This window comes from Candidatus Pelagibacter communis (assembly GCF_001180225.1).
In the GTDB taxonomy this organism is placed as follows: Bacteria; Pseudomonadota; Alphaproteobacteria; order Pelagibacterales; family Pelagibacteraceae; genus Pelagibacter; species Pelagibacter ubique_D.
Map to the genome: position 1 here is coordinate 1 of NZ_CVST01000034.1, position 115,343 is coordinate 115,343.

Here is a 115,343-nt window from a genome sequence, read left to right on the forward strand (position 1 = left end):
TTTTTGATTTTAAATTAGTTCCGTGTTTTGTTGCTGTCGTAGGTTTTACAGAACTCATATCAATAACTGTTGAACCTGATTTTAAGTTGTCTAGAAAATCTGAACTAGAAGTTATTGCATCTACCGCACTATCGTCAGTTAACATAGTAATGACAAAATCGCTGTCTTTAACTACATCACCTATAGTTTTTGAAATTTCTGCACCAAACTCTTTTAATGGTTCTGCTTTTTCTATTGATCGATTGAACGCTTTTAATTTAATTCCAGATTTTAATATATTTTTAGCCATTGGAAGGCCCATCAAGCCTGTTCCAATAAATCCAATTGTTATCATGGTTTAGGTTTAAACTCGTGGAAATTTTGTGTCATTGCTTCAGGGAAGAACATAACACATGCTAATACAATTAGCTGAATAACTATAAATGGAGCAAAACCTCTAAAAATATCTGTTAAAGATATGTGTGGGGGAGCAACCGATTTTAAATAGAAAGCGGCGGGCCCAAATGGTGGACTTAAAAATGAAACCTGCATATTTACACAGAATAATATTCCAAACCAAATCGGATCAAAACCAAGTGCAATTACAATTGGTAAAAACACTGGCATTGCTAATAATACAATTCCAACCCAATCCATAAATGCTCCCATGATTAAGAACATAATTTGCATCATGAAAATTAAATACATTGGTTTTAAATCATACGCTAAAATTGTTTCAGCTACATATTTTGGACCACCAGCAAGAGAATAAGCTCCTGCTAAAACTGTTGCACCAAAAGTAATTGTCAAAATAGTTCCAGATGCTTTAAACGTTCGTGTTAATGCATCCTTAAATAAAAACCATGTCAGCTCTTTTCTTGCAAAGATAATTATTAAAGTAGCAACAACACCCATTCCCGCAGCTTCAGTAATACCAGTCATTCCAGAATAAATTGAACCTAATACAATAATTACTATTCCAATTGGTGGAAGTAGACCTGGAAGGTAAGACATTTTCTCTTTTAAAGTTAAAGCCGGCTCATCACTCAATGGAGCTAAATGAGGTTGTAACCTTGTTCTAATAAGAATGTATGTAATGATTAAACCCGAGATCATTAAACCTGGAACAATTGCTTCTTGGAATAACATCGTAATAGAAGTCTCTGTTGTTAATCCATAAATAATTAAAACAATTGATGGAGGTATCATTGTTCCTAAAGATCCAGATGCACAAATAATACCAATAGACATGTCTTGATCATATTTAAGTCTTAACATTTGCGGTAATGCAATTAATCCTAATAAAACTATTTCTCCTCCAATAATTCCACTCATTGCAGCCATAATGGTTGCCATGATTGCAGTAACTACACCTACTCCACCTCTAGTTTTTCTTAACCATGCGTTTAAAGCATCATAAAGATCTCTTGCAATGTTCGAGCGTTCGAGCAAGGAGGCCATAAAGATAAATAAAGGTACTGACAAAAATGAATAAGTTACAACTAATGAGTAATACCTTGAAAGCAATATTCCTAATGCATGCTCACCTATATATAAAAATACCAGTACTGCACCCATAAAACCTGATGCAAATCCCATCGGAACACCAATAGATATTAGTGCTAATAATCCCACTATTAATATTATCGAAAGTGTTCCTATTTCAAATTCCATCTTACTTTAATTCTTTTGAAGGGTCGTATTGTTTCTCTTTTGGATTTCTCCAATCAATGATTAGGTTATTTACAGATTGAACTGCAATAAGAAATACACATAAAAGTGTAAGTGGTTTCATTGTAGCTGGAATTGGAGGATCCCAATAAGTTGCAAATCTCTCCCAGGTAGTGAAAGATCTGTGTGCATCTTCCCATCCACCATAAATTACTGCTGTAGCAAAAAGAACAATAATTATAGTACTAATTAAGTCAAAAATTCTTTGAGTTGGTCTTCCAACCCAGTCGTAAAGTAAAACTATTCTAATATGGCTTCTTAATCTTGTTGCATATATTCCACCAACTAAATAGCAAACACCCGCAAGCCACAAACATAACTCATTAGCCCATAAAGTTGGCTTAAATAAAACATATCTCATAAAAATTTCATACATCATCACAACTACAATTACAGGGATAAGATATTTTATTGTGTGACTTAAAAATAAGGAAACTCTATCAATCCAATTAATTGGAAAATCATCTTTACTCGCTACTTTTTCGTTTTGTTCTTGTAACTCTTTATCTATCATTGAGTAAAAATTTTAGATTTTATTCGAAGGGCCTTTTTCAGGCCCTTCAAAATTTATTTATTACATAATACCATTAGCTTTCATGTAAGCTTTGTGTATTTCGATTAAAGCCGCAGCTTCTGGAGATTTAGTCTTCCATTCTTCCCAAGCAGCAAGTGCAGCTGTTCTGAATTTAAGTCTATCTTCTCTAGACCAGTCATGAAGAGTAACGCCCATTTCTTTTAAAGCTTTTACAGCTTCAGCATTTTTTCTCTCAACTAAGCTAGTAATAGTTCTTCCAGCGATTTCTATTCCAGCTTTCATAGCACCTTTCTCATGAGGCTTTAACTTGTTCCATACTTTTGTGTTACAAGCTAAGTGGTCAGCCGGCATAGAGTGGAAACCTGGATATGTAGCATATTTATTTTGCTCATAGTGTCCACCAGCATAGTTAGTTGCTAAAGATGAATAGTCAGCACCATCGATTAGACCAGTTTGTAAAGCTGTAGGAACTTCACCAAAGTCCATAACGATTGGCTTAGCACCTAAAGTTGTAAAGATCATACTTTCCATTCCTGGAGGTGATCTAAATTTAAAGTCTTTCAATGAAGCAACATCTGGAATTGGTCTGCTAGATATTAAAGACTCGTGTCCTGGTATCCACCAACCAATTAAAGTCATTCCATATTTGTTGTATAATGCATCAACAGCTTCTTGAGCACCTGGGTAGTTCAAGAATTCATATTGTTGGTATGGGTTATCATATCCACCCATTACATCACCTGCGAATTGGAACGCTGCATTTTTACCAGTTTGGTAACCAGCACCAGTCATATCACAATCGATAATTCCAGTTTGTGCAGAGTTAAATACCTCAGCAGATTTACCTGTTACTGAAGATGAGTAGAACATTTCAATTTTCAAGCTTCCACCAGAAAACTTTTCTACATTTTTTGCGAACTGAGCCGCAACTTCACCATTTGGTGAGCTAGCAGTAAAGTGAGTTTCAATCTTTAAAGTCTTTGCATTTGCAGAGCCGAATAAAGCAACTGAAACCATAGCCACCGCTGCTAAAGTTTTAGATATTAATTTAAACATTATCTTCCTCTCGTTTATGTTTTTTCGAAAGTTAATCATAAATGATTTTCTATTTCAATTAAATCGGTTTAATTATTATATATAGAAATTATATATATTTTATAAACACAAAGACTAGAATTGTTCTAAACTACTTCTGAAATCAAGGGTTTTTTGTTAAAAAAACAATAAATATTATCAACTGCCATCATACTCATTGCAAGACGTGTTTCATGTGTCGCACTACCGACGTGAGGAAGGACAAAACAGTTATCTAATTGTAAGTATCTTTTATCTAAATTTGGTTCATTGTTAAAAACATCTAAGCCAGCTGCATAAATTTTTTTATTTTCTAATGCATCAATCAATGCATCGTCATCAATTGTTGAACCTCTTGATGTGTTTATAACGACCGCATGCTTAGGTAACAAACTAATTGTATCTTTATTAAGAATATATTTTGTTTCTGCGGTAGCTGGTGTGTGTATGCTTACAAAATCACAATTTGGTAACATAGAATTTAAATCTGAGTAATATTTTGCACCATCCTCTAAATCTGCAGACAACTTATTTCTATTATAATAAATTATTTTCATGCCAAATGCTTTTGCACTTTTAGCAGCCATTCGTCCTATTCGTCCCATACCAATAATACCTAAAGTTTTGCCAGTAACTGAATTACCAATCATAAATTTAGTTAAGTCAGGTTTTTGATTTTTCCAATTATCAGTTCTAACTAAATTATAAGCTTCGCCAATTCTTCTTGATGCAGCTAATATTAAAAGAATAGTTAGTTCTGCAACAGCTTCGTTTAATACATTGGGTGTATTGGTAACTTTTATTTTTTTTTCTAAAGCAGAGTTAACAGAGATATTATCGTACCCTACTCCTACCTGAGCAATGATTTTTAATTTACCATTCAGATTATTAAAAAAATTTTCTCCAATTTTATCAAATCCTGTAGAAATCATCCCATCATAGTTATTTATTATCTTAATTAACTCACTTTCTGGAATTGGCTCGTCTTTTGGATTTAATGTTACATCAAATTCTTTGCTTAATTTTTCTTCTGCTAAATCTGAAATTTTTCTAGAAACTAATATCTTGGGTTTCATTTAATGTGAGTCTCTAGGTAAACCTTTTGTATGAGATACATCCAAATATTTTCCTCTAGAATTAATACAAGCACCATCATCTAATTGACCTACAGTATTTCTGAATATTTCTTGCCAAGGTGTTTGATTATTTGCTTTAAATTTCTTTCTATTTTTTCTTCGCTTCTTAAACTCAGCCTGAGGAATTAGTAAATCAACCCTTCTCTTATTTAGATCAATTTTAATTTTATCACCTGTTTTAACTATTCCAAGATCTCCTCCAACTGCAGACTCTGGTGATACATGAAGTATTGAAGGACTTTCAGAAGTTCCACTTTGTCTTCCATCTCCTAAAGTAGGTAGATGTCTAATACCTTTTTTTAGCAATCTGTCAGGTGGTTGCATATTAACTACTTCTGCAGAACCTGGGTAGCCTACTGGACCACATCCTCTAACAATTAAAATTGAGTTCTCATCAATTTTTAATTTCTTGTCATTAAGTCTTTTGTGGTAATCCTCAGGACCTTCAAAAACAATTGCCTTACATTCAAAAGCATTAGGGTGTTTTGGGTTTGATAGATATTGATCTCTAAATTCTTTACTGATTACTGATGTTTTCATTATTGCAGATGAGAAGAAATTACTTCTCATAACTAAGAAACCAGCTTTTTCAGTTAGAGCATTTTTAAATGTTTTAATTACTTTGCTATCTACATCAATTTTCTTTTTCAAATTTTCACCTACTGTTTTTCCAGTTACAGTTTTTATATTGGTGTGAATTTTTTTATTCTTAATTAATTCTTTCATAACTGCTGGTATTGCCCCTGCTCTGTGAAAACTTTCCATTAAATATTCACCAGCTGGCTGACAGTTAACTAGCAAAGGAATATCGTGTCCTAATTTTTGCCAATCAGATAAATCAAACTTAATTCCCATATGTTTAGCTATTGCACTTAAATGTGTTGTGCAGTTACTTGATCCACCTATTGCGCTTGCAACTACTACTGCGTTTTCAAATGCTTTACGTGTCATAATTTTTGATGGTGTTAATTCTTCATGAACCATTCCAACAATTCTTTTTCCAGTTTCATATGAAATCTGTTCTCTTTCTCTATAAGGTGCAGGAATTACAGCTCCTCCAGGTAGGGACATGCCTAAAGCTTCTGCAACTGAATTCATAGAAGATGCTGTTCCCATAGTATTGCAATGACCAGCGCTTGGCGCAGAAGATGCAACCATGTCCATAAATTCTTCGTATTTAATTTCTCCCTTAGCTAACATTTTTCTAGCTTCCCAAACTACTAATCCAGATCCGGCAAGTTTTCCTTTGTAAACTCCATCTAACATTGGGCCACCTGAAAGAACTATTGCGGGAATATTAACTGTGGCTGCTGCCATTAATGCTGCAGGAGTAGTTTTATCACACCCTGTAGTTAAAATAACTCCATCGATTGGATAACCATATAAAACTTCTACCAAAGATAAATAAGATAGATTTCTGTCCAACATAGCTGTTGGTCTTTTTCCAGTTTCTTGAATAGGATGAGTTGGAAATTCCATTGGAATTCCTCCAGCTCTTCTGATCCCATCTTTAATTCTTTTTGTTAAAGACATAAAATGTCTGTTACATGGAGAAAGATCACTGCCTGATTGAGCAATACCTATAATTGGATTTCCAGATTGCAATTCTTTTCTTGTAAGACCATAATTTAAGTACCTTTCTAAATATAAAGCCGTCATGTCAGGGTTTTTTGGATTATTGAACCACTGTTGACTTCGGAAACTCTTTTTTCTTTTTTTAGGCATAATTAATATAATGGTTTGTTTAAGTTATTGGTTATATAATAAATTTATGAATAATCTAATAGTTTTAAATGGCAATGACAATGTTGGCGTAAGTCAATTTATCATACCAGAAAAAACTAAAATTGAAGGACATAATATAAGTACGTTGGATCCAATCCCTTTTGGTCACAAAGTATGTTTAAAAGAGATTAAAAAAGGTGATCCTATTATTAAATATGATCAAATTATTGGATTTGCTTTAAATGATATTAAACCTGGAGAACATGTTCACTCTCATAATTTAGAATTTAGAGAATTTAAAAGAGATTTCAAAGTAACTGATAAATCAAATAATATTGAAGAAAAAGCAGACACTTTTTTCAATGGAATATTAAGAGATAACGGCCAAGTAGCTACGAGAAATTATATTGGAATAGTGAGTACCGTTAATTGCTCTGCAACAGTTACTAAAATGATTGTTGAAAAAATAAAATATTCAGAAATTTTAAAAGATTATCCAAATATAGATGGAATTGTGCCTATTACTCACTCAACAGGATGTGGAATGAATACTGAAAGTGAGGGAATGCAAATTTTTCAAAGAACGATTGATGGTTTTAAAAATCATCCAAATTTTTCTCATGTTTTTGTTATAGGTTTAGGTTGTGAATGTGCTCAGGTAAGTTTATTTGATGAGTCTCTTAAAAAACACAATAGAATTCACTTCTTAACTATCCAAGATGAAGGTGGAACTAAAAAAATTGTTGATAAAGTATTATCTCAAATAAAAAATCTTTTATCTGAAGCAAATAATGTTCAAAGAACATCTCAGCCTGTTAGTCATTTAACTTTAGCCTTACAATGTGGAGGATCTGATGGTTATTCAGGAATTACAGCTAATCCTGCATTGGGAGTGGCTGCGGATCTTTTGGTTAAAAAAGGTGGAAGTTCAATTTTATCTGAAACTCCAGAAATTTATGGGGCAGAACATTTATTGATTAATAGAGCTAATTCACAAAAAACTGCAGATAAATTAATAAAAAGAATTGAGTGGTGGAGACATTATACATCAATAAACAATAGTTCTATGGATAATAACCCTGCACCTGGAAATAAAAAAGGAGGGCTTACAACTATTTTAGAAAAATCTTTAGGAGCAGTTGCTAAAGGTGGAAACTCAATTTTACAAGATGTATTGAATTATGCTGAACCTCTTAAAAATAAAGGTTTCAATTTTATGGATTCACCTGGATATGATCCAGTATCTGTTACAGGGCAAGTTGCATCAGGCGCAAATGTAATTTGTTTTACAACTGGAAGAGGATCTTGTTTTGGATGTAAGCCAGTACCAAGTTTAAAACTCTCAACTAATTCAGCAATGTTTGAAAAAATGTCGGAAGATATGGATATTAATTGTGGAACAATAGCTGAAGGAAAAGAAAAAGTTGAAGAAGTTGGTCAAAAAATATTTGAATTAGTAGTAAATACTGCATCAGGAAATAAATCTAAGAGTGAAATCAATGGCTACGGTGACGAGGAGTTTAATCCTTGGCAAGTAGGCGTTGTAATGTAAAAATTTTCCTAAAGTGCAAAATCAAACATCTTTATTAAATGTAATTTTATTAGCTGCTGGTGGTTTCTTTATGTTTGTTTGTATGGACTCTACAGCAAAATACCTGGGAACAGTAATGCCTGTTACACAAGCAATTTGGGGAAGATTTTTTTTTCATTTAGTATCTTTAATTGTATTTTTTTTAATATTTAAGCCGAAAGTAAACTTAAAAAAAAATTTTAAAGTTCAAATAATTAGATCATCATTAATGGTGACAGCTACATCGTTTATGTTTTTTTCTCTTCAAAAGTTTGACCTAGTAGATATTTATGTAGTTTTCTTTACAGCCCCATTAATCGTTGCTTTGCTTTCTGCTTATTTTTTAAAAGATATTTTGACTTTTAAAGGAATTCTTTTGATGCTCCTTAGTTTTAGTTCAATTGTTTATTCTTTAAGTCCTAGCATGAAAATATTTAGTATAGATTTAATTTTTCCAATTGTTCCACCTATATGTTGGGCACTTTACCAATTTTTTACAAAAGTTGTATCGAGTGATAACGATCCATTTGCAGCAATATTTTATACTTCTATTTTAGGAGCAATAATATTTAGTGTTTATATTTTTTTTAACTGGGAACCATTAAGTAATAATATTTTTTGGTTATACTTAGCACTGCTTGGTATTGCAGGCTTTGTAAGTCATTCTTTAATTATATATGCAATTCAATTATCAAATTTATCTTTTGTAACAAATTTTCAATATTCTCAATTAGTTTGGTCTACAATTTTTAATTTTTTCATTTTTGGTGTACCTTTTGATGTAAATAAGATTGCGGGTGTTGTGGGTGTAATAATATTTGGTTTATTATTTATAAGAACTGAAGGTAAAAAAAGTTAAATTAGGAGGTTGGATGAAAAATATTGGTTTTATTGGTGTTGGTTATATGGGTTATGGAATTGCTAAAAACATCATTAAGCACAAAAATAATCTTTTTGTAATTGCTAACAAAAATCGTAAACCTATTGAAAAGATAGCAAGTGAGGGAGCTGTAGAAGTTAAATCATTTGAAGATTTTGCGTCTAAAAATTTAGATGCTATATTTATGTGTGTTACCAACACACCTATTGCAAAATCTATTTCGGAGAAATTATCAAATATATTAAGTAATAAAACAATTGTGATTGATATTACTACTCACAATAAAACTGGCTCTATTGAAACTGAGACAATTTTTAAATCAAATAATATTAACTACGTTGAATGCCCAGTAATGGGGGGGCCTGTTCAAGCAGAAGAAGGTGTTTTAGGCGGTATTGTCGGAGCGTCAGATGAAAATTTTAAAATAGCAGAGCCTTATTTTAATATATTTTGTAAGGATTATTTTCATTTTGGTCCAGTAGGTATGGGTGCAAAATCAAAACTTTTAAATAACTTTTTGTCTTTAGGAAATGGAGCATTAGTAAATCATTTAGCAAAATGTGCTACTGGATTAGGATTAGATCTAAAAAAAGTATTTGATGTTGCAAAGCTAGGATCTGGAAACTCTGCTGCTCTGAACAGAGTTTTTGATAATTTGCTTAAAGGTGATTACACAGGATTTAAATTTACCGCAAGTAACTCTGTTAAAGATTTAACTTACATTCAGGATCTTTTAAAAGATTTTCCTGAAGCTGAAAAAGTTGCTGAACTAAATAAAAATTATTTTCAAAAAGCTGTTGATGATGGTTATGGAGAAAATTTTATTAGTGAATTAATTAATAAAAAATAATTGAAGGAAGTTAAATAAGATATCGGGAATCTACTAAAGCAGTAGGTTGTATTCAACTTATATATTTGCATTAAATACAAATAAATTTATTGAAAATAATTTTGATATAATTACCTTTTTATATGAAGGAGGTTTATGTTAAAATTGCTACCACCTGATACTTAGCTGAAGATCTTTAGATATAAAAAAACTTAAAATAATAAAATCCGTTTGGATTTAATGCCAAAGAGGCGATAAAAAGGGAGCTCTTTAGGTATCAACTAAAGAGCGAACCCTTAAAAAAATTAATTTTTAGACTTTAATATTTCTAGGGGAAGTGGTGCTTCTGGATATTTTTTTTCACACAACTTTTCATAAATTTCACAAAAGTTAAAAATTGTTTTTACAACTTCGTTTTCATCTTTTGAGTTTAATTTTGTAATTAACATATCTCGATCTTTTTCTAACTCTTTAATTTGTTCCCCTGAAAAAAATTCTCCAGTTTCTATTTCCCAGTAAGTATCCTCTAATTCTACTTCACTTAATTCATTTAATTTTTTTTGTAACATTATAATTGTTTCATCATCAGTTTCTGTATTTCTCATAGGAGAATTTTTTAATTTGCCCAAACATTTATCTCTTAAACCATCAATAAAATGATCATAAGGTTTTCCTAAACTTAATTCTTTAAAATGATTACTAATAAAATATTTTTTTATTGCTGAATCTGTAGAAATTTTTTCTTTACCCTTAATTATTGCAACTTGAACATATATCTCTTGAGAAACGTATTCCTCTATATGATCTGTTACTGATACTGGAAGCATTGTTTATTTTAAGATTTTAGCCTATCGTTATTTGAATCAAAAGCAGGTTCATCAATAACTTTTGATTTAACATCTTTTCCTTGGATTTTAATCAAAAACTCATTTCCAACTTTTGCTAATTCAGTTTTGACATATCCAAAAGCTAAACTTTTGTTTACTCTATACCCGTATGCACCTGATGTGGTAAGACCTACTATATTACCATTAGAGAAAATTGGTTCATTTCCATGAGCATCTGCATCTACAGCATCGACTTCCATATAAACTAATTTAATTTTTGGACCATTTTTTATTAAATTCGATACAATTTTGGATCCTTTAAATTCAGATTTTTTTTCAATATTAAAAAATCTTTCCAAGCCTGCTTCAACTACACTAATTTCTGGAGTTAATTCTGATCCCCAACCTCTGTATCCCTTCTCAATTCTCATAGAATTCATTGCATGAGCCCCAAAATCTATAATATCAAATTCCTTACCAGCTTCGCTTAATAACTCATATAGTTTTTCCATATCTTTAAAGTCATGATGCAACTCCCAGCCAAGTTCACCCATATAGTTTACTCTTAAGGCTGTTACATTAATGTCGCCTAAACTTACTTCCTTACTTTTTAACCAAGGGAAATTTTCATTTCCTAAATCTGTATCTGTTAATTTTTGTAAAACCATTCTTGATTTTGGTCCTATGATACCTATTACACCTTTATCTAAAGTTATATTTTTAATTTCAACTTTTTCGTTTTCTCTTTTATTTTGATTTAGCCAATCCAAATCTCTAATTTCCGATACCGCACCTGATAATGCATAATAATGGTTATCTTTTAATTTAGTTAAAGTTAGTTCAGTTTGAATTCTTCCAATATCATTTAAAAGATGAGTTAAAACAATACTTCCATCTTTTTTTGGAACTCTATTAACACAAAGTCTTTCTAAAAAGTTATAACTATCTTCTCCATTAATTTCATATTTTGAAAAAGTTGATAGATCAATCAAGCCTACATTATTATGAACATGTAGACATTCTTTTTGAATGATAGGAAATAAATTATTTCTTTTATAACTTAATTCTTCTTTAGTATTATCTTTATTAAACCAAGCTGGTTTTTCCCATCCATATAAATCAAAATATTCAGCACCTTTTTCTTTTAACTTTTGGTAAATTGGTGTTGTTTTCATTGGTCTTCCAACCTCTACAACATCATTAGGCATTGGAGTTACGTACATTCTTCGATATTGCTCTTTTGATTTTTCAATTGAATAATTTTTATCAACCCAACTCATGTATCTTCTTGGTTCAAATTCCATCATATTTATTTCTGAGTCACCATGTACAATCCACTGAGCCATATATTTTCCAGCTCCCCCTCCATGAGCAATTCCAATACTTGCTGCACAAAACATCCAAAAGTTTTTAAGTCCGGGTGCAGGACCAGCTAAAAAATTATCATCAGGTGTATGTGTAATAGGACCACATATAATTCTTTTAATACCTACATCTTTAAACTGTGGAATACGATCCATTCCTTTCTCTAAGTGTTCTGCAATTCTATCAAGATCTGGATCCAACAACTCCATATCAAATTTCCAATCCATTCCATCTAAAGCCCAAGCTGCCACATCTTTTTCATAAGGACCAATTAAAAGTCCTTTGCCCTCTTGTCTTAGATAAGAAGAAGAGTCTGGATCTCTTACAACTGGTAATTCTTTGCTTAATTTTTCTATTTCAGGATGAGCTTCTGTAACTAAGTATTGATGGATCATATTTATACTTGGAACATTTTTTAAACCAACCATCTGTGCTACTTCTGGACAAAAACTTCCTGCAGCATTAACAACATGCTCACAAACAATATCACCCTTTTCAGTAATTACTTTCCACTCTCCTGAAGGCAATTGTTCAATATCAGTTACTCTATTTTTTCTATAAATTTTGGCTCCTCCATTTCTTGCTCCTTTAGCCATTGCATTTGTTGTGCTAGTTGGATCTGTATAGCCATCTTCTGTAGTTAAAAAAGCACCTTTAATTCCATCTAACTTTATAAAAGGATGATATTGATGAATTTCCTCTGTTGATATAATTGAGCATGGAGAACCAGCTATATCTAAAATTCCTTTAGTATAATCAAACCACTCAAGATCCTCTTTGGTATATGCTAACCTTAAACTCCCTGTTTCATGAAATCCTGTTGGTTGCTCAGTTTCTTTTTCTAATAACTTATAGAGGTTAGTTGAATGAAGATGAATTTTTGCAAGATTTAAACTCGTTAACATATGAGGACATTGACCTGCAGCATGCCAAGTTGATCCAGAAGTAAGTTCACTTTTTTCAATTAAAACTACATCACTCCATCCTTCTTTTGTAAGATGATAGAGTAAACTAACTCCCATTATACCACCGCCAACAATTACAAGCTTTGCGTGAGACTGAATTTTATCCATAAAAAAAGAAACTACTTAGATTTTAAATTAATTAAACAAAATTAATTTTAGTTAACCAAAATGGGTATATGAATTTATTAATGTGGTTTTCTATATTTGGAATGACAGGCCTTACAATTCGCCCACATTAATTTTCCTAGAGTTCCTCTGATATCATCTGCATCTTCTATAATAGAAGTGAGTTTAATCATATCATCAGCAGATTTTTGCATTAATGCGTTGAAAGTATCTTTTTCTTCCCAAATTATAGGTAGTGCTTCTGTTTTAAATCCTTCTTTAGAATTTTCTGGAAATAGATCTAATAAAGTAATGTAATTTTCACTCATTTCTTTCATTAGTTCTATCGCTTCATCAAAATCTCCATTTGAAGAAAAAGATTGTACCCTCTTAGCGGTTCTATAATTCTTACCAAATAGTGCTTTTCTACTTTTAATAATATCTTCTACTGACAACTCAGCATTAGCTAATGAGCCAGAAAACACCATAATTAAAGATAATATTATTGTACCAAAGACCTTCTTGGTATGTTTTAATAAGTTATGCATGTTAAGAACACCTTAACAGAATATGGACTGATTTCAAAGTTAATGCACTGGTTAAGTGCAATCTTGCTTTTAATTCAAATTCCTCTTGGCTTTTATTTAGTTGGTTTAGATTTTGGTGAGGAAAGAATAACTATTGAAAACATTCATGTATTGATTGGTCTTGGAATATTTTACGTTATAATTTTTAGATTACTTAATAATTTGATTAATCCTGTTCCAAAGTTAGGACCTGCTACTTTTATCGGGCAAAGGTTTATTGCTAAACTAAATCATTTATTGTTATACATCACAGTCTTATCAATAACTATTTCAGGAATATTGAAGAAACTATTTAATGGTGAACCTTTGGCGATTTTTTTAAAAGAAATAAAAATAAAAGACAATTTTGAACTTGCTGATCAATTTTATAACATTCATATAATATCAAACTATGTACTTATTGGTTTAGTTGCTTTACATGTAAGTGCCGTAATAATTCATAAATTATTCTTTAAAGAAAATTTATTAAAAAAAATATTATAATAATTAATCATCAGACATGGAAAAATCATCTATTGGATATATTTTAAAATTATCTATTCCAATTTTTTTTGCCAACTTGGCTATTCCATTAGTGGCAATTATTGACACGTCTTTAATGGGTAACTTAGGTAATGTTTCTTATTTATCTGCAACCTCTGTTGCAGCAAATTTATTTTCAATGATTTTTTGGAGCTTTGGATTTTTAAGAATGGGAACAGTCGGTATGGTTTCTCAAGCTAATGGTGCTGAAAATTATAAAGAAATTATTAATATTGTTTTAAGAAATTTGTTATTTGTAATTATACTTTCTATTGTCTTATTTTTTGCTCAAAATTTAATTCTTAAGATAAGTTTACAAATATTTGATCTAAATTCACAAACTACTTCTTTTTATGAGGAATATTTTAAAATTAGAATTTATTCAGCTCCAGGCGAACTTACTCTTTATATTATAACAGGTTTTTTTGTTGGATTACAAAAAACTAAAATTTCAAGTATTGCAGTAGGATTTTTCTCAATATTAAATATTATATTGAGCATAATTCTCGTAACTCAATACAATTTAAATATTAAAGGTGTTGCTTATGGAACTCTTTTTTCTGGGATAATTACCTCTACTGTTTTTTTAATTTATACTTTTTTTTATTTAAACAAGCTCACAAAAATTAATTTTATAATAAGAGAAATTATTGATCTAAATAAATTAAAAAATATTTTTAATATTAATTTTAATATTTTTATTCGAACTATATTGCTTACTTTTTCTTTTTTGTGGTTCACATACCTTGGATCAAAAATTGGAGAAGAGTATATCGCTGCTAACGCGATATTAATTAATCTTGTCTTTCTATCAGCATTCATTTTAGATGCTTACGCATTTTCAACTGAAGGAATTATTGGTTATTCATTGGGTAAAAAAGATAAAAATTTATACAGTTCAATTGTTAAAAATTCTTTTATTTTAAGTTCAGTTACAGGCTTAGGTATTTCTGTTGTTTATTATTTTATTCATAAGAATGTGATTTATATGATGTCTGATATTGATTTAATTAGATCTTTAAGTTTAGATTATTCAATTTGGATGATTATCTTGCCTTTTTTTGCATCTTTTTGTTATCAATTTGATGGTATTTTCATTGGAGCCTCTCAAACAAAAGAAATTAGAAATGCTATGTTTTTTTCTGTTTCTTTATATTTATTAATTTCTTTAGTTCTAACAAATTACATTTCAAATCATGGGGTATGGATATCGTTAACAATATTTATGATCTTGAGAGCTTTGTCTTTATATTATTATTTAAACAGGATTTATTTAAGATTTAATGACAGTTAATCCCGTATTTTTTTAATCTCCAATAATTGTAGGGCCATGGAGTTAAAAAACCTACTATCAGCATAATCGGAATAACCCACCAAGTTAAAATGGCACCACCTGTTAAAACAAAGTCAGTCAAATTCATCATCACTTCCATGCTAATCATTGAAATCAAACTCATTCCAGAAGCTGTCTTCAAAGCATTATTAAATTCAAAACCTTGTCTCATTAGAATTACTGTTTCTAATATTATACTTGTGATTAAACCGTTTATTATTGCTAGAATCATTATACCTAATACTGGAAAAGGAATTTGTGTAAGTTGAAAAAATAAAATTGTTCCAAAATCTCCGATGGCACAACCTAATAGACACCATGCTGTATTCTTTGCACTTCTTCTCCAAGTATGTTTACAAGACCAATGAAAAGTTGATGCTGTCATTAGTTAATTTCTAATCCTTTTTTTTTCCATTTTTCTAAACCACCAATTAAGTGAAAGCAGTTACCAAAATTATATGATTTAGAAATCTGAACTGCCAAAGTAGATCTGTGTCCATGAGCACAGTAAAAAAGAATTTTTTTATTTTTTAAGCTATCTTTATTTTTCTCAATATAGTCATGCATAGAAGGAAATGGGACTATATAACTGTTATCTAATTTACCTTCTTTATCTATTTCATTTTGTTCTCTTAAATCTATCAGAACTGTATTCTCTTCTTTTTTAATCTTGTTAAACTCCTCTGGCTCAATTCCATTGTTTACTTTTTGACGGTTTAAATCAATGCCCAACTTGAGATTACTTGGAACTGCAACATCCATCATTTTGGGATCTGGTAAATTTAAATTGTTCATAATATCTACATACTCTTCTACTGATTTTACCTGTAATCTTGGATTAAATTGTCTTTCTTCTATAATAGTACTTACCATTTCTCCTTTATAATCATGAGCTGGATAAACTAGAGTTTGATCAGGTAGTTTTAATAATTTGTTAAATATTGAATTATAAGAGTCTTTAGGATCTCCGTTTTGAAAATCTGTTCTACCAGTCCCTCTAATTAATAATGTATCTCCTGTAAACACCCTATCACCCATCAAAAAACTAAAGCTCTCAGAAGTATGACCTGGAGTATATAAAGCTTGTAGCTCAATTCCATCTATTTTGATTATCTCTTCATCTGATACTCTCATTGCTACTACATCGGCAGGAGTTTTATTCCCCATAACAGTTACACAATTAGTTTTATCTCTTAGTTCAGCAATTCCAGAAATATGATCTGCGTGAATATGGGTATCTATCACCTTTACTAATTTTAAATCTAATTGATTTAACAAATTAATATACTGATCAACTTTTTCTAAGACTGGGTCTATTATTAAAGCTTCACGTCCTCTTCCAGATGCAATTAAATAAGTATAAGTACTAGAGACACTATCGAATATCTGTCTAAAGATCATTTTAGATAAATATCAAAAACCAATAAGAAATTAAACCAGACAAAATAGTTGCGATTATATTTCTTGAAAAATAACCAACAATTACAGCAACAATTGCAGCAAATATTTTAGGGTCATCCATTTCAATAAACTGACCGTAGTCATTTATAAAAATACCTGGAAAAATTATTGCAGGAAATACTGCTGATGGAACATAAGCTAACACAGCTTTTATTTTATCTCCCAACATGTCTCTACTCACTAGAGCTACCATCGTCATTCTAGTAAAGTAAGTTAATATTCCTGCAACAATAATTGATAACCAAGTCATTTTATTTTTTTAATCTCAATATTAAAGCTGCAACAAACAAAGCAAGTATAGGTGAAATAATTATATAAGATCTAAATGGAGCATCATAAAATAATAACGAACTCAATCCACATACAATCATTACAATTAAGTGATCAATTTTTTTTAAATCTTCTATTACGATAGCTATAAACGTAAGTGGTATTGCAAATTTTAATCCAAGTTCCTCTGGAACAAATGAACCTAAAATGATTCCTGACAATGTAGCAATTTGCCAACAAACCCACATCGTGCAACCTGTACCAATCAAATGATAATGTAAGTATTGCTCCGATTTATTTTTTTTAAAAAATTTATTAGATTCTGCAAAACCTTGATCAACAATGATATAAGAGATTAATAATTTTTTTATTAGTGATAATTTTTCTAAGTACTCTGATAAAACTGCTCCATACAAAAGATGTCTTGAATTAATAACACCAACAGATGTTGCTGCCACTAATCCAGATGCACCGCCTGATAATAATTGTAAAAAAACAATTTGTGACGCACCGCCAAAAATTATTATAGACATCGCATAAACTAATAATGGGTCAAATCCCAATTCAACACCGATAGCTCCACAAATTATTCCAAATGGAATCACAGACAACATGTGTGGAGAAATATCAAGCATACCCCTCGTAAATAATTGTTTTTTTGTAAGCATTTATTTGGGTTCTATTAAAAACAAACTATGTGATCAATATTTATCGGTCGTTTAATACCAAATTTTTCATCAATTTCATGTTGATGGACATGATGCGAATGAACAAAAACAGGAATTAATAAATCACTACTGGTTTTTAGAGTATATATAAAATTTGTTCCCCTAAACTTTCTATCTACTACTTCTAATTTTAAATTGCTTTTATCGTCATGTTCTAGATCTTCTGGTTGTAACAACAACTGTACTTTAGATCCTTTTGGATAATGTTTTGTAAAATTACCTTTAATTGTTCCTAAATCATCATTTTCTAGAGTATTTTCATCTGTAACTTTTGCAGGAATTAATATTCCTCTATTTAAAAAATTAACTACATCAACAGAATTTGGGAAGTGATAAACATTATAGGGATCATCAAATTGTTTAAGTTCTCCGTCTAAAATAATTCCACATTTGTTACCTAGATAGAATGCTTCGTAAGAGTCGTGAGTAACAATTATTGTTGTAATTTTTAATTCTTTTAAAATTTGCTTTAACTTTACTTGTATTTCCTCTTTGAAACTTTGATCTATATTTGACAACGGTTCATCTAAAAGTAACAAATCAGGATTTGATAACAAAGATCTAGCTAAAGAGGCTCTTTGAGCTTCTCCAGAGCTAATTTCATGAGGATATTTTTCTAAGATTTTTTCTAAATGTAGAAATTTCACTATTTCTTTAAAGTTTAGACCTTTCTTCTTTTTTTTATTTCTCTCAGCGCCAAAATTAATATTTTCCATAACATTGTAATGAGGAAATAGAGAGTTATCTTGAAAAGCCAAAGATATATTTCTATCCTCGGGTTCAACATGGCTTTCTTTAGATGAAATAATTTTATTTTTTAAGATAATTTTACCAGACTGAATTTTTTCAAGTCCAGCTATTGTTCTTAAAATTGTAGTTTTTCCAATTCCAGAAGGGCCTAGCAAACAAACTATGTCTCCTTCATTTTCAATATTAAATGAAACATTGGTTACTTTATTTTTAGAGCTTGCAGCAAAAGTAACATTCTCAATTTCTAAAAAATTATTTCTCATTTTATTTATCTTTAAACATATACTTAGATGTAATTAAAATAAAAATACTTGCAATCATAATTAATAATAATGAAGGTGCAGCAGCAGCTTCTAGTAAATCTTGTGAAGCAAATATATAGGCCTGGGTGGCAAATGTTTCAAAATTAAAAGGACGCATAATTAATGTAATTGGTAATTCTTTGATTATTTCGATTGATAGCAATATAGCAATTAATAAGACTGAGTTTTTAAGATAAGGGATATGAATATTTAAAAAAGTTTTTAATTTTGAATAACCTAGCAGATATGCACTTTCATCAATTGAGTAATTAATTTTTAAATATCCAGATTTAATACCGTTGTTAGCTAAAGAATAAAATCTTACAAAATAAACAGTTACTAAACCAAGTATAGATCCAATAAAAATTTGTTTTATATCAAAAAAATAAAAAATATTTTCATCAAACCATGAAATAAAAGTTATGAAGGCCACAGCCAATATTATTCCTGGTACTGCATAACCAGTAATTGAAAAAGTTGTTAGTATATTTAATAACTTATTTTTACTAATTCTATTTCCATAATTTGATACGAAAGATAAAAATATCAAAAGAAAGCCCGATAAGAAGACTAATATCAATGTGTTTGATAATAATTCTATAATATTTAAATCTATAAAATGTTTTGGAAATTTGATTGTCCAGTAAAGCATTTGCAAAACTGGAAATATAAAGCTTGCAAGAAATACAAATGAGCAAAATATTATTGCCATTAAAGATTTATAACCATTTAATTGTTTCAAAGTTTTAGTCTTAAAATTTCCTTTTGCAGGAGAATGGTACTGTGCTTTTTTTCTAGATAAGTTCTCTAAATAAAATAATCCAAATATAAAAATAAGGAGAAAAAAAGATATTCTGTTTGCTAAAGCTAAATCATCAAAAGATATCCACGCATCATAAATTCCAGTAGTTAAAGTCGATATTCCAAAAAAAGATACTGCACCAAAATCTGATAAAGTCTCCATAGCAACTAAAGATAATCCGGCAATAATTGCTGGTCTTGCTGATGGTAAAATAATATTAAAAAATGTTTTTTTTGTTGAAAAACCTAGGTTTTTTCCAAGTTCTAGCAAATTTTGAGACTGATAATGAAATGAAGTTCTTGTTAAAACATAAACATAACCAAATAGTGAAAATGAAATTGAAATTATAGCTCCTAGCATTCCGTCGAATTTAGGTAAAAAAGAATTATAATTTCCATCACCGAATAAGCTTTTCATAATTGAAAAAGCTGTTCCATAATTTTCAAAAAAAGCAGTTAATGAATATGCATAGATATAAGCTGGAACTGCAAAAGATAAAATTAAAACCCATTTAAAAAAATTAACTCCAGGAAATTTGTAAAATGAAACTAAATAAGCAGATCCTACACCGATTACAAAAGTTGTAATTAAAACTCCAATTACAAGAATTATTGAATTAGAAATGTATTCATACAAAAATGTATTTTTAACAATTGATAAATAGTCACTTGTTGGTTCAAAAAAACTACTAAATACAGTTACAATTGGTATTGCAACTATCATAGAAATGAGCAAAGAGCTCAAAAACCAAATATTAATTTTATTACCCATTTTAACGAAGTACTAATGGTATAAATTAGGGTAATAAACTTTATACCAAAAGTACTTAGTGTTAACCTCTTTTATTTCCAACCAGACATCAACATTACCTCTAACGCATCAGCCTGATTTTTTTTATAGTCTCCAACTTTTGTTTTTAAATCCTGTTTAAAATTTTCACCCATTTTTTTTATAAGATGGTGTGGTTCAACACCTTCTATCATTGGATATTCAAATGTATTGTTTACCATATGTTGTTGCGCTTCCTTTGTTAAAAGAAATTCTAGTAATTTTTTTGCATTTTCAGGATTAGGAGAATTTTTTAAAATACCTCCACCACTTATGTTCATATGTGTCCCTCTATCATTTTGATTTGGGAAATAAGGTAATACCTTTTGAGCAGCTTCTTTTTGATCTTCTCCTTTTTGACCAGATAACATCAAAGCATAATAATAAGTGTTTGCTATAGCTAAATCAGCTTCACCAGCGGCAACAGCTAAAATTTGAGCTCTATCATTTCCTTTAGGATTTCTTGCAAAATTTGAAACTAATTTTTTTGCCCATTCTAAAGTTTGTTCTTTACCATTATTTTTAATTAATGATGCAACAAGAGATTGATTGTAAATATTATTAGATTTTCTAATTACAATTTTCCCTTTCCACTTTGAATCTGACAAACTTTCATAAGTTATCCCTTTTAAATCTTCTGAACTTACTCTTTCTGGTGAATAATAAATAATTCTTGCTCTTTTAGCGATACCTGTCCAATTATCAGATCTAAAGTTTGCTGGCACTAAAGCTTTAATCTGCGCTGACATAGAGTTCTGAAACATTCCTTTTTCGTCAAATGCACCTAGTCTTCCGGCATCTGCTGTAATATATAAATCAGCTTTAGAATCTTTTCCTTCTTCAGTAATTCTTTTTTGTAACGCTTTGTCTTTGCCTGAAACTACGTTAACTTTTATACCTGTTTTATTAGTAAACTTTTCATACAACTGAATGTCAGAGTCGTAATGTCTTGCACTAAAAACATTTACTTCACCAGCTAAGCTCATTTTGGCAAAGAAAAATAAAATTAATGCTAATAATGTTATTTTTTTCATTTTTATTTTTTTCTTTACCCTAATTTATTTGCGAATGAGAATTATTCTCAATGCGAATGATTATCAATCGCATATATTGACGCATATATCAATAATTTTTTTTACAATTGCTAAATGTAGGAAATTTTTATTTCCAGTCGCCGATTTTGCTAAATAAGAAATTTCTAAATGCTTGAACTCTAGCAGTATTTTTTAATGACTGAGGATATACAAAGTGTGCTTCTGTTATAGGCCCTTCTACTTTCGGAAGTACTTTAATTACGTTGTTTGAATTTGTTACTAAATATTCAGGAAGTGCCGCCAATCCTACCCCAGATTCTACAGCTAACAAAAGACCCATTACACTATTTACCTTCATGATTGATTTTCTTTTTTTACCATCATGCATTCCAATTTTTAATGCCCAATCTGGATTATAAACTGGAGAAGGTGCTCCTTTTCCAAACGAAATAAATTTATGTTTATTTAGATCATTTATTGTTTTTGGCATTCCATTTTTTTCTAAGTACTTATTTGATCCATATATATAATATTTAATATCAACTAGCTTTTTTTGAATATAATTAAGCTGTTTTGGCCTTCTCATGAAAATTCCAATATCAGCCTGTCTTGTACTTAAATCTAATTCTTTATCATCAAAGACTAATTCAATCTCAATCTCTGGATTAAGTCTCATAAATTCTTGAATTCTAGGCGTTAACCAGTGAGTACCAAAACTTCTTACTGTTGTTATAGTTAATTTTCCTGTTGGTTTATTCTTCTGATCACCTAAAGAAGTTTCAACTTCTTTTAATTTACTTATTACTTCATGTGCAGTTTTAAAAACATATTCACCGTTTTCTGTAAGTGTTAATCCTCTTGCATGTCTTTCAAATAGTTGTACTTTCAAATCTTGTTCTAGGGACTGTATCTGTCTACTAATTGCAGATTGGCTAAGGTTTAAATTTACAGTGGCATTTGTAAAACTTCCAGCTTCTGCGACTGCATGAAAAATTTTTAATTTATCCCAATCCATTATTTATTTACATCCACCAATACTCTTCCAGAAATTTCACCTTTTAAAATTTTTGGATAAGTTTCAATTAACTCCTCTAGACCTACAGTTAAAACTGATTTTTCAAGCAATTCAAAATCAATTAATTTTGATGCTTCACCCCACATAAATTCTCTTCTTTTTATACTGCAATTTGCAGAATCCATTCCCCAAACCTTAATACCTCGCAACATAAAAGGAAGTAAATTGGTGTTAAGTTCATTACTGTTAGCATTTCCACATACAGCTATAATTCCATTAGGCTTTGTTTGTGCAATTGCGTTTGCTAAAATTTTCCCTCCAACAGTGTCTACCACTCCATCCCATAAACCTTTATCTATTGGTCTTGGGTCTTTATCAAATTCAGCTCTATTTATAATGTTTTTTGCTCCTAAAGATTTTAAATAATCTGACTTACTTTCTTTTCCAGATACTGCAGTTACATTGTATCCTAATTTTGTTAAAACCATTATTGCAACACTGCCAACGCCTCCAGTTGCTCCTGTTACCAAAACATCATTTACTTTTTCTCCAAGCAAAATACTTTCTCTTGCTTGAATTGCAAAAGCACTCATTAAAGAAGTTAAGCCTGCAGTACCTAAAATCATTGCCTGCTTGCTGCTTAAGTTATCAGGTTTTTTTACTAGGAAATCTGCATTGACTTTTGCTATTTGAGAATAACCACCAAAAAACACTTCTCCAACTCTAAAACCAGTTAATATTACTTCGTCACCTGATTTAAATTTTGAATTTTCACTTTCAATTACTTTTCCTGAAAAATCTATTCCTGGTATGTGCGGATACTCTTTTACTAGTCTTCCACCATTCTTTAGAATCATTCCATCTTTAAAATTTAAATCAGAATATTCTACCTGAACAGTTACATCTCCATGTTTTAAAAAACCTCTATCTAAAGATTTTACTTCTCTAGAAAAATTTTCACCTTCTTGATTAAGAACTATTGCTTTGAATTGATCAGACACTTTAATCTTTTAGCGTAGTGCTAATAAATCGTAAATATCTATTTTGAAAACTTAAATCTTCTTTGAATTGACCTAAATAATAATTTGTTACCGTAGTTGCTTGTTCTTTTTTAATTCCTCTCATAGTCATACACTGATGAGTTGAATCTATTGTTACTGCAACACCTTTTGCATCTAATGATTCCATTAAAGTATTTGCAATTTGCATTGTAAGTCTTTCTTGAGTTTGAAGTCTTTTAGAAAATACTTCAACTACTCTTGCAAGTTTACTTAAACCTACAACTCTTTCTTTTGGAATATAAGCAACATGAGCTTTTCCAATAATTGGTGCCATGTGATGTTCGCAATGACTTTGCACAGAAATATTTTTCTGGACAACCATGTCATCATATCCCTCTACATCACCAAAAGTTTTATCTAAAATTTTATCTGGATCTTCTTTGTAACCTTTAAAATATTCTTTAAATGCTTTAACAACTCTTTTTGGAGTTTCTAATAAACCTTCTCTATTTGGGTCTTCACCCATCCATGTTAAAATTGTTTTAAAAGCTTCTTCAGCATCTTTGTCTGAAACTTGCTTATTTTCATTTAACTTGTTGTCAGTGTCTTTTACTAATTTCATAGCGCCTTTTTATACAGTAATTACCTGATTTTAAAATATTTATTATATCTAGATATGTGCTACATAATCACATTCTATGTTCAAAAAAAGAGAAAATATCTACGATATCGAGGAAGGAAATCTTCTTTCACCAAAATTTGATAATGATGGCTTAATACCTGTCATTACAATGTGTTCAAAAACCAAAGATATTTTAATGCACGGCTATATGAATGTTGAAGCATTAAAAAAAACAATTGAAACCAAAGAAGCTCACTACTTTAGCAGATCTAGAAAAGCAATCTGGCACAAAGGTAAAACAAGTGGCTTTACTCAAAAAGTAACTGAAATCAGAATTGATGATGATCAAGACTCAATTTGGTTAACAGTTGATATAGGAGACGGTGCTAGTTGCCATGTTGGATACAGATCATGCTTTTATAGATCTATTCCTATGGGACCAATTGATAATGGACGTAAAGTAGAAATGGAATTTCTTGAAAAAGAAAAAAAATTTGATCCTGAAGAAGTTTATAAAGGACAACCAAATCCTACTAAGATTTAATGAGTGAAAAACAAAAAAATGTTCTAGGCGAAGATCTAGAAGAATGCTCCAATGATCCATTAACAGGTTGGTTTCGTGATGGTTGTTGTAACACTGACGAGAATGATCATGGACTTCATACAGTTTGTGCTAAAGTTACTACCGAATGCTTAGAGTGGATGAAAGAAGCAGGTAACGATTTAATTACTCCACATCCTGAATTTGGGTTTCCAGGTTTAAAAGATGGAGATGGATGGTGTTTGTGTGCTAGTTGGTATGCAAGAGCAGTTGAAGCTGGTAAAGGATGTCCAATATTTCTAAAAAGAACCCACGAAAACACTCTTAAATATGTACCTATTGAAACTTTAAAAAAGTTTGCAATAGATTTGTCCTAATTTACATATTTCCATATCTTGGTCCACCACCACCTTCTGGTGTCACCCAATTTATGTTTTGTGAAGGTTCTTTAATATCGCAAGTTTTACAGTGAATACAATTTTGCGAATTAATTACAAACTTATTAACATCATTTTCTTTCTGCACTTCGTATACTCCAGCAGGACAATATCTTTGTGCAGGTTCATCAAATTTTTCTAAAGTGTATTTGATTGGTAAATCAGGATCTTTAAGTTGTAAGTGGACAGGTTGATTGTCAGCATGGTTAGTTCCTGTAAGATAAACTGAACTAGTTTTATCAAAAGTTATTACATTATCGTACTTTGGATAATCAATTTTGGGCATTTGACTTGCAGGTTTTAATGTTTCATGATCTGCATGTTTATGTTTAAGAGTGAACGGAAGTTTTCCTCTGAACAAAATTTGATCAATACCTGTAAAGATAATCCCCAAAATTAGTCCCCAACTAAAACTAGGTTTTACATTTCGAGCTTCAAATAATTCTTTATATAACCAACTTTTTTTAAATTTATCTTCATAATTAGATAAATCTTTATTTTCTTTTAAGTGTTCATTAATAGTTTCAGCTGCTATCATTCCACTTTTCATTGCGGTATGAGAGCCTTTAATTTTAGGCATATTTAATGTACCGGCATCACATCCTACTAATAATGCACCTGGCATAAACATTTTAGGTAAACTTTGAAATCCTCCTTCGATTAATGCTCTTGCGCCATATGAAATTCTTTTTCCTCCCTCTATTATTTTTTTAATTGCTGGATGAGTTTTAAATCTTTGAAATTCATCATATGGAGATAAATGTGGATTTTTGTAATCCAATCCTATTACATAGCCTAAAAACACTTGTTTATTTTCAGCGTGATACATAAAGCTTCCACCGTAAGTATTGTTGTCAAGTGGCCATCCAGCTGTATGCATTACTAGTCCTTCTTCATGATTTTTTTCCTCTATTTCCCAAATTTCCTTAAAACCAATTCCATATTGCTGGGGATCTTTTCCTTTACTCAGTTCAAATTTTTGAATTAATTGTTTTCCCAGATGACCTCTGCAACCTTCAGCAAATACTGTTACTTTTCCTAAAAGCTCAATGCCTGGTTCAAAACTATCTTTTTTGTTGCCCTCTTTATCTATACCCATATCTTGGGTAGCTACTCCTTTAACAGAACCGTCATCGTTGTATAAAATTTCACTTGCTGGGAAACCTGGAAAAATTTCTACACCCAAAGCTTCTGCTTGTTCAGCTAACCATCTACATAAGTTAGCTAAACTGATAATATAATTTTTATGATTTTGTTGAACTGCTGGCAAAAGCCAAGTTGGCCAACTTAAAGATTTTGTTTTTCCTAAAAATAAAAATTTTTCTTTTGTTACTTTTGTTTTAATTGGCGAGTTAAGTTCTCTCCAATTAGGTAATAACTCATCTAGAGCTCTTGTTTCAAAAACATTCCCACTCAAAATATGAGCTCCTATTTCTGAAGCTTTTTCAAGCAAACAAACATTCAAATTTGAATCTAATTGTTTTAATTTAATTGCAGTCGCTAATCCTGATGGGCCACCACCAATGATTACAACATCATATTCCATAGATTCTCTAGACATAATCTAATTTTTAACTGTAAGGATTATTTTTGTATAGTGTTTAATTTGTTCAGCTCTTCCATGAACTGAGGCAAAGCTTCAAAGAGATCTGCTTCAAGACCATAATCAGCAACGCTGAAAATTGGGGCCTCACCATCTTTATTAATTGCAACTATAACTTTACTTTCTTTCATGCCTGCTAAATGCTGAATTGCTCCTGATATTCCAACAGCTATGTATAAATCCGGTACAACAACTTTTCCGGTTTGCCCAACTTGATGGTCATTGCTTATATAACCTGCATCAACTGCGGCTCTTGATGCTCCAATAGCTGCTCCAAGCTTATCAGCAATTTCAGTAATTAATTTAAAGTTATCTCCACTTTGCATTCCTCTTCCACCTGATACAACAATTCTAGCTGTACCAAGTTCAGGTCTATCAGATTTAATTTCTTCTCTTTTTATAAATTTTGTATTTGAAAATTCTTCACCAGCATCAATTTTCTCAATTGGTGCTGAGCCTCCTGAGCTTTCACAAGGTTCAAATGAAGTTGGTCTAATAGTTACACATTTTTTTGCATCATTACTTTTAACTGTTGCAAAAGCATTCCCAGCATAAATTGGTCTAACAAAAGTATCAGATGATATTACTTTTATAATGTCACTAACTTGTGAGGTATCAAGATGAGCTGCAATTCTTGGCATTAAATTTTTACCAAATGTATTTGCTGAACAAATGATATGAGAATAATTTTCTGCTAACTTAACCACAACCGGAGCAAAATTTTCTGCAGTGAAATTTTCATAGTGTGGTGCTTCAACGCTTAATACTTTTTTAATTACTGGAAGTTCTGATAATTGTTTTGATGCCTCTGCACTATCATTTCCAATTATCACAGCATGAACTTCACTATCAATTTGTGAAGCAGCTGTAGCCGCATTTAATGTAAATGGTCTTAACTCTTTATTATTATGCTCTGCTATAAGTAAAACTGCCATTATATTACCTTTGCCTCATTTTTTAATTTTTGAACTAATTCTGCTACATTAGCCACTTTAATACCCGCTTTTCTTTTTGGTGGCTCTTCTACTTTAATTTGCTCTACTCTTGGAGAAGTATCAATACCTAGATCAGATGCAGAAATTTCTTCAATTGGTTTTTTCTTCGCCTTCATAATGTTTGGAAGAGAAGCGTATCTTGGTTCATTTAATCTTAAATCACAAGTTACAATAGCAGGAACATTTATTTCAATTGTTTCAAGTCCCTCATCTATTTCTCTAGTAACTTCTAGTTTATTATCTTTTACATCAATCTTTGATGCAAAAGTTGCTTGTGGCCAATTTAATAATGCACTCAACATTTGACCTGTTTGATTACAATCATCATCAATTGCTTGTTTTCCCATAAAAACTAAATCTGGTTTTTCTTTTTCAACAACTTTTTGTAAAATTTTTGAAACAGCTAATGGCTCTAGTATTCCATCTGCTTTCACATGAATTCCTCTATCTGCTCCAACTGCTAAAGCCTTTCTAACAGTTTCTTGAGCTTTTTCTTCACCTACAGTTATTGCAACCACTTCAGTTGCCTTTCCTGCTTCTTTAATTTTTACTGCTTCTTCGATTGCATTATCATCTGGTGGATTAGTTGACATTTTTACATTGTCTGTAACTACACCAGTGCCATCCTCTTTAACTCTGATTTGAACGTTGTAATCAATAACTCTTTTTACTGCTACTAAGATTTTCATTAAGCTCTCAACAAATTATTTTCTGAATCGTATGGACTTTCATCTAAAACGGTAGCGTCATACATTTCACCCAATATATCAACTTGTAATTTGTCGCCCACATTAGAACAATCAGGTTTTACCATTGCAAGAGCTATTGACTTATCTAATCTAAATCCAAACTCACCACCTGTTGCTCTTCCAACCACTTTACCATCTTTAAATATAGGATTATTTCCTAAAACATCAGCATCTTTAGTATTGTGAACTTCTAAAGTTACTAATTTATTATCAAAACCTTTTTCTCTCCATTTATTAAGTGCTTCTAAACCAATAAAGTTTCCTTTATTTGGATGAATAAATCTATCTAGTCCTGACTCGTATGGAGAATATTCAATCGACAATTCTGTTCCAACCAACTTGTAAGATTTTTCTACTCTTAAACTATTCATTGCTCTAATACCGAATGGTTTAATTCCTAAATCTTTACCAGCTTCCATTAATTTATCAAAAATATGATTTTGATACTCGATTGGATGATGAAGTTCCCATCCAAGTTCACCAACAAAATTTACTCTCATGGCATTAACTGGTGCATATCCTACATTCACATTTTTTGCTGTAAGCCATTTAAAGTTTTCATTAGAAAAATCATCTGTTGAAACTTTTTGCATTAGTTGTCTTGCTTTAGGGCCAGCAACTACCAAGACACCTGTGCTATTTGTTAAATCTTCAAAAATTACAGATCCATCATCTGGCATCCATTTTTGAATCCAATCATGATCTAATCTTAAATTTGCTCCAGCCGATACCAAGTAATAACTATTCTCAGCTTCTTTCATAATTGTAAATTCTGAATGCACACCACCTTTGGTATTTAATGCGTGGCATAGATTTATTCTTCCAATCTTTTTTGGAAGCTTATTTGCAACTAAATAGTCTAAAAACTCTTCTGCTTTAGGTCCTCTTATTCTGCATTTTGCAAAGGCAGTCATATCTAAAAGACCAACATTTTCTTTTACGTTTTCACATTCCTTTTTAATTGCATCAAACCATTTTGATCTTCTAAACGACCAATCATCCTTTTGTTCCATTCCATCTGTTGCAAAAAAGTTAGGTCTTTCCCATCCAAATTTTTGTCCAAAAACTGCTCCTAAATTTTTCATTCTTTCGTAACACGGAGCTGTTCTTAAAGGTCTTGCTGCAGGTCTTTCTTCATCGGGATAGTGAACTATAAATACATGACTATAAGCTTCTTCATTTTTAGCCTTCAAATAAGATTTTGTTGCATAGTTTCCATATCGTCTTGGCTCAACACCCAACATATCAATTGTTGGTTCACCATCTACAATCCATTCAGCAAGTTGCCAACCAGCACCACCTGCTGCAGTTATTCCAAAACTATGACCTTCATTAATCCAAAAATTCTTAAGTCCCCAAGCAGGTCCAACAATTGGATTTCCATCAGGTGTATAACAAATTGCTCCATTATAAACTTTCTTAACTCCAACTTCTCCGAAGGCCGGAACTCTATGTATTGCTCCTTCGATATGTGGAGCTAATCTATCTAAATCTTCTTGAAATAATTCGTATTCAGAATTCTTTGATGGTCCTTCTACATAACATGCCGGTGCACCATCTTCATAAGGTCCTAAAATTAATCCACCTGCTTCTTCTCTCATATACCATCTACTATCACTATCTCTTAAGACTCCCATTTCTGGTAAACCTTCTTTTTTTCTTTGTTGAATTAAAGGATGAGGTTCAGTCACGATATATTGATGTTCAACAGGAATAACTGGAATATCTAATCCAACCATTTCACCAGTTTGTCTTGCAAAATTTCCAGAACAAGAAATTACATGTTCACACTCTATTGATCCTTTATCTGTTTCAACAATCCATCCATCTTTTGTTTGTCTCATTGATAGAACAGTTGTGTTTCTATAAATCTCTGCTCCCCTATTTCTTGCACCAGTAGCTAAAGCTTGTGTTAAATCTGCAGGTTGGATGTATCCATCTTCTGGGTGTTGAATTGCTCCAACTAAATCATCTGTATGACATAGAGGCCAAATTTCTTTTACTTGTTGTGGAGTTAAAAACTTTACATCTACTCCAATCGTTCGAGCGACACCTGCGTACTGGTGGTACTCATCCATTCTATCTTTTGTACTTGCCAAACGAATATTTGAAACAACGCTAAAGCCAACATTTTTTCCAGTTTCTTCTTCTAAAGTTTTATAAAGATTTACCGCATATTTATGTAGCTGACCTACAGAGTAACTCATATTAAATAATGGCAATAAACCTGCTGCATGCCAAGTTGAACCTGAGGTTAATTCTTTTCTCTCAACAAGAACTACATCAGACCAACCTTTTTTTGCTAAATGATAAAGAGCACTGACACCAACTACTCCACCACCAACTACTACGACTTTAGTTTTTGTTTTCATTTCGTGATTCCTACTAAATTTTTATTAGTAACGAAACAAAAATGTATCTGTGGATAATCAAATTGAGCTGCCGAGTGGAATTGGACTTGAGACCATTGTGGTCAACCAGCAATCTTTTAAAACTCCTTCGTCTGTATATTTTTCAACCTGCCAATTGAACTTGTGATAAATTTTGTCCTTATCTAAAATGATGACCTCAAATTGGGCCCATTTGTCACTACTGCCAAGCTCTGTGATAGTGTGGCTTAGATGATTAATCATCATTTTATAGGAGGCTCCTTTGATCATTCGCTTAAAATTACCTAGGGGACCTGTTACTCTTTTATTGTTTGGGTGAGCAAAGGTCCAGGTTTGCTCTATCCCTCTGTCTTTATATTCTAAATCATTTTGTTTGAGACCATTAAGTTGAATTTCAACAACTTCTTTTGGAGAAATATTTTTGCTTGGGTTTATCAACTCTGAATATGAATAAACAGTAGTTAATAATAGAATTAATAAAGTGCTAAATATTATTTGCAGTTTTTCTAACATCTTCTAAGAACTCTTGTCTTTTTGAGTCGCTTACAAAAGGTACTGCAAAATATCTTCGATAGGTAATGTTATATATGCCACACATATGAAATACCCCTCTTTTCAATCTTCTAATGGGTAAATTTAAAAAAAATGTAGTGATAGCTAGTCTCGGTGAACCATATGTACAAAAAATTACGGCTTTCTTTTTTCTTAAATTACCAATTGGATAACCATAGTTTCCAACTAGTTGCTTAAATCTAAATGCCCATGGTGGTGCCAATACTTTATCAATCCACCCTTCAACAATAGCTGGCATTCTAAAATTCCATATTGGCGCAACTAATACAATTGTATCACACTCTTCTATCCTCTTACGATGATCTAAGACTTCAGCACTTGGGTCTTCTCCAGCAAATACAGGATCAAATTTTTCTTTGTATAAATCTACAACATCAACTTTATTACCTTTTAATTCTGATTGTTTGATAAATTCATTTTTAATAGCTGCGTTAAATGAATTGTCATTATAATGACCGTAAACTAGGAAAATTTTTTTCATGATTTTTAATTAACAAAAAAAATCAAAAAAACTATAAAATTATTGTTTATTCTGAGGTTTTGTACTTGCTATTGTTAATTATATAGACAAATAAAATAGGCAGAATAAGTGTTAGTAAAGTTACAACAATTAACAATATCCCAAGCTCTGAGTAATCAGCAGTAGTTTGAATTTCACCTGAAACTTTATCTTTTACTTCTCTAGTAACTGTAAAAATTTGATTTAAATATTTTGTTCCTAAAGCACTTGCTGAAAGAGCCAAATTTGTAAAAGAAGCAAAAACTGCAAAAAAAGTTGCTTTAAGATGTGAAGGAGCATTTTTTGCAATCCAAGCTAATAAAGGAATCATTGATACCTGACCCAATGGAGACTCTAAAGCTGTATTAAGTATCGCTATAAATTTAGCATCAACTACACCACCTGTTATTGAAGCGGTCCAATTATGAAATCCATAATACATTCCAACACTTGGTAAAAATAAAATCGCACCAGCTATACTTAATACAACAATAATTTTTGCAATTGAGTTATTGGCCATAAATGGTCTCAACAAAACAATTCCAGCCAATGTTAAAATTGATGCTAGTAAAGACAAAATTGAAAAAAATTGTTCATTAAAACCAAGTTCATCAATTTCAAACCACGTTAGACCAGGACCGGGCCCTGGCATTGCTCTAAATATAAATATAATTACTGCAGTACCAACAATTGTTAACCTTAAATTCTCTGGCAACTCTTTGATGAGTTTAAACATCAAAAATAAAATTATAATGACTGAACCAATGAAAACAATTTCTTGTGCAAAGGGAATTTTGAAGGATCCAACAGATAAAGTGAAAATAACAAAAATTAAGCTTCCTCCAAGGATCCACCAATTAATTTTAGTTTTCTCAGTTCCTCTTTCTTCTTTAAATTCAAGTCCTTTAGATTTTAAATTTTGAATTTTCTTATTCCTTAAATATTTTGCTAAAAATACACCTAAAATTGAAACAACTGGAATAACTAACGCATACAAATAAATTTTACCGTATAGAGCAATTTTAGCAGCCTGTTCTAGGCTATCTACATCTCTAAATAAAATTACATTCACCAACGCAACTAAAACAGTACCTCCAATAATTGAAAAACGACCAAGGGTTTGCATTGTTGTATGCATAATTTTAACTTGATCTTTACTGTAATCATTTCCATTCTCATCAGTTAGAGGGACAGCTTCAACAGTCATAGCATCAGCAACAACATCTTGAATTACATAACCAACAGGTGCTAAAATTACACTAATCACAAACCAAGTCTCAACTGAGAAAATTTCAGACATGTCTTCTGTATGAATTATAAGTCCATACATAATCAGCAAACTTAAAGCGATTAAAGAAGCGCCAAAGTAAACCATATAATTTTTTCTATCCCATATAAGATCTACCAAATGGCCTAAAGGCATTTTTAAAGCCCATGGAATTCCAGCCCAAAACCCAAGGCCAGCTAAAAATGCTGCAGATAAATTTAAGTAATCTTTAACAAAAAAAGTTCCAACTATTCCAGTTAATCCAGAAATACCAGCTGCAACATAAACCATCAAAGGAGGTAAATAAGTCCATTTAAATTGTCGGCCTAAATCTAAAAAAGTGCTGTCTAAAAATTTTAAAACTTTATTCATAAAAATTATTATTACTCATTATAAATAATTAAGAAAAAATATAAATTTATCTTGGGGAGCTTAAATTGAATGATTTAACTATGAAAAATCCTACAAACATTGAAACAACAAAAGTTATTGAATAAATATTAAATAAAGCAACAGATGTTATAGCTGGACCAGGACACAATCCTCCTAACCCCCAACCAGCACCAAATAAAGCTGAACCTAATATTAATTGATTATTAATTGTTTTGTTATTTGAATAATTAAATTTCTCTACAAATAGTGGTTTTTCTTTTTTCTTAATAATATGAAACAAAGGAGATGAGACAACCAAAGCTCCCATCATCACAAATGCAAGAGAAGGATCCCAATTTCCAAATAAATCTAAAAAGCCTAATACTTTTGCTGGATTAACCATTTCAGATATCACTAAACCGATACCAAATATTATACCTGAAAGAAGGGAAGCTAATTTGTTCATAATAAATTTTTTATAAATACAGTTAAAATTCCGACAATCATAAATGTAATTGTTGCAATAATTGATCTTAAAGAAAATCTTCCAATACCACTTATACCGTGTCCACTTGTACAACCACCACTGATCCGTGTTCCGATTCCAACCAACAAACCTGCTGCTATCATAAGGACGTAAGAATTAGAAATACTAATATTAATTCCTCCATTAGAAAATAAAGAGTAAATAAATGGTGCTATAATTAAACCTAACAAAAATAATAAATTATCAAATTTATTTTCTTTCTCTGTTAACGCATTACTTGCGATACCACTAATCCCCACTAAACGACCGTTCAATAAAAAAAATACCACGACTGCTAATCCAATGATCAATCCACCAGTAAAGGCCGGAATTGGTGTAAAATTTACCATGTTCATAATATTAATTACTTAAAACTGGAAAAGCCTGTCTAATTTTTAAAAAAAATTTTTGGTATTCCATCTTAGTACATTTGTTTTCTATGTATTCTATATTATTTTTTTCTACAAGTGACTTAGCATTTTCGTCTCTTATTCCAAGTTGTAACCATAATACTTTAGCGCCAATTTTTACTGTATCTTCAGCTATGCCAAAGGCTTCTTTAGAAGGTCTAAAAACATCTACAATGTCTATAGGATCTTTAATCTCTGTTATCGAAGCATAAACTTCTTCACCTAAAATTTTTTTACCTTTGGCTGATGGGTTAACTGGATAAACTTTATAACCATATTCTTGCATATATTTCATAACAATTGTCGAAGGTTTTTTTGGATCATTACTAACACCAATCATAGCTATTGATTTTGAGTTTTCTAAAATAGTTTTTATATCGCTCACTATTTATCTTTCCATTTAGGATGTCTTTTTTCCAAGAAAGCTGAAATACCTTCTTTTGCATCCATTGCCATCATATTAACAGTCATCATTTTGCTAGTGTACGCATAAGCTTTTCTTAAAGGCATTTCTAATTGTTTATAAAAAGCCTGTTTTCCGATTTTAATTGTCAAATTAGATTTCGATGCAATTTTTTTTGCAACTTTCAAAACTTCATCATTTAATTTTGATTTAGAAAAATGATCATTTATTAAACCAATTTCTTTTGCATAATTTGCTTTGATGGGGTCTCCTGTTAACAACATATGCATCATTGGTTTACGATTAATTTTTCTACTAACAGCGACCATCGGTGTACTACAAAATAAACCAATGTTTACACCTGGTGTTGCGAACAATGAATCTTTTGAACTATATGCCAAATCGCAACTTGCAACCAACTGACAGCCTGCTGCAAAAGCTGCACCATGTACTTTTGCGATAACTGGTTTTTTTCCCTCAACAATTTGCAACATAACCTTTGAACAAAGATTAAATAACTTTTGATATTTCTCTCTTTTCTTAAGACTTCTAACTTCTTTTAAATTGTGGCCAGCACTAAATCCTTTTCCCGCTCCCTCTATAATTATTACTTTAATTTTTTTATCAGCATCTAATATTTTTAATGATCTTAATAAATCAGAAAGATTTTTAAATGAGAGAGAATTATATGTTTTCGGTTCATCAATTACAATTGATGAAATTTCAGAATTAATTTTTCTAATTTTGATATTAGATGACATCAGGGATTATTTTAATTTACCCTCTTCTCTCATTTGGGCTCTAATTTTAGTTGCTGAGATTTTTTGAGTTTCTTCATCTAAAACTATTTCCTCAATTTTATAGCCGACACCTCTCCCGTAACAAATATTTGTAATATTAGGAACCAACATAATTTTAAATTGACCTTCAAACTCAGGATTTAATCTTTCTTCAATATTTTTCTTTACTGTTTCAAAATCAAAAGGATTATCATCAACACCTTGTACATCTCTAATTTGAATACAAACTTGTCCAGTTTTCTTAATTATCTCTTTAAACAGTTTATAGTGCCCATCATGAAAGGGTTGCCATCTTCCCAACATTTGCGCTGTCGGTTTTTTATTATCCCATTGATATGTCATTTTTTAATCTCCTCAATTATTAGCGGTGCCCATTTCTTAGCATCCTGAGTTGTTACATGATAGTCAAAGTTCTTTGGATTAACAAACATTTGATTGGTATCTTCAAATCTACCTTTCTTTATTGTATCTACCCAAATTCTAAAATCTGCTGGAAACAAGCTTCTTGCCTCCGGCGTTGGAGCAACAAAGTCTGCAATTACATAATGACCCTCGGCTTTTAATTTTAAAGCAAATTCAGCCATTCTTTTAGCTTGTCTTACTCTACCTTCCTCTGAAAAATCCCAATCATCAGCTGCTTTTCTAACTTCATCAGCATTTAATCTTTTAGCGTTTAAATGTGGTGCCATTTCATCTGCTAAAGTTGTTTTACCTGCACCAGGTAAACCCATAACCAAAATAATTTTCATTAAATATCTTCTAACGGATGATGGGACATTAATTCAAGTCCGTTTTCAGAAATTAAGTATTGTTGTTCAAGCTTAACACCTTCTTTACCACCTACTTTTCCAATGTAACTTTCAACTGTAATAGTCATATTTTTCTCAAAACAACCTTCTTTTTGACCACCGTCTGTTGGGTATCTTATAAAAGGCCATTCATCACAGAGTCCAATTCCATGAACCATACAAGAATATCTATTTCCATAATATTCATAAGGTAAATTCCAAGATTTTTCAGAAAATTCCCTGAATGATAAACCTGGTTTAATCAAATTTGAATTATAATCAATCTGCTCAACCGCCATTGAATATAGTTTTTTTTGATCATCATTAAATTTGTTTCCAACAACAAATGCGCGAGATATATCTGCACAATAACCGTAAGGACCAACCATATCAGTATCAAAAGAAACAATTTCTTTATCTTGGATAATTTTATTACTGCATTCTTGCATCCATGGATTGGTTCTTTCTCCTGAAGCTAACAATCTACATTCAATCCACTCACCATAATTTTCTATATTCGTTTGATGAAGTATCGACCATAATTCATTCTCAGTCATTCCTGGTTTTAATTTTTCCTTCATCTTAACAATACCCATTTCAGCAACATCAATCGCCGATCTCATACATTTAATTTCATCATTTGATTTTATTACTCTTGCTTGTTCTAAAATTAATTTAGCATCAACTACTTCGATATTCTCTTTATTTAATGCTGAAACCGCGGGACCATTTAAAACATCAATGGCAATTTTTTTAGATTTAAAATATGAATTTGATAAATCTTTAACTTCATTAACCCATTTTTTTAATTGTTGCTCTGATTGATCACCGTTACTAAAATAATCCCAAGTAATCACAGGTCTTAATTCATCAATAAGATTTAAATGCTCTGATAATTTCTCACAATTGAAATACTCATAAAGTATTGTAGGACCATTAACTGGAATAAAGCAATACCTTGTTAAGTTATGCATATTATAAACACTCATGTTTACACTATCTAATGCATATCGAACATTTACTGGATCGAATAAAATACACGCTTCTAAATTATTTTTTTCTAATTCTTTTTTAACTCTATCTAAACGATAAGATCTTAGCTTATCAAAATCTATCTCGTCTTCTCTTAATCTTTTTTTGATAATAAAATTCTGTTTAGGTTTAAATTCTGGAACTATTTTTCTCTTAAATCTCATTTTGTAACTTTATAAATACCTAACCATGCATTTACATTTTTACTAGCAATGTAATCTGATTTAAAGAAATCTTTTTCTTCCCACAATTTGTTCTGTTTAAATTGATCTATTTTAGTATCAAAACTATATTTCTTAAAAATACCCTCATTTATAGTGAAACCAATATAGCCGCCTGATTTGGTAATTCTTAAAAATTCATCTAAAGCATTATTTTTGACATGACCAAATGTGAAAGTTCCAACGCATAACACGCTATCATAAGTATTATCTGCTTCAGGAATTTCTTTGTTTAAGTCTAATTTACTTAATTTTTTGTAAAGGTTTTTTGGAACTGAATTTAAAAGATCTTGAGATAAGTCTATTCCATGAAAATTATTGAATCCAAATTTCTCTAATTCTTGAGCAACTAACCCTGTACCACAACCCGCATCGAGTATTAATGCATCTTTATTTTGCTGATGTTTATTAAAAGCTGCAGCTGTTTCTTTTGGACCTGTATAGTTCCAATCAATCATGTCTTTATTATATTTGTTATTTTCAGCCCAATCTGCGTAATAATTCATCACATCTTCTGTTTTGTCTAATTTGTAAATGTTTAAATTTTTAGATACGTCTTTATCCTGATCAGACATTAGCTTCTCATTTTTTGACCACTTGGATCATAAAGTGGTTCTTTAATTATTGAGCAATTAAATAAATCTCCATTTATCTCTACTTGAATTTTATTATCAGTTTCAATCTTATTTTTATCAATAAAAGTAAAAGCAACACTTTTATTAACAAAATGAGCAAAACCACCTGAAGTAACATAACCGATACTTTGATCTCCATTCATAACAGCCTCGTTATTTGTTACATCAATATCGTTGGTTTCAACAATTAAAGGTGTAAGTTTATGTGAGGAGTTTTCTTTTTGGGCGCTCTCTTTACCAATAAATTCTTTATCCCAATTAATAAAAGCATCTAAGCCTGTCTCTTTTGCTGTAAAATCTGGTCTATAATCTAATGTCCAAGCTCCCCAGTTTTTCTCTAATCTCATCGACATTAATGCTCTTCCACCAAAGGGTTTAATATTAAATTCTTTGCCAGCTTCCATTAATTCTTCATATAATTTTAATTGATAATGAGGTGCTACATAAATTTCGTAACCAAGTTCACCTGTAAATGAAATTCTATTTACTAATGCAGGAACTCCACCAACAAACATTCTTCTCGAGTCTCTAAATTTAAATTTTTCATTTGAAACATCATCTCTTACAATTTTTTCTAAAACTTTCCTTGAGTTAGGTCCTGCAATTGATAATCCATGAAACTCATCAGATCTATTAGAATAACTTAAATTAAATTTATCTAAATGACTCTCAAACCAACGTCTATGCATTTCTTGAGCAGCACCAGAACCAAATACCATGAATTCATTTTCATCCAAACAGGCAACTGTTAAATCTCCACACAATTTCCCTCTATAAGATAACATTGGTGATAAAGATATTCTTCCAGGTTTAGGAAGTCTTCCAGCCATTATATGATCTAAAAATTTCCTAGCATCTGGGCCTTTGAATACATGTTTCGAAAAATTTGCAACTTCTATTAAGCCAACATTCTCTCTTACATTGATAACTTCCTTTGAAACATAATCATGCGATCTAGATCTTTTTATTGTTGGTTCTTCATGAGCATCTTCTTTATTATTTGCAAACCACAAAACATTTTCTAATCCAAAACTATCCCCCATTACAGCTCCTTGATTAACAAAACGATCATAAAGTGCTGTTGTTTTTTGTTTTCTTCCTTTTGGTAAAGTTTCATTAGGAAATGTCATAATAAATCTTCTTTCATAATTTTCTGAAGATTTTATTGTTCCATATTGAGGAGATGCATAATCTCCAAATCTTGCAACATCCATTGCCCAAACATCTATAGAAGGTTCACCATCAATAATCCATTCAGCAATACATTTTCCAACACCACCCCCTTGGCAAAACCCAGCCATCACACCAACTGCAACCCAATAATTTTTCATTCCTGGAACAGGACCAATTAAAGGACTGCCATCTGGACCAAATGTAAAAGGTCCATTAACTATATTTTTTATTCCTGCCCGCTCTAATGCTGGCATTCTCTCAAACCCAATTGCTAATCGATCCTCAATATTATCTAATTTTGGCTCCAATAATTCATGTCCAAAATTCATTGGAGTTCCCTCTACTTTCCAAGGAGTTGATTTTGGTTCATAAGTTCCAAGCAACATTCCTTTTCCTTCTTGTCTAAAATAAATATTTCCTTCAAAATCTGTTCCAATAGGCAGTCTTTGGTCGCCCATTGCCTCAATTTCTGGAATAGGTTCAGTGATTAAATAGTGGTGTTCCATTGGCTGAACTGGAAGATTTAATCCTGCTAATTGACCAACTTCTCTTGCCCATAAACCACCTGCATTAATTACTATTTCAGCATTAATGTTTCCTTTTTCGGTAAAGACATCCCAAGTTCCATCCTCTTTTTGTTTTGTGTCTTTTACGACAGTGTGAGTGTAATATTTTCCGCCATGAACTTTTGCGGCTTTTGCAAAAGCATAAGTAACTCCTGATGGATCAACTTCACCATCAATAGGATCCCATAATGCTAACAAATATCTAGACGGATCAATTAAAGGATGTTTCTTTTTTACTTCTTCTAAAGAAATAAACTCTTGATCAAGCCCCATATATCTTGCTTTTGATCTTTCTCTCTTTAAATAATCAGCCCATACTTCATTTGAGGCTAAATAAAAACCTCCACTAGGTTTAAATCCTGTTGAATGACCAGATTCTTTTTCAATCTCCTTATATAAACCTATTGTGTAAGCCATCATTCGAGAAATATTTGGGTCAGAAGAAATTACATGAACATTTCCAGCAGCATGCCATGAAGAACCTGACGTTAGTTCATTTCTTTCAAGTAAAATACAATCCTTTAATCCAAATTTAGATAAATGATAAAGTATAGAACATCCAACTACACCACCACCTATGATTACAACTTTGGCATGCTTTTCCATTAATATTTAATTTCCTTATTTACTTTTTTTAAAGATTTATCAGTACCATGATGAAAATGTTTACTCATATCTGGCATGTATTTCATTGAAATTGGTTTTTTACCAATTGCAACTGACATTTCTCTAACATGATGAGCTTCGGCACCACAGCATATACCAATAAAATTTATTTTATTTTCAACACACTCTTTTGCAAATTCTGCCATTTCAAATCTGTTGCAAAATAAATTATCTAAAGCTACTGGAAATGCATTCCCACCAGGAATACAATCACAACCATGATCAGTAATATTTAAAAAACCAGGTTCTTCCTCAGTAGTTCTGTATGGAACTGGAAGCCCTGACACATGACAAGAAACTTTGTCTCGAACTTTTTTTAAAAGTTTCATCGTCATCTCTGGTCCTCTATAACAGTTTAGACCAACTACATCGGCACCTAGATCTTCCATCATCTTACATGCATCTTCAGCACTATGTCCTTCTCTAGTTTTGTCACCTCTAGGAATTGCAAAATTACAAACTGCAATTAGTCCAGCGTCCTTAATTGCTTTCAAAGCAATTTTCATTTCATCAGTCCAACTAATTGTTTCAGCAATAACAAAATCAACTCCAGCCTCTTTTGCCCAATCAACTTGCTCCTCGTACATCTGTTGACACTGCTTATGAGTATTTGCATCACCTGGATCAAACACGTTTGTGTTTGCAACATCTCCACAAACCATCAAATCTAAATCTTTAAATTCAGTTGCAGCATCTTTTGCAATTTTAAGAGCATTTTTTTGCATTGGCTCTAGCAAATGTTCTTTACCAATTATTCTCAGCTTTTCTCTATGTCCATAATAAGTGAACGCTTGGACAACATCTGAACCAGCTCTGATAAATTCTCTATGTAATTGAGTTACTACTTCAGGATGCTCTAACACAACTTCAGGAACAAATGGACCTGCTGAAAGATAACCTCTTCTTTCCATCGCAAAAAGATATCCTTCTGCACACATGATAGGACCCTCATTTAACCTTGTAATTAAATCTTTTTTCATAATTTATCCTTTCATTTTGTTAAATTTGTTGCAACCCATTTGTGAAACATCAAAGTAGGGGTGTCCATAACAGGCGAAAAATTTCCACCATTATAAGCTGGGGAACTTCGCCCTTTTTGCATTCCTTCTACTGCAGTCACATCTTCGTTCATAACTTCTTGCCAAAATGCAAAATTTTTTTCTCTTATCATTTTAAACTCATCGCTCGATGCGCTTTCGTCTCCAATATAATATAATTCAAAATGTTCTTTTGTCTGATTGTTTGAAATTGGTTCTAACCAAAATGCATAAAAATGATCTATATGAATTCCCAACATTACATTTGGGTATAATGATACATATTCTGATTTTTCAGAAAGTTCTGTAGGCCAGTTTGGAAAACATTTAAATTTTATATTTCCATCAAACTGTTGTGAATATTTATTACTTCCTTGTCCAGAGAAATTAAAATTTTCATCTTCAATATGATAATGATCTGCAATATTTGAAACTCTATTTAATTCCGGATGTATCCATGGCAAATGATAACTTTCACAATAGTTCTCAATAGCAAATTTCCAATTACTATTTACTATCATATTAAAATATCCGTTATCAGCCGAATGTCTTATTAATTGTTGATCTTTTTTAGAAATAAACTTGGACCATCTATCTTCTAAAGGTTTAATAAATTCTTCAAAGGGTTTTGCATTTGAATTAATATTTATAAATATTAAATCCATCCAAACTTTTGATTTAATCTCTTTTAAGTTACTATTATTTTTATCAAACCCTTCTACATCATGTTTCCCTAGTCCTCCTATATGAGGAGTAACAGATAATTTACCATTAAAATCATAAGACCAAGAATGATAAGGACATCTAATTACATTTTTTAATTTACATTCTTGATCAACTAATTTGAAACCTCTGTGACTACAAACATTATGAAAAACTTTTACTTCGTTCTCTTTATTTCTAACTATTAATATTGGTATCCCTAAAAGATTAAAAGGCTTTGCATCACCAGGATTTGGAACAGAGCTTGCAACTCCAATCATTGTCCAATTATTTTTAAATACTTTTTCTTTTTCAAATTCTAAGTAATCATCATTTAAATAACACTCATTAGGTAATCCATGAGCTTTCTCTATAGGATTTTTAACAACTTCTATTTTTTTAGGATCTAAAATGTCTGATAATTTTTTATTTAAATTCATAAACCTCCTTTAATTAATTAATTAAAAAATTAATTTAGGGTTTAAAAATTACGACTCTCTAATAATGATTTGCTGAAAAACTGTTTTACAATTTAAAATATAAACAAACTCTTTGAAAAAAAAATTTGCTGCAAATTTCATAATAAAACCATAACTAAATTTATTTCATATTTAAAGACAATTTGACTTCAACTTATAATTGAATTTAATTTGCAATATTTCTCTCAATATGTTCAATTTAAATTTTAAATGAATCAATTATTGGGAGATATAATGAAAATCAAAAGAATAATTCTTTCCCTAGCTGTTATTTTTGGTCTTACTTCTTTTGGAAGTGTGGCTAATGCTGCTTGTGGAAACATAACTGTCGCTAATATGAACTGGGCTTCAGCAAACTTTATGGCTGAGGTTGATAAAATTATATTAGAGGAAGGTTACGGATGTACTGTTGAATTAGTGCCAGGTGCAACTATGCCGACTTTTACATCTATGCAAGAAAAAGGTGAGCCAGATGTAGCTCCAGAGTTTTGGGCTAATGCTGCAATCGTTGCTTTAAATAAAGCTGTTGATGAAGGCAAAATGCATTCAATCAACAAAGCTCCAATCACTGGTTTAGGTGAAGGTTGGTGGGTACTACCTGCTACTCTAGAAAAGCATCCTGAGCTAACAACTGCTGCTGCAATTTTAGAAAGACCTGATCTGTTTCCTCACCCTGAGGATCCTTCAAAAGGTGGCTTCCACATTTGTCCTCCAGGTTGGGCTTGTGAATTAATAAACAAGCAACACTTTAAAGCTTGGGGTATGGAAGAAAAAGGTTGGGCAATTGTTGAAACTGGTTCTGCTGCAGGACTTGATGGATCAATTGCTAAAGCTGCTGAAAGAGGAGAAAACTGGTTTGGTTATTACTGGTCACCAACTTCTTTAGTAGGAAAATATAATCTTCAGTCAGTTGATATGGGAGAATGGGGTGGAAAAGATAATTGGGACAATTGTCTTGTAAAACCTGAACAAGAATGTGGTACTCCTAAAAAATCTTCATGGGTAAAATCTGAAGTATTTACAATCGCTACTGACAACTACAAGAAAACTGCTGGTGCAGATGGTATGAGCTATTTAGAAAAAAGAACATACCCAGGTCCAGTTATGAACTCGATGTTAGTATGGATGGGAGAAAACCAAGCTGAGGGTGCAGATGCTGCAATTGAATTCCTAAAAACACAAGAAGATGTTTGGACTAAATGGGTTTCAAGTGATGCTGCTGCAAAAATAAAAAAAGCACTTTAAATTAATGTTATTATCGAACCCGTTGTAAAACGGGTTCGATTAGTTTAAAAATACTTTATGGATTTCTTTACTAAAATTCCTGTAATGGATAGAACAGCTCTAAGAGAGCTTAAAAAAGGAATTGATTTTGGTTTCAAAGACTTTTCAAGGGCATATGGAGAAGGTATAGAAAGTTTTTTTGATCCTCTTTTATATTTTTTAATTTGGTTAGAAAAATTATTAATCAATAGTCCGTGGCCTATAGTTATAGGTGTTTTTGCAATACTGGCTTGGATAGGTTCAAGAAGTATCAAATTAACAATTGGTACTTTGGTTTGTTTTTTAGTTATTGGTTATTTTGGGATGTGGAAAAATTGTATGGCTACTGTAGCAATAATTTCTGTAGCTACTTTAGTATGTATTGCAGTTGGTATTCCAATAGGTGTAATTATGTCAAAATCGCAAAGGGCTGAAAAAGCAATTTTACCGGTCTTGGACATGATGCAAACTATTCCAAGTTTTGTTTATTTAATTCCAATTATTATGCTACTCGGTATAGGAAAAGTTCCAGGGCTTTTAGCAGTTTGTATTTATGCCTTACCTCCAATTGTAAGGCTAACCAATCTGGGGATTAGAGAAGTAGATAAAGAAACCCTTGAAGCAAGTGAGGCTTTTGGAGCAACTCCAATGCAAAAACTTAAATCAGTTCAAATTCCATTGTCACTTCCAACAATTTTTGCTGGGATTAACCAAACGATAATGATGGCTTTAGCAATGGTTGTGATTGCATCTATGATAGGTGTAAAAGGCCTTGGAGTGCCTATTTTACAAGCTATTTCTAACCAATATTTAGCATTAGGAATGATGAATGGTTTAGCAATTGTAGCTTTAGCAATTATATTCGACAGGGTCACTCAGCAGTACGGACAAAGAATTCAAAAGCACAGAGGTCAGCTTAAGAAGTAACTTTAGCGCAAACGAATTTTCTAGACTCATATTTCAAAATCAATAAAGATCCGAAATATGAATTTTTCTTTAGAGATTGGTCCAAAAACAGATCTTGAAACTTTGCCTCCATTAGGTGATGTCTATATCACTATGCTTCCAGGAGGAGATTATAAAGAAACAGCAGACAAAGCAGTGGAACTCGTAAAAAAAGGTTTCAATCCAGTTCCACATTTTCCAGCAAGATCTATGCATGATGATAGTCAACTAAAAGATTACGTTACAAGATGTAAAGATGGAGGGGTTAAGCAGGCTCTAATTATTGGAGGAGGAAGAGAACCTCTAGGAAAATTTGATAGTTCATTTCAACTTTTAGAAACAGGTTATTTTGAAAAAATGAAAATAGGAATAGCTGGACATCCTGAAGGGAGTCCAGATATATCCGATACAGATTTAGAAAAAGCAATGATAGATAAAAAGCCTTACGCTGATTATATAGTAACACAGTGGTTATTAGATCCTCAGCCTATCATTGATTTTATTTCTAAACAAAGCGTACCAGTGCATGTCGGAATCACTGGGCCCTTAAAAATATCTAGCTTAATTAAATTTGCTAATATCGTTGGGGCAAAAAATTCCTTAAACTTTCTTAAATCTAATTTTAGTAAGGCGTTAGATTTATTGAAACCTAAAGACCCTAATGATTTAATTGGGAAAGTTAAATCGCACACTGATAACTTCCACATTTATACATTCGGCGGCTTGAAGGAAACTAACAAGTGGTTGAGGGAGAATAGTTATGTCTAATGAATTTGACTATACTAAATTAAAACATGTTACTTCTGTTGATCAGTCAGACAGAGAAGTACCATACAACTTAAGACAAAGTGGGCCAACAAAAGTTGAAATGTTAATTTCAACAAGGGTAAGAAAATCACCTTATTGGCATTTATCAATGCAGGCAGGTTGTTGGAGAGCAACTGTATACAATCGTATTTATCACCCAAGAGGTTACGTGAAACCTGAAGATGGTGGAGCTATGGTTGAATACGATGCGATCGTAAACCATGTAACAATGTGGAACGTTGCTGTTGAAAGACAAATAAGAGTTAAGGGTCCAGATGCAGAAAAATTTACTGACTATGTGATCACAAGAGATGCAACTAAAATTTCACCAATGAGAGCAAGATATGTAATTTTATGTAATGCTTATGGTGGAGTTTTAAATGATCCAATTCTTTTAAGAATATCTGAAGATGAATTTTGGTTTTCATTATCAGACTCTGATATTGGAATGTATCTTCAAGGTGTAAATGCAGATGGAAGATTTAATTGTACAATTGAAGAAATTGATGTGAGTCCAGTCCAAATTCAAGGTCCTAAATCAAAAGCATTGATGAAAGATTTATGTGGAGATCAAGTGGATTTTGACAACATGCCTTTCTACGGATTAGCTGAAGCTAAAATTGGTGGAAGAGATGTTGTAATTTCACAATCTGGTTTCTCAGGAGAGGCTGGTTATGAAATTTATCTAAGAAACTCTACTTTATATGCTGAGGACATGTGGAATGCTGTGCTTGATGCTGGAAAAAAACACAGCTTAATGGTTATTGCTCCTGCTCACCATAGAAGAATTCAAGCAGGAATTCTTTCATGGGGACAAGACATGGATCAACAACACAATCCGTTTCAATGTAATTTAGGTTATCAAGTTTCTTTGTCTGGAAAAGGAGAATGGAACAAAACCGCTGATTATGTTGGTAAGGCTGCACTAGAAAAGATGAAAGAGGAGTTAAAAGCAGGTAAAAAACCATACAAACTTCAACTAGTTGGTATGGAATTGGGTGGCAAACCTATTGATAATTATGCGCCTGACTTTTGGTTAGTTTCTCCTGAAAGTGGTGGAGATCCAGTAGGATTTTTAACATCACCATGGTGGCATCCTGAGAAGAAAACAAACATTGCAATGGGATATGTTCCTTTTGATGGAACATTAAATGCAAATGGTTTTCCAAAAGGAAAAGTAGGAACTAAATACAAAGTTCATCTACCTGCAGAATATTCAGACACACCAGGAACACCTGTTGATGCTGTAGTAGTGGATATTCCATTTAAAGAGTCTTTCAACGCAAATACTAGAGAAGTTGTAGCAGGCTAAATCTAATTTAGGGGGAGTGATTTAAACTCCCCCAAATTTCAATGACAAAAGGGTTTTTAATAGCAGTTTGCATTATTATTGCGATTGCTTTAATAGTATTTCCATTAATTGTTTCATATAAAGCTCAAAAAAATAAAAGAGATAAAAATTAATGTTTGGTGAATTTTTAAATATAATTTTCAAATCAATAAAATTAGATAAAACACTTTATTCTGATAACAGAAATTTTGGTGAAGCTTCCATATATTTTGCGGGATTGATAATGATTTTAGATGGAGTTGCTGGCGCAGTAGCAGCTAACACTGTCATTAAAACAGCAATAGGAATGTCTGGTCTAACAGCAATAGTTACTTGGCTAATATGGGCGATCTTTATTTTTGTGATAGGTGTTAAACTTTTTCCAGATAAACAAACCAAAGTATCATTTAAAAAAGTTTTAACTGCAGTTGGTTTTGCTCATGCTCCTGGCTTACTAAGATTTTTTGCAGTAACTCCAGATTTAATGATACCTATAATTTTTCTTACTCAATTTTGGATTTTCGCAGGTTTAATCATTTCAACAAAAGAAATTTTAAATTTAAAATCTAATTTTAAATCTTTTGGTATAGTCTTATTATCTTTTTTGATAATAGCTTTTCTATCAATTACATTCGTAATGAGTAGAATGAACATGCTTCCAACTAATCAGATTAGCTAGATTGGAAAAATAGTCTTTGAAACTCTACACGATTTACAAATTTTAAAGCCAGTTAAAATTAAATTTTGAGATACACTCTCATCCTCTTCTTTACACTCATCACAAATATTATTTAAATCTTCAATGTTATCTTGATCCTTAATTTCATCAAAATTATCAGTCATTATCTGTTAAGCCTGCACCTGCACCACCTTGTTTTAAACTCTCAGACTCTTCAACAAAAGTATCTTCAGATAATTTGTACAAATTCTTCCACTCTTCCTCCGAAAAGCTATCAATATTTTCTAGAAAACTAATCTCTAAATGATTTGCAACAGAGGGAAATTCGTTATTAGCAATATTAGAATAAATATTTAAATTCAAATTTAAAATAATTTCTTTTTTATCAAAATTTATTTGAATTTTTTTGCCAATAATTTCTGATGCTCTACTTACAAAAGCTAAAAATATTGAAGGATAAGCAACATTATTTAGCTCAATTTTTTTTAATAATTCCAAAGATTTTGATTGGTCTAAAAAACTAACTCCAAGAATAATTGGACAATAAGGTTTTGCTGGAGGTTGATTTTTTTCTAATATTAAATTTAAATTTTGAAAACTATTTTCTTTCCTTTGAGAAAAATATTTATTTATATGCTTAATACCAGGAAGACCAAAGGACTCTAACAGTCTTACGCACTTTGCTGTTTCTTCAGCAACTCCCCATGAATATCCGCTAGCTTTAGTTGCTCTTTTAACAGTAGTTTCGATTTCACTTAATGATTTCATGTTAAATGCTAGTTTTATAAACCCACTGCTCATCATAATTTTTTAATTCATGAGGTAATGGTGCTCCTTGAAACATACAAATTCTTAACCACTTGTCAGATCTTGGGTCAAATTTTAACGCCCCAAAGAAAGATAGCTTCAATCTCAACATATCAATAGGCATTATGTTTTTACCAATTGTATTATCTTGAATTTCTGAATAAGGAAATTTTTCAACTATAAAAACCCTTCTAATAACATGTCTTAAATCAGAGTTTTTTATTAAAAAGTCAGATACGGTTTGACTATTTTTAGAAACCAATAATATTTCGTAAAGTTTTTTTATATCTCTAGCTATGGCTAAAGGTTGTTCTAATTCTGAACCATGTTCTTCAAATCTATCAGCTAATCTTGGCTCTTCTTTATTTTTGGAGATAAACCAAAAATTTTGATTATTTTCTTTTTTTTCAAAATTAATTTCTAAAATATTTGGATATTTTTTCTCAATTATATTTCTTAAATCTTCAACAGTTCGATGAGCTGGTATGTTAAAATATTTTTCTTCATCAGAGCTCATTTCTTTTACTAAAGGCTCAGTTATTTCACTATATGGTTCCATCATAATGGATACAACATACTCAATACATTCTTCACATGTTTCTTGCTCAAGCCACTCATAAATGCTATTGAAAGGATATTCCCTTGTAAAATCAAAATCATTCTCAATAAATTTCAAAAATTTTTGAACATCTTTCAGTAGATTATTAATTTTATTTTTTTGATATTCACTATCAGTGCTCCAGCTTGTAATATTTGTTAGTGATTTTTTTACACAATCAATAAAAAGTTCACTATCATTTTTATTTACATCTTTAATTTCTCTAATTTTTTTTAAAGCTATTTCTCTACTTAAGATCCAGTTATTTAAAAGTGTTGGATGATTAACAATAAAAGGTGCCATTCCTAATCCGGTAGAATTTCCAATACCTAGATTTTTAGAGATTTGCTTGTCTAGTTTGACTGCTTTTTTTGGGTTTTTATGATAAGCAACATGATTTACTTGGTCAAAAGTGAACTGTCTTACAAGATAAACTAGCATCATTTCTAATCTAAATGGTCCGTTAATTTCCTCACGATTTTTTATTCTAAACCTATCTGCTAAACCAAATTTACCAGATCCATAAACAGCAGTAGTTCTGTATAAATAACCAACTTTTGATAATAAATTCAAATCTGGTTGAAATCCTTGACTTAAACTCTCTGTTACATGATTAAATAGTCTTACAGATTTATTTGCTCTTGATAATGTAAGTTCTTTATAAGAAAGTCTTCCAACTTCTTGTTTGGGAACTTCATTTTTTAATCTTTCAATATCTTTTTTGCCTGGTACACCATCGTGAAGTGTAAAAGCTGCATCCCACTTAGTAGCTATAACCCTGTCTGATCTTTCTTCATCTTCTATATGATTTGCAAAACAAACTAATGAATAAACTCTTTTGTCCTTTTTAAATGAATAAACTGCCTCACCATAACCATTTTCATCTAAATTAAACAAATCTTGTTTATATTCCCAGTCTTTAAATTCATTCAAAAAACTTCTTAAAAAAGATAGTTTAGATTGATGAAAAGATCCCAAACGAGATAATTTCATAATAATATTTGGATCTCTTAGTTCTACTTGCATAACTTAAATTGATTTATAAAAATTGTACCAATTATTTCCTAGTATTCCATGTGTCTCATTATCTGAAAATCCAATCTTTTTGAGACCTTTTTCTATATTTGAAAATCCTCTTGTGTCCTCAAACCAATCTGGTTGTTTTGGAAAGCCTGGTTTATTTTTTGATCCTTCTCCATAATTTTTAGTTTTGGTCCAAGTACCATTTCTCATCCACTCAACTACGCTGTCAGGTTGATCAAGACAAAGATCTGACCCTATACCAATTTTACTTGCTCCCATAATTTCTGCAGTCTTTGCCACCATTTCACAAAAACTATCAAGAGTACAATTAGTATTTTCTTTCAAGTGATGTGGATATAAAGATAAACCTAACATTCCTCCACTATCACTGAGCATCTTAAGCAAATCTGAAGACTTGTTTCTTTTTGCAGCATGCCAAAAAGAAGGGTTTGCATGTGTAATCGCAATTGGTTTTTCACTTATTTCAATTGCATCCATTGTACTTTTTTCTGCAGAATGAGACATATCAACAACGATTCCTACTCTATTCATTTCTTTTATTGCTTCTCTTCCAAAATTAGTTACTCCGCTATCAATTTTTTCATAGCAACCGGTAGCAAGAAGAGATTGATTGTTGTAAGTTAGTTGCATAAATCTGCATCCAAGTTCATGAACTTTTTCAACCAAACCTATGTCATCCTCAATTGGTGAACAATTTTGAAAACCAAAAAATATTGCAGTTTTGTTTTCAAGTTTTGCTTTTTCAATATCTTTAAAATCTTTTCCCAGAAATATAAGATCAGAATTTGCTTCAAAAATTTTTTCCCACTTATTTAATTCTATTAGTAGTTCATCATAATCTTCATGATAAACTATTGTTACATGAACTGCATCTAAACCTGCAGCTCTGTTTATTTCAAAAATTTTTCTAGACCAATTGCAATATTGCAAATTATCGATTTTAAAATTCATAATGAAATAAGATTAATCAATCTAAATTGAAATACTATTAATTTTATTGAAATTTTTGATTAATTTTGAAATAAACAAGAGAGCCATTTTCATGAAAAAAAATACTAACAAAAAAGTTTCAATAGTTATGGGTAGTCAATCAGACTACAAAACTATGCAATTAGCAGAAAAAACTCTTAAACAATTAGGTGTCTCGTTTGAAACTAAAATTGTTTCTGCTCATCGTACCCCAAAGAGAATGTACGATTTTGCATTAAAGACAGAAAAAAATAATATTGGTGTAATTATTGCTGGAGCTGGTGGATCAGCACATTTGCCGGGAATGATTTCTGCATTAACTCAAATTCCAGTTTTGGGTGTACCGATTGAAAGTAAAAAATTAAAAGGTTTAGATAGTTTGCTTTCGATTGCTCAAATGCCAAAAGGGATTCCTGTCGGTACTTTAGCAATTGGAGAAGATGGCGCTATTAATGCTGCATTACTTGCAGCTGAAATAATAGCTATTAATAATTCTTTGATCAAGAAAAAGTTAAAAAGTTGGAGATCAAACCAAACTAAATCTGTTAAACGAGCTCCAAAATAAAATGTCTAATATTACTCTTGGGATTATTGGTGGCGGCCAATTAGGAAGTATGCTTGCAATTGCTGCAAAAAAATTAAAGATAAAGATAATAATTTTTTGTGATGATTTGGAAGCACCAGCTCAAAATTTTTGTGACGAATTTATTGGTGCAAAATATGATGATAAAGAAAAAATAAATGAATTTGTAAACAAAGTTGATATCGTAACTTATGAATTCGAAAACATTCCATATGAAACATTAAATGATATCAACAAATTAAAACCAGTTTTACCAAAACCTTCGGTAAATAGATTAATTCAACATAGGTTAGCAGAAAAAGATTTTGTAAATAAATTAAATATAAGAACAACTAGATACGTCTCAGTTGAAAATCAATCTGATATTGATGTCCTTGAAGATTTTTTACCTGGTATAATTAAAACTACAACATTAGGTTATGACGGTAAAGGGCAACACCCTGTCTCATCATCAGAAGAATTAAAAAATCTTAAATTAGATTTATCAAGAGGATATATTTTAGAAAAATTAGTCAAACTTAAAAAAGAGATATCAATTATTATAACTAGGTTTAGTAATAATAAATATGAAATCTATGAACCTATAGAAAATACCCATGAAGATCAGATCTTAAAACACTCTAAGATCCCTGCAGATATAAATGAAAAAATATTTAATCAATCTAAAGATTGGGCAATACTTATTGCTGAAGAACTTAAATATGTTGGCACTCTATGTGTAGAATTTTTTATAGATAGAAATGATAATCTTTATGTAAATGAAATTGCTCCAAGGGTTCACAATTCTGGACATTTAACAATTAATGCTTTTAATGTAAGTCAATTTGAAAATCACATCAGAGCTGTTTGTGGACTTGAACAGATACCTTTAAAAAAATTATCAAATGCAAAAATGATAAATTTACTAGGAGATCAAATATCTCACTATAGAAATTCTCCAAAACTTAAAGATAATGAATTCTTTTTTGATTATTTAAAAAAAGAAATTAAAGATAAAAGAAAAATGGGTCATATCACTATTCTGGAATAATATGTTAAAATCAATTGAAGGAAATTTTGATGATCCAGAAGTTCACAAACTTTTAACTAAGCATTTTGTTGAGCTTAGAGCTGCCTCACCAGAGGGAAGTGCTCATGTTTTAGACATCCCTGGTCTTAAAGTTCCATCGATTAAATTCTGGAGTTTATATAACAATGATCAATTAATGGGATGTGGTGCATTAAAATTTTTAGATGAGGGTCATGGAGAATTTAAATCAATTAGAATTCATGACAATTTTAGAAAAAAAGGACACGGTGTTATTGTTATTAATCATCTAATAAGTGAGGCAAAAAAATTAGATATTAAAAGATTAAGTATTGAAACAGGTGCTGGAAATTTTTTTATTCCTGCTAGAAAACTCTTTAAATCTTGTGGTTTTGAGCCTTGTGGACCTTTTGCTCATTATAAAGAAGATGTTAATTCCGTTTATTTGACTAAATTGATTGCTACAGATTGACAATAAGATCGAATAATTTCTCTATTTTGTTGACAAAACCCATTAAAATCTAAAGAAAGCCAAAATTACTTAATTATAAATTTTAAGTAATAATTAATATAACAAAAAGTAAGAAGAAATAATATGAGTCTAACAGGTAAAGTAAAATGGTTCAATCCAACCAAAGGTTTTGGTTTTATTGAAAGAGAAGACAAAGAAAAAGATGTGTTTGTACATGTTTCAGCAGTAAGAGATGCTGGTATGAACGGTTTAGATGAGGGTCAAGCTTTGACTTTCGATGTTGAAGATGGTCCTAAAGGTCCTTCAGCAGTTAACTTAAAAACTGCATAATTTCACACTTCCTATTGGCTGAAAAAATTTTATTTTTTAGTAAATAATTTTATTCAGCCAGTACCAAACCTTATAAAAAACAACTTTTAGTCAAAAAATTTAATTATATAAGTTGTATTTAAAATAATAAAAAATTTATGATCGGAATTTTAGGTGGAATGGGTACTCAAGCTGGTCTTGATTTTTGCAATAAGCTAGCGGTACTAAATAGAGGTAAAATTGATCAAGAGTATCCTTTATTTGTTTTGTATAACAAATCAAATATTCCTGGAAGACCAGAATCTATAGGAACTCAAACAAAAAACTTATCAAATCTAAATACAAACAAATCTAATAAAACTAAATATAATAAAGTATTAAAAAGTCTTCTTGAAGGATGTAAGTTATTAGAAAAGAATAAATGCAAATTTATTGTTATCCCATGTAACACTGCACATTATTGGTTTGATGATCTACAAAAAAAAATCAATATTCCAATTATAAATATGCCAAAAGAAGTTTTTAAATTTACAAAAAAGAACTGTAAAAAAAATTCAAAAGTTGGTTTATTGGCCACTGAAGGTACTTTAAAAACTGGGGTGTATAATAAATTTTTTGATCAGAGCTATCAATTGGTTAATCCATCTGAAAATCTTCAAAAAAATTCAGTAAATAAAGCAATCAAGTTTGTAAAAATGGGCAATGTTAGAGCTGCCGAAAAAGCTATCAAACCAGCTATAAAATATTTGCTAAAAATGAAATGTAAAAAAATAATTTTAGGTTGTACTGAGTTGCCAATTGCAATATTTGCTTTTAAATCATTCAAGAATATTAAATCTTCAAAGATATTTTTAGATCCAAATTTAATTCTTGCCCACTCTGCAATGCAGAAACACAAAAGATAAACAGTGACATCTAAAATTGATAAGCCCTATGTTTTAAGAGTTGCTGAACTAATATATTCTAAAATAATTGAGATAAAAAACCAAAATCCTGAAGTTAATAACATCCAAGCATTTGAGATTTTCATGACAACAAAAGATTATGATTTTATTAGCTCAGGAGAATTTCATGAAAATTGGATATCGGAATTAAAAGATAATGATTTTATTGATAAAATTACTGGTAAGAAAATTAATGAAGAAACATTAAGACTTTTAGATATTCAAAAAGATTCTATGGTTAAATTTTTGCTTAAAATACCTAAATTATACTACACAAAAACCCACTTCCCTTTGGAATTATCTCAAAGAGCCTTTAATCATCTTTGGAGAGTTTGTGAAAGTTACGAAATGTGGTGCAAAGAAACTAAGCAAAAAAATTTGATTAAATTAAATTTAATTGATTAAATTTTAAATTAATAATTACAGTGATTAAGGTATTTCCATTTATATTTATTTTACTTTGGTCATCAGCATTCATAACCACGAAACCAATCATTGATTACAGCGATCCTTTTGCTGCATTAGCCTTTAGATTTGCACTAGTAGCATTTGGTTTTTTAATTTTTTCTATTTACTCAAAGCAAAAAATAGTTGTAAGTAAGAAAAATTTTTTACAATCTTTTTTTAGTGGAGTTCTTTTTCATGGGTTTTATTTAGGAGGTGTTTTTTATTCAATTTCTATTGGAATGCCCACTGGCCTTGCTGCTTTAATTGTAACACTTCAACCAATACTAACTAACGCATTAAGTGGACCAATACTTAAAGAGAAGGTTTCTATTAAACAATGGATAGGTGTTTTACTAGGATTTATTGGAGCATCTTTGGTTCTAGGTTTTGAAATTGGAACAAAAATTCCAACTGCTGGATTAATCGCAACTATTATAGCTTTGATAGCAATAACAAGTTCAACTCTTTGGCAAAAAACAATAAGCAACAACCTACCCTTATCAGTAAGTAACATGAACCAAGCACTTGGGGGTTTTTCATTTCATTTATTAATTATAATTTTCTTTGCTGATCCTTACATTGAATTTTCAAAAACATTTATAATTGCGATGAGTCATCAAATTTTTTTAGTGTCCTTTGGAGCATTCACAATACTCATGTTCTTAATTAAAAAAAATTCTGCAAGTAAAACTGTTTCAATATTTTTTTTAATTCCTCCTACATCTGCTTTCATGGCTTGGTTATTTTTAAATGAAAAATTATCTAATTTAGATCTTTTAGGATTTTTTATAGCTACTATTGGTGTTTATATTGCTACTAGAGAAAAATAATTACTTTGCAATATATCCAAATTCTAAAGATGCATCTGTTATTGAGTGATAAAGAGATTCACCAAAACTTCTTAATCCAAATATTCTAAATTTATCTGGATCATCATCAAGCATATCAATAGTTACTGACATTCCGTTATAAGTAGAATTTAAACATTGATTTTTTTCAAGTTCACCAAAATTAAATGGGCATCCTTTTTTTAAAACTTCCTTGGCTTCCTTACCTTCAATTTCAATTATTGCTTTTGAATGAGATATGTCTGTTATTGCAAATTCATTATCATTAAATTTTTGCTCTATTTCATTTAAAATATCTTTTTTCTTAGAAACTAAAATCCAATTTCTTGGACCGTTCCAAAGTATTCTTGTGTTATCATTGGAGCTAACTAAAGATGGATTGTCTCTTAAATTTAGACCATCTACCTGCATATTGTCTAATGATGAGTTTGAACTTTTAAACTGAACTATCTGTACAATTAATAAATTAGTACTTTCAGATATTGAGAGTAAATTGTTATCATCTTTACCTTCAAAATCTCCAAATTGACCTTTTGCATGCACATTATTTAAAGCTGAAATTAAACTCATGATCTAACTCTCTCTCCTTTTGGATCAACATAATGTGATGAAACTATTTCTACTGGAATAACTTTGTTTTTTAATGGAGACATTACAAATAATTTTTCTCCAATCATATTTTTTCCATCTTTTAATATTGCTAGTGAAAATGGATTATCATACTCAACACTCCAACAAGAGGCTGAGATATGACCTAATTTTTTATTCGGCAAAGGAGCATTGGCGTCTTTAACTAAATGTGAACCTTCTGGAATACTAGTTTTTTTATCCAATGGAACAACGCCTACAATTCGCTGTCTATCTTCAGCAACAAAAGCTGCTCTCTGCAATGATCTTTTTCCAATAAAATCTTTCTTTTTACTCAATAATCCTTCTAAAGCATTGTCGTAAGGAATTGTTCTTCCATCTAATTCAGAACCTGCAACATGCCCCATTTCAATTCTAAGTGTAGACAATGCTTCAGTTCCATATGGTTGAATTTGAAACTCTTCTCCAATTTCAATTATTTTTTCCCACATAAATCTTCCGTTATCAGACTCAACATTAACTTCGTAAGCTAATTCACCTGAGAATGAAATTCTGAAGATTCTAGCTTTAACACCAAATAAATCACCCTCAACATATCCCATAAACGGGAGACCTTCATTAGACACATCTGTTTTAGGGAACAATTTCTGTAATAAATCTCTTGATTTAGGACCAGCTATGGCAGCTCCTGCCCATTGCTCAGTTGTTGAAACTACATTTACATTAAGTTCAGGCCAAACAAGTTGCAAATAATACTCTAAATGCGAAAGCACATTAGCTGCTTGAGCAGTAGTTGTTGTCATGTGATAGTGGTTTTCTGAAATTCTAGTAGTTGTACCATCATCCATCACTATCCCATCTTCTCTTAACATCACTCCATATCTTGCTTTTCCAACAGGTAACTTCAACCATGCATTTGTGTATACTCTGTTTAAAAATTCTGCAGCATCAGGACCCTTAACGTCAATCTTACCAAGTGTTGTTACGTCACAAACACCAACGTTTGTTCTTACATTTTTCGCTTCTCTTTTTGAAGCTTCGAACAAAGTTTCGTTTCCTCTTTTATAATATCTTGGTCTTAACCAAACTCCTGCATCAACAAAAACAGCGTTATGCTCTTCATGCCAATTGTGAATTGGAGATTTTCTAGTTGGTTTTGAATGCTTTCCTACTTCTCTACCAACGATAGCACCGATAGAAATAGGTGTATAAGGAGGTCTAAAAGTAGTGTGGCCAACGGAAGGAACAACTTTATTTTCAATCTCAGATACTAATTGTAATCCATTTAAATTACTTGTTTTTCCTTGGTCTGTTGCCATACCTAAAGTGGTATATCTTTTTACATGTTCGATTGATCTATAACCTTCTCTTAATGCAATCTCTACATCAGAAACAGCAACATCATTTTGAAAATCTAAAAATCTTTTATAACTTTTACCTTTTGGTAATGGAACACACCAAAACTTATCATGTTTAGAATATTTTTTTTCAACTACATTTGGAATAGATATTTCGTTATCTTTCTCGGTAATTTTTTTTGATAATTCTTTTCCTTTTTCAAATGATGTTTTTAAAGTTTCTTCTAGAGTAAACACACCGTTAGCGGCTCCCAAAGTTGTTTCATTTTGTTTTGAAACTCCTGGAACAAACGCGTCTATCTCTTCATTAAATTTAGTTTTATTTCCTGATTGTGATGCCAAATGAATTGTAGGTGTCCAAAATCCAGAAACACATATACAATCACAAACTATGTTTTCTATGTTGCCAAGTGTTTTCTTATCTTCAGAAATAGTTGCCACATCAGCTGATTTTACTTTTTTATAACCTTGTGCTGCAACTACTACATATGAATTTTTAATATTAATTCCTAAATTTTTTGCTTCATCTATAATTTCTGATTGTGGATTTGATCTTGAATCTAAAACTATAGGCTCAATACCATGTTTTTTAAATTCAATTGCAGTTTCATAGCCGCTATCATTGTTTGTAAATACTAAAGGTTTTTTTCCAACCAAGACACCATAAACTTTTAAATATTCTTTAGCTGCAGATGAAAGCATCACTCCAGGAGTATCATTATTTCCAAAAACAATTGGTCTTTCAATTGAACCAGATGAAATTAGAACTTCTTTTGCTCTAATGTACCAAAGTCTTTTATTTGGATGATATTTTTTAGTTTTAGGTAAATGATCACTAACTTTTTCAGACATTACTAACATGTTGTGATCATAGTATCCAAAAACTTGAGATCTATTTTTAACGGTTACATTTGGCATCTCTTTCAATTCTGAAATGATACCGTCTGCCCAATCTTTTCCGGATTGGTTACCGATATTCACATCACTCGTTAATAGTGAGCCACCATACCTTGGTTTATCTTCAGCTAAAATAACTTTGGCTCCATTTTTGGCAGCAGAATAAGCGCTCGCTAAACCTGATGGTCCAGATCCAGCAATTAAAAGATCGCAATACTCATATTTATGTTCGTATCTTTCTTTATCATGTTTTGTTGAAGCTACTCCTAATCCAGCTGCTTTTCTTATAAATGGCTCATAAATTTTATACCAAAAGCTTTTTGGCCACATAAAAGTTTTGTAATAAAATCCTGCAGGTAAAAATATTTTTAAAAAATTATTTATTGCTCCAATATCAAAGTTAACACTTGGCCAACAATTAACACTGCTTGCCTCTAATCCTTCAAATAATTCTTGTTCAGTTGCTTTAATGTTTGGCTCCGTTTCACCATTTCTATAAAGTTGAACAACTGCATAGGGTTCATCAACTCCTGCACCAAAAAACCCTCTGGGTCTGTGATATTTAAAACTTCTACCAACTAAATGAACACCATTTGCAAGTAAAGCTGAAGCTAATGTATCACCCTCATAACCAAAATAAGATGTACCGTTGAACTTAAAAGAAATTTTTTTATTTCTATTTATTAAACCACCTGTTTCTATTCGATAACTCTGAGTCATTAAGCAATTTCTTCGTTAGCTTTATAAGTTTTAAAAATTTCATGTGTTGCAGTATCCCTTTCAACTTTAATCCACTGTCTACAACCAGATAAATGCTGCCAAAGTTCTAAATGTTTTCCTCTGGGACTAACTCTATTATATACGAAATTATCCCATTCTTGATCTGTGACTTCTTTATTTAGTTCTGGTCTTTTAACAGTAGCATCTCCACCATAAGAAAATTCATTTTGAGATCTCATTCCACAATGTGGGCATTTAATATGTAACATTTATGAAATCCAAGTTTTTGTACCAAGACCTTTTTCATCAATAAGATGACCGGTACTAAATCTATTCAAACTATATCCTGCATTTAATTCATGTACTCTATCTTGAGCAATAGTATGTGCAAATGTCCATCCTGATGCTGGAGTTGCTTTAAAGCCTCCGTAACACCATCCACAATTTAAATACAAACCTTCAATGTGAGTTTTGTCTATTATTGGTGAACCATCCATTGACATGTCCATGATCCCGCCCCAAGTTCTAAGCATTTTTAATTTACTTAAAAATGGCATCATCGCAATTCCTTCAGTTAAAACATGTTGTAGTGTTGGAAGATTACCTCTTTGAGCATAACTGTTGTAACCATCAAGGTCTCCACCCATTACCATTTCACCTTTATCTGATTGACTAATATAAAAGTGACCTGCACCAAATGTTACAACTTTATCTAAAACTGGTTTAACTGGTTCAGAAACACAAGCTTGTAAAAGATGCGTTTCAATTGGCAAAGTCATATTTAATTTTTCAGCTAAAATATTTGTGCTACCTGCAACGCAAAGACCAACTTTTTTTGCCTTAATATTTCCTCTAGATGTTCTGATCCCTTTTATTTTTCCTGCAGAAACATCAAAACCTGTAACTTCACAATTTTGAATTATATCTACTCCCATTGAGTCTGCTTGACGTGCATACCCCCAAGCAACTGCATCATGACGAGCAGTTCCAGCGCTTGGTTGCATCAATCCACCAAAGATTGGAAACCTTACGTTATCTGAAAAATCAGCCATTGGAATTAATTCTTTTACTTCTTCTCTGTTTAAAAGAACTGCATCAATTCCATTTAATCTCATCGAATTTCCTCTTCTTGCGTATGCATTCATTTGTGCATCTGAGTGCGCAAGATTAATTATTCCTCTTGGAGAAAACATCACGTTGTAATTTAAGTCCTGACTCATTTTTCTCCATAGATCCATTCCAAACTCACTGAAAAGACCATTTTCATCATGCATGTAATTTGATCTGATAATTGTAGTGTTACGTCCAACGTTTCCACCGCCAATCCATCCTTTTTCAATGATGGCTACTTTTGTAATTTGATGTTCTTTAGCTAGATAATATGCGGTAGCTAGACCATGACCACCGCCCCCGATGATAACAACGTCATACTCTTCTTTAGGATTTGGATCTTTCCAAGCTAAATCCCAATTTTGATGGCCAGTTAATGCATTTTTAACTAAGCTAAAAATAGAATACTTTTGCATAATGGAATTTTATATTAATGAATTTAAATAGTTCTTATTTTTTTTATATATATATTTTAGAAGTTTCGAAAAATCTCAAATAAGATAATTATTATGCAAAAAAATTTACAATAAAGGATAACGAATGAGCGAAGTAAAATCAGATATACAGATAGCTAGAGAAGCTAAAATGCAACCAATAAATGATATTTTAGCAAAGATAAATGTACCTGATGAAAGCTCTGCGTTTAGTCCTATGGGCAGACATATTGCAAAAATAAATTTAGAATATTTAGAGAAACTAAAAGACAAGCAAGATGGAAAATTAATTTTAGTAACTGCTATTACTCCAACTCCAGCAGGTGAAGGGAAAACCACAACTTCGGTTGGATTAAATGATGGTTTAAATAAAATTGGAAAAAAATCTATCGTATGTCTTAGAGAACCAAGCTTAGGTCCTTCTTTTGGCATGAAAGGTGGAGCGGCTGGTGGAGGTTATGCTCAAGTCGTTCCAATGGAACAAATCAATTTACATTTTACAGGTGACTTTCATGCAATTACATCAGCTCATAATTTATTATCGGCGTTAATCGATAATCATATTTATTGGGGAAATAAACTGGATATCGATGTTAGAAGAATTGTTTGGAAAAGAGTTATGGATATGAATGATAGATCATTAAGATCTATAAATATAAATTTAGGTGGTGTGGCAAATGGTTTTCCAAGAGAAGATGGTTTTGATATCACAGTTGCATCAGAGATAATGGCAATCTTTTGCCTATCAAATGATTTGGAAGATTTAGAAAAAAGAATTGGAAATATAACTATTGGTTACACTAGAGATAAAAAACCAGTTTATGCGAAAGACTTAAATGCTCAAGGTCCTATGACAGTTCTTTTAAAAGAAGCTATCAGACCTAATGTTACACAAACTTTAGAAAACAATCCTGCAATTATTCATGGTGGTCCATTTGCGAATATTGCTCATGGTTGTAACTCAGTTATTGCAACAAAGACTGGTTTAAAATTAGCAGACTATGTTGTAACTGAAGCGGGATTTGGTGCTGACCTTGGTGCAGAAAAATTCTTAGATATTAAATGTAGAAAATCAAATTTAAAACCAAGCTGTGTTGTAATTGTTGCAACTATAAGAGCTTTAAAAATGCACGGTGGTGTTGCTAAAGATGATTTAAAAAATGAAAATGTTGAAGCTTTAAAAAAAGGGTTAGTAAATTTAGAAAGACATATTCAAAATGTTAAAAAATTTGGTTTACCTGTAGCTGTAGCAGTTAATCATTTTATAAAAGATACTGATAATGAAGTGAAAGCACTTATAGATTTCTGTGATAATTTAGGTGTTAAAGCTAGTCTATGTACTCATTGGGCAAATGGTGGTGAAGGTACAAAAGAATTAGCAGCTCATGTTTCAGAATTATGTGAAAAAGATGAAGCTAAATTTCAATTTTTATACGAAAGCAAAACACCATTGTTTAAAAAAATAGAGACTATTGCAAAAGAAATTTATAGAGCAGATGAAGTAATCGCTGATACAAAAATTAGAGATCAACTTAAGAATTTTGAAGAAGCTGGATATGGTGATTTACCAATTTGTGTTGCAAAAACTCAATACAGTTTTTCAACAGATCCAAATCTTAAAGGAGCACCGACAGGTCATGCATTGCCAGTGAGAGAAGTAAGACTATCATCAGGAGCAGAGTTCATTGTGGTTATTTGCGGTGCAATCATGACTATGCCTGGATTACCTAGGGTTCCTGCAGCTGACTCTATTAAACTCAATGAAAAAGGTGAGATTGAAGGATTATTCTAAATTAAGATAATCTAACCAATTCTCTAATTCTCTCATTCTGGAAATTTTATCTAATTTTTTGTTTTCTATTTCTATATTTTTAATGTGATCATCAATATGATTTTGGTCTTTAAAAGCACCACGTTCTATAAGTCTATCTTTTCTAAAAATAATTAAGTTAATCATCTTGTTGTAAGTAATTTCTGGATGATACTGAAGGCCCCACACATCACAAATTCCAATTTTAAAATTTAAACCTTGAACGTTATTAATTGGGTTCGAAGCTAGCAGTTTCGAATTTTCTGGAAGAGTTACAACTTCATCAAAATTAAATGCTGGAGTATTAAATTTTTTATTTTTGTTTTTATATAATGGATGATTTAAACCATTTTTATTAATTTCAATATCTCTTGCAATCCCTCTGTGTGACCCTTTCTCAGCTTTTTTTACTTCGCCACCAGCGGCGGTTACTGCAACTTGCATCCCCCAACAAATCGCTAGAACTTTTTTAATTTTTTTCTGACACTCTTTCATAAATTCTATTTGTCTTAAAATTTCAGGTGTCTTGTTATAAATATTTAAACTACTTCCACCCCAAATAAGACCATCATAACTTTCTAATGGATCAATATTCTCGCTTATCTTTTCATCTGAAGATGGATTAACTACATCTATATTTAGTTGATCAGTAAAATGAAAAAGACTATGTTTTAAGCTTTCTGTATGAGTTTGAATACCTGCTTCTGTAAAACTTTGATTTTCCTCTTGTAAATTACCTTCTACCACCAAAATTTTCTTCATTAAAATAACTCTCCTGAAATACTTTTTTTATACATTTCTTTTAAATCATCTTTTGTTATTTTTTTTGGATTGCCTCCTGTAGATGGATCTTCAAATGCCATTAAAGAGAGTTTTTCTAAATCAATTTCATTACAGTCCATAACATCTGAAAGTTTATGAGGGATGTTTAATTCTTTACGCAAATTTAATATCCATTCTAAAAAGCTTTCAAATGTACTATTTAGATTAAGATAATTACAAATAGATATAATTCTGTTTTCAATAACTGATTTATTGAAAGTTAAAACATAAGGCATAAATATCGCGTTACTTAAACCATGATGTACATCAAACTGTGCATTTATCGGATGACTTAGAGAATGTATTGCACCAAGACCTTTTTGAAAAGCAGTAGAGCCCATGCTAGATGCTGCTAACATTTCAGATCTAGCTTCTATGTTCGTACCATTTTTATAAACCTCTATTAAAGAATTTTTAATTAACCTCATACCCTCAAGTGCGATACCATCTGCCATTGGATGAAAGCCAGGTGCACAAAAAGCCTCAAGATTGTGAGCAAGTGCATCCATTCCTGTTGCAGCTGTTATTCTTGGTGGAAGATCTTTGGTTAAATTTGGATCTAAAATTACGATAGAAGGTAAAATTTTTGGATGAAAAATTATTTTTTTTATTCCTGTTTCTTCATTAATGATGGCTGAAGCTCTTCCTGTTTCTGAGCCTGTTCCTGCGGTAGTTGGAACCGCTATAATTTGAGAAATTTTATTTCCATCAGCTCTTGTCCAATAATCTCCTATATCCTCAAAATCCCATATAGGTCTTTTTTGACCACACATAAAAGCTATTCCTTTCCCAACATCTAATGCACTACCTCCTCCAAAAGCAATTACTCCATCACAGTTTTTTTCTATATATAAAGTGACCCCTTCCATTACGTTTTTTCCAGTTGGGTTTCCTGAAAATTGTGAAAATACTTGTAAATGATCAAAGTCTTTTTTTAATTTTTCAATTACTTTTGAAGTCATTGGTAGATTTAAAAGATCTTTGTCAGTTACAAAAAGTGGACTTTTAATTTTTAAGCTCAAACAGGCGTTTGCAAGATCTTCTATTTTACCTGCTCCAAACCAAATAGTAGTAGGATAATTCCAATTCATATTATTTTTATAAAAAGAATATATATATTTGATTAATTAATCACTTAAAAATTAATTATTGATTAAATCTAAATATAATGCGGCAGACCAAGAAAAATTATTAGCTCCATAAGGAGTTCCTGATTTACAACTGTAGTATTCATGAAAATCCTTCTCATGTATTAAATCCAATGTGTGTGATTTTATTTTATTGGCAAATTCAAGATCTTTTTCTAATAATCCTTTATATAAAATCCAGTTACAATTAATCCAAACAGGTCCTCTCCAATACCTTATCTCCTCAAAATATTTGCTATCAGGCTTTATTGACGAAAAGAAATATTTTTCATTCGAATTATATTCTTTTAAACTTTGAATTACCGAGTTATTTATTTCTTTATTTTGAATATCTGCAAACAAAATAAAATAATTTGTAATAGAAGAGATTTCTAATGTTTGCTTATTTAAAACATCATATGAGTAAAATGAATTATCACCTTTGTTATATAAACTAATTAATTTATTCTCAGTTTGTGTTATTTTTTTTTGTATTGATTTGCATTCAATATTATTTTTTGTTGCAACATAGACTAGATCTTTGCAAGCTTTCAAAAATAAAGAATTAAAACCTATATCAGCGACATTAAACATTGAAATATCATATAGCTTTTCAGGATTATATTTTTCATTTCTGAACTGATTTAAAAGAGTGATGTAACAATCATAGTCCCTTTTAAGTGGTCGTACATCGCTACTTGAAACATCTAAATCTCTTCTTTTGTATTCAAGATTTTCATCAATTAAAATTTTACTTAAAGGAAAATCCCATAAAGGTGAATTATCATTGCCACTTTCCCATGGATGTAATATAGAAACTAAACCAGTATCATTTGGGTCTCTATATTTGTAAAACCATTCTAAATAATTTTTTGTTTTTTTTACTAAATTCAAAATTCTTTCCATTTCACTAGAACTAAATTCATGCTTATCCAACATTAATTTTAAAATACTTGAAACTATAGGAGGTTGAGTTATTCCAGATGATGGAATTTTTTCACCACACTGCCAAGTATTATGATTTGGAAAATAATTTTCATCCTTTTGATGAAACAAAATATGAGGAACCATACCATCAGACCATTGTCCCTCGAACAACTTTTCTAACTCAACTATTGCGTATTCTTTATTAAAATAAGAATAACCGAGCGCTATATATGCTGAGTCCCAATTCCATTGAGCTGGGTACAACTTATTGTTTGTAGGCAGAGTGTATCCCTCACACCTATTATTTAATAAAATATTCTCAGCTTCTCTTTTTAACAAACTCATTAACCCTTAACGCTCCCTGATGTTAATCCACTAACTAAATATTTTTCAAAATAAACAAAAATAAATAAAATTGGCAAAGTTACAACAACTGAACCAGCCATCAAATATTGTCTAGGCGTTTCAGCTCCAACATTTAAAAACTGTATTGCTCTTGATAATGTAAATGAGCTAGGACTGTCCAAAAACATTAGTGAAAATAAAAATTCATTCCAAGCAATCATAAATACATATAACGCGACAGATGCAATTGCTGGTAAACTTAAAGGTAAAATGATTTTAACAATTATTCCAAACCAATTTTGTCCATCCATTATACCTGCTTCTTCAAGTTCTTTTGGTATACTTTTGAAATATCCTTGGAGCATATAAATTGCAACTGGCAGTGTTGTAGCTGTATAAATAATTAACAATCCAAATACAGAATTTCTTAGACCTAATTGACTAAAAACAGTGTAGAGAGGAATTACGAGCACAATAGCTGGAAACATATATATAATTAAAATAGAAGTAGATAAAAAATTTTTTCCAAAAAAGTTTAATCTTGCAACTGCATAAGCTGCTGGGATCCCAAGCAATAATGTAATTATAACCGTACCTACTGAGACAATTGAACTATTAAGCATATACTTGCCAAAATTATATTCTGTAAAAACTACAATATAGGATTTGAATAAGGTTTTTATATCTTGTGTTAAATCAACGCTGAAATCTAAAGGATTAATTAATAAAAGAGCTTGAGTTTTGAAACTTGTTACTAACATCAAATAAAATGGGAATAAAATTACAAAAGAAAAAAAGATTATTCCAAACAAAGTTAAAAAATCAAAAAATATAATTTGTGCTGAAAAATCATAACTAAAATGTTTCTTGTTATAATTAAATAGCTTATTAACAAAAAATAATAAGATTAGAAATGTGCCTATATAATGCCAAATAGGTAAAGAACCATTAATGAAATAATCAATCAATACAAATATAGATGCTAGTAAAATTACTTTAAATAACTTGTTTAATTTTTTACTTAAGAAAATTGAAATAATAGAAATTATAATTCCACTTAAAAAATAAAAATTGAAATTTAAAGTTTTAAGTTCAATTCCTTGTAAAGTAGAAAGAATTTTCCAAATAGATATTAAAGAAAATAAAAAAAATGAAGAAATTAAACTGAAAGTGATAATTGATTTAACTCTCATTGGCTCTTTTCCCTATCAGCTTAAAATAAATTAACATGAAAAATAAAAGTAATAGTACAATCACCATTGACACAGCAGATCCCATACCAATATTTCCTATTGAAAATCCCTGTTCATAAACATTTATTGGCAGTGTTCTAGTACCTGATGCACCACCTGTTAATAGAAAAATATCTTCAAACTTGTTAAAATTCCAAATAAATCTAATCATAAATAAAATTGAAATCACTGCTGTAATCTGTGGCAATGTTATATTCATAAATTTTGTGTAAGGACCTGCTCCATCAATATCTGCCGCTTCATAAAGTTCTTTAGGAACTGCTTGAAGTCTTGCTAAAATAAAAAGGAAAGCCAAAGGAAAATATCTCCAGATTTCAAAGATAATAACAGTTGTTAATGCTAATCTTAATTTAAATTCAAAACCGAAAACAAAAATAGATACATACTTTTGACCCAATAAATTTATTGGCTTATCTATTATACTATAATTCAGTAATAGATTATTTAAAGTGCCACTATTAGGATCTAATAATAGTTCCCATGTAAACGCCAAAGCCACAACAGGAGCTACATAAGGAAACAATAACGTACTTCTAACAAAGCTTCGACCTCTAAACTTTTGATTTACCATTTGGGCTGACAAAATTCCAAAAACAATTGCACCCACTGTTCCAAAAAAAGTATAATAAAATGTTGTTAATAATAAATCTTTAAATTCATAATTTGTGATTACTTTTTTAAAATTTGACAAAGTAAAATCACTTGTCAAAAGAATGTTATCTGCTTTTCCTTTTAAATTGGGTTTATTTAATTTAAATTGTTTTTTATCAATTTTTTCACCATTTTTTGTCTCAAAAAAAATTACAAATTGCTCTCTGTATTTTTTTGACCAATTACCAAAATCACACTGAACTTTATTTGATAGAAACTTACATCTCTGATCTAAATCAATTGGTTTAACATTACTTGGGAATTTATCGTGGAATTTAACATCTCTAATATCTTGAATTAAGGAACTATTTCTTAATTTATAGATAATCTTAATTTTTGTATCTTCGTTTTTAATAGATTTAACTATTTTTTTAGCTCTTGGCTCTGGAATTCTTATATCTTTTAATTGAACTTCTTTAAAACTAATCCAAACATTTGAAAATATTGGAAATAATACTATTGCAAATACAATTAGAACTGCTGGCAAAGTTAAAGCATAAGCAGTTCTTTTTTCTATTTTTGAAAGTGAATTACTCATAAAAAAAGCGGATAATTAATATTATCCGCTTTTTTAAAAAATTAAAATTAATTGAACTGTGCTAATGCAGTATTGATCATATCAACTGCTTCATCAACATCAATTTGATCATCAATATATAATCTTGTTATTCTATTAATGAATTGAGAATTGATAACTTTAGAAGCTCTAGAAAGTTCACCTTCTTTAACTCCCCATCTATTAGCAGTATCTAAACCAGCTACAATGTTATCGATAACATCTGCTGAATAAAGATCAGTTAATGGAGCTTTTCTATCTACTCCAACTGGAAGTTTTGACCAAGCTTTAGTATACGCAGCTGGATCACTTGCATTACCTCTTCTTACAGGAAATTTTCCTTCAGGAGCAATTGCTAAAGTTGAAGTATATCCTTCATCCATAGAATAAAGAATAAACTGTTTAGCTTCATCCGTATCTGCATCAGCTGTTATACCAAAGTATCTTACATCTGCCCAAGCAGCACCTTTTTTATTGTTCGGTCCACTAAAGTTTGTAATGAAACCAGTTTTTGATGCTAACTCGCTTGATGTTGGATCATCATTTATTGTTGGAGGAGCTGAGTCTCTTAATCCCGCTAACTCATCCATAATAAATGGAGACCAGATAATCATTGGAGTTTTACCTGCAAAATAAAGTTCTCTAGATTGCTTCCAGTATAATTCACCTTCAGGACTAGCTTTTGCAATTGTTTTGTAAAACTCTAAAGCTTTTTTAAGTTTGTTTCCTTGTTTTTTAATACCACCTTTTTTAACTACGTTAACTCCATTAGCCAATAATACATGTTCTAAAACCTGACTCATGAAGTTTTCGTCTGTTTTTGTAGCAGCAACAAATCCAAACATATCATTTGATGACAGCGTTTCTATTGCTTTAGTGATATTTGCATAACTAGTTGGTGGCTCTAAACCAGCTTTCTCAAAAAGATCTTTTCTATAAACGATCATTTGAGTCCAACCATCAACTGGAACAGCAGCAATTTTTGATCCTTGCTTAGCCATATTTAAAGCACCAGGTGCAAAAGTTTTCTTACCTAATTCTTTAACAACATCATTATTAGCATCAACATCTAAAATTCCTGCTTCAGCCCATGGCAATACATATTGTAGTGTATGATAAATTACATCAGGTAAATCACCTGCTGCAGCTGCAGCTGTTGCTCTTTTACCTAATTCTTTTTCATCGATTGGAATAACTTCAACTGCAATACCAGTTTTTGCTTCAAAGGCTTTAGCCATATCTTCTTGCTTCGCCATTCTTGCTGGTTGAGTTTCAGTTGTCCAAAACTTGATATCTGCAAAAGCAACATTGTTTATAAAAAATGTTACAGCAGATAATAATATTAAAGTTTTTTTTAAACATAATTACCTCTTGTTAATTATTTTTTTTAAACCTTAATATTTTTTAGAAAAAATTTCTTATGCAATAGTGTCATCCCTGTTATGGGGTAATTTTAAAAACTATAAAAAAACCTTTATTTAAAGGCTAAATTATTGCTATCGAATAAATGGCATTTGCTCAGATCAAACCCCAAACTAAGACTATCTCCAACATTGACTTTACTAGCTCCATCAGTTTGAACCACTAAGGGCTCTCCCTCTTTTTCAAGATATAAAAAAGTAGATGAACCTAATTTTTCAATCACGAAAACCTTGCTCTCCCAGCATTTTTCACCACTATTTATCAAGATATGCTCAGGTCTGATACCAATCTTTACACTATCGCCTGGCGAAACTTTATCTGAAGTTTTTGGAACAATAATTTTTCCTTGTCCTGAAATTTCAACTTCAGTTCCTGAATTATTAGAACTTATAACTTTAGAATTAATAAAGTTCATCTTTGGTGAACCAATAAACCCACCTACAAATAAATTTTCAGGTTCGTTGTAAAGTTTTAAAGGTGATCCTTTCTGAGAAACAATACCTTGATCTAATACAACTATATCATCTGCAAGTGTCATTGCCTCTGTTTGATCGTGTGTAACATAAATCATTGTTGCATTTAATTGATCATGCAATTTAGCTAATTCTACTCTCATCTGAACTCTTAAAGCTGCATCTAAGTTGGACAAAGGTTCGTCAAACAAAAATACTTTTGGTTTTCTTGTAATGGCTCTACCAATTGCAACTCTTTGTCTTTGTCCTCCTGATAATTGTTTTGGTTTTCTCTCTAAGTATTCTTCAATTTGAAGAATTTTAGCAGCCTCCATAACTCTTTCTGTGATTTCTTCTTTAGATTTTTTTTCAATCTTTAAACCAAAAGCCATGTTGTCAAACACAGTCATGTGTGGATACAAAGCATATGACTGAAAGACCATTGCAATATTTCTTTCTTTAGGAGGAAGGTCATTTACAACTTGTCCATCGATTGAAATTGTTCCTGAATTAATTTCCTCTAAGCCTGCAATCATTCTTAACATTGTTGATTTACCACATCCACTTGGCCCAACCAATACAGTGAAAGATTCACTTTTAATATCTAGAGACACATCTTTAATCACATGTGTAGATCCAAAAGATTTATTTATGTTCGAAATATTTATCTCAGCCATCTTAAATTAATATTTATATTGTATTTTCAGTTTATATTTGATTATATTTGTTTAGCATATTTATAAACTGGAGAAAACACAATGAGCAAAATTGCAATTATTGGAGCAGGACCTTGTGGTCTATCAATGTTAAGAGCTTTCGAACACTTAGAAAATAAAGGTGAAGAAATTCCCGAAATAGTTTGTTTTGAAAAGCAAGAAGATTGGGGAGGTTTGTGGAACTATAATTGGAGAACAGGTAGCGACCAGTATGGAGACCCAGTTCATAATAGTATGTATAGATATTTATGGTCAAATGGCCCTAAAGAATGTTTAGAGTTTGCGGATTATTCTTTTGATGAACATTTTGGACAACCAATTCCTTCTTTTCCGCCAAGAGAAGTTTTGCAAGATTATATTCTTGGAAGAGTAAGCAAAGGCAAAATTAAAAATAAAATAAAACTAAATACAAGAGTTACAAATGTAACTTTCAGCAATGAAAAATTTGAAATTACCTATCAAGACAAAGTTAAAGATGAAATTTCAAAAGATACATTTGATTATTTAGTTGTTTCTACTGGTCATTTCTCAGTTCCTTTTATTCCTGAATATAAAGGAATGAATTCTTTTCCAGGAAGAATAATGCACTCACATGATTTTAGAGATGCTGAAGAATTTAGAGGAAAAGATGTGATTGTTTTAGGAAGTAGTTATTCAGCTGAAGATGTTGCTCTACAGTGTAATAAATACGGGGCTAAAAGTGTAACTATTGGATATCGAAATGCACCTATGGGATTTAAATGGCCTAAAGGTATGAAAGAAGTTCATTATCTAGATAGACTGGAAGGAAAAAAAGCAATTTTTAAAGACGGTACTGAGCAAGATGCAGATGCAATAATCTTGTGCACAGGATACTTGCATCACTTTCCATTTTTAGATGAAAGCATAAAGTTAAAAACACATAACAGATTATATCCGCCAAAATTATATAAAGGAGTTGTTTGGCAGGATAATCACAAACTTTTATATCTTGGTATGCAAGACCAATTCCATACTTTTAATATGTTTGATTGCCAAGCTTGGTTTGCAAGAGATGTAATTATGGGAAAAATTAAAATGCCAAGTGCTGATGAAATCAATAAAGATATCAATAAATGGGTTGCTATGGAGGAAAAATTAGAAAACCCAGATCAAATGATTGATTTTCAAACTGAGTACACAAAAGAACTTCATTATATGTCTGATTATCCAAAAATAGATTTTGAACTAATCAGAAAACATTTCAAAGAATGGGAACATCATAAAGTAGAGGATATCTTAACTTACAGAAACAAATCATTTTCATCACCTGTCACAGGTTCTGTTGCACCTATACACCATACCCCATGGGAAGCTGCAATGGACGACTCGATGAAGACTTTTTTAAATAAATAATTAATAGTTAACTTTTAATTTTTTATTTTTTGTGATTGCACTTAAAAGTGCATGCATAAGTGGTATTTTATTTTTATTAATTTTTTTTAAGATGTAGTGTGCAATCTCTCTAGCCAGATCTGCGCCCTCAACTGTATCATTTTTCATAAATTTATTTTTTGCAATTTTAAAAGTATAGCCTTTTCCTAAGTATTCACCCATTTTACTGTTTCTTCCTCCAACTGCGCTAACATATAAATCGCCCACTCCAGCTAACCCATGAACTGTTTCTTGTTTGCCTCTAAAATATTTTATTAAATACTCCATTTCATCTAACGATTTTCTAAATAAAGCTGAAGCAGTATTTTCACCTTCACCTGATCCAATAATCATTGAATATATATTTTTAATTGCAGATGAAAATTCAACACCTTTTACATCACTTGAATATTCTGTTTTGTAATATTTAGTTGAGATTAATTTTCCTATATTTTTTGCAATATTAATATTCTTATTTGCTATCACAGTGTAAGTTTTTATTTTTTTTGCCAACTCTTTTGCAAGACAAGGTCCTTTTAGAACTGAAATATTTAAATTTTGAGTACCTTTGCTTAGTTGTTCTGACATAGTAATAATTTTTTTATTATTTCGATCATATTTAAGACCTTTGGTCAAAACGAGAATAGAAACTTTTCTCTTTATATTTTTTAAATGCTGTCTAACCATTTCAATTCCAATAGAACTTACTCCAACAACAACTAAGTCCCATTTTTCATTAAGTAAGTCTGATGAAAATTTTTTGACAGAAACTCTTTTAGATAACTTAAGTTTTAATGCTGGATGAAATTTGTTTTTTGTTATTAATTTATTTAATAGATCTTTGTTGTAAGGCTCGGTTAAAGTTACTTTATGATTATTATCAGCAAGGGGAAAAGTGAATGCAGCACCCATTGCACCCGCTCCTATTATTAAAACTTTTTTCATACGACTAGTTACGCTAAAGTTTTTTTAATTGCTAGTTTCCATCCTGCTAAAAGTTCGTTTCTCAATGTTTTTTTAATATTTGGTGAGAAAACACGATCTTTTTTCCACATATTTTTGATTTGATTTAAAGATTTATATTCTCCTATTTGAAGCCCAGCTAATAAAGCTACACCCAAAGCAGTTGTCTCTAATATTTTTGGTCTGATTACTTTTAAATTAATAATATCAGCTAAAAATTGTGTGAACCAATTGTTGGCAACCATTCCACCATCTACCTTAACTATACTTGGTTTCAAACCATCCTTATTCATTGAATCAAACAAATCAAAACTTTGATATCCAACAGATTCTACCGTCGCTCTCACTATACTTTTCCAATCACTGTCTCTTGTTAGTCCTGTGATAACTCCTCTTACATCTGGTCTCCAATAAGGCGCCCCCATTCCGCTAAAAGCTGGTACAACAAAAACACCATCATTAATTTTAGAGGATTTTGAAATCTTTTCAGTTTCGGGTGCTTTTTTAATCAATTTTACTTTATCTCTCAGCCATTGTAATCCTGCCCCCGCTATAAAAATTGAACCTTCCAAGGCGTAAGTATTTTTATTATTTAATCGATAGCAAATAGTAGTCAGTAATTTATTTTTTGAATTAATTTTTTTTGGACCAGTATTCATAATAACAAACGCACCAGTACCATATGTGCTTTTTATAGACCCTTTTTCAAAACAAGTTTGTCCAAATGCTGCAGCCTGCTGATCACCAAGAACTGCAGAAATTGAAATTTCAACTCCTGTAATTTTTTTATCTGTTTTTCCAAAATTATCTGCTGAGTTCTTTACCTCTGGTAAAATTTTTTTTGGAATATTTAGTTTTTTTAAAATTTCTTTGTCCCATTTATTGTTATTAATATTATACAGCATTGTTCGGCTTGCATTAGATGCTTCAGTTAAATGCTGCTTACCTTTTGTTAATTTCCAAATTAAAAATGTATCTACAGTCCCAAACAATAAATCATTTGAACTAAGAAGTTTTTTGGAAATTTTAACATTGTCTAAAATCCATTTAATTTTTGTAGCTGAAAAATATGGATCTATAAATAATCCGGTTTTATTTCTAAATAGATTTTCATAATTTTTTTTCTTAAGTAATTTACAGTAATCTTGGGTTCTTCTATCTTGCCATACAATTGCATTATAAATTGGCTTTCCTGTTTTTTTATTCCATAGAATTGTTGTTTCCCTTTGATTTGTAATTCCAATTGTAAGTATGTGACCTTTTAATTTTTTGGCTTTATTTATTACTTGTTTTAAAGCTTTAAGTGTTGTGGACCAGATCTCATTTGGATTATGTTCTACCCAACCATTTTTTGGAAAATATTGTTTAAACTCATATTGTGAAACAAAAACAATATTACCTTTTGTGTCAAATAAAATTACTCTTGAAGATGTTGTTCCTTGATCAATAGAAATAATAAATTTTTTCAATGGACTAAGCTATGCCTAAGTGTTTTTTTCTTTTCTCAACCCAAGTTCTGATTAAATTATCAAAAATCAATCCTATGAAAGCAACACAGATACCTAGAGTTAATCCTATTCCAGCTCCATTTTTATCTGACAATGCCTTTAAAATGTACTGGCCTAGATCTTCTGTTCCAATAAAGGCTCCAATAATGACCATAAATAAAGCAAATACTATTGTTTGATTTATCCCAAGCATCATATGGGGGAAAGCCAAAGGAAATTCAATCTTAGTTAATCTTTGAAATTTATTTACACCAGACATTGTTGCAGCTTCATGTAAACCAGCAGGTACACTTCTTAAACCTTCAATAGTATATCTAGTTGCTGGAATTGTTGCATAAACAATTACTGCAATCAAAACTGAAGTATCTGTAATTCCAAATAACATCATTACTGGAATTAAGTATACAAACGATGGGAATGTTTGAAAAATATCACAAACTCCTAACATAAATGCTGCAGACTTTTTATTTTGGAAACATAAAGTTCCAACTGTAAAACCTATTAAACAAGAAACAACTACGCCAAAAGTTGCCATGTACAATGTAACCAATGCTCTATCCCACCATGGACTTAATGCTATAAATAAAGTTAAAGCAGCAACAACTAATGCTGATCTAATTCCTCCAATTAGATAACCAGCTCCTACAGCTAATACTAAAGTGGCAACAGCTGGCATTCTTAGATACAGAGCTCTCATTGGTTGAAGCACTTCTGTAATTAACCATGTATTAAATGCTTTTATATAAACAAAAAATGTATCAAAAATCCAATCAACACCCTTGTTCCAAAAATCAGCTGTTGAAAATCCTTTGTTGTGTGGAACTTCAAATAAATAATTAAAAGTATCTTTAAAAATAAATGTTCCAATATAAGCAAGAATAGCTCCAACAATTATTGATCCACCAAAAAATATAATATTTTTATTTCTTTGGAAAAAAGTAAGATTGCCGAAATAATCTTGTTGTTGATTTGCCCACGCTAATGACATTTTATCTAATAGAATTGCAATCAAACTAATACATAAACCTGCTTCAAGAGCTAACCCGATGTTAAGTTGGTTTAAAGCAAGCAATAGATTAAATCCTAATCCTTTAGCACCAATAAACGCAGAGATCACTGCCATAGAAAAACAAACCATAATTACTTGGTTAACTCCTATTAAGATATCTCTTCTTGCGGTTGGAATAAGTACTTTAGTCATTAACTGCCAGTTTGTGCATCCACTCATTCTTCCTGCTTCGATGACCTCTGGAGGAACTGCTCGTAGTCCAAGAACAGTTAATAAAATCATCGGTGGAACTGCAACTACCATTGTAATTATTACAGCTGCATGATCTCCAACACCAAATAACACAAGCGCAGGAACTAATACTGCATATTGAGGCATAGTTTGCATCACTAAAAGAATTGGATACAAAGCATTTTCAACTCTTTTACTTTTGTAAGCAGCAATACCTAAACTAATACCGAATACAAATGACAGAGGTACAGCCACTAATATAAAAGAAAGTGTTTGCATTGAAGGTTTCCACTGACCAAAGATTGAAATATAAACCATTGTTAAACCTGCAAATAAAGCAAGTCCTATACCACTTAATTTATATGCAAGTATTGTTGCACCAGCTGCAACGATAGTCCAAGGTAAGCCTGGTAATTCTAACCAAGGATAAGCATCAATAAAATCCCAGCTAGTGAATGCAACTATAGTTTCTAACCCTCCAAGCAAAATTTCTCTAATTAACTCAATCAAAAACGTCATAAAAGATGTTAAATTTCTACTAATCTCTAATAACAGTGGTCTCGTTTTAAACTCTTGAGTATCTTCATTCCAAAACTCCATTGGCATCCACTCGTTCATTAAGAAAAATAAAGAGTCGTTTATCCAGATAGGCAACCAACCAAGTAAAGGAGGCAATCTCCAAAATACATCGAAAGCATAATATCGGACTTCTTTACCTAGAAAAAAATAAACACTTTGGTTAGGATCTTTTACAAATTCCGCTTGGCCTCTTATAAATTTGTAAGTTTCAGGAACATCGATTGCAAAACATAAAGCAAAAAATACAACCAGCAAAAATATCCATTGAAACAACTTTGGGTATTTTTTTAAATATTCCATGGTCTAGCTACTATTTTTTCTTCCTCCAAAAACTGTATCAATGATTGTTGAAGGTTTTATTGAACCAATAATATTGTTATTGGAGTCTACCACTCCTACAATTTTTTCTTGGGTAAGAATTTTTTCTGCAACATTTTCAATAATGTCATCTTTTGAAACTTTTACATCTCCTAGATTATCTTTATTTGAACTATCCATTACATCTTCAATGACTAAAACTTTTTCTCTCGGAACTTCTTCAGTAAATTTTCTTACATATTCTGTAGCTGGATTTAAAACAATATTAGCAGGTGTATCTAACTGTTCTATAATACCATCTTTCATGATCGCAATTCGATCTGCTAATTTTAACGCTTCATCAAAATCATGGGTAATAAACATAATTGTTTTTTGTAGTTTTTCTTGCAGTCTTAAAAACTCATCTTGCATTTCTTTTCTTATTAATGGATCTAATGCTGAAAATGGTTCATCTAAGAACCAAATATCGGGTTCCACTGCTAAAGATCGAGCAATCCCAACTCTTTGTTGTTGACCTCCTGAAAGTTCTCTTGGAAAATAATTTTCTCTTCCATCAAGTCCAACTAGTTTCACCATTTCCATTGCTCTACTAATACTGTCTTCAGTCTTAATACCCTTTATCTGAAGTGGGAAAGCAATATTTTCTACAACTGTTTTATGAGGTAACAAGGCAAAGCTTTGAAAAACCATTCCCATTTTATTTCTTCTAAGCTCAATTAATTCTTTATTGTTTAAGTGAAGTAAGTCTTGGCCTTCTATAAAAATTTTTCCTCCAGTTGCATCTGTTAATCTTGAAATACATCTTAGTAATGTTGATTTACCTGAACCAGATAAACCCATTACTACAAGCATTTCTCCTTTTGCAACTTCAAACGAAGCGTTGTTAACTCCAACTATGCAACCGTTTTCTTGAAATGTTTTTGCATCTACATTACCGTTAGACTCTTCAAGCATTTTTTTGGCATTCTCACCAAATATTTTATAAACTGACTCACACTTAATAACGGTCTCAGACATAAATCTTTTCAAAGTTATATGAAATTTAATAAAATTTAAATGTTAATTATTGTAACCTTTCATCATTAAAAATTCTTAATATAGTAAACTCTTGTATCAATACCTGTGCTTAAAAAACTTAAGGCTTCTCCACTGACAGTGATACTTTCATCAATTCCTACATTGTTTCCACTTACGGTAAAACCTGCATAACACTTACCTTTTTCTTGATCCCACTTAACAAATGTTTCATCAATTTTATTTCCATTTTTTGTGTAAATCTCATGTGCTCTAAAATTTAAAAAATTAGCTCCCATAATTGCACGTTGTGGAATTAATTTTGTAGCTTTACATACTTGCTCATATACTTCATCAGTTAATCTATAATGATCAGTTCCATCGAAGGAGACTAATATTCCTGAAGGTAATTTAGATATCAACTCACTTAATTTTCTCTCTTCAGCAATTCTTTGCTCTTCCAATTTCATTTTTTCTACAAGCTCGTCTCCCTCTCCAAATATTCCATTTAAAACAGCAAAAAAAGCTATCACTATCGCTGTAACAATAACTAAACCAATAAATTGCTTTGTTGAGTTTGAATTGTCTTCAGTTTTATTTAAACTATTTTCTTTTGACATTACTCTTGTAACTTTCCGTTTACCCAAGTGCCTGATTTTTGTTTTCCGTCTGCCCAAGTAAATGTTCCTTGTCCATTCATAAAACCTTTAGACCATTCACCGTCATAAGTAGATCCATCTGGAAAAATCAAAATTCCTTTTCCACTCCACTCACTATTTTTAAATTCACCTTTGTAAATATATCCATTAGGCCATGTCTCAACCCCTTGACCTTCTTTTTTTGTTGCAACCCATTCACCTTCATAAGTTGTCTTATCTGTATAAATCCATTTACCAAAACCATTTTCACAGTTTCCTTCTTTGCATCCTGTACTTCGAGCAAATGCAGCTGAGTTAATTAAAGAAATTAAAAATATGAAAATTAGAAATTTTTTCATTTTGTCACTTTACACAAATTAGAATAAAAAAAAATCCCCCCCAAACAAGTTGGGGGAGATTTTAATTTTTTAACTTTTACCCTTATTTAGTAAAAGGTTTCCAAACTGACTCGTTATCAGCTAACCATTTTTTAGCTGCATCTTCGTGAGTCATTTTATCAACATCAACTAAAGCTGCCATCGCACCAATGTGACTTGTTGAGAATGACATCTTTTTAAATGCTGCTGCTGCATCTGGGTGAGTTTTTGGGAAATCCTCATGAACAGCTTTTTTCAAGTATCCATCAGGAGAACCACATTTACCATCACCACCATCTTCTGGTCTGCAACCCGCTGTATATGGAGGGAAGTCAATAAATGTAAAACCAGCACCATCTGTAAAGTTTGGTGTCCAGTTGAAGATTATAGTTCCTCTTCCTTCTTTTTCAGCAGCTGCTAATTCAGCCCAAAGTGCATCTGCACCTCCAGCAAATTTAACCCACCAAAGATCACCTAAACCTAAAGCTTCAATTCTTTGCGGAATTAAATCACCATGCCAACTTTGAGGTCCTTCCAACATTCTTCCTTTTCCATCCGGAGAGTCAGGTGTTGTAAAGTTTTTAGCACAGTCTGGATTTTTTAAAGCTGTCCAATCTGGTAGACCTGGGCACAAACCTTTTTCAACAACCCAGTTTGGGTAACCCATATCTTCAAGAGTTCTTGCCTCATGATCACCCCAGTCAAGTAAACCACCTTTATCTAGAGCAGTAGTAAATGACTTACCGAACGCAGACTCCCATACTTCGTGAGAAATAGTTACGTCACCAATTCTGATTGATTCATAAACTGCTTGTGAGTCAGCGTTTACATATTTTACATTGTTACCCATACTTTCAAAAATTCCACCTATAACGTAAGCCATTACAATTTGAGATGACCAGTTATGAGTTGGGATTACGATGGGCTTCTTGCTATCAGCGTTTGAAATTCCTGCAAAACTTACAACAGAAATAACTAGAGCAGATAGTAATGAAATAATTTTTTTCATTTTTTCCCCCTGTTGTTAAAATTATAATCAAGACTATGTATATATTTATTACTGTAGTCAACTGATTTTGAATGTAATAAAGTCTCACCAAAAACTTATATGCTAGGAACTAGTAAAGATATTAAAAACCCAGGTTTAAATATACTTCCACCCGGGGTTGAACGTCATATTGTTAACGGAGGAGGTCTTACTGCTTTTCAAATTTTTCCTGATGACGAGATAGAAATTATTAATGATGAAGGAAATCAGATCTGTGAAATAATTTGTTTTAATAAAGATGGAAAATCAGAATTAGGTATTTTAAATTTAAAAGAAAATAGTCAAAAAAATTTCATAAGAGATATCTTAAATAGAAAAGATGAAACGATCCTAGCAACAAATTATCAATTAAAAAAAAGAAACTTAAATATAAAAGAATCTAAATCATCCATAATTTTTGATCTTGATACAAAAGCTGAGGAAAAGATTAAACTTAAATCAAAAGATAAATGTTATGCAATCTTTGCTGCACCTGGCGAAGATATGGATGTTACCAAACAAAATCCACCAACAGAATTAACTATATTTATTAAAAGAGCCAAAATTGTAAATGATAAAGAGTTAAGTGTTATACCTGATCCAGTTTTTGAACCACTTTATGAAAAAAACATAGATAAAGAAACTTCAACATCTTACCAAGTTAAAGAAGGAGATTACATTCAAGTTATAAGTCCAACTGGAAGACAATGTTCGGACTTTGTAGCGTTTGATACAAAAAAATTAGAAAAAGGGATTGAAAAAGGATTAGATTGGCAAACAACTAGAACTTTTATGGGAAACACTTTTCCTGGTCCTGGATTACATTCAAAATTTTATGATACTGATCATGAACCCTTAGTAGAGGTAATAAGAGATACAGTTGGTAAACATGATACTTTTAATCTTGCATGTACTTCAAAATATTATGAAGATGCTGGTTACTTTGGTCATCCTAATTGCTCAGATAATTTAACTGAGAGCATGTCTAAATATGGAGTACAAAAACAAAAAGGATGGCATGCAATTAATTTATTTTTTAATACTTCAGCTGCTGGATTAAATTCAGTAATATCTGATGAATCTTATTCTAGACCTGGTGATTATGTAATGTTTAGAGCGTTAAAAGATTTAACAATTGGTACTACGGCTTGTCCTAGTGATATTGATGCTTGTAATTCATGGAATCCTACTGAAATTTTTGTTAGAACTTATGACAAAAATAAAGAATTTAGAAAGTCATTTGCTTTTCGAATGAAAACAGATTCAGAAAAAAAACTAACTAGAAATTCAGGTTTCCACGAACGTACTTCACAACTGACTAGAAATTATGTTGATGCAAGAGGTTTTTGGCTTCCAAATGATTATACGAAACACGGATTAGTAAATGAATATAATGCCTGCAGAAACGATGCTGTTTTAATTGACCTATCTTCTCTTAGAAAATTTGAAATAATAGGTCCAGATGCTGAGGAATTGTTAAACTACACACTTACTAGAAACATCAAAAAATTATCAGTTGGTCAGGTTGTCTATTCTGCAATGTGTTATGAAAATGGAATGATGTTTGATGATGGAACATTATTAAGATTAAGTGAAACAGGATTTAGATGGATATGTGGTGATGAATATGCTGGAGAATGGTTAAAAGAAATAGCAAAGAAAAAAAATTTTAATGCAAATGTTAAAAATTCAACAGACCAAATTAGTAATGTTTCTATACAAGGTCCAAAAAGTAGAGAAATTTTAAAAAAGATAATTTTTACACCACCTACTCAACCATCTATTGATGAGCTTGGTTGGTTTAGATTTACAATTTGTAGAATAGAAGAATTACAAGGCATTCCACTAATTGTTTCCAGAACAGGTTATACAGGTGAGCTTGGTTATGAAGTATGGTGTCATCCAAACCATGCTCCTGAAGTTTGGGATAAATTAATGGAAGCAGGAAAAGATGACGGTTTAATTCCTGCTGGTTTTGCTGCTCTTGATAAACTTAGAATTGAAGCTGGATTAATTTTATTTGGAAATGAATTTGATGGTCAACAAGATCCCTTTGAAGCAGGGATAGGTTTTGCGGTTCCTTTGAAAACTAAAGAAGAAGACTTCATTGGTAAAGAAGAATTGATTAAAAGAAAAAATAATCCTCAAAAAAAATTAGTTGGCTTAGAATTAATTGGAAAAGAAGTTGCAGGTCATGGTGATTGTGTTCATATTGGTAGAGCACAAGTAGGTATTGTTACAAGTGGATGTCTATCATCAACTCTAAATAAAAATGTAGCTCTTTGTAGAATAGATGCTCAATATTCAGAAATTGGAACTGAAGTTGAAGTTGGAAAAATTGATGGTCACCAAAAAAGAATTAGTGCAAAAGTTGTTGGCTTCCCATTCTATGATCCAACTAAGTCTAGAGTAAGATCTTAAAAAAATGCCGAAAGAAAAAAAAACCCTATTAGATTTCTGGGAAGAACAAATGAAACAATCCCATACCTCTAGTAATTATTTTTTCAGGAAGTCACCTTCTCACTATCACATGATGTTATTAGTTATGTCAGCTTTTAAAGAAGGAACAAAACTATCTGTTGAAGAATTAAAAACAAAATTATTTAAAACATCTAGGCCAAAATCAGCACTGATAATTACTGAAGCTTGTGAAAAAGGATTCTTTAAACTAGAAAAAACTTCAACTGACCAGCGAGTTAAAAATATAGTCCCAAGTGAGTCATTTATAAAAGAATTTAATAACTATTTAGAAACACTAAAAAACATCAGTTATTAATTAATTTTTTGACTAATTTAAAAAGTATCTAATTTTTATATATAATTTTTACTTCTATAAATAAGTATATTAATTAACATTATCAAAAAATAGTGTTTTGGTATGACGACATTACCTTCAAAAGCAAAAGTAGTGATAATCGGTGGTGGAATACACGGTTTAAGTACTGCATGGAAACTTTCAGAAACTTACAAAAATCCTGGCGACATAGTTGTATTAGAAAAAAAAGATACAGCTGCTGGTGCAAGTGGAATTGCATGTGGAGTTGTAAGAAATAATTATTTTCAGCCAGCAATGAGAGAATTGATGGCTCATTCAGTTTCGGTTTGGGAAAGTGATCCTAAAGCATTTAAATATAATCCAGTTGGATACTTACAAATATCTCCAGAAGTAATGCATGAAGATGTTGCAAGCATTTATGAACAACAAAAAGCAATTGGATACGAGTCAGTTTTTATTGAAGGAGAAAAAGATTGCACAAATTACATGAAGGGAATTTTTGATGATTGGCAAGCTCAAGGTATCACTTCTGTACTTCATGAGAAAAAAGGTGGATACGCTTTTAATAAAGATTCAATTAAAGCCCTAGAGAACAAATCAACATCTAATGGTGTACAAGTTATGAAAGGTGTAAGAGTAACTGGTTTTAAAAAAGGAAGTAACAGTCAAGCAGTAACTGGTGTTGAAACTGATAAAGGAACTATTGAGTGTGAACAAGTAGTTGTTGGTGCAGGACCATGGGCAAGAGATTTTTGGAATATGCTAGAGTTACCAAAGACAGCACATATAAAAGGTAAAGATGGTAAGATGCATGAAACTGATATGTGGACTTACTGGATGCTTCAAGAAGGAGTTATCGGTGTTGAACCAGATTTCTTAAAAACAAATGACGGTAAACAACCGCCTGTAGTTCACGTTGACTCAACAGCACCTTTGTACTCTGACAAAACAAAAAAATTATTAACAGATAAAATTTGGGGAATTTATTATAAACCTGATATTGAAGGCTTAGGTGTACAAGGTGGAACTTCTCCTTACATTGTTAAAAAACATTTTGATCAAGTAAATGTTGATCCTTATGGAATTGAATCTCCAGAGTATCAAACAACAGATGCTTTTAGTGAAATGTGGTGTTCAGCACTTGCGCACTGCCAAAAAAGATTTGAAGGAAAATCAGATTTATACAGAAAAGGACCATCGGGTGGTTTAGGATGTATGACACCTGACTCTTTTCCTATCTTTGATAGATTTTTTGAAAACGTTTACATGATTGCTGATGCTAATCACGGATATAAAATGATTGGTGTTGGTGAACTTGTTGCAAAAGAAATTCTTGGTACTGAAAGTGATTTATTGAAGCCGTTTAGATTCAACCGTTACGAGAAGGGTGAACTTCATCCTACTTCTAACAGTCCGTTCCCTTGGAGTTAAACTCTAAGCCTAGACACAAATAAAGTTTTCAGCTACGCTTGAATAATTAATAATTCATTGAGGGGTGAAAATGACAGATCTAGAAAAACATGTTAACCAGCCGGGTAGAGCCAAACTAGTAAAAAAAGTTCGAGAAAAAATTAACGAACTTGGAATAACATATATTTATTATCAATTTATTTCTGTAACAGGAAGAGTTGTAGGTAAAGGTATACCTGCAGATCACTGGGAAAGAACAGCAGAAAAAGGATTTCAATTAGTTTATGGAGCAACAGCAAACTTATTTTTAGATCGTCACAATAATTACATTGGTTATGGGCCAGAAGCTATGGAGCTTGTTGGAATACCTGATCCAGAAACTTTTGTGCAACTACCTTGGGACAAAAGAGTGGGAAGAGTTTTTGTAACATGTTTTAGAAATAGAGAAGAAAGAGAAAATCCAGGTGGTCACTTAACTTCAGACTGCAGAGGAAATCTAAGAATTTTCATGGATGAATTTAAGAAAAAACATGGTCTAGAATTAAGAGTTGGTACTGAGCCTGAAATGATGTGGTTAACAAAAAATGAAGATGGAACCCCTACTGGTAAAGGTTTTTCTAAGCCATTCTGTTATCACATTGATCAATTTGAGTCGTTAAGGCCAGTATTTATGAAGGTAATTGAATACGCAAAAGCGATGGGGCTTGATATGATTCAAGGAGACCACGAAGATGCACCAGGTCAATTAGAATTAAACTGGACTTATGATAACGTCTTAAGAAACGCAGATAGATTATCAACATACAGACAAATTTGTGCTCAAGTTGCAAGAGAGCATAATTTGATAGCTTGCTTTATGACTAAACCTTTCATGGGAGTTTCTGCAAGTGGATGTCATACAAATATGTCGTTGTGGAAAGGTGGAAAAGTTAAAGTAAATAAACTTGGAAACAAAAAACTTCCAGGTGTTGAAGAAGTATTTAGTTATGTTGAAGGTGGAACAAATACTTTTATGCCTGATACTAAAGATATGCAGTTACCAGGTAAAATTGGTTTGCAATCAATTGCAGGTATCATGGAACACTTGCCAGCACTAACAGCATTAGGATCTTCTACTGTTAATTCTTATAGAAGGTTATGGGACCAAGGTTTCTGGGCACCAGTGTATGCTGACTGGGGATACCAAAATAGAACTTGTGGATTAAGAGTTTCTGCACCAGGTAGATTTGAATACCGATCAGTAGACTCTATGCATAATCCATATTTATTAGGTGCAGCGTTACTAAAAGCATGTGATCATGGAATTAGTAAAAAATTAAAACCAGCTGCTCCTGAGTCTAGAAATATTTACGAAGCTCAAAAGGCTGGTAAAGATGTTAAAAAACTTCCATTAAGTCTTGGTGAAGCTTTAGATAGACTTGCAGAAGATGAGGTAATTAAATCTGCAATGCCAGATGAAATGTACAAAGTTTTCCATTGGTACAAAAATGATGAGTGGGAAAGATTCTTGGGTGCTACAACTCAATGGGATCTGGATACTTATCTTGATTGCTTACCGTAGGTCATAAAATAATAGAAAGGGTACAAAATATGTGTGGGATAGCAGGATTAATTCATAGAGGAAAATCCTCGAATGTTGGAAGCGAATTACAAGGAATGCTTCAAGCGTTAAAACATAGAGGTGAAGACTCAACTGGATATGCTTTGTATGGAGATACAGATGGCAAAAATTTCATTATGCGTTTTAAAGTTGGTGAGAACGTTGGAGAAGGAAGCTCATCAGTTATGGAAGATGTTTCTGTGTATGATGAAAGAAAAAAAGTTGTAGATCAAACTCTAGCTGAGATGGGAGCAAAAGTTGTTAAAGAAGAAAGGACACTTCCCTACTCTTTAAGATATGAAATTGATTACAACACAAAAGATTTGTTAGATTTTTCTCAAAGAATAGAAAGTATTCCAGGTGTAGAGATTTTATCTATGGGTAAATCATTAGAAGTTATTAAAGATTTAGGTAATGCAAAAATGGTTTGTGATAGATATAGTCTAGATAAAGTTGTTGGAACTCATGCAATAGGTCATGCTAGAATGGCAACTGAGTCTGGTGTTGATATCAAATCTGCCCACCCTTTCTGGGGCTATCCTTTCAGTGACGTTTCTGTAGTTCACAATGGTCAGTTAACCAACTATTGGAACAATAGAAGAGTTTTAGAAAATAAAGGAATGAGATTTATGTCTGAGTGTGACTCAGAATTAATCGCAGTTTATCTTGCTGAAAAAATGAGAGATGGTGCAACTTTAGAGGAAGGTATGAAAGAGAGCTTAACTGGCTTAGATGGTGTATTTACTTACTTCGTAGCGACAAAAGACTCTTTAGGTATGGCAAAAGATACTATGGCTGCAAAACCTTTAGTTTTATATGAGTCAGATGATTTAGTTGCAATGGGATCAGAAGAAATAGCAATTAGATCTGTGTTACCACAAGAAATAGACACATATGATCCATTTGATGGGGAGGTAAAAGTATGGCAAATCTAAAAACTGTATCTAAAAAATCTAAAGCCCAATCTATGGGTATGCATACTGAGGTTTTAACAGGAAGAACTCAACAAAAATTCTTTAACCCAGATGAGGCAGAGAATTTTTATTACTTCGGTACTTATGACGTAGACTTTAACAAAAGAACTGAGCTTGATGTTAAAGATATGACCGCTGCAGAGGCTAATAAAGAAATTGATAATTTAATGAGCCAAGGTTACGGAACAATTGTAATCAAAAACCCTCAAGGAAAACATAGCTTAGGTGTTGGTATTTTAAATAAACTTAATTTAATTTTTGAAGGAAGCTTAGGATACTTTGGAATGGGTTCGTGCGATGGTCCAATAGTAAGAATTAACGGAAGAGTTGGATGGTCATGTGCTGAAAACCTAATGGCAGGAAAAGTAGTTATTGAAAAAAATGCTGGATCTTGTTTTGGAGCTGCTATTCGAGGAGGAGACTTAATTTGTAAAGGTAGCGTTGGCGCTAGAACTGGTATTGATATGAAAGGTGGAACTATCATTATTGGTGGAGATGCTGGTGCATTTACTGGTTTTATGATGCAAAGAGGAAGAATAATAATCCTTGGGGATGTTGGAATTAACCTAGGCGACTCTATGTATGATGGAACTATTTTTGTTGGTGGTGAAATTGGATCTTATGGGAGTGATGCCGTAGATGCTGAACTAACAGATAGTGACCAAGATTGGTTAAAAAGAAAATTAAAAGTTGCAGAAATTGGCGAAAATTTTGATGTAAGTAAAATGAAAAAAATTGTAGCTGGAAAAAAACTTTGGAATTACGATAATTTAGAACCTACAGAGAAGAAGGGAGCAATTTAATGCCTAAGAAGAAAAGCAAAAAAAATGGTAAAGGTGTTGGTGGAAAAGCTGATGTCCATGCACATGAAGAAGGAAAAAGAAATAAAAGTCTACTAGGACATAATGCTATTTTTACTCCTGAAGTAATAGACGACATTCACATTAAATCTCAATTAGGAAGATACAGAATGCGTGGAATGGCATTAATGAAAAAAATTCCAACATTCGATGATTTGGTATTTTTACCTGGAACGCTTACAAGATTTGTAATCGAAGGTTATAGAGAAAAGTGTGAAACTAAAACTGTAATTGGTCCAAGATGTGAAAACCCAATTGAATTAGATATACCTGTTTACATTACAGGAATGAGTTTTGGTGCACTTTCATATGAAGCAAAAACAGCTTTAGCAAGAGGAGCTACTATGGCAGGAAGTGCTACTTGTTCAGGTGAAGGTGGAATGATACCAGATGAAAGAAGGTATTCAGAGAAATGGTATTACCAATGTATTCAATCAAGATATGGTTTTAATCCACATCATGCTCAATTAGCAGATGGAATTGAGGTATTTATTGGACAGGGGCAAAAAGTTGGTATGGGTGGACACTTAATGGGTCAAAAAGTAACTGACCAAGTTGCTGAGATGAGATCATTACCATCTGGTATTGACCAAAGATCACCAGCTAGACACCCTGACTGGTTGGGACCAGATGATTTGGCTCTAAAAGTTGAGGAGTTAAGACAGTTAACAAAAAATAAAGTGCCAATTCAGTTAAAACTTGGTGCATCTAAAGTTTATGATGATGTGCGTATGGCTGCAAAATGTGATCCAGACTCTATTTATTTAGATGGTATGGAAGGATCAACTGGAGCAGGACCTCACATTGCTGCTGCTAACACTGGAATTCCAGGAATTGCTGCTATTAGAGAAGCAAGAAGAGCAATTGATGATGTGGGTAAAACTGGAAAAGTAACTTTAATTTATGCAGGTGGAATAAGAGATGGTGCTGATATGGCTAAAGCTTTAGCGCTTGGCGCTGATGCAATCGCAATCGGTACTGGTTCAATGATTGCACTTAATTGTAATAAAGATATTCCAGAGGCTGATTTCGAAAAAGAAATGGGTGTAAAAGCTGGAGAGTGTTATCACTGCCATACTGGAAGATGTCCAGTTGGTGTTGCTACTCAGGATCCAAAATTAAGAGCAAGATTAAATCCTGATGATGCAGCGTTAAGAGTATATAACTATCTACACTCAATGACTTTGGAAGCTCAATTATTAGCTAGAGCTTGTGGTAAAACGAATATCCATTCGTTAGAACCAGAGGATTTAGCGGCTTTAACTTCTGAAGCTTCTGCATTAGCAAAAGTTCCACTAGCAGGTACAAACTACACTGTTGGTGTTGATAACTATCATAAAATATAAGAGGTGACGATGGCTAAAAAGAAAACAAAAAAAACTAAATCGAAAGCTAAAGTTTCAAAAGTTAAGTTTGGAGTAAAAAAACAAACTGCTAGAGAAAAAATGATAGGCCAGTCGATTGGTTATAGATATGACGTTAACCTGTTGCCTGATTATAAGAAAATAACTCCATTCTTAAAAAAATATATTGAGGCAATGGGATGGGATGATTTAAATTGGTTGGAAGATGTGCACATGGGTTACGAGGAAGGCAGACCTGCTGTGTTTTGTAGAAATGCAAATGGATGGGTAACAATTCCAAAATCAATTAAACTTCCTAACAATCAACAAGACAGAGACATGATCGCAAGAGAACTTTTAGTTAAGTTTCAAATGTCTCCAAAACATCCTCTTGTAGATTTGAAAAAAGCTTATTTAAAATTTTAAAAGTTAATAATTGTTAGTATATGACTAAATTAACTAACAATTATTCTTTTAAATTTTCTTATTTCATCGATAACGAAAACTATAAATTTGATAAAGATGAAATTTTAAAATCTTTATCAATCACAGACATTGATGATGCTTATAATTCTATTTCAAAGTGGGAAGGATACGCACCTACTCCTCTAGTTAGCTTAAATAAATTAGCTAAAAAATTAAATTTAAAAAATATTTTTTATAAAGACGAAAATAAAAGATTTAATTTAAAATCTTTCAAAGCTCTAGGAGGAGCTTATGCTGTCGAAAAAGTTACCAAAGGAAATAAAGAAATAGTAGTAGCGACAGCAACAGCTGGAAACCATGGAAGGTCTGTTGCTTGGGGTGCAAAAAGATTAGGTTTAAAGTGTAAAATTTTCATAAGTGAATTTGTAAGTGATGCAAGAGGCAAAGCTATGGAAGCACTTGGTGCAGAAGTTATAAAAGTTAAAGGTAACTATGAAAATTCTTTGATTGAATGCATAAAACAATCTAAAGAAAATAATTGGCAAATTGTTCAGGATGTTGCTTGGAAAGATTATATGCTGGTACCCAAATATACAATGGCTGGTTATTCAGTCATGATGAAAGAAATAGCTGAACAAATTAAAAATGAAAAAATTTCTCATATTATTCTACAAGCTGGAGTCGGTGGTATGGCTGGTGCAATGGTAGCTGGGATAGCGAGATACCTAGATAATATTCCAACGATAATTGTCGTAGAACCAGATAGTGCAGCTTGTGTTATGGAAAGCATTAAAACTGGAAAAATTGAAAAAATTGATATTAAACGAGAAAGTTTAATGGGCGGGATGTCGTGTGGAGAAGTCTCACTTGTACCATGGGAAATCTTAAAAAACTCAGTTAAACACTGTATAAGTTTACCTGACGATGATATTGCAAAAACTATGAAATTACTTGGAAATGCAAGCTTTAGTGAAGAGAGTATAATTGCAGGTGAAAATGCTGCGCCAGGTGTAATTAGTTTAATTGCAAGCTATGAAGATGAAACAATTAAGACAAAAATTTATCTTAATGAAAATTCTAATGTATTAATTTTTGGTTGCGAGGGTGATACCGATCAAGAAATGTATCAAAAATTAGTAAATCAAAAATAATTATAATGAAAAGCACTGGAATATTTTGGATTAGAGAAGATTTTAGAATTGATAATAATCCAGCTCTTTCCTTTGCAACTAATAATCATGAGAATGTGATTGCGTTATATATTTATAACAATAATGAATTTGACAACAAAAGAGAAGCTCAGAAATGGTGGTTATTTAAATCATTAGAGTCAATAAAAACAGAACTTTCAAAATTTAAAATCAATCTAGAAATTTTAAAAGGTGATGAGTTAGATATTTTTTCAAAGCTTAAAAAAAAAGATAATGTATGTATCTATTGGAATAAAATTTATGAACCAGATGTTATATCTAAAGGAAAAAAAATAAGAAATCTATTCATAAAAAACGAGATAGAATATAAGTATTTTAAAGGAAATATTTTAAATGAATTTCAAGAAGTAACTAAAAATGATGGTACACCATTTAAAGTATTTACACCTTTCTGGAGAACTGCTGAACAAATTTATCTAAATCAACCTCCAAGTAAAAATTACACTGTAAAAAAGAAAACTAAAGCCATCAATTTTTTTAAAAATTCTATAGACCTCAAAAATATTTTACCCAATAAAAAATGGTATGAAAAATTTGATAAATATTGGAAAGTTTCAGAAAATGATTCTCAAAAAATTTTAAAAGATTTATTAGAAAATAAAATTAAAGATTATGGGACTAATAGAGATATCCCTTCCATAAATGGTACTTCTAGGTTATCCCCATATTTAAAATTTGGTCAAATTCATGTGAATACAATTTGGAAAAAGTGTAGTGAGCTAAAATCAAAAGGAATAGGATATAGAAAATATATAAACGAACTTGGTTGGCGAGAATTTTCTCACAGTCTAATTAATTACTTTCCTGAATTCTTAAAAGGGAATTTTAGAAAAGAATTTGACAAATTCCCATGGGCTAAAAATGAAAAATTTTTGAACGCATGGAAAAAAGGTATGACAGGGTATCCAATAGTTGATGCCGGTATGAGAGAATTATACGAAACTGGATGGATGCATAATAGAATTAGAATGGTTGTAGGATCCTTTTTGGTAAAACATTTGAGAATTAATTGGATAGAGGGAGAGAAGCATTTTAGAAACTGCTTACTTGACTTTAATAAAGCTAATAACGTTGCACAATGGCAATGGGTTGCTGGTTGTGGAGCTGATGCTGCACCATACTTTAGAATTTTTAATCCTATTCTTCAGGGTGAAAAATTTGATAAGGAAGGAATTTATGTAAAAAAATGGGTTCCTGAATTAAATAAAGTTCCTGCAAAATTTATTCACAAACCTTGGGAAATGGAAGTCAAATATCAAGAAGCTATTAAAACAATTATAGGTAAAGACTATCCACAACCAATAGTTATTCATGAAAAAGCAAGAGCTGCTGCATTGGATGCATTTCAATCTCTGAAGAAAAAATAACTTATTCTCCCAAAAAATGATGAATTATTGATCTTTTTTGAGACTGTAATCTATGTTCAAATAGATAGAGACCTTGCCAAGTTCCAAGTAATAATTCTTTATTTTTAATACTAAGAGAAATTTGATTATTCGTTAATGCAGATTTTATATGAGCTGGCATATCATCTTTACCCTCAGTTGTATGAACATAAAGCGAATTATCCATTGGTGCCAGCTTATCAAAATATTTAATCAAATCAGTTTGCACATCTGGATCGGCATTCTCCTGTACAATTAAAGACGCACTGGTATGCTGGATGCTCAAATTTAAAATTCCATTCTTAAAATTATTTTCATTTATCCAATTAAGAGTTTGATCTGTAAATTCATATAACTTTTGACCATTTGTGTTTATTTGAAGATTAAAAAATTCTTGTTTCATGAATTCATCACTTTAGATGTTAATTCGTATAATCTACTGATTGTTCTTTCAAATGGTTTTTCTAATAGTTTTGATGATGTAAATTTATCCAAACTTTGATTAGCTGTTACTGCAATTGGAACACTATTATCATAAATTATATCCAATAAAGTTATAAATCTTTGTTGTTGGTTAGAATTAAAATTATCAAACTGTGGTATTTGATCGATTACTATAAAAACACAATTTTTAATAATTTCTAAATAATCTTCTGCGCCTAAATTCTGATCACATAATGTTTTAAAATCAAATCTAGCCACTCCTTCATAAAAATTTTCTATTTTAAAATTTCTTCCTTTTACATTAATTATTTTCTCAGTTTTATTTTTATCTTTTGTAATAGTTCTAAAAAATTTATTTATTTTAAAATTAGTTTCTTCATCAAGTGGAAAAAAGTATCTATCTTGAGAATTATTAGATTTTCTATAGTCATCCTCAATTATAAGTTCGTATTGAAAAGATTGATCCTCCATTATTTTTATAAATGGTTTGAACTGATCTCTTTGAAGACCATCTTTGTAAAGCTCAGAGATTTTTGTATTTGAGGTTACGATTATTTTTATATCTTCTTTGAAGATTTGATCAAATAATTTTCCTAAAATCATAGCATCAACTATGTTGGTTACTTGAAATTCGTCAAAGTAAATTATGAATGCTTTTGATTTTAAATCTTTAACAAATTCATTAATAATATTTTCTTGACTACTACCTTTTCTTTCATGAACAAAATCATGGAAACTCAACATAAACTCATTAAAATGTAATCTTAATTTTTTATGATTTAATTGATCAAAAAAGAAATCTAAAATCATTGTTTTGCCTACACCAACATCACCATATAAATAAAATACTTTTTTAAAAGATTGGCTTTGAAAAATTTTTGATATTAATGATTGAAAATTACCCTCATAGTATTCTTGTAATTTTTTTACTAAATCTATCTGACTAGGATTAATTTCTAAATTTTGTTTTTTACAGTGAGATATAAATTCTTTTTCAAAAGATAGGGCCATTAACTTCTTTTAGTTTTAAAATCGATACCATACTCTGATCGTGGACCTTTTCGTAAACCAAACGGTCCTGGAATGAATATTGTCATTGGTTTTGTGCCTGGTTCTAAATCAACTCTATGAAAAGCATTTGCCGATCTAAAACCAATGTATCCTGGTTTTCTCCAAAATCTTCCATTTTTTGTTGTTTCCCAGTACCCTCCTCTTAAAATTATTGTGATATATGGGCATAAATGGTTATGCACCCCATCACCATGATCATTATCTAACATTTCATGGATTAATATATTAAATGGAAACCATTTAGGTCTATTTCTGAATATCACATAATATCTATTCATCCATGGTTTTGCTTCTTCAAATTTTGGGTGTGATGGTCCTCTGTCTAGAACTACTTTTTTTCTTCCGATCTTTTCTAAAAATTTCAAGATCATATTTAATTGTATTGTACGATAGAACCGTTTCTAACTACATACAAATTATTATTAAATATAAATGGTTCTGAAACAATATCTCCAGAAACTTTTTCTACGTTTAAAACTTTTCCTTCACTTAAATCAGCAATTATTATTTTTCCATCAGTGTTTGTTAAATACAAATTAGTATTACCTATCACAAAACCAACTGGTTCAATTTCTTTTCTTTTTTTAATTTTATAATTTTTAAAAAGATCTGTAATTCTAAGAATGTTGCCTTTGTTTTTTTCAACTACATGCAAATATCCATCATTAGAAACTGTAAAAATCAAATTACCAGTAATTATAGGAGTAATGTTAGAATTTAAATCATTTATCCAATTAACTACTCCTGTTTTAACATCTACTGAATAAAATTCATTTTTATTATTTGAAAAAAAGATAGATTTTCCATCTGATACTAATTTTGATATTTTAAAGTTATAAGTTTCATTGATGATGCTACTGCTTTGAGTTGGTAATTGCCAAGTGATTAATCCAGTTGCAATATCAACTGCTGTGATATCTCCAATTGAGTTGCTAAACACCACCATTTCATCAATTACAATTAATGAATATTTTGCATTTGATATTGTAAAAGAATCTTCTGTTTGTAAATTCCAACATTCAGATCCATCTTCAATTTTATAACATCTCAAAGTATTTTTATAATCAACTACAAAAATATTGTTTTTATAACTTTTGATATCTGAATTAAATGGATAGGTGTTATTTTTTGTCCAATTCAATTCACCTGTTTCAAGATTAATCGAATAATATTTAGCAATACTGTCTGTAACGAATATATTATTTTCTTTAATTGCAAAATTTAACTTGGGTCTTAATTTTTTTTCTGACTTGGTGTAATGATTTTTTTTCCATAAAACTTTTTTATTATTATCGTATCTAATAATTGTACCCTTTTTATCAAAGAAAATTAATCCATCTGATAGGAAAATTGGCTTGTAATTAAGATTATTTATTTCATCTAACTTTAAAAATTTAAAACTACCAATTTTTTCTAATTGACCCTCATAGCTTTGAGCACCGTAGTTGTTAGTATTATCTATTATTTTGTTGGTTGTTCTTAATCCAGATAAATCAAGTTTAACTTCTTGATTAAATTCAGATGCTTTTACTTCTTCCTCTGCAAATATTTTTTTTACATTTTCTTTTTCTGATAAATCTTTTTCCTTGTCTTTCCAAATTCTTGAATTTTCATTGAAAGAACAATTATTTAAAAGAAAAAATGTAATAAATAATGCTAATAGTCTAATCACTCAAATCTCTGTTTAATCTTTTCTCTGATTCTATTCTTATATCTGGATTTGGATTTTCTAAAGTCGTTATTTGTTGAAAAAATTCTTTTGCTTTTTGTTTTTGATCTTGAGCATAAAAATATTCGGCCATTAAGTATAATGCGTGCGATTTCCATACACTTTCTGAATTAATTAATGGATTTAGCATATTTAGTAAATCAGCTTCATTTGCCTGATCTGCATTAAATAGTCCCTTTTTATAGATAACTAAATTTTTAATTTCTTTATCTAGTGATGTTTCATCGATTATGACATCAAATAATTTATTAACCTCGTTTTGATCAGAAAGTAGATTGTTATCAATTATAAAATAAAGAGAGAGCGGAGAATAAGTTGGATCTTTTTGATTAATTATCTCCAATAATTTATTTAAAGTTGTCTCTTTAGCACTTTCAGAGTGATCAATAGTAATTGCATTAAAATTATCAGATATCTGTCTTTTTTTATCAGTTGTATATTTATCGTAACTGTAAACACCTATTACAACCAAAACTAAAACAATAACTGAAGAAATTAGAACCTTTTTATTATTAACAAAAAAATTCTTAATTTTTTCGTTTCTAGTATTTGCATTTATTATTGATAAATCTTCATCCATATCAAATCATGTTCCTTAGCACATATTGGAGAATTCCTCCATTTTTATAATACTCCAGCTCATTTTTAGTATCTATTCTAGATAAAGTCTTCACTTTTTTAATTTCTCCAGAGACATATTTGATCTCTATAACAACTTCATCAGAAGGATTTATGCCTTTTTCAATATCAACTACACTTATTAGTTCTGAACCAACTAAATTTAAACTTTTTCTGTTTTCTCCATCTTTAAATTGCAGTGGTAAAATTCCCATTCCAATTAAATTTGATCTATGAATTCTTTCAAAACTTTCAGCAATAACTGCTTTTACTCCTAAAAGTTTAGTTCCTTTAGCGGCCCAATCTCTCGAAGAGCCAGTTCCATATTCTTTACCACCTATTACTACTAAATCAGTTCCTCTTTTTTTATACTCAACAACTGCATCATAAACGGGCATTACTTTTTCTTCAGGATATAATTTTGTAAATCCACCCTCAGTTCCTGGTGCCATTTCATTTCTAATTCTAATATTAGCAAAAGTTCCTCTCATCATAACTTCATGATTTCCTCTTCTTGAGCCATAAGAATTATAATCTTTAGGTAAAATTTGATGTTCCATAAAATATTCTCCAGTTGGACTATCTTTTTGTATGCTTCCAGCTGGTGAAATGTGATCTGTTGTTATCATATCACCCAATATTAATAACGGTCTTGCATCTTTAATTTCTTTAAATCCTTCTGGCTCATCAGACAAACCTTCAAAGAATGGAGGTTTTTTTACATAAGTTGACCCTTCATCCCATTTGTAAATACTGCTTTTTTCAGTTTTAATTTGTTGCCATTGAGTAGGACCATCAGAAACGTTTGAGTATCTTTGAATAAACATATCAGCATTCAAAGATTGTTTTAAAGTATCTTCTATTTCTTGATTTGATGGCCAAATATCTTTTAAAAATATATCTTTCCCATCTTTACTTTTTCCAAGTGGATCTTTGTATAAATCAAACTCCATATGTCCTGCTATTGCGTAAGCAACCACCAATGGTGGAGAAGCTAAATAGTTTGCTTTAATATGTGGAGAAATTCTTCCTTCAAAATTTCTATTTCCTGATAGTACAGAAACGGCGTGAATATTTTCTTTTTGAATCGCTTCTACTATATTTTCAGGCAATGGTCCTGAGTTTCCAATACAAGTAGTGCATCCGTATCCAACTAAATTAAAACCTAATTGATCTAAATAAGTATTTAAACCAGCTTTTTCTAAATAGTCAGTCACTACTTGAGATCCAGGTGCTAATGATGTTTTAACCCATGGTTTAACTTCTAATCCATACTCAACAGCTTTTTTTGCAAGCAAACCTGCTCCAATTAAAACATTTGGATTTGAAGTATTGGTACATGAAGTTATAGCAGCAATTAAAATTGAACCATCTTGAATTTCATAATCAGTATTTGAAACTTTTGATATTGATTTTTTGTCTTTATTAGTTGCTTCAGATAAAACTCTTTTAAATGAAGTCGGTGCATCAGTTAACAAAACTTTATCTTGAGGTCTTTTTGGCCCAGAAATAGTTGGTACAACCGTAGACATGTCTAATGAAATTACATCAGTAAATTCTAAATCATTACTTGCCCATAACCCTTGTTCTTTCGCATATTTTTCAACTACTTCGACAGTGTGCTGATCTCTTCCTGAAAATTTTAGATATTTTAAAGTTTCATCATCTATTGGAAAAAAACCACAAGTAGCACCGTATTCTGGAGCCATATTTGCAATAGTTGCTCTATCTGCAAGAGTTAGATTTTTTAATCCATCTCCATAAAATTCTACAAATTTTCCAACAACACCTTTATCTCTTAACATTTTAACCACTGTTAAAACAAGATCTGTTGCCGTCGTACCTTCGGGCATTTTATTTTTAACTTCAAAACCAATCACTTCAGGTATCAACATAGATATAGGTTGGCCTAACATTCCTGCTTCTGCTTCAATACCTCCTACTCCCCAGCCTAAAACAGAAAGTCCATTAACCATCGTTGTATGGCTGTCTGTGCCAACAAGTGTATCTGGAAATATATATTTCTCACCTTTAAATTCTTCAGACCAAACTACTTTAGATAAGTATTCTAAATTTACCTGATGACAAATTCCTGTTCCTGGAGGGACAATTCTAAAATTATCAAAAGCTTGTTGTCCCCATTTTAAAAATGAATATCTCTCACCATTTCTATTGAATTCTATATCTACATTTTTTTCAAATGAATCTGCTTTTGCAGATTGATCAACTTGAACAGAATGATCAATTACAAGATCAACTGCTGATAATGGATTGATTGTATTTGGATCTTTATTTTTTTCTTTAACAGCTTCTCTCATTGCAGCTAGATCTGCAACAGCAGGAATTCCTGTATAATCTTGAAGCAAAACTCTAGCAGGTCTATATGCAATTTCAGTTTTTGATTTTTTTGACTCTAACCAATTTTTAATTGCTTCTATTTGAGATTTTGTAACACTCAAATCATCTTCGTATCTTAATAAATTTTCTAATAAAACTTTTAGAGATTTTGGAAGTTTATTAATTCCATCTAGCCCATTTTTTTCTGCTTCGCTTAATGAATAATAATTGTACTCTTTGTTATCAATGCTGATTTTTTTTAGTGAGTTGTAAGAATTTTTATTTCCTGGTGTCATATTTTATAAATAAAAAGTTATTATGCTTGTTAAAAGAAGCAGTGACATAGCATAATTAAAATAATTAATAAATTTCTGATTTGTCGCAAATTTCCTAAAGAATTTACCTAAAAATGTCCAAAGAGTTATGCTCGTTACTGAAACTAGTAAAGCCATAACAAGAATTTGAGTCGTATAACTCACAAATGTTTCTCCTGGGTTTATATAAGTAGATACAAGAATTATAGATGCAATTACACCTTTTGGATTTAGAAACTGAAAGATAAAAGTTTCATGAAATTTAATTGGATTTTTATTTTTATTTTCTTGATTTGATGGACCTGAAAAAGAAATTTTATAAGCTAAATAAATCAAAAATAGAGTTCCTAAATATTTTAATATTTCTTGAATTAAAGGATAAAGTTTAAATATATTTATCAAACCTAAAGCTAGGCATAATAATAAAAATGGAAAACCTAGGGTAACCCCGATTATATGTGGAAGTGTTCTAAATATACCAAAGTTAAAACCAGAATAAAAAGCTACAAAGTTATTAGGACCAGGTGTAAATGCAGCAACAATTCCAAATAAAGTTATCGAAAGAATTTCAGGATGCATTGCTAAGCAATTGGTAAACCATTCTCAGCTTTTTGTGATGGGTGCACAAGTGTAACTTTTCCTTCAGCATCAATTGCTCCTAAAACTAATACTTGTGAAACTACACCAGCAATATTTTTCTCAGGAAAATTACAAACTGCAATGACCTGCTTTCCTTTTAAATTCTCCTCATTATAGTAGTGAGTAATTTGAGCTGATGATTGTTTGATGCCAATTTCACTTCCAAAATCTACTTCAACTACTAAAGATGGTTTTCTAGCCTTTTCATTTTTTTTAACTGAAATTACAGTACCAATTCTAATATCTACTTTGTCAAAAATGTCATAGGTAATTTGCTCTTTAATCATAATATAATATAGTGTTTTAAGTTTATGAGTATAGATAACAATTTATATGAAAAATCAATCAAGATTTTAACTGACTTAATTGCATTTAAAACTATCTCAGGCCAAGATAATAGTAATTTGATTGATTATTGTGAAAACATTTTAAATAACATTGGAATAGATACTTTCAAAGTTTACGATGATGATAAAAAAAGAGTTAATCTTTTTGGAACTTTAAAAGCAAAAAATCAAAGCACAAAAAAACCAATCATCCTATCAGGACACACTGATGTGGTTCCAGTTTCTAAAGGTTGGAGCACTGATCCATTTGTTGCAACAATTAAAAATGATAAACTTTATGGAAGAGGTTCATGTGATATGAAAGGTTTTATTGCATGTACACTTGCTTATGCACCAATCTTTAAAGAAAGTAATTTAGATAGAGATTTGCATTTCTGTTACACATTTGATGAAGAGACTGCATGTATTGGCGCTCCTTTATTAATAGAGGAGTTGAAAAAAAGAGATATCAAAAATGGAATTTGTATAATTGGTGAACCAACTACAATGAAAATTATAGATGCTCACAAAGGTATGAATGAATACACAGTTCACTTTGGAGGACTAGCAGGACATAGTTCAAAACCGCATTTAGGAGTAAATGCTGCAGAATATGCAACTAGGTATGTTGGAAAACTTTTAGAAATAAGAGAACAACTAAAAAAAAGAGTTAAAGACAATAGTATTTTTGATCCTCCACATTCAACTTTATCAATTGGAGGCATTAAAGGCGGTATTGCTCATAATGTCATTGCAGACAAATGTATTGTTGAATGGGAAACAAGACCTGTTGCAAGAGAAGATGGAGAATTTGTAACAAATGAAATTGATAAATATGCAAATGAAGTACTCTTGCCAGAAATGAAAAAAGTGTTTCCAGATTCTTATATTAAAAAAGAAACAATTGGTGAAGTTGTTGGATTTAATAGATTGGACGAATCTGAGGCATGTGAATTTGTATCTAATATAACTGGAGATAATTCAAGAGAAGTAGTTTCTTTTGGAACAGAGGCTGGTTTATTTCAAGAACTAGGAATTAGTACAGTTGTTTGTGGACCTGGATCTATAGAACAAGCTCACAAAATTGATGAGTTCATAGAATTAAATGAAATGAAAAAATGCCTTAAATTTTTAGAAGGTGTAAAAGATAAATCAGTAAATTAACTCCAACCACCCACAGCTTTTACCTCTAAAAATTCTTCTAGTCCGTGTTCACCTGCTTCTCTACCAATACCAGAGTGTTTAAAACCTCCAAAGGGTGCATCAACTGCAATACCAGCTCCATTAACATCCACCATTCCAGATCTTAATTTTCTAGCAACTCTTTGAACTTTTTCAGAGTCTTGAGTTTGGATATAGTTTGTTAATCCATATGAAGTATCATTTGCAATTTTAATTGCCTCTTCCTCTGTTTCAAATGGGATAACAGATAGAACAGGTCCAAAAATTTCAGTTCTTGCAACATCCATATTGTTATTTACATCTGCAAAAACAGTTGGTTTAACAAAGTAACCTTTATCTAATCCGTCAGGTTTACCTGTTCCTCCAGCAACTAATTTTGCACCCTCATCAATACCTTTTTGGATCAAAGTTTGAATTTTATTGTATTGAGTCTCTGAAATAACAGGACCTATGTGTTCTCCTTCTTTTTTAGGATCACCCACCTCAAAGTTATCAGTATATTTTTTTAATCTCTCTATAGCATCGTCGTACATTGATTTTTCAACCAACATTCTTGTTGGAGCATTACAAGATTGTCCAGAATTTCTAAAACATCTTAATGCCCCTCTTTCAATTGCTTCTGGATCAGCATCTTTAAAAATAATATTTGCGCCTTTACCACCTAATTCTAAGCTTACTCTTTTAAAATCTTTAGCAGCATTTTGAGAAATCAAAGCTCCAGCTCTTGTTGAGCCTGTAAAAGAAATCATATTAATATCTGGATGACTTGTAAGAGCATCGCCTGTTGTTGCTCCATCACCATTAACTAAATTAAACACACCTTTTGGGAATTTTACTTCATCAATAATTTCAGCAAGTATCATTGATGAAAGTGGTGCTAATTCTGAAGGTTTTAAAACCATTGTACAACCTGCAGCAATTGCTGGCATTACTTTTAAACAAACTTGGTTCATTGGCCAGTTCCAGGGTGTTATTAATGCACAAACACCTTTCGGTTCATAAATTAATCTTTGATTTGGAGCGTGTTCACCTAATGGTTTTTCAAATTCGAAATTTTTTAAATATCTGATGAATGATTTAATATGACTTGCTCCTGTTCCTGCTTGTAATTTTGTAGCAAAATCTTTTGGCGCACCCATTTCAAGAGTTATAGCTTCTGCAATATCTGCCCATCTTTTTTTATAATTTTCATAGAGTTTTTCTAATAGTGCAATTCTTTCATCTTTAGAAGAAAAAGCCCAAGACTCGTATGCATCTTTTGCTGCACTAACTGCTAAATCAACATCTACTTTATTTCCTAAAGTAATTACAGCACAGTTTTCTTCTGTTGCTGGATCGATTACTTTAATTTCTTCAGCACTATTTGGTTTAACCCATGCTCCATTAATATAAAAATTTTTTTTGTCTAACATGATTTAAAATTATCCTTTCCTTATGATTTTGCAAATAAATTTGTTAATTCGTAAACTATTGTTGCAGCTGCAAGAGACGTAACTTCAGCATGATCATATGCTGGTGATACTTCTACTACATCAGCTGAAACTAAATTTAATCCAGACAACCCCCTCAATACATTTACCATTTCTCGTGAAGTCATTCCCGCAATTTCTGGTGTACCTGTACCAGGTGCAAAAGCTGGATCCAAAACATCAATATCTATAGATAGATAAAGTGGATTATCTCCTACTCTTTTTCTAATCCTTTCTGCAATTTTATCTGTTCCTTGAGTTTGAAATTCATCACAGTGAATTATTTTAAAACCAAAACTTTCATCATTTTTAATATCATCTCTACTATAAAGAGGTCCTCTTATTCCAACATGCATTGAAGCATCATCTAAAAATAAACCTTCTTCTCTTGCTCTTCTAAAAGGAGTTCCATGTGTATATGGTGCACCGAAATAAGTATCCCAAGTATCTAAATGAGCATCAAAATGAACTAAAGAAACTGGTCCTTTGTTTTTTTTATTAATTGCTCTTAATAACGGCACAGCAATTGTATGATCACCACCTAAACTAATTATTCCACCTACTTTATTTAATAGATCAGTTGCTCCTTCTTCTATTTGTTTAATAGCTTCATCAATACTAAATGGATTACACGAAATATCTCCGGCATCTGCAACTTGTTGAATTTTAAAAGGCTCCACATCATAACTTGGATGATAATTTGTTCTTAAATGTCTAGATGCTTGTCTTATACTCTGAGGACCAAATCTCGCTCCTGGTCTATAACTGGTTCCAGCATCAAACGGGACACCAACAATCGCTACATCACAGCTCTCGACATCTCTTAATTCTGGTAATCTTGCAAAAGTACTTGGACCAGCATATCGAGGTACTTTTGTTCCACTTAATGGTTGAATAGGATTTTTGTTTCTTTCTTTTGTCATTTTTTAATAATCTAAGATAATATTATCTAATCTAATTCGTCTATAATAAATTAATGAAAATTATTATTTTATTCATCTTAATATTTCAGTTTTCACAGGTAAATGCTGATGAAATATACAATCTAATCAAAATTCCGAACTTGGAAATCTATAAACTAAAAAATGAGAACAATATCCGTTATTTAAATGCAAAAGGAGATTTTAAAATAGGAGTAGATGACAACATTGCTTGCAATAAGACAAATCAAGAAAATCTTAATACAAAATTTCCAACAATTGAGAGAAATATTAAAAGATACAATTCTAAATTTCTTAAAAAAATAAATTTAAAATATGTTGTATTTTGTGAAGGTTTATTTATTTCGAACATCAATACTGGCGGAATACCAGATAATAAAAATAGAACTTTAATATTAGATATAAACTTTAACGAAAAATATTTTGAAAGAATGATTCATCATGAAATTTTTCATATGATTCAAAATAGTTATGAGGAAGATTTTAATGATCAAAAATTTTCTTTATTTAATAATTCTGATTTTGAATACGCTGAATGCTCAACTTGCTCAAATAGATTAAATTTAGATTTATATGAAAATACAAATGGTTTTTTAACAGAATACTCTAAATCTATTCCATCAGAAGATATGGCTGAAATCTTTTCTTTTTTAATGGTTAATAAAAATTTAATTGAAGAGAAAATCAAAAACGACCCTATATTAAACAAAAAGGTTAATTTTATTAAATTAAACATATCTAAAATCGATGAAAATATTTTATGATTAAAACAATTAAGGCATCAAAATCAGAAAAAATTTTATTTATTTTTTTAATTATTTTAACTGTTTCTGCTTTTTCATCTTTTTTTTTATTAAAAAATAAATGTCTATTTATAGACAATAACGATTTAAAAAAATTAAACTTTAAAAACCCAGATAATATTGCTGTAATGAATTTAGAATGTGGAAATGTAATTATTGAGTTATATCCTGACATTTCTCCAAAAGCTGTCGAAAGATTTAAAACGCTAATTGAAAAAAAAATGTATGATGGTTCGGCATTCTATAAAGTTGTTGAAAATACTTTAGTTCAAGCTGGCGATATTGAATTTGGAAACATTGATTATTTAGATTACTCAAAAATTGGAAGTGGCAAATCTGGATTGGGATCATTAAAATCAGAACTTAGTGATGATTTTGAATTTACTGAAGGTAGTGTTGGATTTGCAAGATCAAGAGAATTTGATACTGAGGATAGTGAGTTTTTTATGACGTTAAAAGAAATTCCAATTTATCAAGGGGAATACACTCCACTTGGAAAAGTGAAGTATGGACTGGAAATACTTAAGAAAATAAAAACAGGGAATAAAGCAATCTATGTACTTAGACCTGATTATATAAACACTTTTAGAATGTTAGAGACTAATTAACTAAAGGTTTTCCGGTTGAAAGAGTATATTTAATTCTATCTTGAGTTTGTTTGGTTTCTATCAATCTCATAAAAGAATCTAACTCTAACTTATAAAGATCATCTTCTGATAAAGTTTTATCTAAATTTGTATCACCGCCACTTAAAATATTTGCAAGTTCAATTCCAACATGCATTCCATGATCTAATATTATTTTATCATTATATAATTTCTCTAAAACTTTAATCATTTTTTCTTTCAAAGGTTTTCCAGATAAATTAAATTTACACTCTCCTGGAGGAACAAAATCGTTATTTTGATGAATAAGTTTTCTCGCCTCTTCAAAAAGACTATTTCTATTCATGATTTTTTTATCCTCAGGTTTTAAGTATTTTAAAGGCTCAGCTTCTACAGGAGAAGTTGCAGTTTTTGCGTATCCAATAATATCAAATACTTTTAAAGGAGCATAATCAGGATCAGATTTTGCTTCTTCCGTTTGTGACCACCTCCATAGCATTTCTTTACATCCGCCTCCAGCTGGCACCAATCCAACAATTGTCTCTACAAGACCAACCACAATATTTGTGTGTGATGCAACAAAGTTACTTTGAACCAAAACTTCAAAACCACCACCTAAAGTAAGACCGGAAGGTGCAGACACTACCGGGTACTTAGAATATTTTAATGTTTTGCATGTATCCTGGAAGTATTTGATAAATTTTTCTATAGATTTGAAATCACCCTTGTCTGCAAAATTCATCGTATAACTCAAATTCACACCTGCAGAAAATTGCATGCTTTCATTCATAACAATAAGTGGTTTGTCAGTTGCATTTTTTAATGCATCCATCGAATCATAATCTAATGCACAAGCTTTTGTGGTAAATTCAACAATATTAAAATCTTTAAAACGGTAAATTTCAGCAGAATTATTTTTATCTACTTTTATTGCTGTTGGTCTTATTTTTCCTAATGTTTCAATATCAGTGTAAAGCTGTCTTTCTCCATAAAAGTTTTCATCTTTTGATTTTGATAAATTTTCTAAAAATTTATTATTTTCAAAATTATCTATTCTTGAAAAAAAATTTTCTACTCCAATTGATTTTAACATTTCAAAAGGACCCATTGCCCAATTGAAACCAAGTCTCATTGCCTCATCTATATCGTTGAACTTATCTGTAATTCCTGGAACTAAAGACGATGCGTATTTTATTATTTTAGAAATTACTTCCCAAGCATATTCTCCATATTTATCTTTACGATTAATTAAATTATTAATATCTACAGTCTCAACTCCTAAATCTATTTTTTTTGAGGTTGTGTATTCACCTGTTTCTAAATCGATAGCTTCTAATACTTTTTGGTTTCCACTTTTATTCATTCTGTAAAAACCACCTTTTCCTTTTCGTCCAGTGTAGCCAGTATCAATCAATTTTTTTACTAACGGAATTTCTTTTGCAACAATTTGAAATTCGTCATTATCAGAAAGTTCTTTAATAAAGCTTTTTAAAACATCAGCCATCAAATCAATTCCAATTAGGTCGTATAATCCAAAAACTCCTGTTTTAGGTATGCCCATTGGTCTTCCAAAGACTGCATCAGCTTCTTCAATTGATAATTTCATTCTAAATGCTTCTGTCATTGCTACCTGCATTGCATAAACACCTATTCTATTTCCTAAAAAACCAGGAGTGTCATTACAAACAATAGCTCCTTTACCTAATTCAATTTCACAAAATTTTTTAAGAGAATTAATTTTATTTAAATCATTATTTTCGTTTTTTACAATTTCAAGTAACCCCATGTATCTAACTGGATTAAAGAAATGAGTAATGCAAAAATCTTTTTTTTCTTCTTCAGTTAATTTTTCTGATAAAACTTTAATTGGGATAGATGATGTGTTTGATGAAACAATTGCTCCTTGTTTTCTATTCTTAAATATTTTTTCATAGATATTGTGTTTAATATCAATTCTTTCAACAACAGCCTCGACAACCCAATCAGCTTCTTTTACGACATCAAAATTATCATTAATATTTCCAACTTTAATATTTTCAATTTTGGTTTTATCTAAAAGTAATGGAGGTCTTGATTTGTGAATTCTGTCTCTAGCTTTTTCAGATATTTCTGTTGTTAAATCTAAAAGAGTAACTGGTACATTTGCGTTACAAAGGTGTGCTGCAATTCCACTACCCATCGTACCAGATCCTATAACAACTACTTTTTTTATATCCATAATCAGCAAACTTTTATTGAATTAATCAAAAACTTGAAATAAGACAAATTTCCTGATTAATTAAATTGATAAGCTATATAAATTAACACAATATTAAAGAGAAAAATGTACAATTCAGTAATAGCTGGTTACTCCAGATCACCTTTTGCAATGGCAAATAAAGGAAAATTAATAGATGTAAAACCGGTTAATTTACTAGCTGAAGTAATTAAAAAACTTGTTTCACAATCAAAAATTAATCCAAAAGAAATTGATGATGTTGTTGTTGGCTGCGCTTTTCAGGTTGGTGAACAATGTTTTAATATTGGAAGATTAGTAACTTTTTTATCAGATCTAGATATGAGAGTTCCTGGCATGTCTGTAGATAGATGGTGTGGATCTTCAATGGAGGCAATTCATATAGCAGCAGGAAAAATAGCAATGGGATCAGGTAAGATATTTATTTGTGGAGGTGTTGAAAGCATGACAAGAGTTAGAACTGGCTTTGATCCTTTACCCTACCCATATTCTGATGAAGCAAAACAAAATCCACATTTATATTTATCAATGGGAATTACTGCTGAGAATGTTGCAAAAAAATACAATATTTCAAGAACAGAGCAACAAGAGTTCTCATTAGAAAGTCATAGAAAAGCAAATAAAGCACAACAAAAAGATAAATTTAAAAGTGAAATTACTAAGATAGGTGATTGTGAAACTGACGAAAATATTAGACCCAACAGTACAATGGAAAAACTAGATAGTTTAAAGTTGGTATTTGATCAAAATGGAACTGTCACGGCTGCAACTTCATCTCCCCTAACTGATGGAGCTGCTGCAACTCTAATATGTGAAGAAAACTTTGCTAAGGAAAATGGTTTAGAAATTCTTGGGAGAATAAAATCAACTGCTGTTGAAGGATGTGATCCAAACTATATGGGGTTAGGACCAATTTCGGCGACCAAAAAAGCTCTGGAAAGAGCTAAACTTTCAATAAAAGACATTGATATTGTGGAGCTAAATGAAGCTTTCGCATCTCAATCACTAGCTTGTATTAAAGATTTAGAAATAGATATTAATAAAGTAAATTTAGATGGTGGTGCAATTGCTTTAGGGCATCCATTAGGTGCAACGGGTGCGAGGATAACAGGAAAAGCTGCACAACTTTTGAAAAGAGAAAATAAAAAGTACGCTCTTGCTACTCAATGTATTGGCTTAGGAATGGGAATTGCAACAATAATAGAAGCAGTTTAATTATCTATTAATTCCTCTTAATCTCTCAGATCTTCTTCTTAATAATTCTGCACTAATCAAGATTAAAGTCGAAAGAATAATTAAACATGTTGCAACAGCAAGAATTGTTGGACTTAACTGTTCTCTAAGACCTGTCCACATTTGAACTGGAATTGTAGTATTTTCTAAACCAGCAAGAAATAAAACTACAACCACTTCATCAAATGAAGTTACAAATGCAAATAAACCTCCTGAAATTACACCTGGTAATATCAATGGAAGAGTAATTTTCATAAAAGTATTTACAGGATTACTACCTAAACTAGCAGCAGCTCTTGTTACACTATGATCAAATCCTGATAGGGTTGCAGTTACCGTGATTACAACAAATGGAGTTCCTAGTATTATATGAGCAAAAACTATTCCTGTATGCGTTGCTGCTAAGCCAACTTTTGCCATGAAAAAAAATATTGCAACGCCTGATATAATTAATGGAACAATCATTGGAGAAATAAGAGTAGCCATTATAATTCCTTTATAAGGCATGTGCCTACTACTCAAACCTAGTGCTGCCAAGGTTCCAAGAATTATTGAACCAATAGTTGCAAATATAGCAATTATAAAACTATTTTTTGCAGCTAACCCCCATGGGTTTTTAGTTCCATAAATCATATCTTTATACCATCTCAAAGAAAACGCATCTGGATCAAGATTTTTCATTCCCTCAGAGAAAACTAAAAATTCTTCTGCATTAAATGACAATGGAAATATTACAAACAAAGGTGCGATTAAAAAGAAAAATACAAAAGCACAAATGGCTAAATAAAAATAATGCCAAATTCTATAACGTGTTTCTGTATAACTTGGTAATGCCATAATTATCCTAACTTAATATTATCTACTCCAACTAATTTGTTATAAATCCAGTAAATTACTAAAACTCCAGTTAACAACATTAAACCCATTGCAGATGCAAAACTCCAATCCAAAGTTTGCTTCATATGAAATGCAATCTGGTTACTTATCAATGTTCCAGAAGCACCTCCTACCAATGCTGGAGTAATGTAATATCCAATTGCTAATATAAATACTAACAAACATCCGGCTCCTATACCTGGAATAGTTAAAGGGAAATATACTTTCCAAAATGCAACAAAAGGAGTTCCTCCTAAAGATTTTCCTGCTCTCATTAAGCTTGGTGAGATCGTTTTCATCACACTGTAAAGTGGAAGAACCATAAATGGTAACAGTATCTGTGTCATCGCCACATAAGTTCCAACTTTATTGTACATCATTTCTGGCCTGTTATCGTCTGCAACTAATCCTATCATGACAAAGAAATCATTAACGACTCCCTGTTGTTGTAACAAAATCATCCAACTAGCTGTCCTAACTAAAAGTGATGTCCAAAATGGAAGAAGAACACAAATCATCAATAAATTTGAGTACTTCATAGGTAATGTAGCTAATAAATGAGCTATAGGATATCCCATTAAAAAACAAAATAAAGTTACAAAGAATGCAATTTCGAGTGTTCTCAGCCACAAAATTCTATGAATTCTTCTATCTTCATCAACTTGGGCAATGCTTCCATCTGGTGCATAATACATATCCATACCTTTAAGATATTTAGCTAATGTATAAGGCGGTGCAGTTCTCTTTATAGCTTGCCAATATTCAACTTTGCCCCAATTTTTGTGTACCTTCATCATCTGTTCTTTGATGCTAGCACTTTCATCTATTTTTTTTCTTTTAATATTTCTGAACAATCTTTTAGTTGTTGAATTAAAACCATTTTTTTCTTTATTTAATCTTTGACCAAGTTTTCCGTGTTCTTGTTTTTCAACAAGTGCCTTGTAGTCATAATAAAAACCAGCAAAAACTTCTTCTGATGGTAATTCTTTTCCATCCCATTTCTCCATTTCCTTAAACGTTTTAGGAAGCATGTTGGTTATCATTTTGTCATCAATACTTCTCGTAAACATTTCTCCGATTGGAAAAATATAAGTGATAACTAAAAATAATAATAATGGAGCTACAAGAACAAAGGCTTTGATTTTGTTCTTTCTCTCAGCTTTTTTTAAGCTTACTTCAAGTGGTATACCGTCAGTAGTTAATATTTTATTTTCTGAGCTCATAAAAAAAGGGCGGTTATAAAACCGCCCTTAAATATTATATAATTTTTAAATTAAAAACTAGTTTTAATTTAAACCTGCTTTCATTGCTTCCCATTTTTCACCAATCTCTGTTCCATAATCAGCCCAGAAGAACGGGTCTACTAAAAAGTAATTTTTAGTATTTTGTGGAGAAGTAGGCATTTGAGGCATCATTTCTGTTTTACCATCTTTGTACCATGGCTCACCAGCTTTGATTATTTCAAGAGAAGATTTTCTCCATGGAGCGTATGCAATGTACTTCGCGCTACCTGCTAACATCTCAGTGTTAGTCATCATCGCTAAAGCTTTCATAGCATTCTCTTGGTCTGGACCACCATCAACAAGTGCGAAATATTCATAGTCTAAACCTTGACCATCCCATACTTGTTTAATTGGAGCACCTTCACCAACTTCAGCGTTGAAGAATCTTCCATTCCAACCTGTTGCCATTACAACTTCACCTGCAACTAATAATTCAGGTGGTTGTGCACCAGCAGACCAGAATACACATCCTCCATTTGGATCTTCACAAAGTTCTTTAACTTTGTTCATAGCTCTGTCGATGTATCCATCTTTTTCTTCCATAAATCTATAAAGTCTGTCACCACCTTTACCCATTTTAACTCCATCAGCAGCTAAAGCGATTTCAAGGTTAGTTAAAGCACTTTTGTAGATAGCTCTTTTTCCAGGAAACTTTTTAGTATCAAAAAAGTCTTTGATAGTTTTAGGCTCTTTACCATCAAATGCTCTAGTATCGAACGCATAATTCCAAGAATATAAGATGTTTCCTACAGCACATTCACTTGGCATTCCTGTGAAGAAGTCTTCACTTGCAGGAGTTCCATCTGGTGCAGCTGGGAAGTCTTTGTCAAAATCAAATTTAACAAATAAACCTTCATCACATCCGTTAATTGTATCAAATGCAAATAAGTCTATGATATCCCAAGTGATAGCACCTGCTTCTTTTTGTGCTTTAATTTCTGATAAACCACCAGAATAGTCAACCCAGTTGATATCTATTCCAAGTGCCTTAGCAGTTGGATCACCATACCCTAACTTTTGAGACTCTGTATAAGCTCCACCCCAAGATGCAACTGTTACTGCAAATGCTGATGAAGTTATTGAAAGAGCAAAAGAAAGAGCAAGTAATAATTTACTTAATTTTTTCATTATTCCTCCGTTTAAACGTTAATATAAATTAATTTATATAATTAAAGTACACCAAAATGAGTTAGTGAAGTCAACAGCTCATTTTATCTTGTAAAGATTTGTATTTTTTGTTGAAACTATTTAGGATCTAAAGCTCTAGCATCAACACTGTTCCAGCCAATGTTAATATCCTCACTAACTTTAAGCTCTAGATTCGAAGTACTATTTGGAACTTTTAAAATAAATTCTGAACTTCCAAGAAGATTTAATCTAACTCTGGTATGATCTCCATGATAAATTACTTCCTCAATTTTTCCAGTAAACATATTATCCATTTTATCAGCAGGATTTATTAATGCTCTCTCTGGTCTTAGAGATACTGTAGTTTTTTCACCTTTAGATTTTACTGAAATAGGATTAGCTAAGATTTCTGCATTACCTAATTTAACTTTACATGTATCCTTATCAATATCAGATACCTCACCATTAAATGTATTATTTTCACCTATAAACTCTGCAACGAAAGAGTTAACAGGTTTTTCATATAGTTCTGCTGGATCAGATAACTGTTGAACTTTACCATCATTAAATACAGCTATTCTATTTGACATAGTAAGAGCTTCACTTTGATCATGAGTTACATAGACAACAGTGACACCAATGCTTTCATGAATATGTTTAATTTCATACTGCATGCTCTCTCTTAAATTTTTATCTAATGCACCAAGTGGCTCATCCATTAAAACAACAGCTGGATCAAATACTAGTGCTCTTGCAACAGCAACCCTTTGTTGTTGTCCTCCAGAAAGTTGTGCTGGCATTCTAGATTCAAATCCATTTAAAGAAACCATCGATAAAGCTTTATCTACCTTTTTATCAATTTCATCTTTTTCAACTTTTCTTACTCTTAAAGGAAACGCTAAATTTTCGTAAACTGTCATGTGAGGAAACAGTGCATAATTTTGGAACACCATTCCAATTCCTCTTTTGTGAGGTGGAATGTTTGAAATAATATTTCCATCTAATAAAATTTCTCCATTAGTTGGAGTTTCAAATCCAGCTAACATCATTAAACAAGTTGTTTTACCTGAGCCAGATGGTCCAAGCATCGTTATAAATTCACCTTCAGCAATATCTAATTGAAGATCTTTAACGACAAGTACTTTGCCGTCATAACTTTTATCTACTTTATCAAATTTTACGAATTCAGGATTTTTAGACATAAATTTGATTATTAAGCATTTGTGAAAGTAGATTTCAATAGTAAATTAACTCTTGATATGAAGCTCTTTTGAAAAATTACAAAATAACTCTGAACCATTTTCTGTAACCCTAATAGCCTCGGAAGCCTCAACACCCCAATCACCAAATTGCATCACAGCAATCATATGAAAACAAACATTAGGCTCAAGAACTGTCTTGTCTCCTTTATATATATTAAGAGTATGTTCTCCCCAATCAGGAGGGTAACCTATTCCTATTGAATAACCAGTTCTTGATCTTTTTTCGATACCGTATTTATCTAGTATTTTCCAAAAAGCTTGAGCAACATCATCTACCGTATTTCCTGCTTTAATTGCGCTAATACCAGAATTTAAAGCTTCAATAGTTTTATTCATCGTATCAATTTTTTGTTGATTTGGCTCTCCAAGTAATACTGTTCTAGCCATTGGCGCATGATATCTCTTATAGGTTCCAGAGAGCTCAATGATTGTTGCCTCTCCTTTCACAAATTTATCTTGAGTTGCCGTTAAATGAGAAGCTGAAGTCCCTTTTCCTGTTGGTAGCAATGTTGCAATACTTGCATATTCGCCACCAAATTCCTCTGTCCCATAAAAAAGTGCTTTTTGAATTTCACCAACTGCATCACACTGACGAACTCCTGGATTTATTACTTCCATTGCAGTTTTCATCGCGCTTTCAGAAATTTTAGCAGCAGATTTCATATAGTTTATTTCTGCATCCGATTTTGTAAATCTTGCCCAGTTCACTAATCGATCACTGTCTTTTAATTTGGCATTTGGCAAACCTTGTTTTATTTTTTCATAACAAAAAGCTGTAAAATAGTGAGCATCCATCTCTAACCCAATTGATAGATTATCCCATTTTCTCTCTTTAATTATTTCAACCAATCTATCGTAAGGATGTTTTGGCCAAGTATGAATGTACTCTTCATCATAAACTAAAATATTTTCATCTTTTAAATAAGTTTTTATATAAGCCCCACCTGCATCTTGAGCTCTTACGAAACATAATGGCTCATCAGCATTTACATGAACAATTGCGCATTGGGCATAATAAAAAGACCAAGCATCATAACCAGTAAGATAATATAAATTATTAGTGTCATGAGAAATTAAAAGTTCGATGCCTTTTTCTTGCATCATTTTTTGAACTTTTTTTAATCTTTGTTTGTATTCTTCTTTAGTAAATGACATTAGTTTGCCTCAAATAGTTTTCCAAATCCCTCAACAGAGTTATTTTTATTTATTTTTACTAGTGTATCCCAAATTAATGCTTGATTACTAGATAAAACTATTGTGTTCAATTTTTTTTCAAGTTTTTCAATAATGGGTAATACAGGTAGTGCTGTACACGAAACAAACAAAGCTTCTGCCCCGTTTAAATCAATTTTAGATAATACTGCATACAAATAATCTTGATCTACTTTGCCAATGTCATAATCAGCTTCAATATCAAAGTAAGAATTAGAAGTAATTTCAAATCCTTCATTTTGAAAATATTCTAAAACATCATCATTTAGTTTTTTACTATAAGGTGTGAACAAAGAAATTTTACTTATATTTAACGTTTTTAAAGCTTTAATTGCTGCAGTGCTAGGCGTTGTAACATCAGCCATTGGTTTTGCTGCTTTTACTTTTTGTTCAATTGAATTATATCCAGCTGCAATGGTCCCAGAGGTACAGCCATAAACAACACAATCAATATCTTGATCTGGTAAAATATCTTTTGCAACCTCAGTTACTTTATTTGACATTTTAATCAGATTTTCTCGAGTTAATGGATTGTAACACTCAATACGATTAACAAAAAAATCAATTTCCCTGTCTTTTATGACATTAATGAAATCTCTCTCAATCATAAAATCACTTGCAAGAGCTATTAAACCAACTCTTGGATTTGATTTACTAATGTATTTTGGATCTATTTTTGTTGAATTCATATTTTAAAAGATGAATATATCAGAAGTTCTTTAATAATCATTAATATTAAATTAACGACATGAATTTAAAAGATACCTTCATTGCATCACTGGTCCCCATATTTTTAGGCTTTGGTTTTGTCATTGCAAAACCAGCCTTCGATTCTTTTCCACCAATTTTATTAATGGGTTTAAGATTTATCTTTGCGGCATCAATTTTAGTCTGGTGGTTTCCAATACCAAGAGGATATTTATTAAAAATATTCATAGCGTCTTTAATAGCTAATACTTTGCAGTACAGTATTACTTACTCTGGGTTAGATTTGATTGATGCATCTGCTGCCGTTTTATTAGTTCAAACAGAAGTACCATTTGGAGTAATTTTTGCTTACTTTATGCTTAAAGAGAAACCAACAGTTAGAGCATTAATTGGTATTGGTATAGCGTTTATAGGTGTTTATGTTTTAACTGGCTCACCAAATTTAGACGGAAAAATTATTGGTATTGGATTGACTATACTGGGCTCTGCTATTTGGGCCCTTGGGCAAGTAATGGTGAAACCTTTAAGTAAAGAAATTAACCCATTAGCTTTAGTTGCTTGGATGGCATTATTTTCTGGTCCAATTTTAATATTATTATCAGCAATCATAGATGGAAATACTATTGAATATTTTGCTAACGCAGAAATTAATCATTGGATAATTGCAATTTATATTGGTTTTATAATGCAGCCAGTTACTTATGGTTGCTTCTATTATGTCATAAAAAATAATCCAATTTATAAAGTTCTACCTATTGTAACCATGGGAATTCCTCCAACAGGATT

The 115,343-nt window shown here is 31.2% G+C and carries 112 protein-coding genes (1 of these 112 running past the window's edge); 36 read left to right on the forward strand and 76 right to left on the reverse strand.

Annotated features, from left to right (window positions below; genetic code table 11):
• The 6 genes from AMN99_RS01720 to AMN99_RS01745 form a co-directional block, all read right to left on the reverse strand.
• A partial coding sequence (locus tag AMN99_RS01720; RefSeq protein WP_179850426.1) for an NAD(P)-dependent oxidoreductase occupies window positions 1–334 on the reverse strand: 334 nt, incomplete at its 3' end.
• Window positions 331–1,653 carry a TRAP transporter large permease gene (locus tag AMN99_RS01725; protein WP_075506115.1) on the reverse strand — a complete coding sequence of 441 codons (1,323 nt, stop codon included), beginning with the start codon at window positions 1,651–1,653 and terminating at the stop codon, window positions 331–333. The genes AMN99_RS01725 and AMN99_RS01720, both read right to left, overlap by 4 nt.
• Window position 1,654: 1 nt before the next feature.
• Window positions 1,655–2,224: a TRAP transporter small permease subunit gene (locus AMN99_RS01730; RefSeq protein WP_075506116.1), complete on the reverse strand. Its 570-nt coding sequence runs from the start codon at window positions 2,222–2,224 to the stop codon at window positions 1,655–1,657.
• 60 nt (window positions 2,225–2,284) lie between these two features.
• A complete protein-coding gene (gene dctP / locus AMN99_RS01735) occupies window positions 2,285–3,301 on the reverse strand; it encodes a TRAP transporter substrate-binding protein DctP (protein ID WP_075506117.1) in 1,017 nt (338 codons plus the stop codon).
• Between the two features lie 125 nt (window positions 3,302–3,426).
• Window positions 3,427–4,395, reverse strand: coding sequence for a 2-hydroxyacid dehydrogenase (locus AMN99_RS01740; protein ID WP_075506118.1), 969 nt, complete (start codon window positions 4,393–4,395; stop codon window positions 3,427–3,429).
• Entirely contained in the window at window positions 4,396–6,180 is a 1,785-nt protein-coding gene (locus AMN99_RS01745; protein WP_075506119.1) for an IlvD/Edd family dehydratase, read from the reverse strand.
• 46 nt (window positions 6,181–6,226) lie between these two features.
• Here AMN99_RS01745 and AMN99_RS01750 point away from each other — a divergent pair, with 46 nt between their 5' ends.
• From AMN99_RS01750 to AMN99_RS01760, 3 genes are read left to right on the forward strand one after another with little or no spacing between them, the layout of a single operon-like run.
• On the forward strand, window positions 6,227–7,732 hold the full coding sequence (locus AMN99_RS01750; protein ID WP_075506294.1) for a UxaA family hydrolase: 1,506 nt from the start codon (window positions 6,227–6,229) through the stop codon (window positions 7,730–7,732).
• Between the two features lie 13 nt (window positions 7,733–7,745).
• Window positions 7,746–8,609 carry a DMT family transporter gene (locus AMN99_RS01755; protein WP_075506120.1) on the forward strand — a complete coding sequence of 288 codons (864 nt, stop codon included), beginning with the start codon at window positions 7,746–7,748 and terminating at the stop codon, window positions 8,607–8,609.
• A 13-nt stretch (window positions 8,610–8,622) separates the two neighbouring features.
• Window positions 8,623–9,480, forward strand: coding sequence for an NAD(P)-dependent oxidoreductase (locus AMN99_RS01760; RefSeq protein WP_075506121.1), 858 nt, complete (start codon window positions 8,623–8,625; stop codon window positions 9,478–9,480).
• A 284-nt stretch (window positions 9,481–9,764) separates the two neighbouring features.
• Here the strand turns inward: AMN99_RS01760 and AMN99_RS01765 are convergent, their stop codons facing one another.
• The 3 genes from AMN99_RS01765 to AMN99_RS01775 all read right to left on the reverse strand — a co-directional run bounded on the left by AMN99_RS01765 (window position 9,765) and on the right by AMN99_RS01775 (window position 13,269).
• Window positions 9,765–10,286, reverse strand: coding sequence for a hypothetical protein (locus tag AMN99_RS01765; protein WP_075506122.1), 522 nt, complete (start codon window positions 10,284–10,286; stop codon window positions 9,765–9,767).
• Window positions 10,287–10,294: 8 nt separating this feature from the next.
• On the reverse strand, window positions 10,295–12,724 hold the full coding sequence (locus AMN99_RS01770; protein ID WP_075506123.1) for an FAD-dependent oxidoreductase: 2,430 nt from the start codon (window positions 12,722–12,724) through the stop codon (window positions 10,295–10,297).
• A gap of 77 nt (window positions 12,725–12,801) precedes the next feature.
• Window positions 12,802–13,269, reverse strand: a complete 468-nt coding sequence (locus AMN99_RS01775; RefSeq protein ID WP_075506124.1) for a c-type cytochrome — start codon at window positions 13,267–13,269, stop codon at window positions 12,802–12,804.
• Here AMN99_RS01775 and AMN99_RS01780 point away from each other — a divergent pair.
• Window positions 13,264–13,791: a cytochrome b gene (locus tag AMN99_RS01780; protein WP_075506125.1), complete on the forward strand. Its 528-nt coding sequence runs from the start codon at window positions 13,264–13,266 to the stop codon at window positions 13,789–13,791. The two genes, AMN99_RS01775 and AMN99_RS01780, sit on opposite strands and share 6 nt — an antisense overlap.
• A 16-nt stretch (window positions 13,792–13,807) precedes the next feature.
• A complete protein-coding gene (locus AMN99_RS01785; RefSeq protein WP_075506126.1) occupies window positions 13,808–15,124 on the forward strand; it encodes an MATE family efflux transporter in 1,317 nt (438 codons plus the stop codon).
• Here AMN99_RS01785 and AMN99_RS01790 read toward each other — a convergent pair.
• From AMN99_RS01790 to folE, 10 genes are all read right to left on the reverse strand, one after another.
• Window positions 15,111–15,548 carry a DUF4396 domain-containing protein gene (locus AMN99_RS01790; protein ID WP_075506127.1) on the reverse strand — a complete coding sequence of 146 codons (438 nt, stop codon included), beginning with the start codon at window positions 15,546–15,548 and terminating at the stop codon, window positions 15,111–15,113. The genes AMN99_RS01785 and AMN99_RS01790 overlap by 14 nt on opposite strands.
• Complete coding sequence (locus AMN99_RS01795; RefSeq protein ID WP_075506128.1) at window positions 15,548–16,564, reverse strand: MBL fold metallo-hydrolase; 1,017 nt, start codon at window positions 16,562–16,564, stop codon at window positions 15,548–15,550. The genes AMN99_RS01790 and AMN99_RS01795 overlap by 1 nt, the downstream gene beginning before the upstream one ends.
• A 1-nt stretch (window position 16,565) precedes the next feature.
• Window positions 16,566–16,874: an AzlD domain-containing protein gene (locus tag AMN99_RS01800; RefSeq protein ID WP_075506129.1), complete on the reverse strand. Its 309-nt coding sequence runs from the start codon at window positions 16,872–16,874 to the stop codon at window positions 16,566–16,568.
• Between the two features lies 1 nt (window position 16,875).
• Window positions 16,876–17,562 carry an AzlC family ABC transporter permease gene (locus AMN99_RS01805; RefSeq protein ID WP_075506130.1) on the reverse strand — a complete coding sequence of 229 codons (687 nt, stop codon included), beginning with the start codon at window positions 17,560–17,562 and terminating at the stop codon, window positions 16,876–16,878.
• A 14-nt stretch (window positions 17,563–17,576) separates the two neighbouring features.
• The gene (locus AMN99_RS01810; protein ID WP_075506131.1) at window positions 17,577–18,635 is read right to left on the reverse strand and encodes an ABC transporter ATP-binding protein; all 1,059 of its coding nucleotides are present in this window, start codon (window positions 18,633–18,635) and stop codon (window positions 17,577–17,579) included.
• Window position 18,636: 1 nt separating this feature from the next.
• Window positions 18,637–20,247, reverse strand: coding sequence for an ABC transporter permease (locus AMN99_RS01815; protein ID WP_075506132.1), 1,611 nt, complete (start codon window positions 20,245–20,247; stop codon window positions 18,637–18,639).
• Between the two features lie 71 nt (window positions 20,248–20,318).
• Complete coding sequence (locus AMN99_RS01820; RefSeq protein ID WP_075506133.1) at window positions 20,319–21,338, reverse strand: extracellular solute-binding protein; 1,020 nt, start codon at window positions 21,336–21,338, stop codon at window positions 20,319–20,321.
• Between the two features lie 127 nt (window positions 21,339–21,465).
• Window positions 21,466–22,353 (reverse strand): LysR family transcriptional regulator, encoded by an 888-nt coding sequence (locus AMN99_RS01825; protein ID WP_075506134.1) that lies wholly within the window; start codon window positions 22,351–22,353, stop codon window positions 21,466–21,468.
• Complete coding sequence (locus AMN99_RS01830; protein WP_075506135.1) at window positions 22,353–23,354, reverse strand: MDR family oxidoreductase; 1,002 nt, start codon at window positions 23,352–23,354, stop codon at window positions 22,353–22,355. The genes AMN99_RS01825 and AMN99_RS01830 overlap by 1 nt, the downstream gene beginning before the upstream one ends.
• A 1-nt stretch (window position 23,355) precedes the next feature.
• On the reverse strand, window positions 23,356–23,976 hold the full coding sequence (folE, locus tag AMN99_RS01835; RefSeq protein WP_075506136.1) for a GTP cyclohydrolase I FolE: 621 nt from the start codon (window positions 23,974–23,976) through the stop codon (window positions 23,356–23,358).
• A 76-nt stretch (window positions 23,977–24,052) separates the two neighbouring features.
• On the opposite strand from folE, the gene hisI reads away from it, so the two are divergent.
• Both hisI and AMN99_RS01845 read left to right on the forward strand, forming a co-directional pair.
• A complete protein-coding gene (gene hisI / locus AMN99_RS01840) occupies window positions 24,053–24,520 on the forward strand; it encodes a phosphoribosyl-AMP cyclohydrolase (protein ID WP_075506137.1) in 468 nt (155 codons plus the stop codon).
• Entirely contained in the window at window positions 24,520–24,894 is a 375-nt protein-coding gene (locus tag AMN99_RS01845) for a DUF2237 family protein (protein ID WP_072090395.1), read from the forward strand. Before hisI ends, AMN99_RS01845 begins: the two co-directional genes overlap by 1 nt.
• A 1-nt stretch (window position 24,895) precedes the next feature.
• On the opposite strand, the gene AMN99_RS01850 is transcribed toward AMN99_RS01845, so the two are convergent.
• From AMN99_RS01850 to AMN99_RS01935, 18 genes are read right to left on the reverse strand one after another with little or no spacing between them, the layout of a single operon-like run.
• A complete protein-coding gene (locus AMN99_RS01850) occupies window positions 24,896–26,515 on the reverse strand; it encodes an electron transfer flavoprotein-ubiquinone oxidoreductase (RefSeq protein ID WP_075506138.1) in 1,620 nt (539 codons plus the stop codon).
• A 23-nt stretch (window positions 26,516–26,538) separates the two neighbouring features.
• Window positions 26,539–27,492 (reverse strand): electron transfer flavoprotein subunit alpha/FixB family protein, encoded by a 954-nt coding sequence (locus AMN99_RS01855; protein ID WP_075506139.1) that lies wholly within the window; start codon window positions 27,490–27,492, stop codon window positions 26,539–26,541.
• Window positions 27,492–28,241, reverse strand: coding sequence for an electron transfer flavoprotein subunit beta/FixA family protein (locus AMN99_RS01860; protein WP_075506140.1), 750 nt, complete (start codon window positions 28,239–28,241; stop codon window positions 27,492–27,494). Before AMN99_RS01860 ends, AMN99_RS01855 begins: the two co-directional genes overlap by 1 nt.
• Window positions 28,241–30,673 (reverse strand): GcvT family protein, encoded by a 2,433-nt coding sequence (locus tag AMN99_RS01865; RefSeq protein WP_075506141.1) that lies wholly within the window; start codon window positions 30,671–30,673, stop codon window positions 28,241–28,243. Before AMN99_RS01865 ends, AMN99_RS01860 begins: the two co-directional genes overlap by 1 nt.
• Before the next feature lie 57 nt (window positions 30,674–30,730).
• Window positions 30,731–31,204, reverse strand: a complete 474-nt coding sequence (locus tag AMN99_RS01870; protein ID WP_075506142.1) for a DUF4864 domain-containing protein — start codon at window positions 31,202–31,204, stop codon at window positions 30,731–30,733.
• A complete protein-coding gene (locus tag AMN99_RS01875; protein WP_075506143.1) occupies window positions 31,176–31,745 on the reverse strand; it encodes an NAD(P)H-dependent oxidoreductase in 570 nt (189 codons plus the stop codon). The genes AMN99_RS01870 and AMN99_RS01875 overlap by 29 nt, the downstream gene beginning before the upstream one ends.
• A gap of 46 nt (window positions 31,746–31,791) precedes the next feature.
• On the reverse strand, window positions 31,792–33,402 hold the full coding sequence (locus AMN99_RS01880) for an MFS transporter (protein WP_075506144.1): 1,611 nt from the start codon (window positions 33,400–33,402) through the stop codon (window positions 31,792–31,794).
• Between the two features lie 46 nt (window positions 33,403–33,448).
• Window positions 33,449–33,868, reverse strand: coding sequence for a DUF6691 family protein (locus AMN99_RS01885; protein ID WP_075506145.1), 420 nt, complete (start codon window positions 33,866–33,868; stop codon window positions 33,449–33,451).
• Complete coding sequence (locus AMN99_RS01890) at window positions 33,865–34,284, reverse strand: YeeE/YedE family protein (protein WP_082255135.1); 420 nt, start codon at window positions 34,282–34,284, stop codon at window positions 33,865–33,867. Before AMN99_RS01890 ends, AMN99_RS01885 begins: the two co-directional genes overlap by 4 nt.
• Window positions 34,285–34,288: 4 nt before the next feature.
• Window positions 34,289–34,723, reverse strand: coding sequence for a CoA-binding protein (locus AMN99_RS01895; RefSeq protein WP_256998094.1), 435 nt, complete (start codon window positions 34,721–34,723; stop codon window positions 34,289–34,291).
• Window positions 34,723–35,502 (reverse strand): enoyl-CoA hydratase, encoded by a 780-nt coding sequence (locus AMN99_RS01900; RefSeq protein ID WP_075506147.1) that lies wholly within the window; start codon window positions 35,500–35,502, stop codon window positions 34,723–34,725. The genes AMN99_RS01895 and AMN99_RS01900 overlap by 1 nt, the downstream gene beginning before the upstream one ends.
• A gap of 6 nt (window positions 35,503–35,508) precedes the next feature.
• Entirely contained in the window at window positions 35,509–35,883 is a 375-nt protein-coding gene (locus AMN99_RS01905; protein ID WP_075506148.1) for a cytidyltransferase, read from the reverse strand.
• The gene (locus AMN99_RS01910) at window positions 35,880–36,290 is read right to left on the reverse strand and encodes a P-loop nucleotide/nucleoside kinase family protein (protein ID WP_075506149.1); all 411 of its coding nucleotides are present in this window, start codon (window positions 36,288–36,290) and stop codon (window positions 35,880–35,882) included. The genes AMN99_RS01905 and AMN99_RS01910 overlap by 4 nt, the downstream gene beginning before the upstream one ends.
• On the reverse strand, window positions 36,290–37,525 hold the full coding sequence (locus AMN99_RS01915; protein WP_075506150.1) for a M24 family metallopeptidase: 1,236 nt from the start codon (window positions 37,523–37,525) through the stop codon (window positions 36,290–36,292). The genes AMN99_RS01910 and AMN99_RS01915 overlap by 1 nt, the downstream gene beginning before the upstream one ends.
• Entirely contained in the window at window positions 37,522–38,157 is a 636-nt protein-coding gene (locus tag AMN99_RS01920; RefSeq protein WP_075506151.1) for a class I SAM-dependent DNA methyltransferase, read from the reverse strand. Before AMN99_RS01920 ends, AMN99_RS01915 begins: the two co-directional genes overlap by 4 nt.
• A complete protein-coding gene (locus AMN99_RS01925; RefSeq protein ID WP_075506152.1) occupies window positions 38,157–40,562 on the reverse strand; it encodes a GcvT family protein in 2,406 nt (801 codons plus the stop codon). The genes AMN99_RS01920 and AMN99_RS01925 overlap by 1 nt, the downstream gene beginning before the upstream one ends.
• Window positions 40,562–41,602: a homocysteine S-methyltransferase family protein gene (locus tag AMN99_RS01930; protein ID WP_075506153.1), complete on the reverse strand. Its 1,041-nt coding sequence runs from the start codon at window positions 41,600–41,602 to the stop codon at window positions 40,562–40,564. The genes AMN99_RS01925 and AMN99_RS01930 overlap by 1 nt, the downstream gene beginning before the upstream one ends.
• An 11-nt stretch (window positions 41,603–41,613) precedes the next feature.
• Window positions 41,614–42,801, reverse strand: a complete 1,188-nt coding sequence (locus AMN99_RS01935) for an aromatic ring-hydroxylating oxygenase subunit alpha (protein WP_075506154.1) — start codon at window positions 42,799–42,801, stop codon at window positions 41,614–41,616.
• A gap of 273 nt (window positions 42,802–43,074) precedes the next feature.
• On the opposite strand from AMN99_RS01935, the gene AMN99_RS01940 reads away from it, so the two are divergent.
• The 5 genes from AMN99_RS01940 to AMN99_RS01960 all read left to right on the forward strand — a co-directional run bounded on the left by AMN99_RS01940 (window position 43,075) and on the right by AMN99_RS01960 (window position 47,864).
• On the forward strand, window positions 43,075–44,085 hold the full coding sequence (locus AMN99_RS01940; protein WP_075506155.1) for a glycine betaine ABC transporter substrate-binding protein: 1,011 nt from the start codon (window positions 43,075–43,077) through the stop codon (window positions 44,083–44,085).
• A 57-nt stretch (window positions 44,086–44,142) separates the two neighbouring features.
• Entirely contained in the window at window positions 44,143–45,030 is an 888-nt protein-coding gene (locus AMN99_RS01945; protein ID WP_075506156.1) for an ABC transporter permease, read from the forward strand.
• A 57-nt stretch (window positions 45,031–45,087) separates the two neighbouring features.
• Window positions 45,088–45,816, forward strand: a complete 729-nt coding sequence (locus AMN99_RS01950) for a methylenetetrahydrofolate reductase (RefSeq protein ID WP_075506157.1) — start codon at window positions 45,088–45,090, stop codon at window positions 45,814–45,816.
• The gene (locus AMN99_RS01955) at window positions 45,809–47,167 is read left to right on the forward strand and encodes an aminomethyltransferase family protein (protein WP_075506158.1); all 1,359 of its coding nucleotides are present in this window, start codon (window positions 45,809–45,811) and stop codon (window positions 47,165–47,167) included. The genes AMN99_RS01950 and AMN99_RS01955 overlap by 8 nt, the downstream gene beginning before the upstream one ends.
• Before the next feature lie 151 nt (window positions 47,168–47,318).
• Window positions 47,319–47,864: a hypothetical protein gene (locus AMN99_RS01960; RefSeq protein WP_075506159.1), complete on the forward strand. Its 546-nt coding sequence runs from the start codon at window positions 47,319–47,321 to the stop codon at window positions 47,862–47,864.
• Here the strand turns inward: AMN99_RS01960 and AMN99_RS05750 are convergent.
• The 4 genes from AMN99_RS05750 to AMN99_RS01975 are packed head-to-tail and all read right to left on the reverse strand — an operon-like array spanning window position 47,861 to window position 51,264.
• The gene (locus tag AMN99_RS05750; RefSeq protein ID WP_179850428.1) at window positions 47,861–48,028 is read right to left on the reverse strand and encodes a hypothetical protein; all 168 of its coding nucleotides are present in this window, start codon (window positions 48,026–48,028) and stop codon (window positions 47,861–47,863) included. The genes AMN99_RS01960 and AMN99_RS05750 overlap by 4 nt on opposite strands.
• Window positions 48,021–48,632 (reverse strand): DUF3726 domain-containing protein, encoded by a 612-nt coding sequence (locus AMN99_RS01965; RefSeq protein ID WP_075506160.1) that lies wholly within the window; start codon window positions 48,630–48,632, stop codon window positions 48,021–48,023. Before AMN99_RS01965 ends, AMN99_RS05750 begins: the two co-directional genes overlap by 8 nt.
• Before the next feature lies 1 nt (window position 48,633).
• Window positions 48,634–50,295 carry a hypothetical protein gene (locus AMN99_RS01970; RefSeq protein ID WP_075506161.1) on the reverse strand — a complete coding sequence of 554 codons (1,662 nt, stop codon included), beginning with the start codon at window positions 50,293–50,295 and terminating at the stop codon, window positions 48,634–48,636.
• A 3-nt stretch (window positions 50,296–50,298) separates the two neighbouring features.
• Complete coding sequence (locus AMN99_RS01975) at window positions 50,299–51,264, reverse strand: membrane dipeptidase (protein ID WP_075506162.1); 966 nt, start codon at window positions 51,262–51,264, stop codon at window positions 50,299–50,301.
• A 91-nt stretch (window positions 51,265–51,355) separates the two neighbouring features.
• Between AMN99_RS01975 and purE the strand changes: the two genes are divergently transcribed.
• The 7 genes from purE (at window position 51,356) to AMN99_RS02010 (ending at window position 55,894) form a co-directional block, all read left to right on the forward strand.
• A complete protein-coding gene (purE, locus tag AMN99_RS01980) occupies window positions 51,356–51,847 on the forward strand; it encodes a 5-(carboxyamino)imidazole ribonucleotide mutase (protein WP_075506163.1) in 492 nt (163 codons plus the stop codon).
• Window position 51,848: 1 nt separating this feature from the next.
• Window positions 51,849–52,895: a 5-(carboxyamino)imidazole ribonucleotide synthase gene (locus AMN99_RS01985; RefSeq protein ID WP_075506164.1), complete on the forward strand. Its 1,047-nt coding sequence runs from the start codon at window positions 51,849–51,851 to the stop codon at window positions 52,893–52,895.
• Window position 52,896: 1 nt separating this feature from the next.
• Window positions 52,897–53,364, forward strand: a complete 468-nt coding sequence (locus AMN99_RS01990) for a GNAT family N-acetyltransferase (RefSeq protein WP_075506165.1) — start codon at window positions 52,897–52,899, stop codon at window positions 53,362–53,364.
• A 123-nt stretch (window positions 53,365–53,487) separates the two neighbouring features.
• Window positions 53,488–53,694 carry a cold-shock protein gene (locus AMN99_RS01995; RefSeq protein ID WP_075506166.1) on the forward strand — a complete coding sequence of 69 codons (207 nt, stop codon included), beginning with the start codon at window positions 53,488–53,490 and terminating at the stop codon, window positions 53,692–53,694.
• Between the two features lie 137 nt (window positions 53,695–53,831).
• Window positions 53,832–54,578: an aspartate/glutamate racemase family protein gene (locus AMN99_RS02000; protein WP_075506167.1), complete on the forward strand. Its 747-nt coding sequence runs from the start codon at window positions 53,832–53,834 to the stop codon at window positions 54,576–54,578.
• Between the two features lie 3 nt (window positions 54,579–54,581).
• A complete protein-coding gene (locus AMN99_RS02005; RefSeq protein ID WP_075506168.1) occupies window positions 54,582–55,022 on the forward strand; it encodes a hypothetical protein in 441 nt (146 codons plus the stop codon).
• 20 nt (window positions 55,023–55,042) lie between these two features.
• Entirely contained in the window at window positions 55,043–55,894 is an 852-nt protein-coding gene (locus tag AMN99_RS02010; RefSeq protein WP_075506169.1) for a DMT family transporter, read from the forward strand.
• On the opposite strand, the gene AMN99_RS02015 is transcribed toward AMN99_RS02010, so the two are convergent.
• The 4 genes from AMN99_RS02015 to AMN99_RS02030 are packed head-to-tail and all read right to left on the reverse strand — an operon-like array spanning window position 55,895 to window position 61,001.
• A complete protein-coding gene (locus AMN99_RS02015; protein ID WP_075506170.1) occupies window positions 55,895–56,482 on the reverse strand; it encodes an aminomethyltransferase family protein in 588 nt (195 codons plus the stop codon).
• Window positions 56,479–59,475, reverse strand: a complete 2,997-nt coding sequence (locus AMN99_RS02020; protein WP_075506171.1) for a sarcosine oxidase subunit alpha family protein — start codon at window positions 59,473–59,475, stop codon at window positions 56,479–56,481. The genes AMN99_RS02015 and AMN99_RS02020 overlap by 4 nt, the downstream gene beginning before the upstream one ends.
• The gene (locus AMN99_RS02025; RefSeq protein WP_075506172.1) at window positions 59,475–59,744 is read right to left on the reverse strand and encodes a sarcosine oxidase subunit delta; all 270 of its coding nucleotides are present in this window, start codon (window positions 59,742–59,744) and stop codon (window positions 59,475–59,477) included. Before AMN99_RS02025 ends, AMN99_RS02020 begins: the two co-directional genes overlap by 1 nt.
• A complete protein-coding gene (locus AMN99_RS02030) occupies window positions 59,745–61,001 on the reverse strand; it encodes a sarcosine oxidase subunit beta family protein (protein ID WP_075506173.1) in 1,257 nt (418 codons plus the stop codon).
• 124 nt (window positions 61,002–61,125) lie between these two features.
• On the opposite strand from AMN99_RS02030, the gene AMN99_RS02035 reads away from it, so the two are divergent.
• A complete protein-coding gene (locus tag AMN99_RS02035) occupies window positions 61,126–62,811 on the forward strand; it encodes a formate--tetrahydrofolate ligase (RefSeq protein ID WP_075506174.1) in 1,686 nt (561 codons plus the stop codon).
• On the opposite strand, the gene AMN99_RS02040 is transcribed toward AMN99_RS02035, so the two are convergent.
• The 7 genes from AMN99_RS02040 to AMN99_RS02070 all read right to left on the reverse strand — a co-directional run bounded on the left by AMN99_RS02040 (window position 62,803) and on the right by AMN99_RS02070 (window position 71,061).
• A complete protein-coding gene (locus AMN99_RS02040; RefSeq protein WP_075506175.1) occupies window positions 62,803–63,591 on the reverse strand; it encodes a type 1 glutamine amidotransferase in 789 nt (262 codons plus the stop codon). The two genes, AMN99_RS02035 and AMN99_RS02040, sit on opposite strands and share 9 nt — an antisense overlap.
• Window positions 63,591–64,742, reverse strand: coding sequence for an iron-containing alcohol dehydrogenase (locus AMN99_RS02045; RefSeq protein WP_075506176.1), 1,152 nt, complete (start codon window positions 64,740–64,742; stop codon window positions 63,591–63,593). Before AMN99_RS02045 ends, AMN99_RS02040 begins: the two co-directional genes overlap by 1 nt.
• A 51-nt stretch (window positions 64,743–64,793) precedes the next feature.
• Window positions 64,794–66,050, reverse strand: a complete 1,257-nt coding sequence (locus tag AMN99_RS02050; RefSeq protein ID WP_075506177.1) for an MGH1-like glycoside hydrolase domain-containing protein — start codon at window positions 66,048–66,050, stop codon at window positions 64,794–64,796.
• Window positions 66,050–67,243, reverse strand: a complete 1,194-nt coding sequence (locus tag AMN99_RS02055) for a carbohydrate ABC transporter permease (protein WP_075506178.1) — start codon at window positions 67,241–67,243, stop codon at window positions 66,050–66,052. The genes AMN99_RS02050 and AMN99_RS02055 overlap by 1 nt, the downstream gene beginning before the upstream one ends.
• Window positions 67,233–68,492, reverse strand: coding sequence for a carbohydrate ABC transporter permease (locus tag AMN99_RS02060; RefSeq protein ID WP_075506179.1), 1,260 nt, complete (start codon window positions 68,490–68,492; stop codon window positions 67,233–67,235). The genes AMN99_RS02055 and AMN99_RS02060 overlap by 11 nt, the downstream gene beginning before the upstream one ends.
• Before the next feature lie 47 nt (window positions 68,493–68,539).
• The gene (locus AMN99_RS02065; RefSeq protein WP_075506180.1) at window positions 68,540–69,853 is read right to left on the reverse strand and encodes an ABC transporter substrate-binding protein; all 1,314 of its coding nucleotides are present in this window, start codon (window positions 69,851–69,853) and stop codon (window positions 68,540–68,542) included.
• Window positions 69,854–69,984: 131 nt separating this feature from the next.
• On the reverse strand, window positions 69,985–71,061 hold the full coding sequence (locus AMN99_RS02070) for an ABC transporter ATP-binding protein (protein ID WP_075506181.1): 1,077 nt from the start codon (window positions 71,059–71,061) through the stop codon (window positions 69,985–69,987).
• Window positions 71,062–71,142: 81 nt separating this feature from the next.
• On the opposite strand from AMN99_RS02070, the gene AMN99_RS02075 reads away from it, so the two are divergent.
• Window positions 71,143–72,474 (forward strand): NAD(P)-binding domain-containing protein, encoded by a 1,332-nt coding sequence (locus AMN99_RS02075; protein WP_075506182.1) that lies wholly within the window; start codon window positions 71,143–71,145, stop codon window positions 72,472–72,474.
• On the opposite strand, the gene AMN99_RS02080 is transcribed toward AMN99_RS02075, so the two are convergent.
• From AMN99_RS02080 to AMN99_RS02110, 7 genes are all read right to left on the reverse strand, one after another.
• Window positions 72,475–73,437, reverse strand: coding sequence for a 2-dehydropantoate 2-reductase N-terminal domain-containing protein (locus AMN99_RS02080; RefSeq protein ID WP_075506183.1), 963 nt, complete (start codon window positions 73,435–73,437; stop codon window positions 72,475–72,477).
• Window positions 73,438–73,445: 8 nt separating this feature from the next.
• Entirely contained in the window at window positions 73,446–74,924 is a 1,479-nt protein-coding gene (gene glpK / locus AMN99_RS02085; RefSeq protein ID WP_075506184.1) for a glycerol kinase GlpK, read from the reverse strand.
• Window positions 74,925–74,928: 4 nt separating this feature from the next.
• Window positions 74,929–77,082, reverse strand: a complete 2,154-nt coding sequence (locus tag AMN99_RS02090) for an ABC transporter permease (protein WP_075506185.1) — start codon at window positions 77,080–77,082, stop codon at window positions 74,929–74,931.
• 3 nt (window positions 77,083–77,085) lie between these two features.
• The gene (locus tag AMN99_RS02095; protein ID WP_075506186.1) at window positions 77,086–78,117 is read right to left on the reverse strand and encodes a quaternary amine ABC transporter ATP-binding protein; all 1,032 of its coding nucleotides are present in this window, start codon (window positions 78,115–78,117) and stop codon (window positions 77,086–77,088) included.
• Window positions 78,118–78,182: 65 nt separating this feature from the next.
• A complete protein-coding gene (locus AMN99_RS02100; RefSeq protein ID WP_179850429.1) occupies window positions 78,183–78,734 on the reverse strand; it encodes a hypothetical protein in 552 nt (183 codons plus the stop codon).
• Complete coding sequence (locus AMN99_RS02105) at window positions 78,734–79,111, reverse strand: MORN repeat-containing protein (protein ID WP_075506188.1); 378 nt, start codon at window positions 79,109–79,111, stop codon at window positions 78,734–78,736. The genes AMN99_RS02100 and AMN99_RS02105 overlap by 1 nt, the downstream gene beginning before the upstream one ends.
• Window positions 79,112–79,193: 82 nt before the next feature.
• Entirely contained in the window at window positions 79,194–80,138 is a 945-nt protein-coding gene (locus tag AMN99_RS02110; protein WP_075506189.1) for an ABC transporter substrate-binding protein, read from the reverse strand.
• Between the two features lie 99 nt (window positions 80,139–80,237).
• On the opposite strand from AMN99_RS02110, the gene gcvT reads away from it, so the two are divergent.
• From gcvT to AMN99_RS02160, 10 genes are all read left to right on the forward strand, one after another.
• Window positions 80,238–82,577, forward strand: a complete 2,340-nt coding sequence (gcvT, locus tag AMN99_RS02115; RefSeq protein ID WP_075506190.1) for a glycine cleavage system aminomethyltransferase GcvT — start codon at window positions 80,238–80,240, stop codon at window positions 82,575–82,577.
• Between the two features lie 4 nt (window positions 82,578–82,581).
• Entirely contained in the window at window positions 82,582–82,932 is a 351-nt protein-coding gene (locus AMN99_RS02120) for a hypothetical protein (protein WP_075506191.1), read from the forward strand.
• Window positions 82,933–83,034: 102 nt separating this feature from the next.
• Window positions 83,035–84,363 (forward strand): NAD(P)/FAD-dependent oxidoreductase, encoded by a 1,329-nt coding sequence (locus AMN99_RS02125; RefSeq protein WP_075506192.1) that lies wholly within the window; start codon window positions 83,035–83,037, stop codon window positions 84,361–84,363.
• 70 nt (window positions 84,364–84,433) lie between these two features.
• A complete protein-coding gene (locus AMN99_RS02130; protein ID WP_075506193.1) occupies window positions 84,434–85,903 on the forward strand; it encodes a glutamine synthetase family protein in 1,470 nt (489 codons plus the stop codon).
• Window positions 85,904–85,932: 29 nt separating this feature from the next.
• Complete coding sequence (locus tag AMN99_RS02135) at window positions 85,933–86,877, forward strand: class II glutamine amidotransferase domain-containing protein (RefSeq protein ID WP_075506194.1); 945 nt, start codon at window positions 85,933–85,935, stop codon at window positions 86,875–86,877.
• The gene (locus tag AMN99_RS02140; protein ID WP_075506195.1) at window positions 86,865–87,719 is read left to right on the forward strand and encodes a GltB/FmdC/FwdC-like GXGXG domain-containing protein; all 855 of its coding nucleotides are present in this window, start codon (window positions 86,865–86,867) and stop codon (window positions 87,717–87,719) included. Before AMN99_RS02135 ends, AMN99_RS02140 begins: the two co-directional genes overlap by 13 nt.
• Entirely contained in the window at window positions 87,719–89,122 is a 1,404-nt protein-coding gene (locus AMN99_RS02145; RefSeq protein WP_075506196.1) for an FMN-binding glutamate synthase family protein, read from the forward strand. Before AMN99_RS02140 ends, AMN99_RS02145 begins: the two co-directional genes overlap by 1 nt.
• Window positions 89,123–89,131: 9 nt before the next feature.
• Window positions 89,132–89,545, forward strand: coding sequence for a hypothetical protein (locus AMN99_RS02150; RefSeq protein ID WP_075506197.1), 414 nt, complete (start codon window positions 89,132–89,134; stop codon window positions 89,543–89,545).
• Between the two features lie 20 nt (window positions 89,546–89,565).
• Entirely contained in the window at window positions 89,566–90,696 is a 1,131-nt protein-coding gene (locus AMN99_RS02155; RefSeq protein WP_075506198.1) for a diaminopropionate ammonia-lyase, read from the forward strand.
• Window positions 90,697–90,701: 5 nt separating this feature from the next.
• Entirely contained in the window at window positions 90,702–92,123 is a 1,422-nt protein-coding gene (locus AMN99_RS02160) for a cryptochrome/photolyase family protein (RefSeq protein ID WP_075506199.1), read from the forward strand.
• Window position 92,124: 1 nt separating this feature from the next.
• Here AMN99_RS02160 and AMN99_RS02165 read toward each other — a convergent pair whose 3' ends face one another.
• The 8 genes from AMN99_RS02165 to AMN99_RS02200 are packed head-to-tail and all read right to left on the reverse strand — an operon-like array spanning window position 92,125 to window position 99,577.
• The gene (locus AMN99_RS02165) at window positions 92,125–92,544 is read right to left on the reverse strand and encodes a secondary thiamine-phosphate synthase enzyme YjbQ (protein ID WP_075506200.1); all 420 of its coding nucleotides are present in this window, start codon (window positions 92,542–92,544) and stop codon (window positions 92,125–92,127) included.
• Window positions 92,541–93,596: a cell division protein ZapE gene (zapE, locus tag AMN99_RS02170; protein WP_075506201.1), complete on the reverse strand. Its 1,056-nt coding sequence runs from the start codon at window positions 93,594–93,596 to the stop codon at window positions 92,541–92,543. Before zapE ends, AMN99_RS02165 begins: the two co-directional genes overlap by 4 nt.
• Window positions 93,596–94,027 carry a hypothetical protein gene (locus AMN99_RS02175; protein ID WP_075506202.1) on the reverse strand — a complete coding sequence of 144 codons (432 nt, stop codon included), beginning with the start codon at window positions 94,025–94,027 and terminating at the stop codon, window positions 93,596–93,598. Before AMN99_RS02175 ends, zapE begins: the two co-directional genes overlap by 1 nt.
• Window positions 94,028–94,029: 2 nt before the next feature.
• Window positions 94,030–95,328, reverse strand: coding sequence for a PQQ-binding-like beta-propeller repeat protein (locus AMN99_RS02180; protein WP_075506203.1), 1,299 nt, complete (start codon window positions 95,326–95,328; stop codon window positions 94,030–94,032).
• Window positions 95,321–95,965 carry a tetratricopeptide repeat protein gene (locus AMN99_RS02185; protein ID WP_075506204.1) on the reverse strand — a complete coding sequence of 215 codons (645 nt, stop codon included), beginning with the start codon at window positions 95,963–95,965 and terminating at the stop codon, window positions 95,321–95,323. Before AMN99_RS02185 ends, AMN99_RS02180 begins: the two co-directional genes overlap by 8 nt.
• 1 nt (window position 95,966) lies before the next feature.
• Complete coding sequence (gene acnA, locus AMN99_RS02190; protein ID WP_075506205.1) at window positions 95,967–98,636, reverse strand: aconitate hydratase AcnA; 2,670 nt, start codon at window positions 98,634–98,636, stop codon at window positions 95,967–95,969.
• 3 nt (window positions 98,637–98,639) lie between these two features.
• On the reverse strand, window positions 98,640–99,233 hold the full coding sequence (locus AMN99_RS02195; RefSeq protein WP_075506206.1) for a LysE family translocator: 594 nt from the start codon (window positions 99,231–99,233) through the stop codon (window positions 98,640–98,642).
• Window positions 99,234–99,235: 2 nt separating this feature from the next.
• A complete protein-coding gene (locus AMN99_RS02200; protein WP_075506296.1) occupies window positions 99,236–99,577 on the reverse strand; it encodes a tRNA-binding protein in 342 nt (113 codons plus the stop codon).
• A gap of 27 nt (window positions 99,578–99,604) precedes the next feature.
• Here AMN99_RS02200 and argE point away from each other — a divergent pair, with 27 nt between their 5' ends.
• Window positions 99,605–100,783, forward strand: coding sequence for an acetylornithine deacetylase (gene argE, locus AMN99_RS02205; protein WP_075506207.1), 1,179 nt, complete (start codon window positions 99,605–99,607; stop codon window positions 100,781–100,783).
• Here argE and AMN99_RS02210 read toward each other — a convergent pair.
• Together AMN99_RS02210 and speB are read right to left on the reverse strand one after the other, a co-directional pair.
• Window positions 100,780–102,213, reverse strand: a complete 1,434-nt coding sequence (locus AMN99_RS02210; protein WP_075506208.1) for an aldehyde dehydrogenase family protein — start codon at window positions 102,211–102,213, stop codon at window positions 100,780–100,782. The genes argE and AMN99_RS02210 overlap by 4 nt on opposite strands.
• 20 nt (window positions 102,214–102,233) lie before the next feature.
• Entirely contained in the window at window positions 102,234–103,193 is a 960-nt protein-coding gene (gene speB / locus AMN99_RS02215) for an agmatinase (RefSeq protein ID WP_075506209.1), read from the reverse strand.
• A 53-nt stretch (window positions 103,194–103,246) separates the two neighbouring features.
• Between speB and AMN99_RS02220 the strand changes: the two genes are divergently transcribed.
• Together AMN99_RS02220 and AMN99_RS02225 are read left to right on the forward strand one after the other, a co-directional pair.
• Window positions 103,247–103,975 carry a putative zinc-binding metallopeptidase gene (locus tag AMN99_RS02220; protein WP_075506210.1) on the forward strand — a complete coding sequence of 243 codons (729 nt, stop codon included), beginning with the start codon at window positions 103,247–103,249 and terminating at the stop codon, window positions 103,973–103,975.
• Window positions 103,972–104,622, forward strand: coding sequence for a peptidylprolyl isomerase (locus AMN99_RS02225; protein WP_075506211.1), 651 nt, complete (start codon window positions 103,972–103,974; stop codon window positions 104,620–104,622). Before AMN99_RS02220 ends, AMN99_RS02225 begins: the two co-directional genes overlap by 4 nt.
• On the opposite strand, the gene AMN99_RS02230 is transcribed toward AMN99_RS02225, so the two are convergent.
• Window positions 104,615–106,837: a 3-hydroxyacyl-CoA dehydrogenase/enoyl-CoA hydratase family protein gene (locus AMN99_RS02230; RefSeq protein ID WP_075506212.1), complete on the reverse strand. Its 2,223-nt coding sequence runs from the start codon at window positions 106,835–106,837 to the stop codon at window positions 104,615–104,617. The two genes, AMN99_RS02225 and AMN99_RS02230, sit on opposite strands and share 8 nt — an antisense overlap.
• Before the next feature lie 105 nt (window positions 106,838–106,942).
• Between AMN99_RS02230 and AMN99_RS02235 the strand changes: the two genes are divergently transcribed.
• A complete protein-coding gene (locus tag AMN99_RS02235) occupies window positions 106,943–108,070 on the forward strand; it encodes a thiolase family protein (protein ID WP_075506213.1) in 1,128 nt (375 codons plus the stop codon).
• Here the strand turns inward: AMN99_RS02235 and AMN99_RS02240 are convergent, their stop codons facing one another.
• From AMN99_RS02240 to AMN99_RS02265, 6 genes are all read right to left on the reverse strand, one after another.
• Window positions 108,071–108,925 carry an ABC transporter permease gene (locus AMN99_RS02240; protein WP_075506214.1) on the reverse strand — a complete coding sequence of 285 codons (855 nt, stop codon included), beginning with the start codon at window positions 108,923–108,925 and terminating at the stop codon, window positions 108,071–108,073.
• A 2-nt stretch (window positions 108,926–108,927) separates the two neighbouring features.
• Entirely contained in the window at window positions 108,928–110,187 is a 1,260-nt protein-coding gene (locus AMN99_RS02245; RefSeq protein ID WP_075506215.1) for an ABC transporter permease, read from the reverse strand.
• A gap of 63 nt (window positions 110,188–110,250) precedes the next feature.
• Window positions 110,251–111,375: an extracellular solute-binding protein gene (locus tag AMN99_RS02250; RefSeq protein WP_075506216.1), complete on the reverse strand. Its 1,125-nt coding sequence runs from the start codon at window positions 111,373–111,375 to the stop codon at window positions 110,251–110,253.
• Between the two features lie 116 nt (window positions 111,376–111,491).
• On the reverse strand, window positions 111,492–112,577 hold the full coding sequence (locus AMN99_RS02255) for an ABC transporter ATP-binding protein (RefSeq protein WP_075506217.1): 1,086 nt from the start codon (window positions 112,575–112,577) through the stop codon (window positions 111,492–111,494).
• A 45-nt stretch (window positions 112,578–112,622) separates the two neighbouring features.
• Window positions 112,623–113,792, reverse strand: coding sequence for a M24 family metallopeptidase (locus AMN99_RS02260; RefSeq protein WP_075506218.1), 1,170 nt, complete (start codon window positions 113,790–113,792; stop codon window positions 112,623–112,625).
• The gene (locus tag AMN99_RS02265; protein ID WP_075506219.1) at window positions 113,792–114,538 is read right to left on the reverse strand and encodes a maleate cis-trans isomerase family protein; all 747 of its coding nucleotides are present in this window, start codon (window positions 114,536–114,538) and stop codon (window positions 113,792–113,794) included. The genes AMN99_RS02260 and AMN99_RS02265 overlap by 1 nt, the downstream gene beginning before the upstream one ends.
• A 59-nt stretch (window positions 114,539–114,597) precedes the next feature.
• On the opposite strand from AMN99_RS02265, the gene AMN99_RS02270 reads away from it, so the two are divergent.
• Window positions 114,598–115,343, forward strand: partial view of a DMT family transporter gene (locus tag AMN99_RS02270; protein WP_075506220.1) — the 5' portion only. Its footprint extends 124 nt past the window's final position; the window shows 746 of its 870 coding nt (coding positions 1–746); its start codon is at window positions 114,598–114,600; its stop codon lies off the right edge, out of view.

Excerpts from the sequence above, each read along its gene's own strand:
- AMN99_RS02230 (WP_075506212.1), bottom strand. The coding sequence starts at position 106,837 with ATGGATATAAAAAAAGTAGTTGTTATAGGATCTGGTACGATGGGTAGT.
- AMN99_RS02040 (WP_075506175.1), bottom strand. The coding sequence starts at position 63,591 with ATGAAGAAAATTTTGGTGGTAGAAGGTAATTTACAAGAGGAAAATCAA.
- purE (WP_075506163.1), top strand. The coding sequence starts at position 51,356 with ATGAAAAAAAATACTAACAAAAAAGTTTCAATAGTTATGGGTAGTCAA.
- AMN99_RS01925 (WP_075506152.1), bottom strand. The coding sequence starts at position 40,562 with ATGGAAAAGCATGCCAAAGTTGTAATCATAGGTGGTGGTGTAGTTGGA.
- AMN99_RS02260 (WP_075506218.1), bottom strand. The coding sequence starts at position 113,792 with ATGTCATTTACTAAAGAAGAATACAAACAAAGATTAAAAAAAGTTCAA.
- AMN99_RS01770 (WP_075506123.1), bottom strand. The coding sequence starts at position 12,724 with ATGGATAAAATTCAGTCTCACGCAAAGCTTGTAATTGTTGGCGGTGGT.
- AMN99_RS02035 (WP_075506174.1), top strand. The coding sequence starts at position 61,126 with ATGAGCGAAGTAAAATCAGATATACAGATAGCTAGAGAAGCTAAAATG.
- AMN99_RS01960 (WP_075506159.1), top strand. The coding sequence starts at position 47,319 with ATGTTTGGTGAATTTTTAAATATAATTTTCAAATCAATAAAATTAGAT.
- AMN99_RS02235 (WP_075506213.1), top strand. The coding sequence starts at position 106,943 with ATGTACAATTCAGTAATAGCTGGTTACTCCAGATCACCTTTTGCAATG.
- speB (WP_075506209.1), bottom strand. The coding sequence starts at position 103,193 with ATGACAAAAGAAAGAAACAAAAATCCTATTCAACCATTAAGTGGAACA.
- AMN99_RS02055 (WP_075506178.1), bottom strand. The coding sequence starts at position 67,243 with ATGAGAGTTAAATCAATTATCACTTTCAGTTTAATTTCTTCATTTTTT.
- AMN99_RS02185 (WP_075506204.1), bottom strand. The coding sequence starts at position 95,965 with ATGGATGAAGATTTATCAATAATAAATGCAAATACTAGAAACGAAAAA.
- AMN99_RS01970 (WP_075506161.1), bottom strand. The coding sequence starts at position 50,295 with ATGCAAGTAGAACTAAGAGATCCAAATATTATTATGAAATTATCTCGT.
- AMN99_RS01815 (WP_075506132.1), bottom strand. The coding sequence starts at position 20,247 with ATGGGTAATAAAATTAATATTTGGTTTTTGAGCTCTTTGCTCATTTCT.
- acnA (WP_075506205.1), bottom strand. The coding sequence starts at position 98,636 with ATGACACCAGGAAATAAAAATTCTTACAACTCACTAAAAAAAATCAGC.
- AMN99_RS02220 (WP_075506210.1), top strand. The coding sequence starts at position 103,247 with ATGAAAATTATTATTTTATTCATCTTAATATTTCAGTTTTCACAGGTA.
- AMN99_RS02080 (WP_075506183.1), bottom strand. The coding sequence starts at position 73,437 with ATGAAAAAAGTTTTAATAATAGGAGCGGGTGCAATGGGTGCTGCATTC.
- AMN99_RS02140 (WP_075506195.1), top strand. The coding sequence starts at position 86,865 with ATGGCAAATCTAAAAACTGTATCTAAAAAATCTAAAGCCCAATCTATG.
- AMN99_RS01850 (WP_075506138.1), bottom strand. The coding sequence starts at position 26,515 with ATGTCTAGAGAATCTATGGAATATGATGTTGTAATCATTGGTGGTGGC.
- AMN99_RS02165 (WP_075506200.1), bottom strand. The coding sequence starts at position 92,544 with ATGAAACAAGAATTTTTTAATCTTCAAATAAACACAAATGGTCAAAAG.
- AMN99_RS02245 (WP_075506215.1), bottom strand. The coding sequence starts at position 110,187 with ATGAGCTCAGAAAATAAAATATTAACTACTGACGGTATACCACTTGAA.
- AMN99_RS02265 (WP_075506219.1), bottom strand. The coding sequence starts at position 114,538 with ATGAATTCAACAAAAATAGATCCAAAATACATTAGTAAATCAAATCCA.
- AMN99_RS01805 (WP_075506130.1), bottom strand. The coding sequence starts at position 17,562 with ATGCTTACAAAAAAACAATTATTTACGAGGGGTATGCTTGATATTTCT.
- AMN99_RS02095 (WP_075506186.1), bottom strand. The coding sequence starts at position 78,117 with ATGTCTGAGACCGTTATTAAGTGTGAGTCAGTTTATAAAATATTTGGT.
- AMN99_RS01910 (WP_075506149.1), bottom strand. The coding sequence starts at position 36,290 with ATGAAAATTATTTTGGTTATGGGTTTACCTGGTGCAGGTAAAACAACT.
- AMN99_RS02135 (WP_075506194.1), top strand. The coding sequence starts at position 85,933 with ATGTGTGGGATAGCAGGATTAATTCATAGAGGAAAATCCTCGAATGTT.
- AMN99_RS02175 (WP_075506202.1), bottom strand. The coding sequence starts at position 94,027 with ATGATCTTGAAATTTTTAGAAAAGATCGGAAGAAAAAAAGTAGTTCTA.
- AMN99_RS02060 (WP_075506179.1), bottom strand. The coding sequence starts at position 68,492 with ATGAGTAATTCACTTTCAAAAATAGAAAAAAGAACTGCTTATGCTTTA.
- AMN99_RS01885 (WP_075506145.1), bottom strand. The coding sequence starts at position 33,868 with ATGAACAAATTAGCTTCCCTTCTTTCAGGTATAATATTTGGTATCGGT.
- AMN99_RS02045 (WP_075506176.1), bottom strand. The coding sequence starts at position 64,742 with ATGAATTGGAATTATCCTACTACTATTTGGTTTGGAGCAGGTAAAATA.
- AMN99_RS01765 (WP_075506122.1), bottom strand. The coding sequence starts at position 10,286 with ATGCTTCCAGTATCAGTAACAGATCATATAGAGGAATACGTTTCTCAA.
- AMN99_RS02210 (WP_075506208.1), bottom strand. The coding sequence starts at position 102,213 with ATGTTAGACAAAAAAAATTTTTATATTAATGGAGCATGGGTTAAACCA.
- AMN99_RS02030 (WP_075506173.1), bottom strand. The coding sequence starts at position 61,001 with ATGCAAAAGTATTCTATTTTTAGCTTAGTTAAAAATGCATTAACTGGC.
- AMN99_RS02120 (WP_075506191.1), top strand. The coding sequence starts at position 82,582 with ATGCCGAAAGAAAAAAAAACCCTATTAGATTTCTGGGAAGAACAAATG.
- argE (WP_075506207.1), top strand. The coding sequence starts at position 99,605 with ATGAGTATAGATAACAATTTATATGAAAAATCAATCAAGATTTTAACT.
- AMN99_RS02150 (WP_075506197.1), top strand. The coding sequence starts at position 89,132 with ATGGCTAAAAAGAAAACAAAAAAAACTAAATCGAAAGCTAAAGTTTCA.
- AMN99_RS02050 (WP_075506177.1), bottom strand. The coding sequence starts at position 66,050 with ATGAGTTTGTTAAAAAGAGAAGCTGAGAATATTTTATTAAATAATAGG.
- zapE (WP_075506201.1), bottom strand. The coding sequence starts at position 93,596 with ATGGCCCTATCTTTTGAAAAAGAATTTATATCTCACTGTAAAAAACAA.
- AMN99_RS01875 (WP_075506143.1), bottom strand. The coding sequence starts at position 31,745 with ATGAAAAAAATTTTCCTAGTTTACGGTCATTATAATGACAATTCATTT.
- AMN99_RS02090 (WP_075506185.1), bottom strand. The coding sequence starts at position 77,082 with ATGGAATATTTAAAAAAATACCCAAAGTTGTTTCAATGGATATTTTTG.
- AMN99_RS02025 (WP_075506172.1), bottom strand. The coding sequence starts at position 59,744 with ATGTTACATATTAAATGCCCACATTGTGGAATGAGATCTCAAAATGAA.
- AMN99_RS01780 (WP_075506125.1), top strand. The coding sequence starts at position 13,264 with ATGCATGTTAAGAACACCTTAACAGAATATGGACTGATTTCAAAGTTA.
- AMN99_RS02145 (WP_075506196.1), top strand. The coding sequence starts at position 87,719 with ATGCCTAAGAAGAAAAGCAAAAAAAATGGTAAAGGTGTTGGTGGAAAA.
- AMN99_RS02250 (WP_075506216.1), bottom strand. The coding sequence starts at position 111,375 with ATGAAAAAATTAAGTAAATTATTACTTGCTCTTTCTTTTGCTCTTTCA.
- AMN99_RS02000 (WP_075506167.1), top strand. The coding sequence starts at position 53,832 with ATGATCGGAATTTTAGGTGGAATGGGTACTCAAGCTGGTCTTGATTTT.
- AMN99_RS01995 (WP_075506166.1), top strand. The coding sequence starts at position 53,488 with ATGAGTCTAACAGGTAAAGTAAAATGGTTCAATCCAACCAAAGGTTTT.
- gcvT (WP_075506190.1), top strand. The coding sequence starts at position 80,238 with ATGCTAGGAACTAGTAAAGATATTAAAAACCCAGGTTTAAATATACTT.
- AMN99_RS01950 (WP_075506157.1), top strand. The coding sequence starts at position 45,088 with ATGAATTTTTCTTTAGAGATTGGTCCAAAAACAGATCTTGAAACTTTG.
- AMN99_RS01865 (WP_075506141.1), bottom strand. The coding sequence starts at position 30,673 with ATGAAAACAAAAACTAAAGTCGTAGTAGTTGGTGGTGGAGTAGTTGGT.
- AMN99_RS02020 (WP_075506171.1), bottom strand. The coding sequence starts at position 59,475 with ATGACTCAGAGTTATCGAATAGAAACAGGTGGTTTAATAAATAGAAAT.
- AMN99_RS01730 (WP_075506116.1), bottom strand. The coding sequence starts at position 2,224 with ATGATAGATAAAGAGTTACAAGAACAAAACGAAAAAGTAGCGAGTAAA.
- AMN99_RS01825 (WP_075506134.1), bottom strand. The coding sequence starts at position 22,353 with ATGGATTGGGATAAATTAAAAATTTTTCATGCAGTCGCAGAAGCTGGA.
- AMN99_RS02100 (WP_179850429.1), bottom strand. The coding sequence starts at position 78,734 with ATGTCAAAAGAAAATAGTTTAAATAAAACTGAAGACAATTCAAACTCA.
- AMN99_RS01940 (WP_075506155.1), top strand. The coding sequence starts at position 43,075 with ATGAAAATCAAAAGAATAATTCTTTCCCTAGCTGTTATTTTTGGTCTT.
- AMN99_RS01975 (WP_075506162.1), bottom strand. The coding sequence starts at position 51,264 with ATGAATTTTAAAATCGATAATTTGCAATATTGCAATTGGTCTAGAAAA.
- AMN99_RS01790 (WP_075506127.1), bottom strand. The coding sequence starts at position 15,548 with ATGACAGCATCAACTTTTCATTGGTCTTGTAAACATACTTGGAGAAGA.
- AMN99_RS01760 (WP_075506121.1), top strand. The coding sequence starts at position 8,623 with ATGAAAAATATTGGTTTTATTGGTGTTGGTTATATGGGTTATGGAATT.
- AMN99_RS01725 (WP_075506115.1), bottom strand. The coding sequence starts at position 1,653 with ATGGAATTTGAAATAGGAACACTTTCGATAATATTAATAGTGGGATTA.
- AMN99_RS02110 (WP_075506189.1), bottom strand. The coding sequence starts at position 80,138 with ATGAAAAAAATTATTTCATTACTATCTGCTCTAGTTATTTCTGTTGTA.
- AMN99_RS01990 (WP_075506165.1), top strand. The coding sequence starts at position 52,897 with ATGTTAAAATCAATTGAAGGAAATTTTGATGATCCAGAAGTTCACAAA.
- AMN99_RS01785 (WP_075506126.1), top strand. The coding sequence starts at position 13,808 with ATGGAAAAATCATCTATTGGATATATTTTAAAATTATCTATTCCAATT.
- AMN99_RS01945 (WP_075506156.1), top strand. The coding sequence starts at position 44,143 with ATGGATTTCTTTACTAAAATTCCTGTAATGGATAGAACAGCTCTAAGA.
- AMN99_RS01800 (WP_075506129.1), bottom strand. The coding sequence starts at position 16,874 with ATGACTTGGTTATCAATTATTGTTGCAGGAATATTAACTTACTTTACT.
- AMN99_RS02130 (WP_075506193.1), top strand. The coding sequence starts at position 84,434 with ATGACAGATCTAGAAAAACATGTTAACCAGCCGGGTAGAGCCAAACTA.
- AMN99_RS02255 (WP_075506217.1), bottom strand. The coding sequence starts at position 112,577 with ATGTCTAAAAATCCTGAATTCGTAAAATTTGATAAAGTAGATAAAAGT.
- AMN99_RS02225 (WP_075506211.1), top strand. The coding sequence starts at position 103,972 with ATGATTAAAACAATTAAGGCATCAAAATCAGAAAAAATTTTATTTATT.
- AMN99_RS01965 (WP_075506160.1), bottom strand. The coding sequence starts at position 48,632 with ATGAAATCATTAAGTGAAATCGAAACTACTGTTAAAAGAGCAACTAAA.
- AMN99_RS01740 (WP_075506118.1), bottom strand. The coding sequence starts at position 4,395 with ATGAAACCCAAGATATTAGTTTCTAGAAAAATTTCAGATTTAGCAGAA.
- AMN99_RS02015 (WP_075506170.1), bottom strand. The coding sequence starts at position 56,482 with ATGAGTTTAATTTCAGCTTTAAATAATGTGCATGCAAAAGGTCAATTT.
- folE (WP_075506136.1), bottom strand. The coding sequence starts at position 23,976 with ATGAAATTAGTAAAAGACACTGACAACAAGTTAAATGAAAATAAGCAA.
- AMN99_RS01845 (WP_072090395.1), top strand. The coding sequence starts at position 24,520 with ATGAGTGAAAAACAAAAAAATGTTCTAGGCGAAGATCTAGAAGAATGC.
- AMN99_RS01880 (WP_075506144.1), bottom strand. The coding sequence starts at position 33,402 with ATGAATAAAGTTTTAAAATTTTTAGACAGCACTTTTTTAGATTTAGGC.
- AMN99_RS01795 (WP_075506128.1), bottom strand. The coding sequence starts at position 16,564 with ATGATCTTTAGACAGATATTCGATAGTGTCTCTAGTACTTATACTTAT.
- AMN99_RS01905 (WP_075506148.1), bottom strand. The coding sequence starts at position 35,883 with ATGACATATCAATGGGATAATAAAAAACCGACAGCGCAAATGTTGGGA.
- AMN99_RS01915 (WP_075506150.1), bottom strand. The coding sequence starts at position 37,525 with ATGAGATTTAAGAGAAAAATAGTTCCAGAATTTAAACCTAAACAGAAT.
- AMN99_RS01930 (WP_075506153.1), bottom strand. The coding sequence starts at position 41,602 with ATGAAAAAAGATTTAATTACAAGGTTAAATGAGGGTCCTATCATGTGT.
- AMN99_RS01820 (WP_075506133.1), bottom strand. The coding sequence starts at position 21,338 with ATGAAAAAAATAACATTATTAGCATTAATTTTATTTTTCTTTGCCAAA.
- AMN99_RS02195 (WP_075506206.1), bottom strand. The coding sequence starts at position 99,233 with ATGCATCCTGAAATTCTTTCGATAACTTTATTTGGAATTGTTGCTGCA.
- AMN99_RS01900 (WP_075506147.1), bottom strand. The coding sequence starts at position 35,502 with ATGTCATCTAATATCAAAATTAGAAAAATTAATTCTGAAATTTCATCA.
- AMN99_RS02240 (WP_075506214.1), bottom strand. The coding sequence starts at position 108,925 with ATGGCATTACCAAGTTATACAGAAACACGTTATAGAATTTGGCATTAT.
- AMN99_RS02070 (WP_075506181.1), bottom strand. The coding sequence starts at position 71,061 with ATGGCTGAGATAAATATTTCGAACATAAATAAATCTTTTGGATCTACA.
- AMN99_RS01870 (WP_075506142.1), bottom strand. The coding sequence starts at position 31,204 with ATGTTAGAAAAACTGCAAATAATATTTAGCACTTTATTAATTCTATTA.
- AMN99_RS01855 (WP_075506139.1), bottom strand. The coding sequence starts at position 27,492 with ATGGCAGTTTTACTTATAGCAGAGCATAATAATAAAGAGTTAAGACCA.
- AMN99_RS01920 (WP_075506151.1), bottom strand. The coding sequence starts at position 38,157 with ATGTCTGATCAGGATAAAGACGTATCTAAAAATTTAAACATTTACAAA.
- AMN99_RS01860 (WP_075506140.1), bottom strand. The coding sequence starts at position 28,241 with ATGAAAATCTTAGTAGCAGTAAAAAGAGTTATTGATTACAACGTTCAA.
- hisI (WP_075506137.1), top strand. The coding sequence starts at position 24,053 with ATGTTCAAAAAAAGAGAAAATATCTACGATATCGAGGAAGGAAATCTT.
- AMN99_RS05750 (WP_179850428.1), bottom strand. The coding sequence starts at position 48,028 with ATGACTGATAATTTTGATGAAATTAAGGATCAAGATAACATTGAAGAT.
- AMN99_RS02105 (WP_075506188.1), bottom strand. The coding sequence starts at position 79,111 with ATGAAAAAATTTCTAATTTTCATATTTTTAATTTCTTTAATTAACTCA.
- AMN99_RS01890 (WP_082255135.1), bottom strand. The coding sequence starts at position 34,284 with ATGAACATGGTAAATTTTACACCAATTCCGGCCTTTACTGGTGGATTG.
- AMN99_RS02155 (WP_075506198.1), top strand. The coding sequence starts at position 89,566 with ATGACTAAATTAACTAACAATTATTCTTTTAAATTTTCTTATTTCATC.
- AMN99_RS01775 (WP_075506124.1), bottom strand. The coding sequence starts at position 13,269 with ATGCATAACTTATTAAAACATACCAAGAAGGTCTTTGGTACAATAATA.
- AMN99_RS02125 (WP_075506192.1), top strand. The coding sequence starts at position 83,035 with ATGACGACATTACCTTCAAAAGCAAAAGTAGTGATAATCGGTGGTGGA.
- AMN99_RS02075 (WP_075506182.1), top strand. The coding sequence starts at position 71,143 with ATGAGCAAAATTGCAATTATTGGAGCAGGACCTTGTGGTCTATCAATG.
- AMN99_RS01955 (WP_075506158.1), top strand. The coding sequence starts at position 45,809 with ATGTCTAATGAATTTGACTATACTAAATTAAAACATGTTACTTCTGTT.
- AMN99_RS01810 (WP_075506131.1), bottom strand. The coding sequence starts at position 18,635 with ATGAGAAATAATTTTTTAGAAATTGAGAATGTTACTTTTGCTGCAAGC.
- dctP (WP_075506117.1), bottom strand. The coding sequence starts at position 3,301 with ATGTTTAAATTAATATCTAAAACTTTAGCAGCGGTGGCTATGGTTTCA.
- AMN99_RS01745 (WP_075506119.1), bottom strand. The coding sequence starts at position 6,180 with ATGCCTAAAAAAAGAAAAAAGAGTTTCCGAAGTCAACAGTGGTTCAAT.
- AMN99_RS02160 (WP_075506199.1), top strand. The coding sequence starts at position 90,702 with ATGAAAAGCACTGGAATATTTTGGATTAGAGAAGATTTTAGAATTGAT.
- AMN99_RS01935 (WP_075506154.1), bottom strand. The coding sequence starts at position 42,801 with ATGAATTTAAATAAAAAATTATCAGACATTTTAGATCCTAAAAAAATA.
- AMN99_RS01750 (WP_075506294.1), top strand. The coding sequence starts at position 6,227 with ATGAATAATCTAATAGTTTTAAATGGCAATGACAATGTTGGCGTAAGT.
- AMN99_RS01985 (WP_075506164.1), top strand. The coding sequence starts at position 51,849 with ATGTCTAATATTACTCTTGGGATTATTGGTGGCGGCCAATTAGGAAGT.